Annotated in this window: 96 protein-coding genes and 1 pseudogene (1 of these 97 cut by a window edge); 15 read left to right on the top strand and 82 right to left on the bottom strand. The window is 40.2% G+C overall.

What is annotated here, in order from left to right; translation table 11 throughout:
- Window positions 1-124, bottom strand: the 5' portion of a protein-coding gene (locus I7804_RS08735) for a hypothetical protein (RefSeq protein ID WP_248402942.1). The gene continues 23 nt to the left of window position 1, outside the view; 124 of the gene's 147 nt are visible here — the first part of the coding sequence; it begins with the start codon at window positions 122-124; its stop codon lies beyond the left edge, outside the window.
- A 550-nt stretch (window positions 125-674) separates the two neighbouring features.
- Window positions 675-1,712 (bottom strand): YeiH family protein, encoded by a 1,038-nt coding sequence (locus tag I7804_RS08730; protein WP_248405957.1) that lies wholly within the window; start codon window positions 1,710-1,712, stop codon window positions 675-677.
- A 127-nt stretch (window positions 1,713-1,839) separates the two neighbouring features.
- On the opposite strand from I7804_RS08730, the gene I7804_RS08725 reads away from it, so the two are divergent.
- Window positions 1,840-2,733, top strand: a complete 894-nt coding sequence (locus tag I7804_RS08725) for a LysR family transcriptional regulator (RefSeq protein WP_022755917.1) — start codon at window positions 1,840-1,842, stop codon at window positions 2,731-2,733.
- Here I7804_RS08725 and I7804_RS08720 read toward each other — a convergent pair.
- The 5 genes from I7804_RS08720 to I7804_RS08700 all read right to left on the bottom strand — a co-directional run bounded on the left by I7804_RS08720 (window position 2,721) and on the right by I7804_RS08700 (window position 8,378).
- Complete coding sequence (locus I7804_RS08720; RefSeq protein WP_139263879.1) at window positions 2,721-3,551, bottom strand: hypothetical protein; 831 nt, start codon at window positions 3,549-3,551, stop codon at window positions 2,721-2,723. The genes I7804_RS08725 and I7804_RS08720 overlap by 13 nt on opposite strands.
- Before the next feature lie 362 nt (window positions 3,552-3,913).
- Complete coding sequence (locus tag I7804_RS08715; RefSeq protein ID WP_248402940.1) at window positions 3,914-4,750, bottom strand: CPBP family intramembrane glutamic endopeptidase; 837 nt, start codon at window positions 4,748-4,750, stop codon at window positions 3,914-3,916.
- A gap of 123 nt (window positions 4,751-4,873) precedes the next feature.
- Complete coding sequence (locus I7804_RS08710) at window positions 4,874-6,169, bottom strand: ATP-binding protein (RefSeq protein ID WP_248402938.1); 1,296 nt, start codon at window positions 6,167-6,169, stop codon at window positions 4,874-4,876.
- Window positions 6,170-6,668: 499 nt separating this feature from the next.
- Window positions 6,669-7,337, bottom strand: a complete 669-nt coding sequence (locus I7804_RS08705) for a PD-(D/E)XK nuclease family transposase (protein ID WP_282570398.1) — start codon at window positions 7,335-7,337, stop codon at window positions 6,669-6,671.
- Between the two features lie 33 nt (window positions 7,338-7,370).
- On the bottom strand, window positions 7,371-8,378 hold the full coding sequence (locus I7804_RS08700; RefSeq protein ID WP_248402935.1) for a hypothetical protein: 1,008 nt from the start codon (window positions 8,376-8,378) through the stop codon (window positions 7,371-7,373).
- A gap of 344 nt (window positions 8,379-8,722) precedes the next feature.
- Between I7804_RS08700 and I7804_RS08695 the strand changes: the two genes are divergently transcribed.
- Window positions 8,723-9,328, top strand: coding sequence for a hypothetical protein (locus I7804_RS08695; RefSeq protein ID WP_248402933.1), 606 nt, complete (start codon window positions 8,723-8,725; stop codon window positions 9,326-9,328).
- 223 nt (window positions 9,329-9,551) lie between these two features.
- Here I7804_RS08695 and I7804_RS08690 read toward each other — a convergent pair whose 3' ends face one another.
- Entirely contained in the window at window positions 9,552-10,706 is a 1,155-nt protein-coding gene (locus tag I7804_RS08690) for a glycosyl hydrolase family 8 (RefSeq protein WP_248402931.1), read from the bottom strand.
- Window positions 10,707-11,084: 378 nt separating this feature from the next.
- On the opposite strand from I7804_RS08690, the gene I7804_RS08685 reads away from it, so the two are divergent.
- The gene (locus I7804_RS08685; protein ID WP_248402929.1) at window positions 11,085-11,774 is read left to right on the top strand and encodes a 2-phosphosulfolactate phosphatase; all 690 of its coding nucleotides are present in this window, start codon (window positions 11,085-11,087) and stop codon (window positions 11,772-11,774) included.
- Window positions 11,775-11,851: 77 nt separating this feature from the next.
- Here I7804_RS08685 and I7804_RS19395 read toward each other — a convergent pair whose 3' ends face one another.
- The 4 genes from I7804_RS19395 to I7804_RS19120 form a co-directional block, all read right to left on the bottom strand.
- Window positions 11,852-12,052: a glycoside hydrolase family 30 beta sandwich domain-containing protein gene (locus tag I7804_RS19395; protein ID WP_420314864.1), complete on the bottom strand. Its 201-nt coding sequence runs from the start codon at window positions 12,050-12,052 to the stop codon at window positions 11,852-11,854.
- A 58-nt stretch (window positions 12,053-12,110) separates the two neighbouring features.
- The gene (locus tag I7804_RS08680; RefSeq protein WP_248402927.1) at window positions 12,111-13,202 is read right to left on the bottom strand and encodes an ATP-binding protein; all 1,092 of its coding nucleotides are present in this window, start codon (window positions 13,200-13,202) and stop codon (window positions 12,111-12,113) included.
- Window positions 13,203-13,475: 273 nt separating this feature from the next.
- On the bottom strand, window positions 13,476-13,850 hold the full coding sequence (locus I7804_RS08675) for a C-GCAxxG-C-C family protein (RefSeq protein WP_248402925.1): 375 nt from the start codon (window positions 13,848-13,850) through the stop codon (window positions 13,476-13,478).
- Between the two features lie 178 nt (window positions 13,851-14,028).
- Complete coding sequence (locus I7804_RS19120) at window positions 14,029-14,565, bottom strand: helix-turn-helix domain-containing protein (protein ID WP_331477787.1); 537 nt, start codon at window positions 14,563-14,565, stop codon at window positions 14,029-14,031.
- 160 nt (window positions 14,566-14,725) lie between these two features.
- Here I7804_RS19120 and I7804_RS08665 point away from each other — a divergent pair, with 160 nt between their 5' ends.
- Window positions 14,726-14,929: a 4Fe-4S binding protein gene (locus I7804_RS08665; protein ID WP_248402923.1), complete on the top strand. Its 204-nt coding sequence runs from the start codon at window positions 14,726-14,728 to the stop codon at window positions 14,927-14,929.
- Window positions 14,930-14,992: 63 nt separating this feature from the next.
- Entirely contained in the window at window positions 14,993-15,574 is a 582-nt protein-coding gene (locus tag I7804_RS08660; RefSeq protein ID WP_248402922.1) for a 4Fe-4S binding protein, read from the top strand.
- Between the two features lie 51 nt (window positions 15,575-15,625).
- Here I7804_RS08660 and I7804_RS08655 read toward each other — a convergent pair whose 3' ends face one another.
- The 4 genes from I7804_RS08655 to I7804_RS08640 form a co-directional block, all read right to left on the bottom strand.
- A complete protein-coding gene (locus I7804_RS08655) occupies window positions 15,626-16,417 on the bottom strand; it encodes an ABC transporter permease subunit (protein ID WP_022753420.1) in 792 nt (263 codons plus the stop codon).
- Window positions 16,418-16,619: 202 nt separating this feature from the next.
- Window positions 16,620-17,321 (bottom strand): ABC transporter ATP-binding protein, encoded by a 702-nt coding sequence (locus I7804_RS08650; protein ID WP_027217387.1) that lies wholly within the window; start codon window positions 17,319-17,321, stop codon window positions 16,620-16,622.
- Between the two features lie 117 nt (window positions 17,322-17,438).
- Entirely contained in the window at window positions 17,439-17,906 is a 468-nt protein-coding gene (locus tag I7804_RS08645) for a DUF3021 family protein (protein WP_248402921.1), read from the bottom strand.
- Window positions 17,903-18,346 carry a LytTR family DNA-binding domain-containing protein gene (locus tag I7804_RS08640; RefSeq protein ID WP_248402920.1) on the bottom strand — a complete coding sequence of 148 codons (444 nt, stop codon included), beginning with the start codon at window positions 18,344-18,346 and terminating at the stop codon, window positions 17,903-17,905. The genes I7804_RS08645 and I7804_RS08640 overlap by 4 nt, the downstream gene beginning before the upstream one ends.
- Window positions 18,347-18,629: 283 nt before the next feature.
- On the opposite strand from I7804_RS08640, the gene I7804_RS08635 reads away from it, so the two are divergent.
- On the top strand, window positions 18,630-19,997 hold the full coding sequence (locus I7804_RS08635; RefSeq protein ID WP_248402919.1) for a CapA family protein: 1,368 nt from the start codon (window positions 18,630-18,632) through the stop codon (window positions 19,995-19,997).
- Between the two features lie 27 nt (window positions 19,998-20,024).
- Here the strand turns inward: I7804_RS08635 and I7804_RS08630 are convergent, their stop codons facing one another.
- The 28 genes and pseudogenes from I7804_RS08630 to I7804_RS08490 form a co-directional block, all read right to left on the bottom strand.
- Window positions 20,025-20,825 carry an ABC transporter permease gene (locus tag I7804_RS08630; protein WP_248402918.1) on the bottom strand — a complete coding sequence of 267 codons (801 nt, stop codon included), beginning with the start codon at window positions 20,823-20,825 and terminating at the stop codon, window positions 20,025-20,027.
- Between the two features lie 116 nt (window positions 20,826-20,941).
- Window positions 20,942-21,694 (bottom strand): ABC transporter permease, encoded by a 753-nt coding sequence (locus I7804_RS08625; RefSeq protein WP_192575442.1) that lies wholly within the window; start codon window positions 21,692-21,694, stop codon window positions 20,942-20,944.
- A 129-nt stretch (window positions 21,695-21,823) separates the two neighbouring features.
- Window positions 21,824-22,639, bottom strand: a pseudogene (locus I7804_RS08620) (ABC transporter ATP-binding protein); the annotation flags it as partial.
- Between the two features lie 278 nt (window positions 22,640-22,917).
- Window positions 22,918-24,279 carry an ElyC/SanA/YdcF family protein gene (locus tag I7804_RS08615; protein WP_248402916.1) on the bottom strand — a complete coding sequence of 454 codons (1,362 nt, stop codon included), beginning with the start codon at window positions 24,277-24,279 and terminating at the stop codon, window positions 22,918-22,920.
- A gap of 198 nt (window positions 24,280-24,477) precedes the next feature.
- Window positions 24,478-27,063, bottom strand: coding sequence for a glycoside hydrolase family 2 TIM barrel-domain containing protein (locus tag I7804_RS08610; RefSeq protein ID WP_248402915.1), 2,586 nt, complete (start codon window positions 27,061-27,063; stop codon window positions 24,478-24,480).
- A gap of 62 nt (window positions 27,064-27,125) precedes the next feature.
- Entirely contained in the window at window positions 27,126-28,178 is a 1,053-nt protein-coding gene (locus tag I7804_RS08605) for a LacI family DNA-binding transcriptional regulator (protein ID WP_110073915.1), read from the bottom strand.
- A gap of 36 nt (window positions 28,179-28,214) precedes the next feature.
- Complete coding sequence (locus tag I7804_RS08600) at window positions 28,215-30,032, bottom strand: glycoside hydrolase family 35 protein (RefSeq protein ID WP_248402914.1); 1,818 nt, start codon at window positions 30,030-30,032, stop codon at window positions 28,215-28,217.
- Window positions 30,033-30,539: 507 nt separating this feature from the next.
- Window positions 30,540-32,114 (bottom strand): ABC transporter substrate-binding protein, encoded by a 1,575-nt coding sequence (locus I7804_RS08595; protein ID WP_248402913.1) that lies wholly within the window; start codon window positions 32,112-32,114, stop codon window positions 30,540-30,542.
- Between the two features lie 84 nt (window positions 32,115-32,198).
- The gene (locus I7804_RS08590) at window positions 32,199-33,134 is read right to left on the bottom strand and encodes a carbohydrate ABC transporter permease (RefSeq protein WP_248402912.1); all 936 of its coding nucleotides are present in this window, start codon (window positions 33,132-33,134) and stop codon (window positions 32,199-32,201) included.
- 74 nt (window positions 33,135-33,208) lie between these two features.
- Window positions 33,209-34,180 carry an ABC transporter permease gene (locus I7804_RS08585; RefSeq protein WP_022759503.1) on the bottom strand — a complete coding sequence of 324 codons (972 nt, stop codon included), beginning with the start codon at window positions 34,178-34,180 and terminating at the stop codon, window positions 33,209-33,211.
- Window positions 34,181-34,692: 512 nt separating this feature from the next.
- Entirely contained in the window at window positions 34,693-35,157 is a 465-nt protein-coding gene (gene smpB, locus I7804_RS08580; protein WP_022759504.1) for an SsrA-binding protein SmpB, read from the bottom strand.
- A gap of 167 nt (window positions 35,158-35,324) precedes the next feature.
- Window positions 35,325-37,997, bottom strand: a complete 2,673-nt coding sequence (gene rnr / locus I7804_RS08575) for a ribonuclease R (protein WP_331477784.1) — start codon at window positions 37,995-37,997, stop codon at window positions 35,325-35,327.
- A 255-nt stretch (window positions 37,998-38,252) separates the two neighbouring features.
- Window positions 38,253-38,504: a preprotein translocase subunit SecG gene (secG, locus tag I7804_RS08570; RefSeq protein WP_110073920.1), complete on the bottom strand. Its 252-nt coding sequence runs from the start codon at window positions 38,502-38,504 to the stop codon at window positions 38,253-38,255.
- Window positions 38,505-38,649: 145 nt separating this feature from the next.
- Window positions 38,650-40,326, bottom strand: a complete 1,677-nt coding sequence (locus tag I7804_RS08565; RefSeq protein ID WP_248405955.1) for a M3 family oligoendopeptidase — start codon at window positions 40,324-40,326, stop codon at window positions 38,650-38,652.
- A 173-nt stretch (window positions 40,327-40,499) separates the two neighbouring features.
- Window positions 40,500-41,726 carry a hypothetical protein gene (locus tag I7804_RS08560; protein WP_248402911.1) on the bottom strand — a complete coding sequence of 409 codons (1,227 nt, stop codon included), beginning with the start codon at window positions 41,724-41,726 and terminating at the stop codon, window positions 40,500-40,502.
- A gap of 297 nt (window positions 41,727-42,023) precedes the next feature.
- Complete coding sequence (locus I7804_RS08555; protein ID WP_022753404.1) at window positions 42,024-43,331, bottom strand: ATP-binding cassette domain-containing protein; 1,308 nt, start codon at window positions 43,329-43,331, stop codon at window positions 42,024-42,026.
- An 18-nt stretch (window positions 43,332-43,349) separates the two neighbouring features.
- A complete protein-coding gene (locus I7804_RS19115) occupies window positions 43,350-45,101 on the bottom strand; it encodes an oligopeptide/dipeptide ABC transporter ATP-binding protein (RefSeq protein ID WP_092045249.1) in 1,752 nt (583 codons plus the stop codon).
- Between the two features lie 15 nt (window positions 45,102-45,116).
- Window positions 45,117-46,097 carry an ABC transporter permease gene (locus I7804_RS08540; protein ID WP_022753402.1) on the bottom strand — a complete coding sequence of 327 codons (981 nt, stop codon included), beginning with the start codon at window positions 46,095-46,097 and terminating at the stop codon, window positions 45,117-45,119.
- 53 nt (window positions 46,098-46,150) lie between these two features.
- Window positions 46,151-47,731 (bottom strand): ABC transporter permease, encoded by a 1,581-nt coding sequence (locus tag I7804_RS08535; RefSeq protein ID WP_248402910.1) that lies wholly within the window; start codon window positions 47,729-47,731, stop codon window positions 46,151-46,153.
- A gap of 157 nt (window positions 47,732-47,888) precedes the next feature.
- On the bottom strand, window positions 47,889-50,117 hold the full coding sequence (locus tag I7804_RS08530; protein WP_110073925.1) for an ABC transporter substrate-binding protein: 2,229 nt from the start codon (window positions 50,115-50,117) through the stop codon (window positions 47,889-47,891).
- Window positions 50,118-50,607: 490 nt separating this feature from the next.
- Complete coding sequence (gene pepF / locus I7804_RS08525) at window positions 50,608-52,407, bottom strand: oligoendopeptidase F (RefSeq protein ID WP_248402909.1); 1,800 nt, start codon at window positions 52,405-52,407, stop codon at window positions 50,608-50,610.
- A gap of 197 nt (window positions 52,408-52,604) precedes the next feature.
- A complete protein-coding gene (gpmI, locus tag I7804_RS08520) occupies window positions 52,605-54,155 on the bottom strand; it encodes a 2,3-bisphosphoglycerate-independent phosphoglycerate mutase (protein ID WP_248402908.1) in 1,551 nt (516 codons plus the stop codon).
- 170 nt (window positions 54,156-54,325) lie between these two features.
- Window positions 54,326-55,498 (bottom strand): cation diffusion facilitator family transporter, encoded by a 1,173-nt coding sequence (locus I7804_RS08515; RefSeq protein WP_248402907.1) that lies wholly within the window; start codon window positions 55,496-55,498, stop codon window positions 54,326-54,328.
- A gap of 12 nt (window positions 55,499-55,510) precedes the next feature.
- Window positions 55,511-57,325 carry a zinc ribbon domain-containing protein gene (locus I7804_RS08510; RefSeq protein WP_248402906.1) on the bottom strand — a complete coding sequence of 605 codons (1,815 nt, stop codon included), beginning with the start codon at window positions 57,323-57,325 and terminating at the stop codon, window positions 55,511-55,513.
- A gap of 21 nt (window positions 57,326-57,346) precedes the next feature.
- A complete protein-coding gene (locus tag I7804_RS08505) occupies window positions 57,347-58,783 on the bottom strand; it encodes a tetratricopeptide repeat protein (RefSeq protein ID WP_022753395.1) in 1,437 nt (478 codons plus the stop codon).
- Window positions 58,784-59,036: 253 nt separating this feature from the next.
- Window positions 59,037-59,243: a hypothetical protein gene (locus tag I7804_RS08500; protein WP_022758974.1), complete on the bottom strand. Its 207-nt coding sequence runs from the start codon at window positions 59,241-59,243 to the stop codon at window positions 59,037-59,039.
- A gap of 25 nt (window positions 59,244-59,268) precedes the next feature.
- Complete coding sequence (locus tag I7804_RS08495; RefSeq protein WP_092045262.1) at window positions 59,269-60,081, bottom strand: NADAR family protein; 813 nt, start codon at window positions 60,079-60,081, stop codon at window positions 59,269-59,271.
- Window positions 60,071-61,405, bottom strand: coding sequence for a D-alanyl-D-alanine carboxypeptidase family protein (locus I7804_RS08490; RefSeq protein ID WP_248402905.1), 1,335 nt, complete (start codon window positions 61,403-61,405; stop codon window positions 60,071-60,073). Before I7804_RS08490 ends, I7804_RS08495 begins: the two co-directional genes overlap by 11 nt.
- Before the next feature lie 226 nt (window positions 61,406-61,631).
- Here I7804_RS08490 and I7804_RS08485 point away from each other — a divergent pair, with 226 nt between their 5' ends.
- Complete coding sequence (locus I7804_RS08485; protein WP_110073931.1) at window positions 61,632-62,273, top strand: hypothetical protein; 642 nt, start codon at window positions 61,632-61,634, stop codon at window positions 62,271-62,273.
- A 20-nt stretch (window positions 62,274-62,293) separates the two neighbouring features.
- On the opposite strand, the gene I7804_RS08480 is transcribed toward I7804_RS08485, so the two are convergent.
- Window positions 62,294-62,500 carry a hypothetical protein gene (locus I7804_RS08480; RefSeq protein ID WP_248402904.1) on the bottom strand — a complete coding sequence of 69 codons (207 nt, stop codon included), beginning with the start codon at window positions 62,498-62,500 and terminating at the stop codon, window positions 62,294-62,296.
- Between the two features lie 244 nt (window positions 62,501-62,744).
- Between I7804_RS08480 and I7804_RS08475 the strand changes: the two genes are divergently transcribed.
- Together I7804_RS08475 and rho are read left to right on the top strand one after the other, a co-directional pair.
- The gene (locus I7804_RS08475) at window positions 62,745-64,202 is read left to right on the top strand and encodes a S1 family peptidase (RefSeq protein ID WP_248402903.1); all 1,458 of its coding nucleotides are present in this window, start codon (window positions 62,745-62,747) and stop codon (window positions 64,200-64,202) included.
- Window positions 64,203-64,511: 309 nt separating this feature from the next.
- Window positions 64,512-66,239 (top strand): transcription termination factor Rho, encoded by a 1,728-nt coding sequence (gene rho, locus I7804_RS08470; protein ID WP_248402902.1) that lies wholly within the window; start codon window positions 64,512-64,514, stop codon window positions 66,237-66,239.
- A gap of 106 nt (window positions 66,240-66,345) precedes the next feature.
- Here the strand turns inward: rho and I7804_RS08465 are convergent, their stop codons facing one another.
- The 6 genes from I7804_RS08465 to I7804_RS08440 form a co-directional block, all read right to left on the bottom strand.
- On the bottom strand, window positions 66,346-66,657 hold the full coding sequence (locus tag I7804_RS08465) for a hypothetical protein (protein ID WP_248402901.1): 312 nt from the start codon (window positions 66,655-66,657) through the stop codon (window positions 66,346-66,348).
- Window positions 66,658-66,828, bottom strand: a complete 171-nt coding sequence (locus I7804_RS08460; RefSeq protein ID WP_022753386.1) for a hypothetical protein — start codon at window positions 66,826-66,828, stop codon at window positions 66,658-66,660.
- Between the two features lie 145 nt (window positions 66,829-66,973).
- Window positions 66,974-67,147 (bottom strand): hypothetical protein, encoded by a 174-nt coding sequence (locus tag I7804_RS08455; RefSeq protein WP_022753385.1) that lies wholly within the window; start codon window positions 67,145-67,147, stop codon window positions 66,974-66,976.
- 302 nt (window positions 67,148-67,449) lie between these two features.
- The gene (locus I7804_RS08450; RefSeq protein ID WP_248402900.1) at window positions 67,450-69,462 is read right to left on the bottom strand and encodes a zinc-ribbon domain-containing protein; all 2,013 of its coding nucleotides are present in this window, start codon (window positions 69,460-69,462) and stop codon (window positions 67,450-67,452) included.
- A gap of 30 nt (window positions 69,463-69,492) precedes the next feature.
- The gene (locus I7804_RS08445; protein ID WP_022753383.1) at window positions 69,493-70,041 is read right to left on the bottom strand and encodes an NUDIX hydrolase; all 549 of its coding nucleotides are present in this window, start codon (window positions 70,039-70,041) and stop codon (window positions 69,493-69,495) included.
- Between the two features lie 269 nt (window positions 70,042-70,310).
- Window positions 70,311-71,813: a flotillin family protein gene (locus tag I7804_RS08440; RefSeq protein ID WP_022753382.1), complete on the bottom strand. Its 1,503-nt coding sequence runs from the start codon at window positions 71,811-71,813 to the stop codon at window positions 70,311-70,313.
- Between the two features lie 240 nt (window positions 71,814-72,053).
- Here I7804_RS08440 and I7804_RS08435 point away from each other — a divergent pair, with 240 nt between their 5' ends.
- Both I7804_RS08435 and I7804_RS08430 read left to right on the top strand, forming a co-directional pair.
- Window positions 72,054-72,974, top strand: a complete 921-nt coding sequence (locus tag I7804_RS08435; protein ID WP_022753381.1) for a pentapeptide repeat-containing protein — start codon at window positions 72,054-72,056, stop codon at window positions 72,972-72,974.
- 376 nt (window positions 72,975-73,350) lie between these two features.
- The gene (locus I7804_RS08430) at window positions 73,351-73,578 is read left to right on the top strand and encodes a hypothetical protein (protein ID WP_022753380.1); all 228 of its coding nucleotides are present in this window, start codon (window positions 73,351-73,353) and stop codon (window positions 73,576-73,578) included.
- 177 nt (window positions 73,579-73,755) lie between these two features.
- Here the strand turns inward: I7804_RS08430 and I7804_RS08425 are convergent, their stop codons facing one another.
- The 14 genes from I7804_RS08425 to I7804_RS08360 form a co-directional block, all read right to left on the bottom strand.
- Entirely contained in the window at window positions 73,756-74,433 is a 678-nt protein-coding gene (locus I7804_RS08425) for a thiamine diphosphokinase (RefSeq protein WP_074757575.1), read from the bottom strand.
- A 25-nt stretch (window positions 74,434-74,458) separates the two neighbouring features.
- Complete coding sequence (locus I7804_RS08420; RefSeq protein WP_248405921.1) at window positions 74,459-76,948, bottom strand: OCRE domain-containing protein; 2,490 nt, start codon at window positions 76,946-76,948, stop codon at window positions 74,459-74,461.
- Between the two features lie 127 nt (window positions 76,949-77,075).
- The gene (locus I7804_RS08415) at window positions 77,076-77,642 is read right to left on the bottom strand and encodes a glycerol-3-phosphate responsive antiterminator (RefSeq protein ID WP_022753377.1); all 567 of its coding nucleotides are present in this window, start codon (window positions 77,640-77,642) and stop codon (window positions 77,076-77,078) included.
- Window positions 77,643-77,664: 22 nt separating this feature from the next.
- Complete coding sequence (locus tag I7804_RS08410) at window positions 77,665-78,459, bottom strand: HAD-IIA family hydrolase (protein ID WP_248405920.1); 795 nt, start codon at window positions 78,457-78,459, stop codon at window positions 77,665-77,667.
- Window positions 78,460-78,585: 126 nt separating this feature from the next.
- On the bottom strand, window positions 78,586-78,960 hold the full coding sequence (locus tag I7804_RS08405; RefSeq protein WP_022753375.1) for a DUF1667 domain-containing protein: 375 nt from the start codon (window positions 78,958-78,960) through the stop codon (window positions 78,586-78,588).
- A 66-nt stretch (window positions 78,961-79,026) separates the two neighbouring features.
- Window positions 79,027-80,304: an NAD(P)/FAD-dependent oxidoreductase gene (locus I7804_RS08400; protein ID WP_248405919.1), complete on the bottom strand. Its 1,278-nt coding sequence runs from the start codon at window positions 80,302-80,304 to the stop codon at window positions 79,027-79,029.
- A 132-nt stretch (window positions 80,305-80,436) separates the two neighbouring features.
- Window positions 80,437-81,885 (bottom strand): NAD(P)/FAD-dependent oxidoreductase, encoded by a 1,449-nt coding sequence (locus I7804_RS08395; protein ID WP_248405918.1) that lies wholly within the window; start codon window positions 81,883-81,885, stop codon window positions 80,437-80,439.
- A 470-nt stretch (window positions 81,886-82,355) separates the two neighbouring features.
- On the bottom strand, window positions 82,356-83,540 hold the full coding sequence (locus tag I7804_RS08390; RefSeq protein WP_248405917.1) for a MalY/PatB family protein: 1,185 nt from the start codon (window positions 83,538-83,540) through the stop codon (window positions 82,356-82,358).
- A 19-nt stretch (window positions 83,541-83,559) separates the two neighbouring features.
- Window positions 83,560-84,486, bottom strand: coding sequence for a DUF3737 family protein (locus I7804_RS08385; RefSeq protein ID WP_248405916.1), 927 nt, complete (start codon window positions 84,484-84,486; stop codon window positions 83,560-83,562).
- A gap of 560 nt (window positions 84,487-85,046) precedes the next feature.
- Window positions 85,047-86,597, bottom strand: coding sequence for a hypothetical protein (locus I7804_RS08380; protein ID WP_022753370.1), 1,551 nt, complete (start codon window positions 86,595-86,597; stop codon window positions 85,047-85,049).
- Between the two features lie 257 nt (window positions 86,598-86,854).
- A complete protein-coding gene (locus I7804_RS08375) occupies window positions 86,855-88,690 on the bottom strand; it encodes a DUF5011 domain-containing protein (protein WP_248405915.1) in 1,836 nt (611 codons plus the stop codon).
- A gap of 118 nt (window positions 88,691-88,808) precedes the next feature.
- The gene (locus tag I7804_RS08370) at window positions 88,809-90,500 is read right to left on the bottom strand and encodes an extracellular solute-binding protein (protein ID WP_027215297.1); all 1,692 of its coding nucleotides are present in this window, start codon (window positions 90,498-90,500) and stop codon (window positions 88,809-88,811) included.
- Window positions 90,501-90,585: 85 nt separating this feature from the next.
- Window positions 90,586-91,530, bottom strand: a complete 945-nt coding sequence (locus tag I7804_RS08365; RefSeq protein WP_022753367.1) for a carbohydrate ABC transporter permease — start codon at window positions 91,528-91,530, stop codon at window positions 90,586-90,588.
- A gap of 170 nt (window positions 91,531-91,700) precedes the next feature.
- A complete protein-coding gene (locus I7804_RS08360) occupies window positions 91,701-92,627 on the bottom strand; it encodes an ABC transporter permease (protein WP_022753366.1) in 927 nt (308 codons plus the stop codon).
- A gap of 389 nt (window positions 92,628-93,016) precedes the next feature.
- Here I7804_RS08360 and I7804_RS08355 point away from each other — a divergent pair, with 389 nt between their 5' ends.
- The gene (locus I7804_RS08355; RefSeq protein ID WP_192575444.1) at window positions 93,017-94,048 is read left to right on the top strand and encodes a LacI family DNA-binding transcriptional regulator; all 1,032 of its coding nucleotides are present in this window, start codon (window positions 93,017-93,019) and stop codon (window positions 94,046-94,048) included.
- A gap of 96 nt (window positions 94,049-94,144) precedes the next feature.
- On the opposite strand, the gene rsmH is transcribed toward I7804_RS08355, so the two are convergent.
- Both rsmH and I7804_RS08345 read right to left on the bottom strand, forming a co-directional pair.
- Window positions 94,145-95,191 (bottom strand): 16S rRNA (cytosine(1402)-N(4))-methyltransferase RsmH, encoded by a 1,047-nt coding sequence (gene rsmH, locus I7804_RS08350; RefSeq protein ID WP_027215301.1) that lies wholly within the window; start codon window positions 95,189-95,191, stop codon window positions 94,145-94,147.
- A gap of 27 nt (window positions 95,192-95,218) precedes the next feature.
- Window positions 95,219-95,839, bottom strand: coding sequence for a YunG family protein (locus I7804_RS08345; protein WP_248405914.1), 621 nt, complete (start codon window positions 95,837-95,839; stop codon window positions 95,219-95,221).
- 441 nt (window positions 95,840-96,280) lie between these two features.
- Here I7804_RS08345 and I7804_RS08340 point away from each other — a divergent pair, with 441 nt between their 5' ends.
- The gene (locus I7804_RS08340; RefSeq protein WP_248405913.1) at window positions 96,281-96,724 is read left to right on the top strand and encodes a hypothetical protein; all 444 of its coding nucleotides are present in this window, start codon (window positions 96,281-96,283) and stop codon (window positions 96,722-96,724) included.
- Window positions 96,725-96,784: 60 nt separating this feature from the next.
- Here the strand turns inward: I7804_RS08340 and I7804_RS08335 are convergent, their stop codons facing one another.
- Window positions 96,785-97,552, bottom strand: a complete 768-nt coding sequence (locus I7804_RS08335; protein WP_248405912.1) for a type III pantothenate kinase — start codon at window positions 97,550-97,552, stop codon at window positions 96,785-96,787.
- A 199-nt stretch (window positions 97,553-97,751) separates the two neighbouring features.
- On the opposite strand from I7804_RS08335, the gene coaBC reads away from it, so the two are divergent.
- Together coaBC and I7804_RS08325 are read left to right on the top strand one after the other, a co-directional pair.
- Window positions 97,752-99,002 (top strand): bifunctional phosphopantothenoylcysteine decarboxylase/phosphopantothenate--cysteine ligase CoaBC, encoded by a 1,251-nt coding sequence (coaBC, locus tag I7804_RS08330; RefSeq protein WP_248405911.1) that lies wholly within the window; start codon window positions 97,752-97,754, stop codon window positions 99,000-99,002.
- Between the two features lie 226 nt (window positions 99,003-99,228).
- Complete coding sequence (locus tag I7804_RS08325; protein WP_248405910.1) at window positions 99,229-99,690, top strand: hypothetical protein; 462 nt, start codon at window positions 99,229-99,231, stop codon at window positions 99,688-99,690.
- A 93-nt stretch (window positions 99,691-99,783) separates the two neighbouring features.
- Here I7804_RS08325 and I7804_RS08320 read toward each other — a convergent pair whose 3' ends face one another.
- The 14 genes from I7804_RS08320 to I7804_RS08255 all read right to left on the bottom strand — a co-directional run bounded on the left by I7804_RS08320 (window position 99,784) and on the right by I7804_RS08255 (window position 115,146).
- Entirely contained in the window at window positions 99,784-100,155 is a 372-nt protein-coding gene (locus tag I7804_RS08320) for a YccF domain-containing protein (RefSeq protein WP_248405909.1), read from the bottom strand.
- A gap of 230 nt (window positions 100,156-100,385) precedes the next feature.
- Window positions 100,386-100,859, bottom strand: coding sequence for a hypothetical protein (locus tag I7804_RS08315; protein WP_248405908.1), 474 nt, complete (start codon window positions 100,857-100,859; stop codon window positions 100,386-100,388).
- A gap of 80 nt (window positions 100,860-100,939) precedes the next feature.
- Window positions 100,940-101,896, bottom strand: coding sequence for a hypothetical protein (locus I7804_RS08310; protein ID WP_248405907.1), 957 nt, complete (start codon window positions 101,894-101,896; stop codon window positions 100,940-100,942).
- A gap of 73 nt (window positions 101,897-101,969) precedes the next feature.
- On the bottom strand, window positions 101,970-102,941 hold the full coding sequence (locus I7804_RS08305; protein WP_248405906.1) for a hypothetical protein: 972 nt from the start codon (window positions 102,939-102,941) through the stop codon (window positions 101,970-101,972).
- Between the two features lie 253 nt (window positions 102,942-103,194).
- On the bottom strand, window positions 103,195-103,557 hold the full coding sequence (locus tag I7804_RS08300) for a DUF1284 domain-containing protein (protein WP_282570523.1): 363 nt from the start codon (window positions 103,555-103,557) through the stop codon (window positions 103,195-103,197).
- A 66-nt stretch (window positions 103,558-103,623) separates the two neighbouring features.
- Window positions 103,624-104,595 carry an ABC transporter permease gene (locus I7804_RS08295; protein ID WP_248405904.1) on the bottom strand — a complete coding sequence of 324 codons (972 nt, stop codon included), beginning with the start codon at window positions 104,593-104,595 and terminating at the stop codon, window positions 103,624-103,626.
- A 13-nt stretch (window positions 104,596-104,608) separates the two neighbouring features.
- Entirely contained in the window at window positions 104,609-106,105 is a 1,497-nt protein-coding gene (locus I7804_RS08290) for a sugar ABC transporter ATP-binding protein (protein ID WP_248405903.1), read from the bottom strand.
- A gap of 12 nt (window positions 106,106-106,117) precedes the next feature.
- A complete protein-coding gene (locus I7804_RS08285) occupies window positions 106,118-107,056 on the bottom strand; it encodes an ABC transporter permease (protein WP_027218977.1) in 939 nt (312 codons plus the stop codon).
- A gap of 168 nt (window positions 107,057-107,224) precedes the next feature.
- Entirely contained in the window at window positions 107,225-108,415 is a 1,191-nt protein-coding gene (locus I7804_RS08280) for a sugar ABC transporter substrate-binding protein (protein ID WP_027218976.1), read from the bottom strand.
- Between the two features lie 323 nt (window positions 108,416-108,738).
- Window positions 108,739-109,170 (bottom strand): hypothetical protein, encoded by a 432-nt coding sequence (locus I7804_RS08275; RefSeq protein ID WP_248405902.1) that lies wholly within the window; start codon window positions 109,168-109,170, stop codon window positions 108,739-108,741.
- 154 nt (window positions 109,171-109,324) lie between these two features.
- Window positions 109,325-111,001: a response regulator transcription factor gene (locus I7804_RS08270; protein WP_248405901.1), complete on the bottom strand. Its 1,677-nt coding sequence runs from the start codon at window positions 110,999-111,001 to the stop codon at window positions 109,325-109,327.
- Entirely contained in the window at window positions 110,994-112,814 is a 1,821-nt protein-coding gene (locus tag I7804_RS08265; RefSeq protein WP_248405900.1) for a sensor histidine kinase, read from the bottom strand. Before I7804_RS08265 ends, I7804_RS08270 begins: the two co-directional genes overlap by 8 nt.
- 466 nt (window positions 112,815-113,280) lie before the next feature.
- Window positions 113,281-114,132: a patatin-like phospholipase family protein gene (locus tag I7804_RS08260; RefSeq protein ID WP_248405899.1), complete on the bottom strand. Its 852-nt coding sequence runs from the start codon at window positions 114,130-114,132 to the stop codon at window positions 113,281-113,283.
- A gap of 24 nt (window positions 114,133-114,156) precedes the next feature.
- Entirely contained in the window at window positions 114,157-115,146 is a 990-nt protein-coding gene (locus tag I7804_RS08255; protein ID WP_331477886.1) for a S66 peptidase family protein, read from the bottom strand.
- Window positions 115,147-115,343: the final 197 nt, after the last annotated feature.

The raw sequence follows: 115,343 nt of genomic DNA, 5'->3' as shown, positions 1-115,343 counted from the left end.
GCTCTTTAAGCGTCCTGCCCTTATACTCTCCGTCAGCCACTACAGATTTCCCATCCTTATGGCACGATAAAAGCCAAGCCTCAGCTAATACATCGCCATCGTATTCTATTCCAAAATCATCCACCAGCTTGTGGCCACCCCAAAGGTAATCCTTACAGGCGACTTTAGCTTATAAATACCCATTAACTGCCCTTTCCTTTCACGTAGATAGTTATTCTATCACAGGTGCGTTGTAAAAACAAATCACACAAAAAAGACCCGGTACACTGTACCGAGTCTTTTGAAATCTGCAATAGCAGATGATTATCTCTTTGAGAACTTTTTCAATGCCCTAATTGCCTTGTTTTGGGCATTTGTAGGATGAGTTGCTGTTTACCTGCTGCGTACGGTAGAAAGCTCAGGGCTACTGTATACGGCTGGTGGCAACTCTGTTATTTCTTTCTAAAAATCAGGTCCATCCAAGTATTATTGTAAGATAATATTCCGATATAACCTACTTCACTTTTATTCTATAATCATTTGATCTGTACTTTGATTTCACACCATGCTTCTGCTAAAACTGCCTCATTGTCCTTACCGTCTATCGCTTCATATACGGCGGTTTCTAAGGATATAATCGATTCCTATTTTTGAATGAGATCTGTCTATATTTGTCAACATCTATTTTAAATCGTTTACCATATCCCCATTACATGTTGCATCACAAGGCTTACAACTGTTATTCCTATCCAACAGCAACCACCAAGCAGTATCGGTTTTCCGCCGGATTTAATGAGCCTGATTATATTGCTGTTCAGGCCTATAGCAGCCATGGCCATTATGATAAAGAACTTACTAAGTTCTTTAAGAGGTATAAAAATATCCGAAGGTACTCCCATTTCCAAGCAAAGTGTTGTGATGATTGAAGCAAGAACAAAGAACACTATGAACATCGGGAATGCTCTCCTGAAGCTAAAACCGTTGGTGGTGCTTCCATCCTTTTTTGCTTCCTTTGCTCTCATATAAGCAAGAACCAGTGTAATCGGAATGATTGCTAATGTCCTTGTAAGCTTCACTGTAACTGCCTTGTCCAAAGTCTGACTACCCAGGTTCCACATGCTGTCCCATGTTGACGCAGCTGCGGTGACGGAAGAAGTATCATTAACTGCAGTTCCCGCAAAAATACCGAAAGCCTCTCCTGTTGTGATATCAAAACCTATAAGCTTTCCCAGCGAAGGAAAAAGAAGTGCTGCCAGCACGTTAAAGAAAAATATCACAGAAATTGCCTGTGCCACTTCATCATCATCCGCATCAATGACAGGAGCCGTAGCTGCAATTGCTGAGCCGCCGCATATTGATGAGCCAACTCCGATAAGAGTAGCTGTGTTTCCTTTGATATTCATAACCTTATGAAGAATCCATGATAGGATAAGCGATGTTGAAATCGTGCAGATAATTATAGGAAGTGACTGTTTCCCGGTCTGAAGAACGACCGAAAGATTCATACCAAATCCAAGGAGGACAACAGCCTCCTGCAGAATTATCTTTGATGTAAACTTTATTCCATCAGCCGCCTTCCCCTTGTCATTCCAGAACAGGGCTATTATCATGCCCAGAATGATTGCAATCACCGCTCCGCCAACGACAGGGAAGCGCTTTCCCAGGAGCCATGAAGGAACTGCAATAGTGAAGCATACTATTACTCCCATGTAATTCTTTTTCAAAAAATCCATCTCAAGACCTCTCTCTCTTTTTAATCTGTTCTTTCGCATGTCTTATTCTATTCTGTCTTTTGAAAAAGATAAAATTATATATTATTATATATCCATAAACATTTCTTATCGTTAGGGAGGACTGATTATGCTGGATTTCAGGATAGATACCTTTCTATGTGTTTGCAGGCACCTCAATTTCACCAAGGCGGCTAAGGAGCTGAATATTACTCAGCCCGCTGTTTCTCAGCACATACATCATCTTGAAAATGAATACGGGACAAAGCTGTTTACTCAGGATGGAAAAAAACTTTTTCTAACTGATAACGGAAAACTCCTGTATAAAAAAATGAATCAGATAAAAAATGATGATGAAAGTCTCAAAGAAATACTTTCAAAGAATAACCATGGCTTAAAAGACATCTCTTTTGGTGTCACCATGACCATAGGAGAATACATAATTGCTGATCCGATCAGTGATTACATAAAAAATCACCCGGATACTAATCTTAAGATTACATTTGGCAACACATCGGAGCTTCTAAAAAAACTCTCCGACGGTGTTATAGATTTTGCACTTGTAGAAGGATATTTCCCTGAAAATGATTATGAAACGCTGCTTTTTAGCAAAGAAGAGTTCGTTCCTGTCTGTTCGGCAAAGCACTCTTTCAATCAGAAGCCACGCGTGATAAAAGATCTCTTTCCCGAGCGAATTCTTATAAGAGAACCCGGTTCAGGAACGCGCAATATATTGGAAAGAGCTCTTGCCCTGAACAATTACTCCACAAGTGATTTTAGGAATTTTACCCAGGTGGAGAACATGCATGCCATAATAAGCCTTATTGAAAAAGATTGTGGCATCACCTTTTTATATAAAGCAGCGGTTGCATCAGGACTGCAGTCCGGATATCTGAAAACAATCCCCCTTGACGACTTTAGGGTAAAACATGATTTTACCTTCATCTGGCCCAAAGATACTGTTTTCAGTGAAGAGATCCGTGCAATATGTGAGGAAATACAACCTATAACTCATTCTGCATGAAGTTCATGTTCTTTTTCATAAAGCTTGTTATCCTGCCGTCTCATGAAAATCATCCGGGACAGAAAAAGAATCAAGCTACTTCCTACAAAAATCTGAATCGGATATGTGATTAGTACGCTTTCAGATATTATCATGCTCAGCATGGTAATAGCGCCAACCGGTGGCATATACATCTTAGTAAAATGAATAACGATAAGCATACCACTTGTAGCAACAATTGCTGAAATCGTAATAGGAAGCCCTATCCAAATAGCAAAGAAATATCTTGAAATCACACCAATTATGGCACACACAGTTATCACTGCCACCGTTTTGACTGGCATATTTCTTGTTTTGTTCCTTGGCCTGGAAAACTCAGTAAATGCCACAAGTAATGGAGGTGCCACAACAAATCTATAACCCGTTCTGAATGCAACACCGGCTATTACTGTCACACAAAGGATTCTAATGGAAGTATCTACCATATCGTCCCTGGAATTCAGCATCACAGGAACATATTCCTCATCTGCTCGGATTCCTTGAAATAGAAAAAGTTTATGAAACAATATTACAAGTAATGTCAGTACAAATGCAGCTATAGGATACACTATACTTGTAGTATGCATCATCACCGGGAGCACTATTGCTGAGACAAATGGTGCAAACGTGGTTCCTGAAAACATAAAGATTACCTGAGCGATTGTGAATGCCAAAATCACTTCGATATACGTATCAAACGGAACAAATCTTACAATGCACACTCCTATTATCGCACAGCCTGTTATCAGTGAAAGCATACGCTTTCCATTAACCTTCCAGCTTCTATTTTTTGCCACCATATATCCAACTGCTAATGCTGTTATCTCAGGAAATATAATCTCCTTCTCATTTAAAGTTTCTGCAAATAGTGTCATCAGCGCTACTAACAGAACTGTACAAGCGTATGGTATTATTCTCTTGACTCTATACATATTCTATAAAAAACATGCAATCAATGTGATGATCGCGATTCCTCCCATGTAGTAGCTTTGAAAAGTTTGGCCCAAGTATCGATTTTGTGTTTTTTATCTTCTTCTGTAGCATTTCTGTGCGATTTAATTCTATCACATATAGATGAAACTCGTCAGTATACTGATAGCCATCCTTTTCATTGCTGATATGGTATTTCGCAAAAAAACTCAGGATGATCGTTATCGAGTGCCTACCACTCTCTTCTTATCTTCTCAAAATCGATAGTCTTCCCAACCTTCTTCCATACAATAAACGTCAAGACCGCATTTATTGCAGCTATTGCAAAGTATGTGATAAGGATCCGTACTCCATCTTCACCGGTATTGATATACGATGAACCTGATTTTCCCACCGAAACAAAAAGGCCATCTGTAAAGCCTGCCAGAAAGTCGAATAATCCATGTGTCACACCTATGGCCCATACATTTCTGGTCTTCCAATACAGTATAAGAAGGGCCAGTCCGAAAACGCCTGATTCCAACGTTTTGGCTACAGCCTGCCCCCATGCAATAGGGGACGTTACATCAAATTCTCCTACTATATGTACTGCCCCGAACACTATCGAAGATACTAGTGCACTAAGGACAAAGACATATTTCTTTTCCCTGAACTTATAGATTATGGCATCATTGATGACTGCCCTGAAAGCCAGTTCCTCAAAAAGGCCCACGGACATAAACATAAGAAATATGACTATAAATCCCAATACCGGATTATCCTTAAGCGGGACGTGCTCTTCTATATTTGAGATTAGTAGTACCAAGCCCATGATAAGGGACATCGCAAGAAATCCTATGGAATTCTTAATGACATAGCCCGTGGAGACATAACAGGATGTCAGTGTCTTATCTCCGGATATCTGGTACAGGAAGAAGCACACTGCCCCGCAAAGCATGGTTCTCACTATAAAGAACTGAAAATTTGTATCTGTATGTACCGTTTTAAAACACACAACCACGTATACTATACAGAGCGCAGCAGTTATCAGCGGTGATCTTTTCATAAAATCGATATACTTTTTAAGCATTGGTATTCTCCTGCTATGTCTGTTACCTTGTTATATCTGGCAATATCGCTTCTTATCGATATTATCGGAAGTTTTGCTGGTCTTATTAACGTAACTCTCAGAGCAATAAAATAGGCAGGGATATTACTCACTTGCTTTGATCCATTCATAGATAAGATATAGTGGTACATTGACCATCCAATCTTGTTGTCTGAAACCCGCCATTGAGAATCGCCAGGGTTTCAAATCTTTATTTTCGTTATAAATAGTACTAAGACTTTTGGATCTTAGATTTTCTTCCGCCTTAACTTCTATAGGATGAACGTCTTCTTTTTGAATTATAAAATCAAGTTCTAGCGTAGAATTCTCTTTTGAGTAGTAATATGCTTTGATATCTTGCGCTATGATTTGCTGCAAAACATATTGTTCTGTAAAGGCGCCTTTATACTCTTTAAAAACTGTGTCTTTCACTAAAATATCTTTTGCAGAAACATCAGACATCGCTCCAAGAAGCCCCAGATCAACACAGAATAATTTAAATGCATTATAATCTTCGTAAAATTTTATTGGACGACATACTTTTGAAACGCGCGGTACTTTATGAACAAGCCCTGCTTCGATAAGCCATTGTATAGCGTTTTCGAACTCTTTTGCCCGTGCACCTTTTTTTACCGAACCAAAGATATATTTTTTATTCTCCTTAGCAAGCTGAGCTGGAATTGAATCCCATACCATATTTACCTTTGGTATAATATCCATTGGTACATGTTTGGAAAAATCCCTTTTATAATCTGCTAGAATCTGGTTCTGTATAGATCGTACTTCCTGAAGATTCTGATTCTCTATATAAGAGTTAACTACTTCTGGCATACCGCCAACATAATAATACTGTCTCAAAAGTTCAATAAATGTACTTGAATATGATGTTAATTCATCCCAACGATGTTCTTTTATCTGAGACAATAAGATATCTTTGCCCATTGCCATAAGAAATTCTTCGAATGACATTGGGTGAAGTGTGATCTCGTCAACTTTTCCAACAGGAAATCCCGTTCCTTCATGAAGTCCTATTCCCAGAAGACTACCGGCAACAACAATATGATATTCCGGTGCTTCCTCACAAAAGTATTTTAGAGCAGTGAGCCCCAGTGGAGTTACCTGTATTTCATCAAGAATTATAATTGTATTACCAGGCTCAATTGTTGTATTTGAAAGTGCAGAAAAAACTCTGATCAGACGTTCTGTATCAAAATCGGAAAATATAGTCTTCATCTCATCTGTTCTGTCACAATTTATATATGCTACGTTCTTATATTCTCTTTGCCCAAAATTTTTCAAAAGCCATGTTTTACCAACCTGCCTTGCTCCATTAAGAATTAAAGGCTTTCTATTGGATTTGTTTTTCCATTCTACTAATTTGTTGTAAGCTATTCTCTCCATAAAGATACTCCTTCTTAATATAGTATTTTACATTTTTATGAGGGATCTTTCAAGGTATTTTACATTTTTATGAGGGATCTTTTAGTATTGTCTTACATTTTTATGAGGGAACATACAGACTGACCTTACATACTTTTTTCATGGTAAAAGGCATCAGCTAATTTCTTAGTCGATGCCCTTTTTTGTTTCATTTATACAGTGCTATTCTATGCCCACTTATACCTAACTTTTTCAGAACTATACCGATTGTATTATTATATCAATTCCATATTTCTTTTCCCAAAATAAAAGCTACAGCCCGCTGATCATCATCAGGCTGTAGCCAATATCTACTCTATATCTCTTTGTAAGTCATATACTCTTTCCTCCACAGGCTCTTAGCAATGGCTTCCTTGACTTTGGCATCTATTCTGGATGTAAGATTACTATCTGCATTTTTACAGTTTTGTTGCTGGTTTCGTTCGAAATAATAGGCAGGGATATTTCCCTGCCTGATCAGTTAATCCTTTATGCCTTTTTCTTCCAGTTGTTTTTGTAATATTGCAATTAATTCGGCTTGCTCTTCAAGTTCTTTTGCTTGCTCTTCAAGTTCTTTTGCTTTCTCTTCAAGCTTTTTATCTTTCTCTTCAAGCTTTTTATCTTTCTCTTCAAGCTTTTTATCTTTCTCTTCAAGCTTTTTATCTTTCTCTTCAAGCTTTTTATCTTTCTCTTCAAGTTCTTTTGCTTGTTCTTCGATTTTATTATCTTTTTCAACCAGTGCTTCTTTCATTCTTCTTTCGTGAATGATATTATCTTCTCTTACGCGGCACTGCTCAGCGATCATAAAGTCAGAATTAGCGGCAAATATTTCTTCAGCAGTTGAATTCATGGATGGGTTGGCACTTGTGATCATCTTAATTTCCTCCCATGTAGTAGCTTTGAAAAGTTTGGCCCAAGTATCGATTTTGTGTTTTTTATCTTCTTCTGTAGCCATTTCTGTGTGATTTAATTCTATCACATACAGATGAAACTTGTCAGTATACTGATAACCATCCTTTTCGTTACTGATATGGTATTTTGCAAAAAACTCAGGATGATCTTCAAAAAGTGTAAAGTCAAGAAAGCCTATGTGATAGACAGGCTTAACTTCGATATAATCATCTCCTCGAACCACGTTATCAAATGTCAATTTCGCTTCGATATTGTTCCGAACTATATCAAATTAATACTCATCATACCAGTAATCTTCCGCCGCATCATAAGCTTCGTCTTCATCCTCGTACTCGTCTTCATAATCGTAAAATTCTTCATACTTGTCATCAGCGAAGTCGTCTGCAGAGTCGTAGTCGTGCACGTCGTATGGATCGTAGCTGCCAGAGCTGCTGCCTGTCGTATCTTTTTTGCCAGATGAGTTTGTATCTTTCGAGCCGGAGGAGTCTGTATCTTTTTTGCCAGAAGAATTTGTAGTTGTGGTGTCCTTAGATTTCTTCTTTTCGCTATCAGATGTCCAGCTGCCGTCGGCTTCTATAGTTCCTGTGTCATATTTTATGAGTTTTACTACTTCTCCGTGGCTTTCCCTGCAGTTATAGATAGTATATCTGTTGTTTTTGATCACGCTAAACATATATGTGTCGGGACTATACTCAGTTGTACCGGCAGTAAAGGTGCAACGTTGGGTGTATTCAATCCATAGATAGTGATCTTTGTATTCTATTGAATCGCGGGGCTGGTATTTGTACTGCTCGAACATCTGGTAATAGCTGCTGCCATAATACAGTTCGGACAGATTATGCTCTATTTCATCCTGGATCTTTAAGAGCATATTGCACTTGTCTAAATCGGGGATGCTGTTAAAACTTGTATCCAATTGGACTGTTACATAGGCTTTGTCAAGATTGCACCATGATCCTATGCGTTCAGCAGTAATTTCAGCGGAACGTATGTCGTCATATACAACTTCGGCGGTTACTGATTCTACATAGTCGCCGTCTCTGATCATGTATAGGACGGAGTTTTCTACTGTATATTTATATGCGTCTCTGGCTGTGTCAAACTCTTCAGCCAGGTTTGGCTTCTCGCGATTGAGGCGCACATGCTCCCAGTAGTGGTTCCAGCTTCCATATTTGTTGGTTACCTGGTAGTTGATCTTTATGGCTTCTATTACGAGAAGGCCCAAGCTAAATATGATGGCGAATAGGATTAGGGATTTCTTGGCGGATTTTTCCTGCATCATTTTTACCTCGTAAGAAACTTTGAAAAAGCAAAGAGGAAGCTGTGGGCTCCCTCTGAGGTTATTATAGTATATTGCTTAGTGGTGTGCCAGATTACGGCTTTTTTCCAAAATAGATCCAAATGTGCTATAGTATTCAAGGCCCAAATTTAAATGTACTGTCCCTTACAACTGCTTCAAAAAAGGTGACGAAGTATGGATCAATTTCTATAGCTTCGATTTTGAAAATTCAGAATTCTACCACACATACTTTACAAGCGTGATTGAAGATGTAGATGTTGATGAGATTGTTATTGGAGATACTTCTTTTGAGAAGTAAAAGGATCTGAGGATCGGAGCATATTATGGCATTTTTTTCTCAATTGATAAAAGATTTTTCATGGCTTGCAAAAGGCTTTTCACGATTTAGGAAAGACTTTTCACAACCTAAGAAAGACAATTCAAAGAAAGAAGATCTGATTGATTTTGATACTATGTATGATGGAGTTGATAAGCTTGGCATACGTGGTTATAAAATGACTCATCTAGAAGCATGTAAGAAGATCTGGCATGACTATGTTCCTAAAAGCGGCCAGTCAAACTGCGTTCAAGGCGAGCTTCTGAGACAATTAGAGGCTTTACGTGGCGAAGCTCAGGATAATGGAAATATCAACTGGGATGATGATTTTGAGTTCTTCTGTGACTTTATCAGAAAGACCCTTTTGGAATCAGGCATCTTCGAAAGCGATGTTAGATCAAAGCTTGATGGCTGTCTAACTATCATTAAGCGTAGAGGTAAATATGCGTATTCTTACAACCATGGCCAAATTTCTGATGATACGGTAAATCCTATGCTCTTTGCTTATGTTTACGACGACCTGTATGACTACATCGCTGATGCGATTGCTATTTATGATAAATCAAAGGGTGGTCCGGTTCCGTATGCAGAGGAGCCGTCGATTCTTAGGTAATTATTCATCCCATCCTTTACACACATCAACCCAACCTTCAGCTCCGGAAGCTCTCTCAAGTTCTTTCGTTACTGATATGGTATTTCGCAAAAAACTCAGGATGATCTTCAAAAAGTGTAAAGAAATGAGGCTGCTGCATATTAAACTAAACATGCAGTAGCCTCACTTGAATTTACTAATCCTCAATCTTGAACACTAATATAGATTTCAATATAGTCCTTCATCACCATATCCTATAATTGCCTGACAGCGCCAGCAGTGCGAACAGATACAGGCAATTGTCATAGTATCTGCGCTCTCCTTTTCTAAGTGGCTGATTCCAGAACCAGTTGACCCACTTGGCTGCTACAGAAAAGTCGCTATCAGGATCTTCGCTGTAAGGTACGGACAGAGCACTTTGAGCGATGGTAGCAACAAGTCCTACAGGGTGAAGTACCGGTCTTTCAAGGGGAGTTCCGTCCACCTTGTAAGCACATCTTACTGCTTCAAGGTCTGTTCCGAAGAACTTCATAGCCTTAAGAGGTACGCCAAGCTGGCCTTCGTCTACTCCGAACCACTCTGCATCAAGACCTATATTGGCAGCTGTCCTGTAGGCATCACTGAAGAAATCACCAAACTGTCCCCACGGGAGCTTCTCATCCATAGGTGTGCCGTCGAAGTTGCCATATTCAGGATTAAGGCCAGTCTCTGGATGACAGGCAGATACCAGATATTTCCTACTAACTGTTGCAGCCTTCTTGAAGAACTCTCTATCCTCTTCATATGCCCAGAGAGCAAACAGCTCATAGAAATGTGGCAGATGATAGGAAGGATCTGTATATGGGCTTCCCGGTACGAAGAGGATCTGGCCGTTGTCTCTGTTCCACATAGGATCTCCTACTCTGCCATTTTCACCCTTATGAAGGCAGGCTCTGAGAATTTCTTTGGCCTGTTTACTATAATTGTAGATGCCCTCTCCATCTCCCCATCTGTGTGATGCGAATAGAAGCGCCATGGCAAAAAACTCTTCCCCGTCAGGTGCAGGTCCGTAAGCGTTCTTGGTACCATCAAGCTGACATGACCATGCAAAATATCCCTCATTGTCACCCTCTTCCATGTACATGAAGGTCTTAGCCCACTTCCAGATCCTGTCAAACTCTTCCTTCATATCAAGCTGTACGCACATCATCATGCCATAGGACATGCCTTCTGTTCTGGCATCGTTGTTGCCGGTGTCTACAAGATATCCCATGTCATCGCCTGCAGGATGATAGATTCTTTCTTTTTCATCATAAAAGAAGATATCGACAGCTTCTTTGATCTTAGCATCTATCTCTTCTTGCGTTTTACCTATCTCTTTGAATACATTTCTATAGGTTTTGTTATCGAATGATCCCATGATTTATATACTCTCCATCTTTTTCATTTAATTTTTCGCGCTTTTCTTTGTGATTCTGTACTTTTCTTTATGATTATCTTTGTACTTTCTTTGCAATTCTCTTTGCGCTTTTTCATGCTTTTCGAACTTTTTCTTACTTTATTCGCATGAATGATAGTAATTATCATATTTACATATATACAAATATTAGTCTTACTTTATATTGTCTTTTTCTTTCTAATTGTTGCTAAAAATGCTTGCCAGTGTGCTGACTCGTTTATATTTGAATTCAAAAAGCCCAAGTGCTAGAATATGTCCCGAACATACTAAATTAGTGTGAATAAATCTTATAACCAAGTGGGAAGTATTCATTCTCTACAGAAAAGAGGAAATGCGATTATGAATATTGAGATACTAGAACTTATAGAAGGAGCAAAAAAAGCCAAGGGGCTTACAGTTATCATAGATGTATTTAGAGCATTTACTGTGGAGTGCTACCTTTTTGATAAGGGCGCTGCCAGAATTTTCCCTATAGGAAGTCTTGAAGAGGCCCTAGAGCTAAAGAAGCAGAATCCGTCTTATGTACTCTTCGGCGAGCGAGAAGGCAGGAAGCAGGAAGGCTGCGATTATGGCAACTCCCCATACCAGCTCCTTTCAGGCGACTTTGAAGGTAAGACCATAATCCATACCACAAGCGCCGGAACACAGGGCATAGTCAATGCAGTCAATGCCTCCGAGATCATCACAGGATCCCTTGTTAATGCCAAGGCCGTAGCTGAGTATATTAAGGCCAGGAACCCGGAAGACGTCTCCATCTGTCCTATGGGGCTTGCCGGCAAGGTTAGCTCCGAAGAAGATCTCCTTGCCGCAGAATATATAAGAGCCTTGATCCTTGGTGAAGACTTCGACATAGAAGGAAGGATAGCCCATCTTAAGGATCACGGCGCATCCAAGTTCTTCGACCCTGATACGCAGGATGTTTTTCCAAAAGAGGACTATCCTCTGTGTGTAGATATCAATAAATTCCCGTTTATATTAAAAGTATCAAAAACAAACGATAGATTAACCGTAAATAAGATATCACTGTAAGCGACAAGTCTTTTCCCTGATAATTGAAAAAGCCCCCTTTGGACAGAGCCTGGGGGTCTTTGTGATGTGTATATTGTTTACATTACCAGTGTCTGGATAGAATGTGCCGGGATATCTACTTCTACGTAGCCATCTCCTGTACTGACTACAGCTTTCTTGTCTTCATCTCGTCTGTTTAAGATAACAGTTACGAGGCTTTCGTCAGGATTTATAAAGCTTACTGTCTCGATATCGTTGTCATAAGTGCTGGACAGTACTCTTCTTGCGCCTTCTTTTATATGTCTTGAGAAGTGTCCTATATAGTAGTATGAGAGCTTGACATCGATCTTCTGCTCATCAATATGTATTAAACCTGATAAACTCTCCGAATCGCGGAAGTTTTAAAGAAAGAAATCCATATTTTTTCCCATCTACTATTCCGCTATCAATAAGTCTGGTGCGGTAGGTGGCAAATGTATTAGATGTCATATCTATATGTTTTCTTATATCTTCAACCTTTGCAGCATCGGTATTATTCTTTTTACAGATGGTATCTATCGCCGCTAAGACTTTTCTGTCTGTTTCAGATAGCTCATCCCATATTTTCTCATAAGACAGTTCAGAAAGCGTAATATCAAGCTCCCGATATACATCATCTATATCGAACTTGCCTGCACCATATCTTGAAAGGGCGTTCCAGTAGTGATATCCCAGCGCCTGAAATGCCAGTGAATATCCCTTGGTACAAAAAGCCAGTGCCTCAGCAGTCTCTCTATCAAGGGCGAGAACTTTCTGATAATCAGCACAGATAGCTGTGATATTCAGATTGTCTAATTCTCTGGCTTTGGCTCTATACAAAAAAGTAAGCGACTTTTGATTTTTTATAGCCTTGATGTTCTCAATCAGTCCTGTCATAAGGACATAGATATCATAATCAGCACTTGCATAAGATGACATAGCATGTGAAAAACGGGCAACATCAGTGCTATATGTGATCTCATCTATTGTGACCAGAATTTTCTTTTTAGCCTTCTTTAGAATTCCAAGCATCATCTTGAGAGCATCCTCTTCATTAGATGCCACCAGCTCAGCATTCTCAATATGTACTCCTATCCCCAGAACTGAGAAATCGAGCTTTGCTTTTACAAAAAGTGCCTTTATTTCAGGAATAATATACAGGCCCCTTGCAAGAGAATCCAAAAGGTTACTCTCAGGGTTGATATCGATAGTTATCCAATCATCCAGTTTCCCTATTTTGTTGCGCACATCTCCCATCAGAACTGTTTTGCCGGATCCTCTAACCCCTGTGATGAACATGCCTCGAAAAGTCGGCACTTCCCTTATGAAGTTGTTGATTATTTCATTAGTTATGATAGATCTCTCTATAAATTGAGGAGGTATATAACTAAATTGAAGTGTATATGGATTTTTGATTTCTTCAAATTTCATACAAATACTCCTTAAATCACAAGTTCTAATCTAATTATAACTCATTCTTCCACAACTCTCCACAACTTTATTTTTCTTCCACAACTCTCCACAACCTTCCACAACTTTATTTTCCTTCCACAACTTTCCACAACCTTCCTCAACTACAAAGGAAAATATGAGTATTGCCTTAATTTATATAATTAACTCAGTGAAATCCAGTATCTCTGCACTGTTTCTCGTAATCCTTTGTTAGTTTTATCAGTTTCAGACTCATCCTCTTTCTCCAGTTCATCACATCTGACCTTCTACAACTTCTACCGCATGTCTTACGCAGTCATCACATTCGCAGATGACAACGCCAGTGTCTCTGCCTTTTAGATCTTTGCAGATGGTGGCGCCGCACTTATTCTCGAACTCTTTCAATATTCCGGCTGCATCTCTTAATACAGGTGCGCCTTCATACTTCTTAAGTCCCATGACCATCTGAGCTGCGATTAGAGCACCGCAGGTTCCTTCCATACATCCCATTCCTACGCCAAAGGCTGCGCCCATCTTCTTAAGGTCGTCTTTGGACATCTGAAGTTCATCCTCGAATGCGCACAATACTGCCTGGGCACAATTGTGTCCATTGTGTTTAAGTTCTACTGCAAGTTCTTTTCTTTCCATAGTTTGCTTTCTCCTTTATTACCAAATATATCAATAAGATATTTTTTGTATTTCTTCATTTTTTTTTTTTAGTATGCCTTCGATGAATTCGGTTTTATAGAATCACTTTTTCGTCAGTCTTATCTACATACTTATTTTCCCAGTCTTATGATTCTTATTACTTTTCTGTTATATATGTCTACTTACTTTCTTCCTGGTCATCGGGAAGATTCTCTTCACCCCATCTTTTGAGCTGAAGTAGGATCGGGATGATGCTCTCAGCTTTCTGAGTAAGTGAATATTCTACCCGGACAGGCATCTCCATGTACTGCTTCCTCTCAACAAGCCCATCTGCTTCCATCTCTTTAAGTGAATTGGCCAGCATGGTATTAGTGATGCCGAACACTCTCCTGCTAAGATCTCCATATCTAACGGTGCCTTCCTTGTCTATAACGCAGAGGATCATTATCTTCCACTTGCCACCTATGATGTCCAGCACTTTCTTTAGGCCGCAATTCTTACCCGCCAGATCTTCGCAGAGTGGTTCACGGTCTTTGGCTGAATCAGCTTTTGCTGCTGCCTTTTTTGATTTAGATGATTCGTTTTCAATTGCAGCTTTCGAATTTACCTGCTTTTTTGCCGCCGATTTTTTCGACTTTGTAATCTCTTTTGTAATAATCTTTTTTTCTTTAACTATTGATTCTTCTTTGTTTTTTCCTTTCATAAATAACCTCATGTCACGAGTGACTAATGGTTCAACTTGGCGGAACACACGTCACTCAGTTTTTTAATACCACGTATGTATATTCTGCGTACTTGATATATTTTTATACCACATATACTAACATTATCACTATCGATAAGCAAGCATATTTTTTTACAAAGGAAAAGAGACTATGAATTCAAAGAAAGTTGCAAGTATTAACAAAGACATATGTGTCTGCTGCGGGGCATGCTTCCAGGAGTGCCCCATGTCAGCCATTAGTTCCGAAGGTGGCCGCTTCATGAAAGTTGACCCTTCCATATGCGTCGGCTGCGGCAGATGCGCCGGAATATGCCCTGCCGGATGCATCACAGTCAGTGACAGGAAGCCGGCCTGACACAAGGTTAGACTCAAAGATACCTGTTTGGAATTATTACGAATTATAGAAATGAGGTTTTTTATGAAGCAAAAGAAAAAGAAATGGTACGATTACCTTTGGATATGGCCAATCATATATTTTTCACTTGGCTTTTTTAACATTTTGTTCGCGTGGCTAGGCATGATAGATTTTGTAGTTCCTATCTTCATTGCATCTTTGGGAGGCGGCAAAGCTTTTTGTAACAGATACTGCGGACGAGGCAGGCTCTTTGCAACACTCCCAAAACTTCTAAAAATAAAATCCAGGAAGGTCGCACCCTCCTGGATGTATGGCAAAGTATTCAGATATGGCTTTCTTATCTTTTTCCTGACAATGTTTGGAAATATGGTATATCAGACCTATCTTGTGTTTGCAGGAAGTGCTTCGCTGCGCACAGTTGTTAAACTGTTCTGGACTTTCAAGCTTCCTTGGAACTGGGCTTATACTGTTACCGGTGTCCCTGCGTGGATCACTCAGTTCTCGTATGGGTTCTACAGTCTCATGCTGACTTCGACTCTGATAGGTCTTATCGTCATGATACTCTACAGACCAAGGACCTGGTGCACCTTCTGCCCTATGGGAACCATGACTCAGGGGATCTGCAAACTTAAAGGTAAGAATTAAATACTACACCTTCCAAGTGGGAAGTCTGAGTTAAATATATAAAAATATCCGTCAGCTCGCAAGATCCCTTCTATTGAAATTATAAAAGCCAAAAGCTACACCGATCACAAGAATCAAAACTGCCAGTATCAGCGCCTTTACAGGAGTATCCTCTCCTGTAAAGATCTCTGCTGCATTGGCATAAGAATATGGTCCTACGAAGAGATAATCCTTAAGATCAGGAATTACTCTTCCCATTACGTCATATGCGTAGAACAAAAGTGCAAGTCCAAGGCCAAGTCCCATCCTGTTCTTACCTGCAAGAGATGACAATCCAAAACATATACCGGCAACTTCCAGATTCATAACAAACTGCCTGCACATAAAAGTCATGAACTGATCCATGGGCATCTCTTCGCCAAGTATGTTAAATCCTACAACATAGCAGACTGTACATACTATAGTGAATACTATAAGCATTATAAACACGCATATAGCCTTGGCTGTAAGGACTTTGGTTCTTGACAGGGGCATTGAGAAGATGAACTCTCCTGTATGTCCATCCTCTTCCCTGGATATGATATTGATAGCGATGATCGCAGCGAACATGCCACTTCCAAGGCCATGAACTGCTCCTATCTCTGTGGCAAAATAGCCTTTTAGCGATGCGATACTAAGTGTGCTCATGCCAAAGGCATCCGAGAAGGCTCCCATATTGGAGAAAGCATCTGCCATATCCTTCATCTCGCCTTCCATGGAGCTGTACAAAAGTATACAGGTAAGTCCCAAAATTCCAACAGACAGACTCCATATCAGCATACTCTTTATATTCAATAGTAATTCCCTTTTCAAAACAGCTTTCATGTTTATACCTCACATTTTCTATACATTTATGAATCAAAGATTCAAAAATGTATGCTATTCTGTTATCAGTTTTCTTTTAGTATTCTTTTCATTTTATCTTTTATTCTTGTTTTTTAGTCTTTTGGATTATCTATTTGATCTTCTTATTGGTCTTTTTGATTTTCTTTTTTGATCTTTTCAGATTTTCTTTCCGACCTTCTTTTTAATCTTCATAGAAACTCAAAAAAGTCTCATCATCAATATGCGGCGTATCCAGCATCGTAAGCCTTCCCTCTCTCATGATGGCAGCTTTGGTACAGTACTTATCAACTTCTGACAGCACATGTGTTGACAAAAGGCATGTCGCACCATTATCCACATATTCATGTATCAGTTCGAAGAAGTTCTTCTGAATAAGGGGATCCAGGCCACCTGTTGGCTCATCGAAAATGAAAAGACTTGGCTTATGCTGCATGGCACATACTATACTGACTTTCTTTCTATTACCAAGAGACAGCTGCTTGATCCTCTTATTAGTGTCAAGCTTTAGCTTTTCGCAGATCTTATCAGCTTCGCTGCTGCAGTTAAGTCCTCTTATATCAGCTGCATATTTTATTACGTCTCTGACTTTCATGGAGTCATAGAACCATGCTTCCGAAGGCATGTAGCCAACTTCTTTTAAGATATCCTCATGATTCTTAACGCTGTCCATGCCCAGTATCCTGATACTACCCTGACTGAATTTTAAGAATCCAAGCATGGACCTTATAGTTGTGGACTTGCCGGCACCATTTGGTCCTATGAATCCGAATATATCCCCTTTCTCTACGCTTAGAGATACGTCTATAACGCCCCTTTGCTTTCCATAGCTTTTAGTAAGATTGCTTATCTCTATTACTTTTTGACCTTTTGCAATTTCTTTCATATGATCCTCCGATTTACTTCATTATTCTTTCATGACGCCTTATCTATATCTTATTCATAACAGATAAAAAAAACGGGAACAATACATGTTCCCGTAAGGTGCACTTTTTTGCCTTTATCATTCACTTTTTTTGTGATGGGCCTGAAAAAGTTTCAGATCTTCATTGAGTTTTTTATCATCGATGATGCGCTTGTATTTATATATCAGATATACACAGAAATATACAAGAAGGATATATGCTGCGAATAAAAGCGTCACTAATAGATCTCTTGAAAACCAGTCGAAAAGCCATGATGATACGCAGTAGACAGCCGTACATATGACCATACCTATAACTTCCCTGACTCCCAGTTTGTCCGATTCATCAAAATTCCACAGCAGATATACCTGAACATATCCTATGACATAACATATGAGTATAAGTTCGGTCATATGCAGGATACTGGCGTTGTAGACTCCGTTTATGATCCTGTATACGCAGTAATAGAACAGGAATGCAAAAAAGTACAAACATGCCTTGAATTCAATCCCGATCTCTTTGGTAAGATACAGTTCCCACAAAGTAGGCTTTCCTTCTTTTTTCATCCTCTGCCTCCTTTTAAAAGTCTTCTGAATTCTGAAGCATATCTTCTGGATATGATGATATGCTCTCCGCCTTCCATAGTGGCATCGATCCTGTTGGATGAGAGGCTCTTTAAAGCTTTGACCCTGCCGACGTTGATGACCATGGATTTACTGCACCTAAAAAAGGTGCCGTCATCAAAATCCTCCATAAATGAGTTAAGGCTTCCGTCTATCCTAAGGACCTTGTCCCCTGTATAAGCAAAAAGCTTATCGTCAACAGATTCAAGGTACAAAAGATCCTTTCGTCTGATGCTGACTGTACCTGTTTCAGTCTTGCCCCAGAGTTTATCTTCTGTCCCTTCAAGGATGCCTATTATTCTTTTTATAGATGGGGTAAGATCCTTATAACGTATACGGACGTATTCCTCACCCTCTGTGATCTGCATTATATCTGTCTTCATAAGATTATCTTATCATGAGATGATTTATTCTTGAATGCGAAATACAAGAATATATGACTAGAACTTTAGCTGTTGAAAATATTATAGCAGATATGTTTATGTAATTATATTCGTTTTTACGTTAATGTGTGTATACTGTTGACTGAGCCGTGCGTTATTGTTATCGTTATATTGTATATGATATATTATTTGCAGACTTCACCCTTGAACAGTGCAGTATCCTCGAAGGCTTCATAGGGATACTGCTCCCCAAGCGGTCAGTCAAGGTGAGAGTGAGGTTGATATGGGCAAGATAGATGTCAGGAAGATCTCTTCAAGTCTTATTATCATTACTTTGTCTCTTCTATGTATGTCGTGCAGCTACAACAGCGCCCGCATAGATTCCGAAACTGCGTACATTAATCCTTCAAATCCTGCCATGTCTGATTCTATCAAAGGGAATAAGAAAGGTGCAGCCAGCTCATCTTCTGCCTATGATAAACTTCCCGAAGGCACTACTTCTTCCGGACATCTTATAAGATCTGATCATATATCTACTATTACTGACAATCTTCCTATAACTGATATAGATACCGCGGCTCTTGCAGAGAGTCTTTATAAGCATGTGACCATCAGGATGGTAGGTGATATCCTCCTTCATATGCCTATCGAAGATACCTGCAGGCAGGAAGATGGAAGTTATGATTTCTCATCTCTTTTTGCAAATACAAAAGATATCATAAGTAGCGCTGATCTTGCCCTTGTCAATCAAGAGGTCATCATAGGCGGTGAAGAGCTTGGTATATCCGGATATCCTTGCTTCAATGCTCCCTATCCTATAGCAGATGCACTGGCTGATTCAGGTTTTGACATAGTATGCCATGCGACCAATCATGCTCTTGATAAGGGAACAACAGGCATCATCAATACGCTCAACTACTGGCATACCTTCCATCCTGAGATCATAACATTAGGTATATATGATAATGAGGAAGATTCTACGGGGATTACTGTGGTGAATGTCAATGATATAAATATAGCGATTCTTAACTACACTTACGGAACTAATGGTATCCCGATCCCAAAGAGTATGCCATACTGCGTTGAGACGCTTGACAAAGACAGAGTTATCGCAGACCTTGACCTTGCTGAGACGATAGCTGATTTTACCATAGTATGTCCTCACTGGGGGACGGAATATGTGCTGCACCACACTTCCAATCAGGAATACTGGAGCAGGCTCTTTATGGAGCACGGGGCTGATCTTGTGATAGGTACTCATCCTCATGTTATCGAGGATATAGAGTTCTACGAAGAAGATGGCAGGCAGATGCTCTGCTACTACTCTATAGGCAACTTCGTAAGCTGGACTTCCGGAAGCGGAAAGGGGGTTCTTAACAGAGTTGTTGGAGGCATCCCTAATGTTACTATTACTAAAGATATTGAAGGAAAAGTATATATAGAAAGCTATGATGTCATACCAACCGTATGTCATCTTGAGCCTGAAACAAACGGCGTGACTGTATATCCTCTGGCTTTATATACCGAGGAACTTGCTCTTTTGAACAAGATATCAAAACAGGACTCATCCTTTACTTTGGACAATTGCAATGCTCTTGTTGAGGAGGTCTGGGGAGAATCCTGCGATATGTCATTATATACTGCATACTGATATACAAATAAGATTTTTTTCTATTAATCAGCTTCCTGTAGATCTGTAATGTCTCATGCCAAGATGAAACAGTACTGTCATCACGCCAAATACCAATACTCCCGAAAGCGGCGTAACAAAAGCTGTCCACATAGGCCAGCCATATAGCGGCTTGTCCAATATATAGGATACCGGAACATGCATTGTAAGAGCAAATGGTGCTATTACTGTAAAAAGAGCTCTAAGCGGCAGCGGATATACATCAATCGGGTACTGGCAGGCGCTTCGGCCGCCATAAGTGATGGCATTGACAAGCTCTACTGATTTTACACTAAATATACAAAAGATAGCTTCTATCATAAAAAGTCCCAGTATCAGAAAGCAGCTCATGGCTATGGATTCTGCCAATGCAAGAGCCTTAAGGGGTGTCCAGACTATGTCTGATAATCTGCTGCCCATGATAAGTGCCGCTACGCCAACTGCTATACAGGTGATACGTCTTGGGTCTGTTCCGCCGCACAGAACCTGGGTCAGCACTCCTCTTGGTCTTACAAGGAATGTATCAAGCCGCCCTGTTCTGACCATAGATGGGAAGTCTCCGGTGATCCCTCTTCCGAACATCTCTGTAAGATAGAAAGATACAGACATTATCCCGAAGAAGAAATACAGATTCCCACCGCTCCAGCCCTTAAGGCTTTCGAATCTGTCAACTATGAGGATGACTACCATCATCTCTCCGCCCTCCATAACTAGCTGGGCAAGGGTCTGCATGATAAAAGAACTTGGGTACTGCAGATGACTCTTAAGGAGCATTCCTATTGATTTTATGTATAAATGTATCGTATTCATGTATCTTCCTTCCATCTGGTTAGTTACATAATAAGTTACTCAAACTTCGCACTTGCCAAACATACGCCACCTGATCGGTAAGGCCGGGGCCAAAATATAGTACGCTATGCTTACCTTTAACCGCCCTGAACTATCATTCTTTTTTTGTTAGCATTCCACATCCATGTGCCAAGTGCTATCAGTATCACAACCCAGAAAGCCTGAAGTCCATAGATCCATAACGCCTCATGGGGCGGATACCCTCCTGTATATAGCCTTATAGGCGCATCAAGAAGCTGGGCATACGGAAGGAATGTTATAACTTTCTGCCAGCTCTCCGGGAAAAGAGTAAGTGGGAACAGATTCCCTGAAAGTGTCATCATCAAAAGATTAAGCAGTCCCTGCATGCCCCTTGGGTCAAGTGTTTTCATGGTAAAAGCCACAGTGATATTTTCAAGAGCGCAGACACATAACAGTCCCAACAAAAGAGCCGGTATAGTAGCCAAAAGTCCCGGCACTGATGCCGGCAGACTAATACCCCATCCTTTTGGCAGAAGGAACGCTACCACCAGCATAGGCACAGCTCGCATGAGGCTACCCATGAGCTTCTGCGCCATGATCCTTGCATAGTAGAATCCGTACATATCTACAGGCCGGCACATATCATAAGCTATATCTCCTGACCTTATTTTATCCACAAGCTCTGTGTCAGATGCCAGCATCATACGGAAAAAAGCCTGCTGAAGCCAGACATATGTCGCTACGCTTTCTATTGGTAACGACTGGGGACTTCCTTCATAAAGTGCTCTGTACAGGGCCACCAGTATAAGGCCAAAGAACATCTGGCAGGCTATCCCTCCGATCATGGCTCCTCTATATTGAAGCTCCATCCGAAGCCTCATTTTGAACACGGTAAAATATGGCATATACACCTCTAATCATATATAGTCAGTTGTTATCCAAGTACCTGTCTATGAATTTATCTACATTGTCATAAAATTTTGATTTTTTCCTGATACTTATAAGTCCAGTTCCTTGTACATAGCGGCGATCATATGATCCGTGGTCTCGGGCTTTAGTGTAAGCTCAGCAACATTTCCCGCTTTCTGCAATGTTTCCAGAAGTTTTGCTGTAGGAAGCTCTGATGGATTGTAGATAAGTTCTATTCCTTCTCCTGTATCACCAAGGGTTACTCCCTCCGGGAATTTCAAGTCAACATGACCATCGTACTTAACATTTACTCTGCGGACTGTATCATAGTGCTCAAGAAGTTCCTGAAGTTTACCATCAAAAAGCTTCTTGCCATGACCAAGGACCATAACCCTGGAGCAAAGTGCCTCGATATCTTCCATATCATGAGTTGTGAGCATGATGGTGGTGCCATACTGCTTATTTTCCCATTTTAGGAAGTCTCTTAGAGCCAGCTTACTGACTGCATCAAGGCCTATGGTTGGCTCATCAAGAAAAAGCAGCTCCGGTCTATGAAGAAGTGATCCGCACAGCTCTGCTCGCATTCTCTGCCCTAGGCTAAGAAGTCTTAGAGGAGTCCTCATAAGCTCTTCAAGCTGCAGGGCACTACTTAGCTCTTTTAACCTTGATTCATAATCTCCCTGCGGGATCCTGTAGATATCTTTAAGAAGCGAGTAACTGTCTATTATGGGTACATCCCACCAGAGCTGACTTCGCTGACCGAAGACTACGCCGATGTTCTTGACATGCTTTTTTCTCTCTTTCCAGGGAACGATACCGCCAACCGATACCTGGCCGCCATCCGGTGTCAGGATTCCGGAGAGAATCTTGACTGTAGTTGACTTACCGGCTCCGTTAGGGCCTATGTATCCTACAAGTTCCCCTTTATCCACAGAAAAAGAAACGCCTTTGAGAGCGTTCACAATTTCTTTTTCTCTTAAAAGTTTACCTTTTTCACGTTTCTTTTTACTATAAAATCTTTCTGTAAGTTATCTACTTCAATAAAGCTCATTATCACTCCTTTACTACATCCATAGGAGGACATTTTGGGGTATTCTGTACCAAAATGGTCCCTTAACTCTGTCTTTAGGGGTCATTTATTCCTCCTTGCTAGGTTTTATTGGTCATTATGATTTCATCTCATTTATAACCTGTATTTTAAATAAAATTCTACCATTCCAAAGAATTCTCTTACGATATAATGGATCCCTACCGGGAAAAGAGTCTTGGCAGGGACAGAGTGAACGTTTTCATATCCGACACTTTCTGCAATAGACATGGCTCTGCATTCATGAAATCCATTGGTTATGATTCCTACAGATGCATCTGCATCTCCTATTATAGCAAGGCTATTTTTCAGATTTTCTTCTGTATCTCTGGATTTATCCTCAAGGATGATCCTGTCTTCGTCTATGCCGTACTGTTCTACAAGGACCCTTTTGGCGCACTCTGCTTCGCTTATGGCTTCGTCGTAACCCTGTCCGCCGGATGCGATCAATATAGCGTTTTCATTGCCTTCAAGATACTCTGCTGCTTTTTGAATTCTGGCCCTATAGGGATTAGAAGGCTGCGTTCCATGTAAGCCGGCTCCTAGTAGTACCACATACTCAAGGTTATCAGGAGCCGCCGCAGTCATCGCACCTATAACCTTGCACTCGATTATGATAAAAGATATAAGGAATATCCCAAAAACTATCCTGTAACCCCATCTAAACACAGGTGCTATCTTTATCCTGCTACGTCCCTTGATCCCTGCTCCAAGCATCAATACTCTGACCAAAGAAAATGCGCCGATAACGATCCATATCCATACCCATGAGAGGCTAAGTCCGCCTCCGTATGCAAGGCATGTAAAAAAATACAAAACAGACCAGACAAAAAGTATAAAATAGATATACAATCTTATTTTATCAAAAGAAGGCTTTCCAAGTCCTGCATATCTACTGGTTCTCTCTTTATACTTAAGATAGTCTTCGCCAAATACCTTGGGCAAAAACTTCTCTTCCTGAAGGATCTGAAGATGGAGCATTACTATTGCAAATATAGTAAGTACCATAAGTACCAGATTGAAGAACATAAGTAGTATACCTATGTAAACAAGATCAAATCCAAGAAAAGCCGGATTCCTGGAATAGTTATATATCCCTCTTGTCACAAGCTTTCTTTGATCCATATCAGAGCTTGCCACTCCTGCTCTCCAGCTGTCTTTCATGGTATATACTGATAGAAAGAATATTATATCTCCGATAAATGCAAAATACATTCCTATAACTCGCCACATGATCATAAGTCCTGATGTACCAAGTACTATTGATATCACCTCAGCAAGCGGTACTACAAGAGTTGCCACTTTCATAATAGCTTCTACATAGAAAGTTCTATCGTGCTCTTTGCCTTTGGCGATCTGGTTGGTAACAATGCCTTTCCTTCTTTGGATCAGCATCTTGCCAAAATAGATCATATAAAATACTGCCATAAAAGACAGCGCCAATAACCTGTACGTCATATAAAAACCTCCACTTATATCCAATATCGCATAATACAGTATAGTAACAAATATTATAAGTATAGTAAATCTAGTGTGCTGGTTCATTCATATTTGATCAAATATGAATGAACCAGCACACTAACTACGCCAAAAAGAGCCAGCCTCATCATGGCTGGCTCCTATATGCTTTGACAAACTTCCTGGAAAATATAAATTCTACAGTTCAATATGTTTTTTGTAATTCCCAAAAGAAATATCAAGATCTATCTTACCTACGCCTATGCGCCTTACGTATATGACAATTCTGCCTTGATATGTCTTCCTGACTGGTGATCTCATGTCGGTATTATCTGCAAGATCACCACCATCGAGGCCTAGTACCTGCGCATTATCAGATACTGATGCACTTATCTCTTCATCCTGGCATACTACGTCTCTTCCATCTGCGTCTTTTAGTGTTACAAGAATCTGATAGATATAGCCTTTCTTGGAAGATGCCTCTTCGAAACTCTCGCCTGTAATGAAGTCGCCTCTATCATATACAGATACTTCAGCATGGTCTGCCAGAGACGATGTATATATAATATCTGATATATAGCTCAAATTAGAAGTTGATGCTAATTCTTTATTGCTCTGTATTTCTCGATCATCTTCAAGCTCTGCTCTTACCTCTATCTTGCCGGGCTCGAACTCTGTTTCGAATCTGTAGGATCCGTCATCCGACCTTTTTGAAGCACTTCCTACAAGTCTGTCATTTATATATAATCTGACACTTTTGATATGTGCACTGCTTTTACATTTTTTTAAGCTACTATTAGAATTGGCATTTGCATTAGTATCGGCACAATTACTGCTTCTATCTTCATTGCCATATTCAACAATATCTTTTTCCCAAATAGGCACGTAGCATTTTACTACAACCTTCTCTCCCTTATCATAATTCCATGAACGTGTTCTGCTTATCCACTCTCTTTTTTCCTCATCAGGTCTTAATGTGAATATCCTGATAAATGGATCTGATGTCCACAGGCTCTTTCTCTTATAATATTCCGGCTTAGGTAGTCCTGCTGTATTTATAAGGCCGGAATATGCACCGTGTATCGGCCAGCCATGAGCTTCTCCCAGATAATCGATCCCTGTCCACAGGAACTGTCCGCAGATGTAGTCATTACGTACTACAGCTTCCCACTGCCCTATTCCGTGTCCATTCTCGCTTCCAAGGAAGACCTTATCAGGGAATCTTCTATGTGATTCTTCATACAGATGCTCTTTATAATTGTAACCTACAACATCAAGGCTATCGACAAATCCAAGCTTTGCGGACAGCTCCGGGAAGGCTGCAGCTACTGTGGCAGGTCTTGTCTTGTCAGTATTTCTGACTATATCAGTAAGAGTCTTGGCAATTTCAGATAGTCTTGTCATGTCAGGCTTGTCAGGGTTATAGACCATCTCTCTGGCAGGCTTACCGTTATCATTATTGCCTGTGAATTCCTTGAACATGGGATTCACATAAGGGTCGTTTGGATAATCGATCTCATTGCCTATGCTCCAGAGGATCACGCTAGGGTGCCTTCTGCCTCGCTCTATCATGTTCACAAGGTCTCTTTCATACCATTCATTAAAGTCTTCGGCATATCCCTGATGACGAGGTGGATACACATTGTGACCATGAGACCACTTATTCTTGGCATTCTCCCACTCATCAAAGGCTTCGTCCATGACATAGAATCCCATGACATCGCACAAGTCATACAATTCCGGCATATGAGGATTGTGCGAACATCTTATGGCATTGCACCCGGCCTTTTTAAGAAGCTCAAGACGCCTTTGCCATATCTCCTTTTTCATGGCGCTGCCAAGAGTTCCTCCATCATCGTGGACACATACTCCCCGGAGCTTATCCGATACGCCATTACATGCAAATCCTTTGTCAGGATCCATGGATATAACCCTTATTCCGGTTTTCTGCTCATCAACAAGGTAAAAGCCCCCGCCATCTACACTATAGTATGTTGATAATTTGTATATATTAGGTATATCAGATGACCATAGATGCGGCTTATCTATTATTCCGTCTATTTTAAGTACAGAATCATCATGTGCCGCTGCATCTATCTCTCCGAACAGTTCTATCAGAGCTTCTTCCGATGCATTTTCATACGCTTCTTTTGGTGTATCATATTCAAGAACGCACCTTACTCTGACTTTCTTATCTTCATTGGTTTTATTTTCGATTACATTATTGATCCTGATCCTTGCAGATATCTTGCCTGCATCTTCTATAATAGAACGGGTATCAAGCCACACTCCGTATTGTGATGGCGCAACTTTTTCACTTATTGACAGGGTGACTTTTTTGACAATACCGGAGCCAGTGAACCACCTGGAATCTGCTATATCTTCGTGGCGCACTCTTACCGCGATCACATTGTCTTGTTCGCCATATCTTACATATTCACTTATATCTATGGAAAAAGATGCATAGCCGCTAGGACGTCCGCCGATATGATAAGAATTGATCCAGACACTACTATTCTTATAAACGGAATCGAATGTAATTGATATATTCTTGCCTTCATACTCAGAAGGAATTTTGAAATGACACCTGTACCAACCTGTTCCGCCTCTAAGGTAGCCGGTACCGCTTGAATAGTCTTTAGAAAAAGGAGCTTCTACCGACCAGTCATGAGGGATCATCACATCATCCCATGTGCTGTCATCAAAGCCCTTGAACCAAGCCTCCTCTTCATCCCCATAGTAGAACTTCCAATTGTCTGTAAGAATTGCTCTTACGGTATCCATATGTTCCTCCCAGGTGGCCTTACCAGTGTACTGTCTCAAAGATCCACAATTATGCCAAGCTATCAGCGTCTTATATTACTTGATTTTCTGACCATTAGTCCTGATGGCTTTACAAGTATCTGTCTCTTTGCCTCAAGACCATCTGCAACATCTATTGCTGTACGAACAAGTGTTTTACCATATTTTTCATAATCGTAAGCCACAGAAGTCAGCGAAGGCTCTACTACTTCGCACAGGTCTGTATTATCATAACTGACAACTGATATATCTTCAGGTATCCTGATGCCGTGTTTTCTTAAACTCTTTATAACTCCGGCTGCGGTGCTGTCGTTGATGCAGATGAGCGCTTCAGGAAGCGCAGCGCCTTCTTTTTTGAACTTCTCAATTAGTTCATTCATAGATGCAGTGCCCTCATCTATTCCGTATCCGCCAAAATTGTCGGTATAGAGACTTCCGCTTTCAAGTCCGAGCTCTGCTGCCAGCTTTTTGAACTCATTGTATTTAATATATGTTGACTCTACGTTAAGTCGTCCGCCTACAAGCGCGATCCTTCTGTTGCCATTGGATACCAGATGCTGCACCAGCATATCCATGGCTGCTGCCGCATCGATCCTGACCTGATAACAGTCTGTATTGTCGAGTTTACCAGTTACCACGAGAGGCTTTGATCCGAGAAGTCTCTTTACTTCTTTGGCAAAAGACGGGTCGGTAGTAAGGCTGTCTACAGCACCTCCCATATGGATTATGGCATCAGCCTGCCACTGAACAAGCTTCTCAAGCTGTCTTATCTCCATATCTACTCGTCCAAAGGAGTTCATGAGCATTACACTGTAGCCTTCCTTATTGGCAGCATTCTCGCAGGCAACGTACATGTCGGCATAGTAAGTATTTCTTACATCTGCGACGATTATTCCTATAATGCGGCTCTTGGTATCAGACAGGCCTCTGGCAACAGCACTGGGTTTAAAGTTGTACTTTTTTATCAGCTCTAAGACTTTTTCCTTTTTCTCCTGCTTGACATTGGCATTGCCTGTAAGGACACGGGAAACTGTGGCAGGAGATACTCCGGCTTCTTTGGCGATCTCATATATAGTTATCTTCTTGTCTGTTGGCATATAAGTTTTCCTCTCTAAATCCCCCGTGCATGCCGGTCATGGATTTACTTGTTCGCAGGGGCCAAGTGATGGATGGTCCATGAGTTCCAGTTCTATTTGAGCTTTTCCTTCAGTTTCAAATACCACTATCTCGTTTTTTCCCTTCCTGATAAGAGGCCCCGGCAGATACAGAGCCTTCTGAGGTCCCACTTCCCAGAATCTTCCAAGATTGAATCCGTTGATGAACACGCATCCCTTGCCAAAGCCTTCCATATTTATGAAGGTATCACAACATTCATCTGCTTCAAATGTATATCTGTAAAAAGAGGGGCCTGTTCCTTTTTCTTCTTTATTTTCTTTTTCTATATCTGCGCCGTTCCCAAATTTGGTCTCGTTAACATCTCCAAAGATAAGTTTGTCGATGTTATCAAGAGGCAGTGTATAGATATCGTAGCCGTAGTGCTGACGAGTGTTTATGAGTACAGGGCCGTCGATTCCTTTGCGCTGTTTCTGCATATATGGTCCGAAATTGACTCTTCCCATATTCTCTACGAGTATGTCAAGATCCTTGTCAAGAGTCTCTACATGCGGCTCTATCTTCTTTGCTTCAAGGAGCTCCCTGTCATACATGGTCGCAATATTCTCATGATCGACATACACTTTTGCTCTGTCATTGGCATCCATAAGTCTTATCTCGCCCATATTCGGGATCTCGTCAAGATGGGTATGATAGAGGATAAAGCCGTAGCTTTGGCCTAATTTTTCCATAGAAACAGGATATACACTCTCATGCCAGTCTGCGATATTATCAAGGCTATCCCAAAGAGATACGTATCCGTCTGCTTTGATCTTGCCATAAGCTTTTCTTTTTACAGGCTTTGGAACTTCTACCTCGGGAAGTCCATACCTTTTTGATATTTCTTTTTGAAAAGCTATATACTTATCGGTTATCTGTCCGTCCTCTGTAAGAACTGCGTCGTAGTCATAGCTTGTAACGTCCGGAGTCAGCTTGTCATAATAGTTGGATCCGTTCATGAATCCAAAATTAGTACCGCCATGGAACATGTAGATATTTACATTACCATTATCAAGCATATATGCAAAGTCTTCGACATTCTGCTCTACGCTTGTTGTATGATGGAAGCCTGATCCCCAGTCATCGAACCATCCAAGCCAGAATTCCATGCATGACAATGGGCCATCTACATATTTTTTCATAAAATCAAAACGCTCTTTGGCATGTGAGCCAAAATTGCCGGTCTGGAGTACTCCAGGGATCTTGCCGCCTCTAAATGCATCATCATAGGGACCATCTGATGTAAAAAGAGGTACTTCTATACCATAGCTTCTGATAAGGTCATAGAGCCACTTCATGTATTCATGATCATCGCCATAGTATCCGTACTCGTTCTCAATCTGCATCATGATCACAGGCCCGCCGTTATCATATGTGTACTTCTTGATGTAAGGCATGAGTGTGTCATAATATCTTTTGACATGATCAAGGTATGGTTTGTATGTGCAGCGAAGCTTCATGCCATCTTCTTTTAAAAGCCATGCAGGGAAGCCTCCAAACTCCCATTCAGCGCAGATGTAGGGCGATGGGCGTAAGATGACATATAGCCCTATGCTCTTTGCAAGTTCTATGAACTTACCAAGATCCAGCATCCCGTCAAAGACAAATTCGCCTTCCTTTGGTTCATGCATGTTCCACGGAATATAAGTTTCTACTGTATTACATCCCATTGCGCGCAGCTTAAGCAGCCTGTCTTCCCAGTACTGTGGCACTACTCTGAAATAGTGTATTGCGCCTGATATAAGATGGAATTCTTCTCCGTCTAGATAAAATCTGTCTTTGATCTCTATTCCGCTCATATTTGTATGACCTCTTTTATAAAATATGATATCTGCTTATCTTAAATCTCAATCTGCTTTTCAAATAACTTCCCACTTGGACGGGCCGGCATCCCCAAAGTCTTTGCAGGGGCAGGCAGTATATAAATCATTTCCATTTTTGACTAAAAATATAAAAGCATGTCTTCATTGATAATTTCTTTAATATCTTTAATATTTTTATATCTTTAATATTTTTATATCTTTAATATTTTTATATCTTTAATAGTTTTTATATCTTTAATATCATAAGAATCTTTTTATCTAAAAAGTAATAACAGCTTTAAAGCTTCATATTAAAGAAAAGTCATCACATGCTCTTATATTTTTGTTCAAAATCAGGGACGTACCCGAAGATACGTCCCCAAGGATTTTAAGAAATTCTATTCATTTGGTATATGTACGACTGAAATGTCTGTGCTACTTATATAGACCATCTGAATATTTGTAAAGTTAATCTTACGTATAACTGATCACTTACAACACTTATTATTTGTAAAGTGCGTCGATCTGCTTCTGAAGTTCTGCAGTTACATCATCGATACCTGCATCTTTGAGTGCCTGCTGATACTCAGCTACGATCTCTTCAGCTGTTCCTGAATACTTACCATATGCGATCTGCTTCATGTAGTTGGTGTGGATCTCGTTGATCTGGTCGATCTGAGTTGAGATAGAGTCTACGTTAGGAATGAACTGACCATAAGGATACTCGATCTTGATGTTGTCATACTCTTTGTAAAGAGCATCGATAGCGTCCCAGTTCATTGTTGCATCTCTGATCTCGAGATCATCATTTCTGCCCCACCAGTAGTTAGTTACGATAGCATCAGCATCTGCTACTGTCTCTCTAAGACCGTCAGCATTTACATTGTACTGAACGCCTTCGATACCATAGTTGAAGAGCTTGTAGCAATCTGGATCATTTCTGATGAGGTCATAAACCATGAGTGCTCTTTCAGGGTTCTTGGAAGCAGCTGATACAGCCATAGCACCATGTGTGATTGAAAGTGCTGTTACGTTAGATGTCTCTTCACCAAAGTAGAAGAATCCAACTTCTGCATCTTCGTCATCAGCAAAGATTGTGTTGTTTGTGTGTCCAGGTGAGCAAAGGTCTGTCCATGTCTGTGTGTGATGCTGCTCAGCAGCTGTCTTACCTACACGGAAGTCTTCTCTGTTATCAGATGATGTGTTGTTAAGAACGTCTGTCTTCCAAACACCGATTTCATCCCATTCTTTCATGAGCTTAGCAAACTCAACAAGTGAATCTGTGTCTGTTACATATGGGCTGTATACTGTGTAAAGGTCATCCTTTGTACCCCCCCACATAGCGCCTGAGTTGATACCATCGATTGAAACATAGTTAGAATGTGATGAAATCCATCCACCAACCATTGTAGCGTACTGTGTACCGTCAGAATCCCAAGGCTGTACATCAGGATAAGCTTCTTTTACATACTTGAAATATGTTGTCAGGTCTTCCCAGCTCTTAACGCCGTCTGCAAGTCCAGCTTCCTTAGCCCAGTCAAGACGATATGAGAATCCGTGGTTAGTCCACTGTGCATAGTTGTCTTCAGGGATGAGGTAGATGTTGCCATCATATTTGCAGTACTCCCAGTCCTCAGCAGGAACTGATGCGTATGTCTGAGGTGCATATGTCTTGAGCATGTCCTCGTCGAGTTCAAGGAAAGCACCGTTCTTAGCGTTTGGCCATGCATCAAGCCAGTCAGTAGCTGTACCTACAAGGTCAACTGTTCCGTCCATCTGAGCAAGTGTCAGGTTGTAAACTGAAAGGTAATCTGTCCAGTCGATGTAGTAGATCTGAAGCTCTGCATTAACCTTCTCTGTAAGGATCTTATTAAGCTCTGCAAGCATATCGTCTGTAGCGCTGTTCTCTGGCTTACCACCTGTTGTCATGTAGGTGATAACTACGTGCTCTGATGTATCGACAGCTTCTGCACTATCAGATCCGCTTGTATCCCCTGAGCCATTTCCACCATTGCCGCAAGCTGCAAGTCCTGCTACCATAGTGAGTGAAAGAAGTGAAGCAAGCAATTTCTTTTTCATTAAATATCCTCCTATAGAATATATATTTGTTACTGCGTTATTGCAGTTAACTTTCCCCTAAAAATATAGTTTTTATAATGTGCCTTAGCCCTTAACCGCACCAACTGTGATACCGCCGATGAAGTATCTCTGTACGAAAGGATACAGAAGTACGATAGGTCCTGTAGCTACAACTGCTGTTGCCATCTTGAGCGAGTTGGTAGGAAGGTCTGTTACAGTTACGAACTGAGCTGCAACTGAGTTCTTCAGTGAGTTAGCCTCATTTACTACCTTGTAGAGCATGTATTGAAGTGGATATGCATCTACCTTTGAACTTAAAAACAGTGATGACTGATACCACTCATTCCAGTAACCAAGTGCAAGGAAAAGACCTATAGTTGCAAGTGCAGGCTTGAGCATCGGAAGGATAAGAGATGTAAATATCTTCATATCTCCTGCTCCATCGATCTTACCTGACTCTGTTATTTCAAAAGGTATAGACTTAACAAAGTTCTTCATCAGGATGATGAGCCATGGTGACATAAGAAGCGGAAGGAGTACTGCGAAGTAGCTGTCCTTAAGGTGATATGTCTGTGTCATAAGAATGTAATATGGCGCAAGTCCTGCCTGGAAGAGACTTGTGAAGTAGATGAAGAATGAGATTACATTTCTAAGCACAAAGTCTTTTCTCTGAAGAGCATATCCTGTCATTGATATGATGATAAGTCCTGCGCCTGTTCCAATACCTGTCATTAATATTGTAAGAAGGTATGATTTCCAGATCGCGCCTCCTTTAAGTACCATGTCGTAAGCTTCTGTTGTGAAGTCTCTTGGGAAGAGCTGAACTCCGGCTGATCTTATTACAGCTTCTGATGTAAATGATGTTCCGATGATAAGAAGGAAAGGGAATATGCAGGCGAGTGCATACAGTGTTACGAACACATATCCAATTCCTCGTATAACGTAATCCGATGTTCCAAGCTTAACTCTGGCGCTTGAATCATATGTATCATAATCGATTTTTTTATCTTTCTTAGCCATTTATATCCTCCGTACCGTGTGCGGTAACTGTTATTGAAAAAGTGGTAAATTGTCTGTTTGTTTTCTTTTATCAATCAGAACAGTGAGTAGTCCGGATCGATCTTCTTAACTATGAAGTTAACGAACATAACCATGAAGAATCCTATAAGTGACTGATAAAGTCCTACTGCTGATGCTGTTGAGAAGTTGAAGTCAGTCATTGTAGCACGATATACATATGTTTCAATGATATCGGTTGTAGGATACAGGAGTGAGTTGGTTCCGATTATGTTGTAGAACAGACCGAAGTTACCTTTTACAATACCGCCGATAGCGAACAGGAGGAGTATTACTACTGTCTGGCGAAGTCCGGGAAGAATGATATATCTGATCTTCTGCCATGCGTTGGCTCCGTCTACTCTTGCTGCCTCGATTATCTCTGCATCTATTCCCATGATGGAGGCAAAATATACTACCGAGTTATAACCAGTTGACTGCCACAGGTGGATCACAACCAAAAGGACAGGCCATACAGTCGGATCTGAGTATGGACTAAAGAGCTTCTCTTCAGGAGTTCCTAAAGCCTTGAGAATACTGTTAACAAAACCTGTGTCATAGTTCAGAAGGTTGTATACCAAAAGTCCGATGAGAACCTGTGAGATGAAATATGGCAGGAACATCATTGTCTGTGAGACTTTTTTGAACCATTTATTCTGGATTTCGTTTAGAAGTACTGCTACGAATACTGCGAAGAAGTTACCAAGTAAAATAAATGCAATGTTGTATAGAATGGTGTTTCTGGTCAGCATTCCGAGTTTACCTGATGTAGCGAGAAACTCAAAATTCTTAAGACCTATGAAGTTACTTCCGAATATACCTTTACGATAGTTGTATTTGACGAATGCAACATAGATACCGGGCATTGGCGCATAACTGAATGCGATGAAGAATATAATAGCCGGAATGCACATAAGAACCAGCGTACGATTTCTCCAAAGCTTCTGACCAAATGTCAGAGATGATTTACGAGTTATAATCTTCTCGCCCGTTTCATTTTTCTTTCCCATACTTTCCTCTCCCACTGTTGATACAAGTAAATATTGTTTTTGAAATCGGTTTCGCAATCAAGAAATAAAAAAGGAAGTTTCTGATCTAAAACACATAAATTGTATGTACTGATAGTTGACTTCCGTTATTTTTACTGTATTTCTTGTCCTTGATCACATCAGACTTATTATTCTTTTGTGATATTAGATATATATTTTACTTTGAAACCCATTTCATAATGTCATATTACCTAATACTCGTAATATTGTCAATAGTATTTTCGAAATATATACCAATAAAATACAAGAGTGAAAAGAGGATATCTTCCAAGCATCTTAAAAAAATCCTGCATTACAGGCTTCTTTACCGCTTTCTATCGGTCATGAATCAATGATTTTTTTCGACAAATGGCCATATAAAAAAACTCCCAAAAGAAACCATTTCTAGCATCTTTTGGGAGATCTTTCTAGTGATACCAATTTAAGCCATTAGCCACACGCTTTGCTCGCGACATTAAGTTATAGTAATCGACTTATCTTAAGCGCATCTTGTAGTTTTTCTCTACTTCACGCTGCTGGTCGCGCTTAGCATCAGACTCTCTCTTATCATAGAGCTTCTTGCCTCGACCAAGGCCTATCTCTACTTTGACGCGGCCTTTCTTAAAATATACCTGAAGAGGAACTATAGTATATCCCTTGATCTTGACCTGCTGTTCCAGCTTCATGATCTCGTTCTTGTGAAGGAGAAGCCTTCTTACACGAAGCGGATCTTTATTGAATATATTGCCTTTCTCATAAGGACTTACATTCATTCCACACAGATCAGCCTGACCGTCCTTGATCACTACGAAGGACTCTCCAAGACTGCATCTGCCCATACGTATAGACTTAACTTCTGTTCCTACAAGTTCTATTCCTGCTTCATATTTGTCTTCGATAAAATACTCATGGTATGCTTTCTTGTTATTACATACCAGCTTTATCTTCTCTTCTGCCATTTTGTGTCTCCAATCTCGGGTTATTGTACAAATAATACTATGTTTTACTTCAGTTTTTCTATATTCCTACAGTTTTTTCTTCATACCTGCAGTTTTTCAGCGCTTTTTTAGCTTTTTTATTAGAGCCTTTATTCAGAGCTTTTTATGACTATTATGACATATTTTTGTCAACGCTTTTTCTTCTGGTTGCTGCGGGCAGCTTTGGATGTAGCTGACTTTTTATACTTATGTACCTTGTACTTCTTATGCCCTTTTTCTTTAGGTCCGTTTTCTTTATTCTTTACGCCTTTGCGCTTCTTTTCCCTTGGGCTTCCTGTTCTGCCATCAGGCTCAAGTCCTTCTATCATGCGCTTTTTGCGAAGGTGTTCGCGTAGCTCAAGAGCTGTCATCAGATTATCGTCTTCGCCGTCTTCAAGATCTATATCATCAAGATCTGTATGCTTTCTGCTTCTATAGTGGTCTTCTATCTCTTCGAATTCATCACTTATCTCATCGAGATTTCTTTTCTTTTTCTTCCTGGTACTTTTGATATTAGACCCATCCTTAGAGGCTTCAGCTTTTGAATGCTCTTTATCTTTCAAGGCGTCCTGTTCACTTTTCCTTGCTGCCTCTTCTTCCATAAGTTTAAGCACATAGTGCTTCTTGGCAGGCTTAAGCTCGATATCATCAGGATCTGTATCTTCATCCACTATCCTGAAGTCAACAGTCTTTTCAAGTCTGTCAGCGCCTACTACCTTGATCTTAACTTTCTGGCCGAGTCTGTACTCTTTGCCAAAATCCGTTCCTGTAAGAGTGAAGTTCTGCTCATCGAATACGTAGTAATCATCTGTAAGCTCGGCAAGTCGTATCATTCCTTCGCAGGTATTATCAAGCTCTACGAACATGCCCCATGCAGTTACTCCGGATACTACGCCTTCGTATACTTCTCCGATATGCTGCTCCATATACTGGGCTTTCTTGAGCTTATCAGTATCGCGCTCAGCATCATCTGCGCGTCTTTCAGTATCAGAGCAGTGCTTGGCAACATCCGGAAGTATTTCCGCATAATGCGCAAGCTTCTTTTCATCAAGCCTGCCTCTTATGGAGTCCTTGATGATCCTATGGATCTGAAGATCAGGATAACGTCTGATAGGTGATGTGAAATGGCAATAATACTGAAGTGCCAGTCCAAAATGGCCGACACATTCTGTTGTATACTTGGCCTGCATCATGCTTCGAAGTGCTACCCTGCTGATTATGGACTCTTCTCTGCTTCCCTCTATCTTGGTCAGGAGCTTTTGGATCTCCATAGGTCTTATCTCATCCTGGCGGATGTTAAGGTGATAACCAAAGCCTCTTATAAAGTTTGTAAGTGTATCTATCTTGGCTTCTGACGGCTGTTCATGCGTTCTGTATACAAATGGTACAGACATCCAGTAGAAATGCTGGGCTACAGTTTCATTAGCTGCAAGCATGAAGTCTTCAATCAGCTCGTTGGCAGGTCCTCTTTCTTCTTTCTCGATACTTACAGGATTCCCTTCGCTATCAAGCTTTATTTTAGCTTCTACAGAATCAAACTCTATAGCGCCTCGATCGGATCTGCGCTTTTTGAGGATCTTGGCAAGTTCATACATCTGCTCGAACATAGGAACCAGAGCTGCATACTTCTCTTTTTCCTCTTCATCATTGTCAACTATGATCTTGCCAACACTTGTATAGGTCATCCTCTCATCAACGTTGATAACTGACTCTACGATCTCATGATCTACAATCTCGCCTTTACTGTTGATCTTCATAAGACAGCTCATTGCAAGCCTGTCTTCTCCGTGATTAAGAGAGCATATACCATTTGAAAGCTTATGAGGAAGCATGGGTATTACACGGTCTACAAGATATACACTGGTACCGCGCTTAAGAGCTTCTCTGTCAAGTGCTGAACCTTCCTGAACATAATTGGCAACATCTGCGATATGAACTCCAAGGTGATAGAAGCCTTCCTCATCAACGGATACGCTTACAGCATCGTCAAGGTCCTTGCTCTCTTCACCGTCTATCGTCACCATCTGCACATCTCGAAGATCTCTTCTTCCAAGCATATCAGCTTCACTGACTTCATCAGCTGTACGCATAGCCTGATTCATTACTCTTTCAGGGAACTCACTTGGAATCTCATATCCTTTGACAATAGCCAGGATATCAACTCCGGGATCATTGATATTACCTATGATCTCTCTGACTTTGCCTTCAGGATTCTTGCCGGATACACTGTCACCATAATCTGTGATCTCTACTACGACTTTATCTCCTGATACAGCACCTTTACTGCGTTCCTTGGGCACGAAGATATCATTGGGTATCTTATTATTATCTGCTCTGACAAAACCAAATGTCTTAGAGCTTTCATAAGTTCCGACAACTTCAGTCATACCACGCATCACAATTCTTATGATACGCCCCTCTTCTCGTCTTCCTGCCTGAGAAGGCTTAAGTTCTACTGCGACCGTATCTCCAAGAAATGCATTGCCTGTATCACCTTCAGGGATATATATATCCTCATCTCTTCCCTCAACAGTAACAAATCCAAATCCTCTGCTGTTACTGGTGAACACGCCGATGATACCTGCATCAGACTTAAGGTACCTTCCTCTGCTGTTTCTTATTATCTGGCCTTCCTTGATCAGATCCTCAAGTATCTGCGCAAGTTCATTTCTGTCTTCCTTTTCAACCTGCAGGAAGACTGCCAGCTCTTTCTCCTTCATTGGAGAATATCTGTCATCATGAATAAACGCATTGACCATAGCCTTACGATCCTGCGCGATCATGAATGTTTCCTGTTCATTTTTCTTTTTTCTTTTTGCCATATATCCTTTTCCTTATGTCTTTACTGCCTTGCATCAAAAGCAGAAAGATTCTCAACAAATACTACATCTAAGGAGATCACACTTCTTTATAGATTACTTCTTTATGGGTTACTTCTTTATACACTACTTTTAATCAAGCGTATAAATGCACTACCATTTATACACTTATCCTCTTACAACATTATATCCTTTTATCTTGTAAAAAGAAAAAAGCGACACCCTATAAATAGAGTGCCGCGTAATATCTCAACTAAATCAGTCTACGATTCCTGTATTAAGGAATATAGAAAGTGCGAAGAAAAGAACTGTAAGAACGATTGTAGCTGTTCTAAGCCTTCCTTCTGCAGAACGTCCCTTATTCTTAGCCCAATATGTATCAGAGCTGGACTGACCTGTAAGAGCTCCAAGACTCTGTGTCTTACCCTGCTGGGAAATGATGATTCCAACAAGAGCTACACAAACACCCAAATATATAATATTTACAAGAAGTTTAACTGCAAATGCCATTGTAAAATGACCTCCCGAATTATTCTGTTTAGCAATTCAAACTGTATCTGTCATATCGAACAGACCTTGATTAGAATAACATAACTACGAACTTTTTTCAACTATAACTTTCGCACGATCAGGGCTCCCGGTTTATCTTCCAGAATCATAATCCCATAGTCTTTTCAAGCTGCTTGACTACGTTCCTTAGACAGCCGTCTTCAAATGGATTGTTAAGTCCTACCCGTGTGATCATGCTGTCAAAGAAGTCTGAAGCAGAAAGCTTGCAAAGCTCTAAGTAACTGTTCCATGCTGCCTTATAATCTTTGTCCATCCATACTTTGTACTGAAGAGCATCTGTTCCGGCGATGCAATAATCAATGTAGTACAGAGGGCAATCATAGATATGGTGCTTGTTCTGCCAGAAAGCACCGCCTTCATAATAATCATTGCCGCTATAATCAAGGTGAGGCTTGTACTGACGCTCAAGATCACGCCATACTCCGTTTCTATCCTTTGGAGAAAGTCCCGGATTCTCATATGCTATATGCTGGAACTCATCTACCATAGTGCCATAAGGGATGAAAATACAGGAGTCTTCAAAGTGCATGTCAGAATAGTCTTTAGCACGATCACCGAAGAAGAGCTTCATCCATGGATCTGTAAAGAACTCCATAGCCATGGAGTGAGTCTCTGCTGTCTCCATAGTGATATCCTGATGTTCTCTTATAAGCTCATTCCTTACAACAAATCCCTGGAAGGCATGTCCACATTCATGTGTGATCACATCAGCATCAGATGATGATCCATTGAAGTTAGCGAAGATAAATGGAGACTTATAATCAGGAAGATATGTCATGTATCCACCTGTCTTCTTAGTCTTTCTTCCAAGTACGTCAAAAAGTTCATTATCACACATGAAGTTCATGAACTCAGCTGTTTCTGGTGAGAGTTCATTGTACATCTTGCGGCCTGCCTCAAGGATCTGCTCGGGTGTTCCTATTGGTGCAGGATTACCATTAGCAAAATATACTCCTTCATCTTCAAAATGAAGCTTGGAAAGTCCAAGTCTCTTTCTTCTTACTTCGTGAAGCTTTTCTGCAAAAGGAACGAAGTCCTTCTTAACCTGCTCTCTGAAAGCCTTAAGATCAGCAGGGCCATAGTTATTGCGCTGCATACGTGCATAGCCAAGAGGAAGGTAGTTCTTGTATCCCATCTCCTCTCCCTGCTTGGTTCTGTTCTTTACAAGCTTATCATACAGATCATCAAGTGCTTCGGCATTATCTTCATAGAATGCAGAGTATTTCTTCCATGCTTCTTTCCTTACTTCAGGATCAGGACTGTTAAGATAAGGATTCATAAGTGAGAGGTTAAGTGTCTCGCCATTCCAGTCAATCTTAGCAGTAGCAAGGAGCTTGTTATATTCATCCTGAAGCTTGTTTTCTTCCTGCATAAGAGGAAGGATCTTCTCTGCTACAGAATTCTCTGCAAGCTCCATATTCTTGAATGCAACCTTGCCGATCTTCTCTTCAAGATAAGGTCTGAACTTAGAATGAAGGAGCTTCTTTTTGTACTCAACATCTATATTGGCAATTATAGGATTAACTTCATTGAAGAAGTCACTCTCTTTTTCATAGAACTCGTCTGTCATATCAACATCATGTCTGATCTCAGCTATAACTGACCGTGTCATGATACGATCGCTAAGCTCATAATATTTCTGATGGATCTCCCACTGCTCTTCGCCGCTAGTTGCTTCTTCCATCTTCTTTGTAAGCTCGGCATATTCTTTTTTGACCTCATCAATATCAGGTCTTGTATACTGCATTTCACTAAATTTCATAATTAACCTCATGTCGCGAGTGAAACGAGTGACTAATGGTTCAAATTGATGGAGCTCGCGTCATCAATTTGGGTTTGAAAGTGGAACACTTTCAAACTTTAACCTCATGTCCCTTCTTGAACGTAAATTACAGAAATCATAATTTTCTAATGACAAAAATATTTATTCAGCTATCAATCCTGGTTCATGATATCGCCGTTTCCATAAATCAGGCCATTTTCTATACGAATATTATAAATTCCGACATCTGCAAGCTTATCTATAAGCTCTCCATCAAGACTCTCATTGCTGTCAGCATTTAAGAATATATCATATACAGACAATACCATATCTGCACAAGTGGAAGTATATGCATCACCATACAGATACAAGCTACATGAACCTGTATCAGACGTTCCATCTGCCTTTATATAGTAAGATACTTCACTTCCATCCTGATACATATAAAAGTTGCCGACGTCCTCTTTAGTAGCCAGGAAATTCTTGAGCCATACTATGTTCCTTGGCCCCTTATAAGAGTACTCTCTTACAGATACGATGTTATCACCATTTTCATCATATATACTAAGAGTAAAGTCTGTATCCTCAGACAGGTTAACTGTAAATCCATCGTCAGACGATAGATAGCCATTAGTAAGGCCTGCTTCTTTGAGTTTACCGGCTGTAAGATCTGCTACAAAAGCATTCTTAAGCCATCCAAGATCTAGAAGCTGTGTGACTACATTGTCTTTACAAAAAGCTTTGTATTCATCTGATATATGAAGGATGATCTTATTATCCCCAAGAAGCTCTATATCGATACTTTCCGGGTCAGCTGCATACTCTGCAACTTTATTTACATAAGCCATGATCTCAGGATCCACGGAGGGATCATAGGCCTTGGCTTCAAGATCTGATGTACTGTTAAATATCGCAGTATAGTACGTAAGAGCAGGTCCTAGATAAATTGCTCTGTTATCATACTTTTTAAGCGTTTCTAAAACGTAGTACAGGTCTTCATCGACAACGATCTCAGTCTCAGGATTACAACTGATATAATACAGATTGTTGACATCTTTATATATATTGCCGGGATCAAACAGTCTGAAATAGTTGACCATAGCCTGAGAATATACAGGCGTAAGCGCCTTCTTCTCAGCAGCCGGCGATACGCCGCTTTGCCCCAGATTATATTCAAGAGTAAAGTCATCCCCAAGATTAACATCGCTTGTAGAATCTACTTTAATCTCCGTCCATCCCGAATCAGAATTATTAAGCAGCCATACTGCATAACTAAATGAAGCTATTGCAATACCTACGAATATTAAAGTAAGTATTGCTCTCCTTAATATATGATCATGATCTACTTCAGCTGTTTCTACTTTATTCGGTTTAGGTTTGTCATTAGCATATCTATTCATAATTAACCTGAATTGTAGTCACCTATTCTGTAATTGTCATACGCTTTTTTCTCGTACAACTTTTCCTAGAAAAGAGATTACTTAAAACATAAATACTTATAGTAAATGACATAAGAAAATGCACTTTCCAGTCATCAAATGCCCTATATGCCAGCATCAGATAACTGTCATAAGGTATCTTTCAAAATCATTTACTATTGTAAAAATATAGGTATCAAAAGTTCCCCTTTGATACCTATATCATAATATTTAAGGATTCTTAAGTTTCCATAAAACTCTCATGATCCCTGTAATGCTTTATTTAAGCGCATACAGAAGTGCCAGCAGGAACAATACTATCAATGCTCCGATAAAGATGAATCCTGCAACTGTACCTGACTTAACTTTTCTGTAATTACGTGCATAATGTTTCTTCTTGAATATAAACATCAGTATAAGGCCAAGTACAGGAAGGAAGAAGCTAAGAACTGAAAGCCAGAGAGCACCTGTATCATGAATAGGTGTATTCTTAAGGATATCCTCGTCAATAGTTGCATCTCCAACAGTTGTCTTCTGATTTGCAAGCTCTTCGTCAGTCATAATAGTGATTGACTTTACAGGAACACCTGCCTCACGGATTTTCTTGTATTCTTCTATCTCTTTCTTGTTACCATATACGAAATGGTTATGTCCTATATCTACCATTGTAGGCTTATCAGTGCTGTAGTCATGCTGACTGGCATCATAAGTAAGGAGCTTCTTGCGCTTCTCAAGCTTAGGATCAGGAAGCGGAATAGCAGATATAAGTGATCTGGTGTATGGGTGAAGAGGGAAATTGAACAGCTCTTCGGAATCTGCAACTTCCACAATATGTCCCTTATAAATAACACCGATACGGTCGGATATGAATCTTACGATTGAAAGGTCATGCGCGATGAAAAGGTATGTAACACCCTTTTCCTTCTTAAACTTGTTCATAAGATTCAGAACCTGAGCTCTGATAGATACGTCAAGAGCAGAGATAGGCTCATCTGCTACTACAAGTTCGGGTTCCATGACCATAGCTCTTGCAAGGCCTACACGCTGTCTCTGTCCACCGGAGAACTCGTGAGGATAACGTGTAAGATGCTCAGGAAGAAGACCAACCTCGTTGATCATATGCTCAACCTTCTGAACTCTGTCTGCCTCATCCTTGAACAGATGGAAGTTATAAAGACCCTCAGATACGATATAATCTACTGTTGCACGTTCATTAAGACATGCAGCAGGATCCTGGAATACCATCTGAACATTTCTGATAACTTCACGGTCAAGAGAACGCGGTATCTTACCGGAGATACGTACGCCCTTATAATCTATCTCACCCTTAGCAAGAGGGTTAACTCTGATTACAGCACGGCCGATTGTAGTCTTACCTGAACCTGACTCACCAACAAGTGAAAATGTCTCACCTTTATAAATATCGAAGGAAGCATCCTGTACAGCTTTAACTGCGTCTGCGCCTTTGCCGAATGTAATATCTATATCTTTTATGGACAGCAGGATTTCTTTACCTGTCTTCTCATCAATAGGTCCTTTTTCAGGAAAATGAGATGCTGTCTTGTTTTTTTCATATGTATTAGCCACTTTGTGTATCTCCATCTATTAGATATTGAATGCCTTGATCAGCGTCTCATGAATGTTACCTATTGCTTTGGGCTTTTCAACCTTAGGTGAACGAGGATCAAGAAGCCATGTCTTGGCATAATGAGTATCAGTTACTTTGAACATAGGCGGTTCCTTAATTGAATCAATCTTCAAAGCATACTGGTTACGAGGTGCGAATGGATCGCCCTGTATATCATTATAAAGTGACGGAGGAGTTCCTGTGATAGAGAACAACTCTTCATTAGGCTTAGCCAGCTGTGGAAGTGATGAAAGTAGTGCCCATGTATACGGATGGTGAGGATCATAGAATACCTCATCTACAGTACCATACTCTACAATCTGTCCTGCATAGAGAACAGCTACACGATCAGCTATATTAGCAACAACGCCAAGGTCATGTGTGATGAATACTATTGTATAATGGAACTCTTTCTGCAGATCTTTAAGAAGCTGCAGGATCTGTGCCTGAATAGTAACATCAAGAGCTGTTGTAGGCTCATCACAGATAAGTATCTTGGGCTGGCAGGAAAGTGCGATAGCGATTACGATACGCTGTCTCATACCACCTGAATACTCGAACGGATAGTCATCAAAACGGCTCTCAGCATTCGGGATACCAACCTTCTTCATAAGTGTAAGAGCTCTGACACGAGCCTCAGCCTCTGAACACTTCTGGTGCTTCATGATGATTGACGATATCTGCTTACCGATAGTAATGATCGGGTTAAGAGATGTCATAGGATCCTGGAATACTGTAGCGATCTTATTACCTCTGATCTGTGCCCAGTCTTCTTTCTCCTTAACGTCAGCAATATTAAGGATAGCTACGCCGTGAAGTGTATCCTCTGTCTCATCAACATAACGTACATGGAATGCAACTGTATCAAATACCTGATTGCGCTGATCTTCATTGTCAAGATCAACACCCATCTTCATAGCCTTCTTAAGAGCTTCGAAAAGGCCGCCCATAAGCTTATAAGCTCTGTAGTAGCCATAACGTCCACCTGAGAGATACATCTCCTTGGCGAGGACTTCATTTCTCTTCTTCTGCTCCTGCGTAACAGGCTTAGAGATTTCCTCATGATACTGAGCCTTAAGCTTTGAAAGTTCTGTGCTGTAATATTCCTTAGCTTTAGTATCAGCTTCAAATTCAGCCTTATGCTTTCTGATAGCTTCTTCTTTCTTCAGCTTAAGTTCAGCAATCTGAGCATCATAATCCTTGATCTTCTGAGTAGCTTCCTTTATGAGATGCTTCTCAGTCTTAGGATTATATGTCTGACGCTTATTGAAGATCTCTGTACGCTCATACTTAAGAGTATCAAGCTTATTAGCTATCTTCTCGCGCTCTTCTTCGTTAAGGTCCATTCTTGCGGCCTTTTCTTTTTCAAGAGCTCTGATCTTCTTATAAGTCTCAGCTCCAAACTCAAGTCCTGAACAATCATCAAGTTTGGCCTGATATTTCTTGATCATCTTGTGAGCAAATGCATTATAAGAAACCTTGGTATCAGCAAGCTCAAGGTCATTATAAATGATCTCACCCTTATCTATAAATCCATTGCTATCAAGCATGCCTGCAAAAGTCTTAGTAAATACAGACTTACCTGAACCGGACTCACCTACGATTGCGATTGATTCGCCTTCATATATATCTAATGAAATTCCTCTTATTGCAGTCAGTATACGGCCTCTAACATGGAACTTAACAACCAGGTCTTTGACTGACAATAATACTTTCTTATCTTCTGCCATTTTCTATCTATCCCCTTACATATGTGTTCTAGGATCTGAAGCATCACCAAGATTCTGTCCTACTACATAGAGCACAACTGTGATGATCGATACTACTATTACCGGGCTCCAGAATTCGAACTGCCATCCTGAAATAGCCATTGAGCTTTCATACTGGTATATAAGCTTACCAAGTGACATATCAGCCATACCCATTCCGATGTATGAAAGGAATACCTCGTAAGAGATATATGAAGGTATCTCAGCTGCAGCAAGTGTTACGATGATAGATGTCATGAAAGGCAGGATGTTCCTGATAGCAATCTTAAAGATTGATGTTCCAAGACAACGTGATGCAAGATTGTACTCTCTGTCACGGATGATGATAACCTGCGTTCTGAAAAAGTAGGCTATAAAGAGCCATCCGGTTACTGTCATGGCAAAAACCATAGTTCCGAAACTTGATGACATTACAAGTACAAGTACTGATACTACCAATGTAAGTGGCACATTACCAACAATGTTATAAACCTCTGTCATGATCAGATCAAATTTCTTGGAGAATCCCCAAATAGCACCAATGATAACACCAAGTGTCATATTAATGATCGCACATGAGAAGGCGAATGAAATAGAAATTCTTGCGCCGTTCCATACAGCATCAAAAGTAGATTCACCTGAACCACCACGGCCAAGTATCTCATGAATACTAAATCCGTTCTTGGCAATAGATGCTGATGGTGTAAGATGCTTCATTGAAGCATCTGTAATATTTGCAAACTTATCATATCCTGAAAACATAGGATAGATATAAGCAAACAGTATAAGAATAAGTAATACTGCAAGCATTATAATATTGATCTTCTTTTTAAAGAATACACGAAACACTGATTTCCAATAAGAATATCTAGGTGCTGTGATCTTCTCTGCTTCTGATTTATCATGCGTATCAAAAGAAAACAGCTCTTCTTCAGACATGCCTTCCAAATCATCTGTTAATTCAAATTTATCAGACATAATTTCCTCATTTCCAAGCGGCAGTACCGCATTTTTTTAGTTATAGCCACTTCTTATCTAGCCTTATCTGAGAATGAGATTCTCGGATCGAACATAGCCATAAGGATATCTCCAAGTATTACTGATGTAATACCAAGTGCTGTATAGAACAAAGTAACACCGACAATTACGCCGTTATCATACTTGGCAATCGCTTCTACAAGAAGATTACCTGCACCGGGAACAACATATACCTTCTCAGTAATGATCGCACCAACAAGTGCTGTAAGGATAGTTCCCGGAATTCCATGAATTATCGGAATAACCGCATTTTTGAAAATGTGTTTTCTGAATATCTCATTGTCTGTAAGACCACACGCCTTAGCAAACTTAACATAGTCTGAGTTCTGCTGATCGATCATGTATCTTCTAAGCCACTTCATAAGATCTGCAATACTCTTAATCGAAAGTGAGATGATAGGAAGTACGTACATGAGCTTACTTGTGGATTCCATATCAAATGTTGTAGGAAGTCCTGCACTACCACCAATAGCCTTAACCATGAAGATATAAGCAAGCGAAGGAACTGCAATAGCAAATACTATATAAATAGTTCCGATCTTATCAATAGCTTTATCCTTATGTCTTGCCATAGCAATACCAAGGGAAACACCAAGTACATATGCAATGATACTTGAGATAAGACCAATAACAAATGAATAACCAATTTTTGAAAGACCGTTCTTAACTGTAGATACATTAGTATAGTCATCTACAAAGAGCCTTTGGTTAAGCGTACTTGAAGCAAGTGATCCCTTTACATATGTAGCTGTATGAAGGTCATCAGCTGAAGCTTCTACAACACCAGAAGGGAAAGTTACTTCTGATGATACGTAAGATCCCTGTGACTGTGTCATTGTATCAAATACATCAATTCCCGCATTTACTGTATATGATTTACCAAGACTTATCTTGATAAGGTTCTGGTGAATATACGGGAAATTATTATCAAAGTAAAGTAAGTACTTATATTTAGTACCATTTCCGATAAGTGCCGGTGAGAACTTCTCTCCGCCATATGCCGGATCATGCAGTGTAAAGCTTATTCCACGTTTTCCAATATCAATTGAATCATCAACATAATGAATGCTGTCAATATCAACAATTCCTGTAAAATAGCCTGTTAAACGTGTTAAAAGAGGCTTGTCTCTGTATGCAAAGAGGGCTTCCTGCCCGCCATCTGCATATTTTCTACCTTTCTTGATGGTTATAGCATCAAGTCTGACAATTGTATAACCTTTAGATTCATAATACTCTGAAAACTTCTTAACATACTCAGCAACTGTTTCAGAATCATCTTCTGCCTTTTTACCAAGGTCCTGAATCTTTTCAAGTTCTGATGAATCAAGTTCTCCACTTGCAACAAGTGAAGCTATGTACTCTTCATAAGTAACATAGTCAATGTAACCGTAGTTCTCCCACATACGATACATGTACTGCTTCTTCTGGTTATTACCAAGATTCTGATATACAGAATCAGCAGCAAAAATAAGCTGACGATCCATTAATGAATAGATCAGCAGCATAACTATTCCTATAACTACAACTATAGAAAACAGTCCATGTAATAATCGTTTGATCAAATATTTTAGCATAGTCCTTCACTCCAGACGACCGGTCATGTGATAGAAGAATACGTTACATCTTCATAATTACTTACCAGTCTATATTACATCAAAGTCAGGAGAACGAGCATGAGCCCATTCTCCTGCTTATAATGTTTAATACTTATAAAACTTTTTAACTATCTAATTAGTAGATACCAAAGCACTTAACCATGTAACCTGCATAATCAGGAAGCATTGTGTCAAGGTATGTCTTAGGATCACCATAGTCAGGGCCCCAACCTGATACATCATAGATATCATAGTTAGCATCTGAACCAAGGTCTGTGTAATATCCTGCATAGTACCAGTCATCAGATGTTGCACAAGCTACAAGATTAACAACAACAGCTCCGCCAAGTGCATCCTCTACAGACTTCTTGAAAGCGTTAGCTCTGTTAGCATATATTTCACTAGCTTCAAAGTAAGGATAATCTACCAGAATAGGATTCTCAGCGCTAACTTCTACGCCCTGAGCTGCAAGCTCTTCTACAGCCTTATTGAGGTGTTCAACTGCTGCATCCTTATTGTACCATCCATCGAAACCTGATGAAGAACCAAGTCCATCATTTGCTTCAGGATCCCAAACCTTAGCATTAACGCCATCAGCATCAAGCTGTGCCTGTACGATCTCACCATAGTATGTTCCAGCAGGGAATGTTGTATCTGTTCCGTTGATAGCGATTGTTACATCCTCTTCAAGCTGTACGAAGTTACCAGGTGTGTATGTGTTGATAAGTGAATTGTACTTAAGGTCATCGCCGTTAGTCTGAGCGTTGTATGTACCTCTGTCAATTGACTGAAGAAGTGCAAGTCTGAACTCCTGGTTACGCATAGCAGCCTTTGTTCTTGCAGCGTCCTCTTCTGTCTGAGTTGACTTAGCAGCTGTAGCATCGTTAGTATTAGCAAATGCTGCACGGTTAACATTCATGAAACCTACGAAAGATGTAGCATCTGTAAGGCTGACATATGCATAATCATCATAAAGGCCATCATTCTTAGCTGCTTCAAGAGCTGCTGTTGAAAGAGTGCATCCTGAAATTGTACCAGCCTTAGCATCATTGTATGCCTTAGTAGCATCTGTTCCATCATTGTAAAGGAAGTAAATAGTCTGGATATTGATGTTATCCTTATTCCAATATGAAGAGTTAGCCTTGAATGTAATAGTATTCTTAGCTGTAAAGTTAGTTATAAGGTATGGTCCGCAATAAGCGATGTGGTCAGCGTCTGTACCATATGTATAGTCAGAAGCTGAAGAATCGAACTCATCACCGAACTTACCACCGCATGATTCGTAGTAAGAACGATTAAGAGGAGCGAACACGCTATAGCTTAACATAGTGTTAAAGTATGTGCAAGGAGCAACAAGGTCATACTCAAGTGTATAATCATCAACTGCCTTAACACCAACTGTTGAGAAATCTGTTGTCTCACCATTGATATAAGCATCCGCACCAACGATTACGTCCTGAACAAGGTACTCAAGACCGCCCATGGCATCCATCATGTGCTGCATACCAGCTACGAAGTCGTCAGCAGTAACATCGCCAACTTCACGTCCCTGAGAATCAACCCACTTAACACCTTCACGGATGTGGAATGTATATGTAAGTCCGTCATCAGAAACTTCATAATCTGTTGCAAGTGCAGGCTGCTGTGTGCCTTCTCCGTCATATTCCATAAGTCCGTCATATGTATGAACAAGAGCTCTTGTATCAGCCTGTCTTGAAGTGCTGAGTACATCCCAAGTTGTAGGGTCAGATGAGCTAGGATATTTATACTCATCTGTGATTGTATATCCCTTTTCTTCAAGAAATGACTTAACCCAGGACTCATACTCGCCTGTGCCCTTGAGCTCAGCATACTTCTCTCTCATTGCCATATAATCTTCAGCCTTGATAAGGTCAGAAGTTACTACAGCATTATGGTAACGGCTTTCATCATTGCCCCAAAGTGTAGGACATACTGTATAAGGAGCTACACGGCTGATAGCATACATACCGCCACGTGATGAGAATGGAATGAATACACCTGACTCGAGAAGCTTAGCTTCTGCTACAGCATCAAGTGCCCATGCTACATTCTTGTCTTCTTCTGCCTGAGCAGCTTCATAAGTTTCATAGAACTCACCCAGGATCTGGTTGTAAACATACTCAGAAAGCTCATCATAATCCATTGAAGACTCGTCTACAGCTTCTTCTGTGCTTTCTCCTGTCTCACCATCTGTTGTCTTACCATCTGTATTCTCTGTACCGGATGTCTGCTGAGTGTTATCAGAACCTGTGTTCTCGGTTGTGTTACCAGAACCACCGCAGGCTACTGAAGACACTGTCATTCCAGCTGTGAGAAGCAGTGCAACGACTTTAGATCTTTTCATAATTCCTTCCTCCTTTTATTCCTCTTCTATTATTAGATTCGGTAATTGTTTATGTAATCCTCTATGAGGCTACATCCCCTTGTTGTTTAACAAGTTGGCGCTTTAGTGCATCAGAGCATAACCTTAAAATAGAAAATGACGTTAAATTCTTCTTATAATTAAAGAAAGTCAATTTAACGTCATCGTTAGCATTTCAAAATTATGAAATTTCAGCTCCCATATAAACTACAAGTCAGAGCCTCATTCGATGCGCGCACTGTGTTACATCAACTTCCTTTATTTTACAGACATATTAATTTTTGTCAATACAGAAATCGTAATTTTTATCAACGTTTCCACTTGTATGGCGGACAAATGTACGTCCTACGCACACAAAATATTTTTGAAAAAATCATCAGTTTCCATCGGAAGTGTGGATATTCGTCACTTTATGCACTCGATTAAATCAAGCAGTATTCTAATTATATAAATAATACCGCCTTACTAGGAATTATGCAAGCTCTTCCATCTCAGAAATAAGCGCATCAAACTGATCCAGAGCTTCTTCTATAGGCGCCGGTGTTGACATATCAACTCCTGCGATCTTCAAAAGGCTGATCGGATCTGTGCTTGATCCTGATGACAGGAACTTAAGGTAATCCTTAACAGCACTTTCGCCTTCTTTAAGAATCTTGGTAGCAAGTGCAATAGCAGCTGAGAATCCTGTAGCATACTGATATACATAATAGTTGTAGAAGAAATGCGGGATTCTTGCCCATTCGGAAGCTATCTCTTCGTCAACTACCATGTTTTCTCCATAGTAGAGCTTATTAAGGTCATAATACATCTTGTTAAGAGTGTCCGCGGTGAGCGTATTACCCTGTTCTACGAGTTCATTGAGCTTAAGTTCAAACTCAGCAAACATAGTCTGGCGATACAATGTAGTACGGAACTGCTCCATGAAGTAGTTAAGAAGATACATTCTCTTCTTTTTGTCTGTTGTCTTTGTAAGAAGATTCTTCATCATAAGAACTTCATTGCATGTAGAAGCAACTTCTGCAACGAAGATAACATAATCTGAATATACTACCGGCTGATTCTTCATAGACAGATAGCTGTGCATTGTATGACCTGTCTCATGAATAAGTGTGAACTGACTGTTAAGATTATCCTTGTGGTTAAGAAGTATATAAGGGTGAGGTCTTGCTCCGCCTGAAGAGTATGCTCCGCTTCTCTTACCTTCATTCTCGTATACATCAATCCAGCGGTTATCATAAGCTGTCTTCACAACCTTGGCATAATCTTCTCCAAGAGGTTTGATCGCCTCAAATACAGCTTCTTTAGCCTGTTCATATGTGATCTTCTCTTCAGCATCAGGTACGATAGAATTATAAAGGTCGTACATATGAAGCTCATCAACTCCCATAAGCTTCTTACGAAGATCCATATAACGATACATTGATCCCATATGTTTGTGTACTGTATCAATAAGATTATGGTATACGCTTACAGGAACTTCTGTTCTGTCAAGAGCTGCTTCAAGGTTATTCTCATACTTTCTTGCATTTGCATAGAATGTCTGCTGCTTGTAATGAGCATCAAGAATAGTTGCAGAAAGAGATTCATGACTCTTCCATGTATCATAGAAAGTCTTGAAGGTATTCTTCCTGAATTCGCGATCTGTACTTTCCATGTATGAGATATAGGTGCCCTGTGTCAGGTCATGTTCTTCTCCCTTACCATCTTTGACCTTAGGGAATTTAAGATCTGCATTTCTAAAAATAGATCCAATGTTAGAAGGTCCTTCTGACATCTCTCCTGTTGCTGCAAGGAGCTTTTCTTCAGCTGCTGAGAGCATATGCTCTTTCTTTTTTCTTATACGGTCTATAGCAAGACGATAAACTTCAAGATCCTGATTCTCTTTAAAGTAAGCATCAAGCTTATCATCTTCTATATCCATTATCTCTGTATCACCAAAAGCTGATGCACTCTGTATAGATACAAGAAGACCAACTGCTTTACCTTTTCTGGCCTGATTCTCATTGTTGCCAAGGTCCTGATCTGCAGCAAGTGATGCATATGAATATATAGATGACAAAAGAAGCTCTGCCTCATCAGCCTTTTTAAACCATGCTACAAGGCTGTCTGCGCTTTCTCCTATATGTCCCTGAAAAGCTGCGATCTCTTCTGCAAGCTTTCCTGCCTTTTCATAATCCTTATCCCAATCAGCAGGTGTTTTGTACAGGTCTTCAAGATTCCAGGTATATTCTACCGGAACTTCTTCTCTTTTAAGTATTTTCTTTTCTTCCATACTGTCCTCTTTCTAAATTTTTACAATTCTATAACAACCTGATAATTATTATGTTGCAGTATATATACATAAGTCAATTCAGTATTTATTAAAAATTGACTTCTTTAGCGAATATTTTAAAACAGGTCTTATGACATCAAAATAGCCACACCGGAATATAGCTATCCCGGTGTGGCTTATCAGTTGCTTAAATACTATCAGTCTTTCTTAACAAGAAGGCTCTTACCTGTCATCTCTGCAGGCTGCTCCTCGCCCATGCACTCTATAAGAGTAGGAATGATGTCTGCAAGACAGCCATTCTCTCTAAGTGTATATGCAGGGTCATAGTTAACAAGGATGAACGGAACAGGATTAGTTGTATGAGCTGTCCATGGCTCTCCTGTCTCATAATCGATCATCATATCAGCGTTACCATGATCAGCACAGATGAACATAGTTCCACCTGTCTTGATAATAGCATCATAGATCTTGCCTACGCACTCATCAACTGTCTCTACAGCCTTAACTGCTGCAGGAATAACACCTGTATGACCTACCATATCAGGGTTAGCGAAGTTGCAGACGATAACATCATAGTTCTGAGAATTAATAGCATCAAGAAGCTTATCGCAAACTTCAGGTGCGCTCATCTGAGGCTTAAGATCATATGTAGGTACATCCTTAGGGCTGTTTACAAGTACTCTGTCCTCGCCCTGGTTAGGCTCTTCTACGCCGCCGTTGAAGAAGAATGTTACGTGAGCATACTTCTCAGTCTCGGCGATACGAGCCTGCTTGAGTCCCTTATTTGCAAGCCATTCTCCGAATGTATTAGTAAGGAGAACTTTCTTGAATGCAATCTCTTTATTAGCAATAAGCGGATCATAATCTGTGAAGCATACAAACTTGGTATTAAGTCTTGCGCCACGATCGAACTTATCAAATGTATCATCGCAGAAGCAGTGTGTCATCTCTCTTGCTCTGTCAGGACGGAAGTTGAAGAATACAACAGAATCATTGTCCTTGATAGTTGCAACAGGCTGACCATCCTTCATGATTACTGTAGGTACTACGAATTCATCAGTCTTACCATTGTCATAGGACTGTTGCATTCCTTCGTGAGCACTTGAAGCCTTCTGGCCCTCGCCCTTTGTAAGTGCATCATATGCGATAACAACACGATCATAGTTGTTATCTCTATCCATAGCATAGTAACGACCTGAAAGAGATGCGATCTCACCTACTCCAAGTTCCTTCATCTTATCTTCAAGCTGCTGTACGAAATCTATTCCGCTTTCCGGAGGTGTATCACGTCCGTCAAGGAAGCAGTGAACATATACTTTCTTAAGACCATTTCTCTTAGCAAGTTCAAGAAGTCCGTAGATGTGTGTGATGTGGCTGTGTACGCCTCCATCGGATACAAGACCGAACATGTGAAGTGCACTGTCATTGGCTTTGCAATTATTAACAGCATCAAGAAGTGCTTCATTCTCAAAGAAATCGCCATCTTCTATAGACTTTGTAATTCTTGTAAGCTCCTGATATACGATACGGCCTGCGCCCATGTTCATGTGACCTACTTCAGAGTTACCCATCTGTCCATCAGGAAGACCAACTGCAAGTCCGCTGGCATTTCCTTTTACATAGGGATACTCTTTCATAAGTCTGTCAAGATTGGGTGTATTGGCCATGGCAATAGCGTTACCTTCAGGGTTGTCATTAAGACCAAAGCCATCAAGAATCAAAAGAAGTGTTGGTTTAGAACCTCTCATTTATAAAACCTCCATTATCTATTTACAACTACTAAAATGAAATCTCTGTCTTATTCATCGGTCAAGACATGAAAATTCAATATATTTGCATTTTATATAATACGACAGAACAAGCATTTATTACAAGAATAAATATTTACTGTATAGTATTGCTCTTTGCCTCTCTTTGATCAGCGAAGTATCTCTGCTTTGTCAACTGTCACTTCCGTATCATATCCCGGATACATCTCCATACAGCTGCGCTTTGCAAATTCTCTGACTTCGTCATCTGAAGCGTCATAATCAAAAGGCACAACTATGTCAAATGCTATGATCTTCTGAACGCCATGGTGGATTATCCTAAAATCATGAAATTGTATATCCGGTCCAAGGGCTCTGATACGTCCGGCTATCTTCTCTCTCATAAGCCAGACTTCCTCGTTATGGAAATCAACCGGATCAACATGTATGACACTGCTGCATGAATACTTGTTGTTAAGAAACTGCTCTATCTCATCCACAAGATCATGAGCTTCAAGAAGAGTTCCGTCAGAAGAGATTTCGACATGAAGAGACATCATCGTCATGCTGGGACCATAATTATGTACGACAATATCATGAACTCCCAGAATCTTGTCATATTGAAGAACATCCTGTTCTATACTCTTTATCATTTCTTCAGAAGGAGCTTCTCCCAGCAAAGGAGATATCGTATCTCTTGTAGCTTCAAACGCCTGATAGAAGATAAAACACGCAACCAAAGTTCCGGCATAGCCATCTAAACTTATATCAAAAGCATTACTTATAAATGATGAAAAAAGGACCACGCTGGTAGATACAACATCAGATATGCTGTCTTTTGCGTTATTCACAAGAACAGCTGATGATATCTTTTTGCCAAGGTCCTTATTATATACAAACATATACAACTTGATCAGTATAGATACAATCAGTATACCAGCTATGACCAGGTTAAATTCAGTTCTCTCCGGAGCGAGTATCTTTTTGACAGATGTCCTTAAAAGCTCTATCGCCATACCGAATATAAAGAATGCGACAATAAGTCCTGCAACATATTCTATTCTGCCATGACCAAAAGGATGCTTCTTATCAGGTTTTTGCGATGCAAGTTTAAAGCCTATGATCGTAACTATGGATGTCTGAGCATCAGATAAGTTATTGGCTGCATCTGCCAGGATTGATACAGAACCTGCCATAAGGGCAGCTACTGATTTGATCACCACAAGGATGATATTTAATACAACGCCAAAGGCGCCGCACAGTATACCATACTGACGGCGCACATTCGCATCGTTATAATTCTTATGATCTTTGATACATATTCCAGCCAGAAACTGAATCATATCTTTTATCCCTTATACATCAATACTATCTATGAATGCATTGAACTGACTCTGCCAGATATTCTCGACTCCGCTATACATAACGTACTCGATAACCATATATCCGTCTCCGCAAGGAACTACATATATAACTCCATTGATAGAAGCACTACTGCCACTAGCTGTAATTCCAAATCTAAGTGCATCCTCTCCATCAATTGTAACATCTACAGGTTCTGATACTTCTACACCATCTGTGATGCTCTCAAGAATAGCCTCCATGTTTTTGGAGTCAGAGTTAGATCTGAAGTATGACTTATCAATGTAAGCAAGACTTACATAAGCTGTTCCATCAGTATTGAGCAGATAATCCTGAGCTGTGCTTGTAGAATCATATTTGGTCCATGAAGCAGGTACCTGGAAGCTTGCATCATTGAAAGTTGTATCAACCATATTTATTCCAAGATACTCTGTTGGCTCAGTAGAAAATGCTACTGCTGTCTGGAGACCGCCGCCAATAGAAAGGGCATCTACTGCATCTGAAGGTAATGATAATGTCTCATCAGAATCCCATTCTGTTATCTTAACTGTGTATGTAAGCCTTTCAAGTGAGATAGAAAGGCTCTTTCCACTATAATTGCAGTAGTAAGTATTAACATCAGCCATGGACAGATTAGGATATGATATCTCTATCTTGGATATCTTGCCATCCTCACGGCTCAGATAGAGCGATACATCCATCTTCTGTGATCCTGCGTCTGTAGCCTTATCGCTTATGCTGCAGAAATTGGTTAAAAATGAACATTTTTCTGCATTTACGTTAGCAGCAGTAAATACATAGTAATCGTCGCTTTCTTTATCTTTGTCAAAAGAATAAGAAAGTGAAGCTATATCGCCAAGTACAACAGAAGATCCGCCGGTAGCACCTGTGGAGAGCTCACCGCCCCATCCCGTTGATTCTGTATATGAGTAACTGGTCTCAACACTGCCGCTTCTGGTAATATAAATCTCATAAGACTGATTACTCTCATTGCCATTATCATCTGCAGAAGTTATAAGATCTCCGGTTACATAGGCGATAGTATTACCATCTTCACCTGTTATGTTGGATGCTGTCATCTCAGAAGACTGTGTAAGATTATAAGATCTTCCGTCTGTAGCATCTTCTACATTGATACTCATCTCATAATTAACAGTAGCATCATATGAAGAAAGTCCTGCAAGCTTCTTTGTAGCAGAATCTATCTTAAGCATTGCATTTGATTCATCAAGTCCAAGCTTTGCAGTTTCATCTTCACCCTTAATATCAAGTGCGCTCTGATAACTGCTCACTGCTTTTTCATAATCTTTATCTGCATAAGCCTGTTTAGCTTCTTCTATAGCTTTCTGATAAGCTTCTTCGTGAGTCTTCTGAAGATATTTATAACCACCGGCTCCGCCTACTCCTGTCAAAACGAGTATAGTGGCAAGACCAATCACAAGTCCTTTATGACTCTTTTTCTTCTTAGGAGGCTCCTGTCCATAGCCACCCTGCATCTGCGGACCAGGCTGCTGATAGCCCTGATTGTACTGATTCTGGTACATATTCTGTGACTGATAAGAATTCTGTGTGTTATATGAATTTTGTGCATTATAGGAACCTGTTGCCTGATAAGTGCTTTGCGCCTGATATGTGACTTTCGAATTCCCAGCATTCATAGCCTGATATGATCCGGCAGCCACCTGTTCAGTACTTGTACCAGGATTATCAGTTTTGTTCTGCTCTGTGTTTTTATTAAATAATTCACCGCAATATGGGCAGAATTTAGCTGAATCAGCTACTATCTTTCCGCATTTTCCACAATACATAATTCTCTTTCCCTCGCTTTTTTACTCCTCCGAATCCAATATTTTTTCAGCATCTTCGATGCATTTTTTTGTTTCAGCAATAAGCTGTACTGCATTCGGATCATCTTTTTTCCTATAATAAAAGCCTGTTAAGGCATTATTAAGCAATGTAAGTGCTTTTGGTACATCCGGCGATATTCCGATTCCATACAGATAACATTGTCCCATCTTCTGCATGATATCAGGTATTATCGGATCAGGTCTTCCGTCATCGCCATAGCATTCAAACATGGCGCGTTCATACATAAGGTATGCATATCTTTCATTCTTCTCAACATGATATCCCTGAAGATACATATCTCCAAGTTTAAAAAGGCAATTGGCATCATCAAAAAGAAGTGCTCCCTTGAGAAAATATTCATATGCCTTCTCATAATCAACTTCCTGATGTCTTCCATAATAATAGCAATATCCAAGATTGCTGATCGCCCTTGGCTCACCGGCATCGGCAGCTATCTTATAAAGTTCAAACGCCTTCTGATAATCCTGTCTGACATAGCGTCCTTCATAATATAACGTACCAAGATTAAGAGCTGCAACTGGCATATTCTGTCTGACACATTCTTCGTAACACTGAACTACCTTGGCCATGATCTGCTGAACATCGTCGCGCTCATGATGCTCAAATGCCCATTGATACATTCCATCGTAATTCTCATTCTCGATAAGTTCTTCAACCTCATCAAGATCGTCCTGATCTTCTCTTGATAGATTATCATTGAGTTCATCAGTATTTTCAAACTCATCCTGACTTATTTCTCTAATGATATGCTTGGTTAGCTCTACCGCAAAAGGAACATCTTCACCTTCGAAATAATTACTGCTTATAACTGTGCCTTTCATGATAGTGTTCTTTTTACCAAAAGGTATTTCTACAAAAGATCCGGACTGAAGAAGTCCAAAATCGCTGATATAAAAATAATTGGTTGTCATGCCTTTAGGTTCTACGCTGCAATAACAATAACGGACGCTAGTCTTCTCACCCGGCTGCAGCTCACCTCCATCAAAAAGGAAGAGATTATCGATAGGAATAAGTTCTCTTAACTTAACAGACAGATTTGAGATTATCCTGTCTGCGTTTCTGGAAAGCTCGCCGCCGTATATATAATTGTTGCCCTTGGTGTCTGTAATTATAAGTTCAAAACTTCCGCTGTCATCTGAGATATATTTACCTTCTTTTCTTCCGTAGAATACGTCATTAACATATTCCAGAATTTCTACCGCAAGTTCTTTTCCAATACTTGCACCAAGTTTTCTTACAGCAGAATAATCCTGATCCTCATCATCTCTTCCGGAATAGGCTGTAAACCACAATCTTCCCGAATTAGAAATTGTGAGCTTTTGTTCTGACTCTTCTCTAAGTGCAGATGAATACTGCCCGAGCTTTTTTGAAATCAGTCTGATCTTTTGAATTCTCATGCTGTCTCCTCCGGTTATCCTTAGCGTAATATGATTATTCTACCACATCATGTAAAAAGAAATATGTGTTCCGGAGATATTTATATACTATCATCCATTTTCAAGTTCGCAATATTTTTCCGACAGAATACACTTTTTACACGACAGAATGCATTTAGGTAGAATTTTATTCCATTATTTTCTCTAAAAAATAAAGGCCGCAAAGAGGTTTTCTAAAAGCCTCTGTGTGGCCCCTTTCTTATAGAACTGGAAGTCATTTTTTTCTGTTATTTATACCTACACGTTTAACAATGGACTGCCACATCTGCTGCTGAAGTTCTCCAACATAACCGTTATCACTGCATTCTTTTTTGAAATCGTGATAGCAGCTGTCATGTCCTTTCTCAGGATCTTCTTTTAGCGCCTTATCCAGAAGCACCTCATATTTTTCGATGATCTCACGTTTTCTTTCTGTAACCATAAGCCAGTCCTCCCCGTAATAGTTTTTATTCCGGCAAAATCTCTTCGCCCGCAGGACGTGTTTTTTGCTCTACTATAGATCTAAGTCTTGCATTATCAAAGACTTCCTGCTTCATTTCAAGTAATCCCACCCTAGGAAGAGATGCAATATTGGCATCAAGTCTTCCCATCTCAAAAGACCAAAGACATGTATCCTTGGCATGCTGGTCAGGCAGTGACAGAATATAAGTCTGAATAGCTCTGGTAAAATCAGGTATCATCTGAAGTTCACCCGGAGTCATCCTAAATTCCGGAATCGTAGTACCTTCTTTGATATCGATGTAAGGAAGGATTCCTCCTGTAGCCAGAACACTCAGCCTTAGCCAGGATCTTACATCCATAAGGACTCTGCCAAGCCTGTTCCTGCCTTTCCATTTGGCAGGTTCATAAGCATCCGGCTGACTTAGCGATATACCTGTTCCCCAGCTTTGATCAAGTGGTGAACAAAAAGCTATGACCTTATTACCTGTAGCAAGAAGCTTCTCCGCCATTTGAGGGTTCTGCTGAAATTTGGCTCTGATTCCTCTGTAGGCAACTCCTTCACAGGTAACATCCCAAAGCATATCTCTGTAGCCTTCGAATTTGGTAGCCAGTTTCTTGATCTCTTCCGGAGATGTCTCCTGCATGATCTTCTGACCTATCTGACGCTGTCCGAACATCATAACTTTATGTAGCATGATAAATTGAAGTGATGACTGATATTGAATACCTGCGTATTTAAAAGGAGCATTGATCCAATTACTTAGTTCTCCATATGCATCGTTCTCACGATAAAAACAGACCAAGTTGTCACTCTTCATCTATTCCTCCTGAATTCGACTCCGCTGCTGATACGGAATAACCTGTCATATTATCATCCTGCATAGCATCTGCATACAGAATGGTCTGATCACCTATACACTGCCAGGAGCTGCTGGAATTGCCTGTACAAAGAATATATGGTTCACCGTTTTCACTCTCTGCATAGCTTACTGCGCAGCTTCCGGACTGATTTACAAAACCTGTCTTACCACATACTACATTTATTCCTTCATCATTATCTTCGATCCTTCGCAAAAACCAGTTGGAAAGCTCAATCCCATCAGGATGTTGCTCGGTACCGCCTGTAACATAATAATGTGTCGACAATATCTCTTTGCACAGTTCATTGTCCATAGCCGCACGCATTATTATAGCCATATCATAAGCGGTGCAATAATGATCATCATCATAAATACCTATACAATTAGTAAAGTGAGCTGTGTCAGCTAGTCCCAGATCTTCGAGCTTGGCATTCATCATGTCAACAAATGCTTCCTGTGAACCGGCTATATAGTACGCAAGTCCTAGAGCTCCATCAGCTCCTGAAGGAAGGATCAGCGCATATAAAAGGTCCTTGACCTTGACAACTTCGCCGACATCAAAACCCGCGGCGCTGCAGCCGTGAGAGTAACTAAAATCTGTAATTTCTATAGTGATTTCAAATGTATCTTCAAGCTGCTCCTGTGTAAGATTCTCTGCAGCAACCAGGAGGGTGAGGACTTTGGTCATAGATGCAGGATACATCTTAGCATATGCATTTCTTTCAGATACAATTTCAAGTGAATCGGCATTCATCAAAATGCCGCAGGTACTTACAATCTCAGGACCAAATTCCCGCGTATCAGCGGTCTCAACGGCCACGTATTTCTCCTCAATAACTGGAGGTTCTGTAGATGCTTCTGCTGCTGATGCTGTCTGAGTACTGGCATTAGTAGCTACATCCTGTGTCTCCCCAGAAGAATACTCAGCCGCTGCAGCTTCATCAACAGATCTTGGAGCCAGAATGCGGGTTCCTATCATATTGAAAGCTACAACACCTACAACGACAACTGCCAAAACAGCCGCGCCGGCTTTTATCATATTGCGATGAAAGATCTGCCTGTCATGCTCTTCTTTCATCTCGTTTATTCTTTTAGTAATCCTAGCCTGATATTCTTTAAAATGCTCTTCCTCAAGTCTTAGCTCTTCTTCATCGATCACTTCTTCTTCATCTGTTTCATATTTTAAGATCGAATCCATCTCTTGCTTGAGCAAAGACTCATTGGCATAATTATTTTTATTCTTAGAATTGATATGAATATTATCTCTGTTATCAGTCCCCAATTTGTGTAATCTCCCTGAATTTTTTCACCCTCAGATAATATTTTACATTAGTTTGCCTCAAAATTCATTACAAAATTGTGAACAACATAATCTCACCAGAAAGTCATGGCGATAAATATCGAAAAAAAGTCAGGCACGCAAGCTATACTTTTATATTTATGTTAAAATTAAAATACTATTGTGATATTTTTTCTTCAAAAAAACAACAAGGAGATGCATTGTATAAATGGCACTTGATTACTACATACCGGGCACACGTGGCGGATTCCCCAACAGGATCCAGCTAGTCAAGACAGACGAAGTGCTTTCTATGAAACTTGACATTACACTTTTCCCGCTTTACTGCGATGGATGCGGACACTTTTTCCCTCACTTTTATATCAATAAAGGTTCTCGCCACCAAATAGTCGGAAGGATATTATGCCCTTCCTGCGCAAGGCCTATAGAAATAACCGATTCAGGAACAATGGTTGACGAAATCAAAGTCAATGATAATCCAATCAATTTCCAAAAGGTCTATCTTCTTGACTGGTCATATATAGAACAGGCCAACGTCATGTCAGGTGGACATATAATTAAGGCTCTTATGGCCAGGTATAATAAATCAGAGCTTAACTACCTTACAATCGATGAACTGACGATGATCTGTTCCTTTGCAAGCTGCATTCAGCTCTCAGGAGATATGAAATTCCAAACGGATACAAGATTCAGAGCACTTCCTCCTGATATAAATCACTGGATTGAATTTTTATATCGCTGTGGAGTCACTCTTCCGTCATATGTAACGGTACTTCGCAAAGATCATGACATTCCGTCTCTTGAAGGAAGCGCTATATGGCGCATGAGACATATGGATGAAAAAAATTAATTTTTTTTTGATATTTGGGGTTAAGTTTTATAAAGAGGTGTCGATATATGTAGTAGCAATGGAAGGACTCCTCCCCCAAATAACCCTTTCCTTCCATAGTCCTCTTTTAACCCTGCAGCCCTCCCATCTGCAGGGTTTTCTTTTGGTATACTACCTTTATCTTTTATAGATACCCATCTTCCATTATTACTTTTATATTGATATTGATCATTCCTTGGTTTACCCATTATGAACCTGCCTGTTTTTTGACTATATCTCGTTTCTAACCATTCCTTTTTTCATATAGCCTATATCTACCTCATATGATAAAATATAAGTATAAAGTCAATAGAGAAAAAACAACAAAATAATTTTTCCTATTTTGTAGATTTTTTTCTATTCACCCACTACCACGCATGGCCGATATTTTATGTACACGCTGAAGGGAATTCTTTTAAACGGATCAGCGTCATTCTAGAAAGGGGTAGTATTATGAAAAGAGGCTTGCTTGTTCCATTCGTAACAGTTTGTATTTTATCAGCATTTTTCCACACACCGACATCCATAACTGCATACGCAGGCAAAGCCCATAAACTGTCTGGTTCATCTGTAAATTATGATGTTTTTGCCACTTCTTATACTCCGGATTATTCTATAAACCACACTTATACATCTTACTATGCACAGGGGTATTCCAATGCCCTCATGGGTCTTCAGACTTATGCTTTAGACTCGGCTTTTTACCACATAGCCAATGTTAAGACCAATAGTGGCCGTTCGCTGTGCTTTTCTTTTTTAGGCAATGAAGACTTCGTAGGATATTTTGGTGCAACACCGGATTCTGTGATAGTAGAAGCAAGTGACAGTTCGTACATCATAAGTATAGGAGAAACCCAGCTCATTCAAGCTCCTTCCTTGTATACAATTGAGTCTTTCTCCTCATTCCTTACTCCTTCGCAGTATTTTACATCAGACAGTATTGAATCCTACGCTTCAGATGATGGACTAAGTACACTACTTAGAGCCAGAATAACAGAGAATATCGAAGGGCATAAATATTCCGGATATCTTATTGTACTTACACATACATCCAGCAATTCCGGAATCCGCTTCACATATCTTATGCCCGATGAAATATATGACGAATCAACCGTTTTACTTTTTGCTGATTCTGTTGCCTTTGCCGAAGATGCTTTCTCCAAGTCACTGGAAACCTCAACTGTCGCTGTTGATGATTATACTTCAGAATCATCACTCGAGACTCTCTGCAAAACCGGATATTTTAGTTATAAGCCGCTATCTGCAGAGAACTTCACACTTGCGCAGCAGCTTGTAAAGCCTTCTCTTGTAGAGCTCTTCCATGCTGATTCAGAGGATTCGCCAAACGGCTGGTCAGGATCCGGAGTTATCTACGACATAACACCTGACTATATTTATTTTCTGTCAGTTGCTCATGTCCTTGACCTTATGCAGGAAGGTAACAACGAACTATGGCTCTATGACGGAACCCGTATAACCTTCAGTAATGCCATCAAATACACAAAGCTTTCAGCTGACAATGAGATCTGCCTCTTCAGACTCAGCACCTCCCTTATCCCTATGCGTATACTTACAAGGCTCAGGGAGATATCGATCAATCCGGGGATCTATTCACAGATCCCTGAAGGCACACAGCTTCTTGGAATCGCGACCAACTACAAACATACCGGCAAGGATCTTGTAACTCCGATGACACTTCTAAAGATCAATGATTCTATTCCGGAGAAAAAAGATGCTCCTATCTATCTTACAGCAACTCTCGCGCTTCAAGACGGAATGAGCGGAACTGCAGTTGTAGATATGAAGGGTAATCTTGTAGGAATAGCCGATGCCAAGAATCTAAACACCAACAAAAGTTACGCTCTTATGATAGACAATGTTCTTTCATTTGATTATTCAAATCTTGATTAAAACTGATGATACAACGGTTCCGGCTCAATATTAAAACATTTTTAACCTCATGTCGCGAGTGAAACGAGTGACTAATGGTTCAAATTGGTGGAGCTCGCTACACCAATTTGGGTTTGAAAGTGGAACACTTTCAAACTATTTGCCTAATAACAAAACGGCGATGCTTGACATCGCCGTTTTATTTTGCTATTTTAGTTGATGCAAAGAATTTCATGCCAATTCGGCGAGATTCCCGTTTGTACGAATACAAGATTCAGATGTTTATTCGTAAACTTACCCACACATTTTTATATATAAAAGGATATTTATATGAGAGAAAAATATGAAACGCTAAGTCTTACTTCGTTAAGAGACATTGCGAAAGCTCGAGGCATCAAGAGAGTAACAGGCGTAAAGAAAGCAGAACTTATCGACAGCCTATGTGCACTTGACGAGCAGGAAAATGCATCAGCAGATAATAAAAAAACTGCTAATGAAAAGAAAAATGCCGAAGATAAGGATAATGCCGTAGCCAAAAAAAGCGCAGATTCAAAAAGTAACGCCGATACCGCTAGAAAAAGTAAAACCGCCAAAGACTCCATAACTTCAAACAAAACCAGCGAGAAAAACAGTGACGAGAAGGCTCCAAAAAAGGATTCCGTCTCCACGGAAGCTTCTAAAGAGCATCCTAAAAAGCGCCACATAATCCAGGTTTCAGGAGATGCTAAAGCCAAGTCTTCATCAAAGATGCAGCGCAAAGCTCCTTCTGCTATCGACCAGAGAAGAACACCTTCTGCACCAGAGCAGCATACAGGCGCAGGTCAGCAGGATATGAGAAAAGCAAAACCTGCTCAGGATTATCGCAAGTCAGCTCCTAAGAAGGAAGTTGCTGCACCTGAAACAGAGACCGCAGCAAAAGAAGCCGAATTCATTTCTGAAGCTATGCCTGTAGGTGGAATCATAGAGATCATGTCTGATGGCTTTGGCTTTATCAGAAGTGAGAATTATCTTCCAGGCGAGAATGATATATATATCGCACCTGCCATGATACGTAAATACGGTCTTAGAACAGGTGATATTCTTGCAGGAGCAGCTGCAAAGAAAAGCACAAGTGATAAGTTCGCAGCACTTATTCAACTTGATACCATTAATGGATATACACCTGAAGAATCAATTAAGAGATATTCTTTCCAGAAGATGACTCCTATTTTCCCGGATCAGAAACTCGGTCTTGAATATCCCGGTGCTCCTGTTTCAATGAGGATCATGGACCTTATCGATCCTATCGGTAAAGGCCAGCGTGGAATGATCGTATCTCCTCCAAAGGCAGGTAAGACCACTCTCCTTAAGGATGTTGCAAAATCCATTAAGAGAAACTACCCTGACATGCATATCATTATCCTTCTTATCGACGAAAGACCTGAAGAAGTAACTGATATCAAAGAGTCTATCGAAGGACCTAATGTCGAAGTTATCTACTCAACTTTTGATGAACTTCCGGAGCATCATACCCGTGTAGCCGAGATGACTATCGAGCATGCAAGACGTCTTGTAGAGCATAGAAAAGATGTTACAATTCTCATCGACTCTATTACAAGACTTACACGCGCATACAACCAGGTAGTTCCTCCGTCAGGACGTACACTCTCCGGTGGTCTTGACCCGGCAGCACTTCATATGCCTAAGAGATTCTTCGGTGCAGCTCGTAACATGCGTGAAGGCGGAAGCCTTACAATCCTTGCTACAGCTCTTATCGAGACAGGTTCCAAGATGGACGATGTTGTATACGAAGAGTTCAAGGGAACAGGTAACATGGAGATGATCCTCGATCGTAAGCTTCAGGAGAAGAGAATCTTCCCAGCTATCAATATTGCAAAGTCTTCTACACGAAGAGAGGATCTCCTTCTTACAAGCGATGAACTCAATGCAGTCAATCGCATGCGTAAGAGCCTCAACGGCTTAAAGGCTGATGATGCAGCAGATCAGATACTTAATAACTTCTCTCGTACAAGATCCAACAAAGATTTCATAACTCTTATGAATCGCAGAATATTCTGATAAAAAACCTCCAGTCACTAGATAATCCAGCGACTGGAGGCCTTTATATTATTGACATAATAACAATTCAAAAAAGTTCTTATATACGAATCACAAAATACAAATATTATATAACAATTTTTTTATTTTTATCATCCTGTGGATGCGTCATAAGAGAAATCGCAGCTACGGATATTTCGTAAACCTTCTTTCTCGAAGCCTCCACTCCTGATTTTTTAAACTTCTCAATATTTTCTTTAAAATACTTCATTGCTGCTTCTATCTGAGCTTTTGTGAAGTGTTCTTCACCATCACGATGCTCATTCATATGCAGACTTCCATCCCTATTGTCATAGCGAACTGAAATGTCATACTTATTAAATGTCTTGCCAAAAGACTCTTTGTAAAGTTGCATAATCAAATCTTCACGGTCTGCCATTTATGCCTCCTGTCTTTTTTGCTTATAAAACCCCATTTCATTCTGCCATGCTTTTTTGAAAGAATCCGGCTTCTTCATATCAGGATCAAGCTCTGTTTCCAAGAAAAAATCATCAAGTGCATCATAGTCATCCCCTGTCGGATTCTCAGCATCTTTAAAGAAAATTCCCATTTAGGCTTCCTCCTTTTTTATCTAGAACGGATACATATATTTTATCATTTATATGATTATTTGCATACATTATTTTGTTTACTACTTATAACAAAAACCTCCGCACTTTCATGCGGAGGTATCTTAAGTAATTGTTATTTAGTTTTTAAAGAAGAAGATTCCAATAGCACACAGTTCTCCATGTCATCTTCTGTCCCTGACCATTAAGATTTCTTATAGTCAGAATTTCAAGTTCGTCAAGTTCTCTTCCGTCTTCCTGTTTTTTACGAATCTCTGAAACGTAATCCACCAGCTGTCTATCTTGTACATCCATTGTCATATTGTCGTCCTCCCTTCGTGCTTCCGGTCATCACTTCCTAGAAGGGACAAATCCGCCAGCAAAAAGCTTAATGAAAAATTAACAATGTAAACCTCGTTTTCCTAATGGGTCAAAAAAGACATTGCACCCTTGCAATGTCCCCATGAGTATTATATTACATGATGACGCTTTTTTGCAATCGTTTTACCGTATGAATTTTTTACGAAAGTTTCCTTAGACAATTAGTGAATATTACATTTTACTTCATATCTGTAAAATAGTTTCCGAGAAACAGTTTCCAAAAATCAATTTATAATTTCCTATCAGTTTTCACTGATAATACCCATACCCATCTCATCAGTTACTTCCGGAAGTATTACAACATCCGCTTCATCTGTAATCAGAGATGTTTCTAATTCTCTACCGGACAGATAAGAAATGTAATAACTATCATCCGAATCTTTATATATAACAGCATTCTTGCCTGCATACAGGACCCTCTGAATATGAGCATCAAGTTCCTTTTCGTCAGCATCTGTATATACACTCAGGTTCCCGTTGTTATCATACAGGACCACAATTTCATCAGAATAAAAGATTACAACTTCCTCTGTAACATCTCTTGCAATCAGTTTCGTTCTGTCATTACGAAATGAATACAGATCCAGCTCTTCCTCCTCTTCATCAAAGGCGTAATAATATGCTGTAGTTCCATAAGAATGGCCAAGTTCCCCTTCTTCTGTAATTACTTTTTGCGAAGAAAGAGATCCATCTGTAGATCTGAAAGAAATAATGGTATTGCCAACGTCTCCTTCAGCCATGAATTCTACCATCACATATCTTCCATCTCTTGATCCCCACATAAGTCCCTGATCATATTCATGATCAATGTCCAGTGCCTTCTCATCACCGCCGGAAAGCATATAATACCAGCCTCTTTCATCTTCTTTGTGATAGATGCTTATACCATCTCCCAAATACACTGTTGATAAGTTATCTACCTGTCTGGTAGTTTCGTTCTTGGCATCATAGTAATACAAAGTGCTGATCTTATCCACGGTTTCCGAGGTAAAGAACACGCCACCGGCACTTTGACTATAATCCGATATAGAACTGACATTTTCACCTATCTTAACCGGATCTTTATTATCAAAAGCAAGATATAATTCGTTGTAATCCTTATATTCTAAGCTTGAACCAGCTTCGGAAGTTTCACTACCTGATTTTTCTTCATCAGACTTTTTTTCGTCAGATGTTTCTTCATCAGAATCACTTACATCAGACTCAGTCTCATCAAAATCTTCTGAACCGGTATCACCTTCGTTAGTCTCATCTTTAGACTTGTCTTTGGACTCAGCTTCAGACTCATCTGAAGATTCACCTGCCTGTGAATTATCAGTTGCAACCTCATAAAGAACTGCATCATTGTCTTCATGGAGCCTTATTTTAAACACATTTTCTGCAAGGCTCACCTCTTGTGCTTTGGAATTAAGGCCCGCTTTACAAAGTTCAAAGGTTTCAGCATCCTTATCTCCCTCAAGAAGATATACATAGTTGCCGCTGGATGAAATATAATACTGCACTACCTCTTCAGCAATTACACTACTTTTTTTGCCATCATAGTAGCAGGCTTCCATTTCATTGGTCAGATATAATACATCTCCATCATCAAGAAGCTGATAGGAGGTTACGAAATCCGCTACCTTCTCTGCCTTATCGGAATTCTCATCAATATCTTCAGACAGCTTAGCAATCTTAACTTTCTTGAGCCTGCCTGAACCATCTCCTGTATCTTTGTCCATATAGTAAAGAGTCTTACAATCTTTGGAAAAAGCTGCTATCTCATCTTCAAGTCCATACTCCAACAGCTTATCACTGGTTTTTGATACAGGTATCGGCTCGTCATCTTCAGATTTGATATCTGTATCAAGATACAGAATTCCATCCTTGACATAAACCGCCATGGGGCATAGTTTCTGAGCATTCCTGTATGTTATCACTTTAAATGCGATCATACTGCTGGCAATGGCAATTATAAGAAATATAAGTACTATATCAATAAGCTTCTGCTTTATAGTACGCGCTTTAACCTTCACTGGATCTTCAGGCTGTGTCTTACTTGTCTTAAAAACAGGCTTTTTATATCCTCTGGCATTCTCACCATCATCAATAGGCACACCATTTTCTTTATCAATAGGCATAGCATTTCCTTTTTCTACGTCACCTGTCTTTGCTATATTATTCTCATTATTCACCATGCTGCTCTGAACAGTCCCGCAAAAAGGGCAAAATCTGGCTTCAATTTTAATCTCTTCTCCGCATTCTTTGCAGATCATATTATATCTCCTGTAAAAATATAAATAATTTTATTTCAAACCTGCAGCGTAAGCTGTGATCGCTGCTACAGTCTTGGCGTCTTGTATCTGACCATCTGATATCATCTTAAGAAGTTCACTGACTTCATATATTTCGTTACTGATATCTTCACCTTCATCAAGATGCTTGCCTGTAGCTGCCTTAGTGCAATTTCTTGCAAGATAGATATCAAGCCACTCGTTACAGTATGCAACAGCTACCTGGATTCTTAAAAGATGACTAAACTCATCTGACGTATATCCGGTCTCTTCTACGAGTTCTCTTTTGGCACAGACAAGAGTACTCTCATCATCCGGCTCTATTCCTCCTGCCGGAATCTCAAGTATAGTATCATCAACAGCAGGTCTATACTGTCTTATAAGAAGTATCCTTCCATCCGGAAGAACAGGAAGTATACAAGCTCCATACCCTTTTTTGTGACATACAAAATCCCAGTTATGAATGCTTCCGTCAGGATATTGCATCTTGTCTTTATAAAGATCGACAACCTCGCCCTCAAATGCGATAGTTCTATCAAGGCGCTTTAATTTTTTGTCCATAATAAAAATGTCTCCATCTAACGAAAATCATATTCTTAATAATAACATATAATCCGGAATTGGACATAGAAGTACATCACTGCACTTCTATATCTGTCTTGGACAGATCCTATGTCCGGCATAATAGGACATCCAGCATAACAGAATATCCGGCATAACAGAATATCCGGCATAACAGAATATCCGGCATAACAGAATATCCAACATAACACGAGCCTTCGGTGATATTACCGAAGGCTCGCAACGTTTATACATTAGATCTTAACTTATTAAACGTTCTTGTTCTCAACATTGATAACTGCCTTGTCAGCATCAAGCTTAACATTGCGATCTGTCTTAGCCTCGTATGTATTAGCTTTCATAACATCTGTGAGATCAAATCCTGTAGTCTCTCTTACTGATTCGATAGTCTTGGCAAGTACTCCCGGAACATATCCGCCAATGCTGCCTACTCCTGACTCACCGTTACCGGAATCGATAATAGTAACCTTATCAATAGCTGCAAGAGGCTCTGCAATAGCCTTAGCCATCTCAGGAAGCTTTTCTACTACCATCTGAGTCATAGCTGCCTGACCGTACTTCTTAAGAGCTTCAGCCTTCTTATCCATAGCAGCAGCTTCAGCTTCACCCTTTGCCTTGATTGCTTCAGCTTCTGCAAGACCCTTAGCCTTAGTTGCAGCAGCTTCTGCTTCACCGGCTACGCGTACTGCTTCAGCTTCCTTCTGCTTCTCAGCAAGTCTTGCTTCTGCTTCTGCGATTCTCTTATACTTATCAGCATCAGCTGCCTGCTGTGTCTGGAATCTCTGTGCTTCAGCGAGCTGCTGGAGACGATATCTTTCAGCATCAGCCTGTTTACGAATAGAAGCATTGAGCTGCTGTTCCTGAACAGCTGCTTCCTGTTCCTTGATCTGTACTTCTTTTTCCTGCTTAGCAATAAGTGCATCAGCTGTCTTGATCTCGATAGTCTTCATCTGTTCCTGCTTCTGAATCTCATAAGCAGCATCAGCTTCAGCCTTCTTGGTATCAGCCTGAACCTTAAGGTCAGCCTGCTTGATCTGAAGTTCGTTGTTCTTGGTTGCGATAACAGTCTCTGAAGTAACACGAGCATCGTTAGCTTCCTGCTTAGCAAGAGCCTGAGCTACTGCGATCTCCTTCTCTGCATTGGCACGAGAGATCTCAGCGTTCTGACGGATAGCAACTGTATTGGCGATACCAAGGTTCTCGATAACTCCAAGACCTGCATCATCAATGTTCTGAATATTGAAAGATACGATCTCAAGACCCATCTTGGCCATATCTACGGCAGCATTCTCCTGAACCTTGGTAGCGAATGTCTTACGATCATTCATGATATCAACAAGTTTCATGGAACCGATGATCTCACGAAGATTACCTTCAAGGACATTCACAACCATATCATTGATGTACTTGGAATCCTTGTTAAGGAAGTTCTCAGCAGCGTGACGGATCATCTCATCCTTAAGGCTGATCTTAACTGTTGCAACGGAATCAACCATGATATTGATATAGTCTAGAGTAGGAATTGTCTTTGATGTCTTAACATCAACAGATAACATTTTGAGTGACAGACGATCGATTCTCTGAAGGAAAGGCCACTTTACAGATGATCTACCTGTTATGATCTTAGGCTCCTTGCGAAGACCTGAGATGATAACAACTTCATCAGTCGGTGCCTTGACATATCCCATAGCACTAAGGATACAGATAATTAGAAAAATTACAATTGCGACGATAATAGGTGTTGGTAACATATTGAACCCCTTTCCAAATTATGAATATAAAACTCCTCCGGTTTTCCCCGGTACATTGACAATTATAGTCTAGCCGCTATACGCAAATCAACCTTCAAAACTGTCAATTCATCGCCTTAATTTGTCATTTCGTCAGAATTAAAAAGAATAATGTCTGATATCTAATTAGGTGTACATATATTCACGGAATAATGTTATTATATTAATAAATAATTCATCCACACCTATAAGGAGGATCATATGAGCGAAGAAGCCCTTACTCCCGGCATCAAGCGCGGTTTCATACTGATAAGAGATGATTTCCAAAGAGAAGGCGAGTCTTATGCCGACCTGTCCGAATATGAGCAGGAGGATATGTTCTTGTACCCAAGACTGCGTGAGTGCTTCCTTTATGAATATAACGGATCTCCATGCAGAGTGTTCGAAGTAGATGTAATAGATGAAATAGAAAAAGATCCTGACAGCCGCAAAGACAGGTACTATACCAATAAAGTCCGCATCATGAGAATGGTCCCTGTAGAAAAGCTCATGGAAGAGATGAATATAGGCCATAACTGTACAGGATACTGCAATTCCGGCGATGATAATATAGGAGACAACAACTCCGGCTATGGTAATATGGGAAGCAAGAATTCCGGATCCTTCAATATAGGTGATGTCAATTCAGGCTCCTTTAACGCCGGCGACTGCAACGTCGGCGAAGGCAATGTCGGATACTATAATTCAGGTGAAAGAAATAATGGCAATCACAACGCAGGATGTTGCAATAACGGTGATTATAATGCCGGAGACTTCAATTGTGGCAATTATAATTCCGGAGCATTCTGCACAGGCGAGACTCCATTCATGCTCTTCAATCAGCCATCTCCCATCACTCGCGATGAGTGGATGAATTCCGAAGCAAGAGATATACTGATTCTAATGCCCAAAAAATCAACCAAATGGAACAATTCCATGGGCCTTACAGAAAAAGAATTTCAGGCTCAACCAATCTACGGCGGCGATGAACAACTGGATGGGCCTACAGTTCCCCATTATGACAAATCTGACAGACAGATCTGGTGGGACAAACTTCCTCAGGACAAAAAAGACATAGTATTTGCTATTCCGGGTTTCGACAAAGAGATTTTTGAAGAATGTACCGGTATACACGTTAGTTAAAATCAACAACACCTGTAAATAAAGATCAAATGCCAATCCCCTTAGATAGACGATATATATTATCTGCATCTATTTAAGGGGATTTTTGTCAAAAAACGCCAATCATTTTTGTAAGAGTTTACACAGAAGCATACTTAAACGTTTAAGGCAATTGTTGACTTTTCACAAACTTTTAAGGTTCGCATTGTAAAATGTGATAACCACGCGTTTTTCCACATTTAAAAATGACGAATGATTTTTCAGGCTCTAAAAAACCGCGTAGTTTAGCGCTTTTTTGCTAACAATTGTGATAGAATATTGTCCGTAGGCTTTTGAGAGCAGCCAATTGGGTGGTTTATGTAGCTGCAATGACTAGTATTTTATAGAGAGGACGGATATGAATATGTGTATGTGGCGGATGATCGATTCTTTTGCTCAGCATATGATAGTAGAAGCTATGCAGCAGCACAAAGAAAGATGTAAAAGTTGGAAAGATGGGCGTATCAGCAAATATTGGATGGAAACCGATAAGAATGGCATGACTGTTCTGTGCATCCAATATGAAAGTGGTCATGTATGGCATTACCACAGAGCTCCTCAGGGCAACTTAATAAGTATATATTAAATATAAGTATTGTATACTTTTAATATACTTAATTCCATTTATAAAACTTGTATTTATCAGATATACTTTTACTATTTAAAATAATCCCGAAGCGTTTTCTGCAACACTTCGGGATTTTTATTATTAATGACTAAAACTCACTTGGACGGGCCGGTATCCCCAAGTGGGAAGTCTGAGTTAATGAGCTCCGCTCCAGTTTGCAATAAGAAGAAGGGTTCCCTTTCTTACTGATATCTGAGCAACTTCATCTATAATGAATTCATTACTTGTTCCTATCGGAAAATCATCACCGATGATTCCATCTTCCATCTCATATTCAAGGCCTTTTAGTGTCACTCCTTCTGCCTTTCCGCCAATTGAAAAAACCGAAAGAATACCTGTCATACCTCTGCTAAAATTAATAGTTTCATTCTCTGCAATAAGAACTATCTGTGAAGGCTCCATGATATAACCCTTACCGCCATGCCTTTTGATATACACAAGCGCCTGGATATTGGATATGGAATGATCAAATCTGCTTCCGCCAAGTGCTCCGTACAAGTAAAACTTCTTGTAGCCTCTCTCAAATCCAATCTTTATAGCCTTCATGGTATCTGTATCATCCTTGTGAACATCAAGGCCCAGTATCCTGTCAGGATCTTCTAAAGCAATCTCTCTTAGAGAATTCATAGCTTCCGGATAAGAAGACATTGAATCAAAATCTCCAACGATAAGATCCGGCAGTATTCCCATACGATCAAGATAGCGAAAGCCCGCATCACAAGCGATCAGATAATCTTCATCCTGAATATTCAGATCAACCGGTTCGAAATCCCCGGCAGATACTATTATGCATTTTCCATCTCTATAGTCCATATCTTAATAGCCTCGATCTAATCGCTTAAGCTCCTGCACCTTGCGCTGCAGCATCTGGCGCAGCCTCGGGCGTCGCTGCATCAGGTGTCTGCGCTGCTGCATTGGGATCTACAACTGCACCTGTAGCAGGATCTATATATGTCCATGTATTAGGATCTATATAAAGGCCTGTAGCAGGATCAATATAGAATCCAGTGCCCGGGTCGATCTGAAGTCCTGTGTTAGGATCATACATAGCTCCGGTTTCAGGATCTACGATAACATTGGGAGTAGCACCTGTATCTGCAGGCTCCTCATTGGTATTATCAGGCTGAGTATTAACATTATCAGAGGATGTGTCTTCTTCTTCTTCCTCTTCAAACTCCTCATCAACTACAGTCTCAAGATCTTCATCGCCCCAGTTACTGATGGTCGTCCTTGTCTTAGTACCATCTTCACTTGTTATAACTTCCTGATATGTGTAATTAACAATATCTCCTTCGTATTCACAAGTCAGATAATATGTCACATGAGGAAAATAAGTTCCGCCTGATACAGAAGGCTCGTAATTCATGCTGATCTTGCCGGATCTTATAACTTCTTCATCTTCCGCATTTTCTTCTAGATCATTTTCATCTTCTGAGTTATCTATATAAGTATCTTCTGAGGCATCTTTAGAAGCATCTTCTGAAGCACCATTAGAAGCATTTTCAGAAGCATCTTTGGAAGCATTCTCAAAATCATCAGAATCATCTTCTACGGCATCTTCAGAAACATCTTCTGAGGCGTCTTCACTAGCACTTTCTTCTGATTCAAGTTCATCCTGCTCTGCTATTTCAGCTTTTGCCTCTTCCGCAGTCTGCACCTCATCATATGTAAGCTGGAGTGTTATCACACCCTTGGTAGCCGGATTCTCACTAAAATCCGGGAAATGATAAGTCCATAAGTTATCTTCAAGTGTCATAACTATGCCTTCCTGACAGAAAGCATTCTCCATCTCAAGTTCAAGATACTGATCTTCTCCGCTTATCAAATACTCTTTTAATGAAATAACATCATCGCTTATCATGAAGTCCCTGAAAGGTTCAACATCTCCGGATTCTATAAGCGGCCAGATGCTATCAAAAACACCGGACACTTTATCCGCATCTTCAAGGCAGGCTATAAAAGAGTTAAGTGAACTACTCTCTCCAAGAAGAGTTCTGGCATCTTTGACAAGAAGTGCATAATCACTACAGTTCTTGGTATTGATCCATACTACATTGCCTTCCGGAATGATATATCTTGCTATAAGCATCTCAAGCTCATCACTTGGATATATCTCATATATATCAAGCATAGAAGATACTGCTTCAATATATTGGTCAAAAGTAGCCTCGTCTTCATCCATAGACCAGAACAGTACACTATCTCCTGACGAGTTCTTATCGATCATACAATAGCTGTAAAGAGTACTCAGAAGCTGAAGAGCATCTTCATTACTTCCATCGATCTTAAGAACATCAAGAACATCCTCTACAGCTTCAAAACTACCTCCGGATGTCTGGATAGTGGCAATAACACTGTTAAGCTTTAATGAGATGTAATTATCAAGCAAAGACTGATCACTGGTGTTCAGCCAGCCATTGTACAGAACATTCATTACATTCTCAGTATCGTTAAGAGTAGCATAGCAGTTAGCAAGCTCTTCGTAAGCGATCAAAGATTTACTGTCAACACCTATAGCCTGCTCGTAGTATTTGATGGCATCTGCATAATCACCATTATTCTGCGCAGACTGTGCCAGTGCAAGTGCTCTTGTAAATCGAACAGCTGTCATATTCTGATACAGCTTATAAGTACCAAAAAGGCATACAAATAACAGCACGAATATCAAAACGATCTGTCCTATATCAAAAGCTTTCCAGAATCTTGCCTTCTTTTGAGCTCTCGCTATATCTTCATCGTTGTCATCTTCATCAGCACTATCGTTTGTATCTTGAGCTTCTTTGAAAGAATCCAAATCCGTCTTGTCATCATCTTTTTCTTTGGAAGTATCAGCCTTGACCTTTGCATCCTCTTTGGTATTGGGATCATCAGTCTCGGCCTTGGCATCCTCTTTGGTCTTGGGATCATCAGCCTTTGCCTTGGCATCCTCTTTGGTCTTGGGATCATCAGCCTTGGCCTTGGCATCCTCTTTGGTCTTGGGATCATCAGCCTTGACCTTTGCATCCTCGTTGGTCTTGGGATCATCAGCCTTGACCTTGGCATCCTCTTTAGTCTTGGGATCATCAGCCTTAACCTTATCATCCCCTGTTATTTTAGGATCCTTCTTATCTTCATTTTTAAATAACTCTTCTTCCGGATCCACTGTTGTGACATACTCTTCTTTCTTAGAAGTACCTGATTCTTCCGGCTTCTTGGCATTCTCTAAAGAATTGTCAGCATTCTTTCCTATACTTTTAGTATCTTTAGTCATGCTTTTAGTATCTTTATTGATGTTTTCGTTTTCGTTTTTATTTTCGTTTACTCTTTTATTGTTTTTATCATTAGCCATCCCGATTAAACTCCAATTATTCAAGACATCCCCTGGTATTAGCTATCCCCTTTTTAGACGGATGTTCACAATTACTGATCCGCCTGAAAACCATAAGAAATTGTACCTATATATCCTTGAAAAAAGCTTAAACAGACCACAAGTCATCAGCCGTTGTAGATACAGCATCTGCCCCTGCATCAAGAGCTGCAACTACATCCTTCTTGGTCCTAAGAAGTCCACTGGCAATAATAGGAATACCTACCGCCTTTCTCACATCAGCCGTAACCGATGGCATGACGCCGGGAAGTATCTCTATGGCATCAGGCTCATATTCCCTTATCTGTTTCATCATATTATTATACGCTATGGAATCGATCACAAAGGTCCTCTGAATAGCGATCAGATCCAGCTCCTTAGCCCTCTTTACAAGCAAAGGCTTCGTCGAAATGATCCCCTTAGCCTTAGTACTGTTCCTGATATAATCAACAGCAACTTCCTTCATTGAAAGGCCGTTTACAAGATCTGCATGAACTATAGCAATCTTTGAAGCTCTGTCTACCTTCTCAACAATATCACCTATATTACAAATATTACCATACAAAATAAAGATAATCCCGCAATCACAAGAAAGCGCCTTAGTAAGCCCCTTCTCATCTTTAACCGCTGCTATAACAGGTGAATCCGCAAGTATGTCAGATAGATTTGTATTCATAAGAAGTCCCTGCCCTTCTACTTTAGGATAACATCAGCTGTCCCATCTGCGCAATCGAGTCATAGATAGCATCAGGCTTGGTATCACTAATGTCAACATCCTCAAGATGAGTCTCTCCAGTCAGTACCAAAACACCGCGAGCGCCGTTATTGACTCCGGTTGCAACATCAGTATAAAGCCTGTCACCTACAAACGTAATATTTTCTCTCTTATATCCGGTCTTGTCAAGAATCATATCAACCGTCTCTTTAAAGGGCTTGCCTACATATCTGGGCTGTCTTCCTGTTGACAGACTGATCGCAGCGCATATCGCACCGCAGTCCGGAATAAATCCCCCCTCAACAGGGCAATTGATATCCATATGTGTTGCAAGGAAAGTAGCTCCCTGCCTTATGAAAGTGCAGGCTCTTTCAAGCTTCTCATAAGTAAGAGTCTTATCAAAACTTACAACAACAATATCCGGGTGCTCGTCATCCAGCTTGATACCCGCATCCTCGAAGCTCTCGATAAGAGGCTTTGTACCAAGCAGATATACGGACTGTCCCGGATATTTGCTCTTAAGGAATCTGATCATAACATCCCCAGACGTCATGATCTTATCCCTTGTTATGAAGCATCCCATGCCAGCAAGCTTGTCAATATAAGCCTCCGGCCTTGTGGATGCATTATTTGTAAAAAAAAGATAATCCTTCCCTTTCTTTGCAGCAGCTTCAATAAAGGAAAGCGCCCCTGGGAGAATATTATCTCCAAGGTAAAATGTGCCATCCATATCAAGCACGAAAAGATCTGTATCTTCAAGTAACTTCTTTTTATCCATGGTCGTTAAAAGCCCTTCCTTAACGAATCCGCCTTTAAGATCCATAGAAAATGTCTATCGAAAAAGATCTTTTGCCATATGTATATAGCACTCTAAGAGATCAATGAAATCAGCGAACCGTTATTATCAGATAGCAGCGCTCCTTCCAACATCCTTGGTTGCGATCACATCAACTCCCGTATCTGCAACATTTTTTATGATCACATCTCCGATATGAATAGGCGCTGTCACAGTAACCTCGCGAATCTCTTTCATGATATCGAAAATCTTTCCCTTAGGAATATCATTTTCTGTTTTAACAGAAACCCTCGCGATAGTACCATCGTTTATTTTAACACTACTTGTAACTATACGGGTAGGGTTTGTTACTTCTTTTTTGCCATAAGCTTCGCCCCTTGGGCAGGTATTGCCTGTAACAGTGATATTATCTGCATCTTCCATATTCACAGTAAGCTGGCATCCCATAGGACAGCCTATACATATAAGTTCTCTTGTCTCCATAAAAGCCTCCAAAACCATGCGTATCAGACAGTTCAATTATGCTTATTGCCATCACGCCTTTATATATCAGTTTTCTTGTGTGCATATGCGTATTGATTCAATATTTTTATAATTGTCAAAAGAGCTCTTGGTAAGGATCACCTGCTCCATCTCTCCGGGAGCCATGACTCTCTTTTTGATATTCTGAACCTTCTCATCGCCATAATATACGCAGATGCTGCGATTCTTGTATACATCCCCAACTCTGAATCTCACAACCACCTTGTCATTCATGTTAACAATATCAAGACTTTGAGGAACTGTATAACGGACGCCGCCATCAGCGATCAGAGTTATGACCTTGCCGCCTTCACTCTTACCACCATTTATGTAAGAAGCTGCATTCTTGCCGGCAAGTGAAGCCTCTTCCGAAACATAATCCACAAGATCATGCACATGAAGGACATTGCCACAGGCAAAGATCCCGTCAATGCTTGTCTCGAGCTTATCACTTACATTAGGCCCACTGGTCACAGGACACATCGAAGCTCCAATGCCCCTCGTAAGTTCATTCTCAGGAAGAAGTCCACATGATAATAGAAGTGTATCTGCTTCATAATGCTGCTCTGTTCCCGGGATAGGTTTTCTGTTATCATCAACCTGAGCTATCGTAATGCCTGTCACATGGTCTTTTCCTTCAATATCAACAACAGTATGGCTCAGTTTAAGCGGAATACCATAGTCATCAAGGCACTGCACTATATTCCTCTTAAGGCCTCCCGAATACGGCATAAGTTCTGCCACAACCTCAACCTTAGCTCCTTCCAAAGTCATACGGCGAGCCATGATAAGACCTATATCACCGGAACCCAAGATCACAACCTTTCGCCCCACCATATGGCCTTCAATATTCATAAGACGCTGCGCAGTTCCGGCAGTATAGATACCCGCCGGTCTGAATCCCGGGATATTAAGAGCTCCTCTCGGGCGTTCCCTGCATCCCATAGCCAGCACTATCGCCTTAGCCTTGATAGTAGTAAGACCATCTTCTTTGTTGATATAAGTAACTTCCTTATCTTTACTGATATCTATGACCATAGTATTAAGTTTATATGCGATCTTCTCATTAACAACACGCTCTATAAAACGTCCTGCATATTCAGGGCCTGTCAGCTCCTCCTTGAATGTATGAAGACCAAATCCATTGTGAATGCACTGATTCAGGATCCCTCCTAGAATATGGTCACGCTCAAGTATCAGTATATCTTCTACGCCTTCTTTCCTGGCAGAAAGCGCTGCAGCAAGCCCTGCCGGGCCGCCTCCTATGATCACAAGATCTGTTGTATTTTTAATAGTACTATTCATAATAGTCCTTTCATCTATATAATGAGGCAGGTATCAAAAGCCCCTTTTGACATCTAATTACCTGTATTAAACACAATTCTCTTTTTCTAAGACCAAACAGCAATCCAGAAATATTATCAGATCTTAAAAGATCTAATTCCTTCCAACTTCATCCCTTGGATCACCCACTATAAGCTCAGAACCTCTTCTGTTCTTACAAACCTGCGTAACCGGAATACCGAGTTCTTCTGCGATTATCTCCATGGTACGAGGCGTGCAAAAACCAGCCTGGCATCTGCCCATTCCGGCTCTTGTGCGGCGCTTTACACCATCCATTGATCTTGCTCCAAGTGTTCTCCTTATAGAGTTTCTAATCTCGCCTTCAGAGATACCCTCACAGCGGCAGATGATAGTTCCATACGAAGGATCTTCCTTTATAAGAGCTGCCCTTTCATCAAAAGACATCTCAGCTACATGAGGTATTCCTTTCCTTGTTGCAATAAAGTTATCTTTCTTTAAGGCTCCAGCCTTTTTGGCAATCTCATCTGCAAGATATACGCCTATAGCAGGCGCGCTGCTAAGTCCCGGAGACTCGATTCCAGCTGCGTCATAGAAGCCTTCTGCATCCTCGCATTCACCGATTATGAAGTCGTCACCGTCTTCATGAGCACGAAGTCCGGAAAAAGATGTTATCGTCTGGCGGAATGGAACATTCTTAACACTGATCATAGCTTTACTTGTCAGATCATCAAGTTCTGCAGCTGATGTTGAGGTAAGCTCTTTGTTATCAACATCCACAGCAGTAGGCCCTGCAAGAAGATTGCCATGAACAGTAGGTGTTACAAGGACTCCCTTACCGTATTTTCCCGGAAGCTGGAATATAGTATGAGATACATATGTTCCTACTTCCTTGTCCATGAGCTTGTAATCGCCCTTACGAGGAGTTATGTGGATCTTCTTATCAGAGACCATATTGTGGATCTTATCTGCATAGACTCCTGCAGCATTAACCACATATTTGGTGGTTATCTCTCCATTGTCAGTCCTTATACTATAACCGCCATCAATCTTTCTTATATTCTGAACTTCTGTGTTAAATCGAAATTCCACGCCGTTATCACAGGCATTCTCTGCAAGAGCTATAGTAAGATTAAAAGGGCACACAATAGCACCGGTTCTTGCCAGTAGAGCTGCAACAACTTCATCCGATACATTGGGTTCAAGCTCCCTTGCCTGATCGCCTGTTATTATCTCAAGGCCCTCTACTCCATTCTTGATACCCCTGTCATACAACTCATTAAGTTTAGGCATATCGCCTTTGTCAAAGCACAAAACCATAGACCCATTTTTCTTATAAGGAAAGTCAAGCTCTCTTGACAGCTCTTCCATCATCCTGCTGCCAAGGACATTGAACCTTGCCTTAACAGAACCCGGCTCCGCATCAAAACCTGCATGCACTATAGCACTATTAGCCTTGGACGTACCGGAACATACATCTTCTTCTTTTTCCAAAAGCACTGTCTTTAGATCATAAGCTGACAACTGCCTTGCTATGGAGCATCCAACAACACCGCCCCCAATGATTACTACATCTGTGTTCATAGATTTTTCTCCTTTAAAAGACTCTCTACTACCGGCTTTGTAAACTTTCGAAACAACCTTTGCAATCTCTATCCTTACTATGCGCATAAGAGAAAATAAATGCTCACAAGAAAGAATAAATGCTCATAAAAAAATAAATGCACATAAGAAGGAATAGATGCAAAAAGAGACGATAGAAAAAAGCGCGTGCAAATAACCCCATCGGAATAAATCCAATAAGCTTAAAGCTAAGTTATATCCTTAACTCTAACTGCACCGACACCCTTTTCTCTCGTCTCTTCGTTTGCCGATCAAATCTTCAATTAACTATATAAATAGTAACATGAAACCGCTTTTAGTGCAAGCGTTTCCTTAAGACAAGATCAGCTGGATCAGCTGATCCTCAAGCCAGAAACTAATATTAGTTCCGGTTTTCTTCGCTTTAATAACTCTTGTCTTTAGTATATCTCGTCTATAGTATTATTCGTTAACTATTCCTTGTCTTCATGAGCTTCTTTATACAGTTCAATTCCCTTTTTTAACCTGTCCATGCCATCAACTACAATGCTTCTGGGGCATGCAAGGTTTATACGAAGGAATCCCTCGCCGCCAGGTCCATATTGACCGCCTCTTGTTATAAACAGTCCTGTCTTTTCTCTGATAAAGCGGGCCAGATCATCTTTTCCTTTAGTGATATCACTGCAATCAACCCAGATAAGATAAGTTGCCTCTGAATGAAGTATTTTAACCCCTGGTATATTATTAGTAATAAATTCCTCACAATAGCATTTATTACCATATACATACTCGTTGAGTTCATCGAGCCATTCTTCACCTTTGGTAAAAGCAGCTATCGCAGCAGTCACTGCAAGAAATGACGGTTCTCCGCACTCATCTGTATTGATCTGTCTCCATACCTTATGTCTCAAAAACTCATTAGGAACAAAAGCTGCACTTGTAGCCATACCTGCCATGTTGAAAGACTTGGAAGGCGCCAGAGCAGTAATACTTATATCCCTGCAGATATCAGATGCTGCTGCAAAAGGTACATACTCCTTGTCTGGATCTGTGATGTCGCAGTGAATCTCATCAGATATAACAGTTACGCGGTGCTTATAACAAAGTTCTCCTATCTTGATAAGCTCTTCTTTTGACCAGATGCGGCCCACAGGATTGTGAGGATTACATAATATAAGAAGCGTAGTCTGAGGATCCGAAAGCTTCTGCTCCAGATCTTCAAAATCGATCTCCCATCTTCCATCCTTCATAACAAGTCTTGATTCAAGGGCTCTGGCACCGTTATTAACAATGCAGTTATAGAAGACATTATAAACAGGAGTCATGATCACAACATTCTCATTAGGAGTTGTAAGTTTTCTGACTGAGCTTGATAGAGTCGGGATAACACCTGTAGAGAATATAAGTTCATCCTTGTTGATCTTAAGATGATGACGCCTTTTCCACCAGGAAATATAAGCATCATACCACTCGTCAGGAATATAGGTATATCCATATGCACCAACTCCAAGTCTTTCTACCAGTGCTTCTTTGACTTCAGGTGCTGTCTCAAAATCCATGTCGGCAACCCACATGGGAAGTTCACCGTCTTTGATGTCCCACTTGATCGCCCAGGATGATTTTCTGTCAATTACTTTGTCAAAATTATATTTTCCCATATTTGATGCTCCAATTGTGTTATTCTTTATTTTCTGTTTGCAGACTTCTGAATTCTCCGCTCTGACTATCCTTGATCATAATATTGGTCTTACTGATATCGCAGTTATCAGGTTCAATTATGAGCTCTGCTATCTCTCTTGCCTTTATACTGCCTGATCCGGGATTTAAGATTCCATCTACTCTGTTTATAACCTCAGCATCCACGTCATATGCATATTCAAACGCAAGTCTGGTATTTACAAGCTTGCAGTTGATCATCTTAAGATTATTTATATAGCAAAGTCCCTGGTTAGATTCTATAGTACAGTTTATAAAAGTAAGATTCTTGGTATTCCAAGCAAGATATTCTCCTGATATATATGAATCGTATACAGTTACATTCTCGCAGTTCCAGAAGCAGTCCTTGGTCACAAGCCTTGAATTTCTGACTTCAACATTTTTAGAACCATCAAAGGCATAATTGCCAAAAAGCTCCAGGTGATCTACTTTGATATTATCAGAATTCATTCCAAAATAGTCGCCTCTTGCTGTAACATTGGATAGCTCCACTCCATCGCACATCCACAATGTCTCCTGTGCATTAGGGATAGAGGAATTTCTGATCTTTAAATTCTTACATCGTCTGAAATTCTTTGGAGCACCAATAAGACTGTCTTCAATTGTCATATTATTTGTATACCAGACTCCTGATCTGCCCATTTCCTGCCATACGCAGTCCTTGACATATACATTGTCCGCATACCATACAGGATATTTCCATTGGAACTCACAGCCATACAGCTCTATATTCCTGCTCTCCTTAAGCGGAGACTCTCCATCATGAAAAACTGTATCATATATCTTAAGATCACGCCCTCTATAGAGTGCTCTCTCACCTGACAACTGCTCTTCATGTATCTCTTCACCTGATCTATTTACAGGATTAAATCTCTTAGAATCGGACACCACTAAACCTCCTACATATACCTATCAAACTAATATCACGCTAATAATTCTTATATATAAAAATATATATTTTATATTGCATACAATTAAATATTATACCATTTTTGCCCTGATTTCAATTATTTTTTGCTCTTTTGCACCTTTAGCCGATGAAAGCAGTGTATAAATGACCGATTTATTGTGCTTTGAAATATGCATATTACTGCCCATACGCCCCTTTTAGGCAGTGTATTATGCATTTTTGTATCTTGAAGGTGTTATTAGCTACTTACTTTAATCTATAGTATATCAATAAATATATCGTACACTTCTTATTTTTTTCTAAATTCTTTTGGGATTTTTATTTTTACTTTTTGAATAACTGCCAACTGTTCTGTTTTCTTTGTTTTTGGCAGTTCTATTTACCTCCGGCTTACTGCTTCTTTTCTTCGTTTCTTTTCTTCGTTTACTCTTTTTGGCAGTACATCTTACCATAATTAAAAAGCTTCCCACATGAAGTTAACTCTCATGTGAGAAGCTTATCCATTAGGCAATATCAGTTGCCCTACTATTTTCGATCATCACCTCGTATACTCTCTAAGATCCGTATAATCAACAGTGCAGTCTTCTGCAAAGAGTCTGATGCTCTTGCCGGACACTCCGTAGAGCCTTACTGTAAGTGATGCCTGACCATCTATATAGAAGACGCCCACAGATCCTTCCTGAATATAGGTAAAAGAGTATGTCTCGCCTTCTTTAAGTGATACGCTTGTAGAAGTGATATCTGTCGTACCTTCATTAAAATTAAGATCAAGAAGCTGAGTCCTTGTATCTATGCTTATCATCTTATAATTATCACTATTGCCATTATAATCAAAGGCTAGTCCAAAACTTCCATTACCGGAATATGTGAACTTACCGGTCAGCATAAAGCTTTCATAGCAGTTAAAATACTCTTCGTAGTAATATCTGGAGCCCGCTGTTATGTTCACATCATCCTGTGCCATAAGAGGCTTTCTTCTATCCTTGTACTGCTCCACGATCTTGTCAACAGGTGCAAGATACAGACTTCCATCCTCATTTTGACAGATCTTCATGACTATAAGGTTCCCTGCCCAGGCTGTTACACCCATGATGTCAGAAGGTGAATCACTTCTTCTGGCCCATGCTACCATATACATTCCATCAGGGCCCTCTACGTGCTTGGCTGCATAGAAGAGCTTGCCATCAATTCTTGCAGCATTCTCATAAGGGCCGTAAGGCGTATCTGATACTGCATACCAGAGAGTATCATCCTGTGCTGAATATGTGATGTAATACTTGTCTCCTATTTTAAAAGTATCAGAACACTCAAGATTCCAGAACTCTTTAGTAGGATCATCGAAGATAACTCCATCATAAGTCACTTCTTTAAGATCAGAGCTTAGCGTGTACTTAAGGATCCTTGCAACATTATCCTTAGATGCAGTAACTGTAAGCACTATATTACCTGTTTCTTCATCATAATATGCCTGCGGATCCCTAAAATCATTCTTTTGTCCAAGTTCATCAGGAGGTATGATCTCGAAAGTTTCGTCCTTTTCAAACTCTGTAGGACTAGTTCCTCTTGCAACCTTGATAGTCTCTGCATATTCACAGGTAGGATGAGATCCGTGTCCTGTGTAGAAGAATAGATATTCATCACCTATTTTCACAACAGATCCTGTTCCTATCCATGCATCCTGACCGCCTGCTTTGTCAGCTTCAAGCACAGGGCCTTCCACTTCTTCATAAGTTACAAAGTCTGTTGTCTTGGTCAGGAATACCGAGTGATTATATGAATCTCCACCATCTTTGAGATAATAGATATAATATGTTCCGTCTTCATAATATGCCATACAGTCACCTACATATGGCTGATTTGTACCACATAATCCCGGGAGAAAAAAGTTTTTGTATTCATATGCTTTTTCCATACTTCCGGGAGTTGTAAGTTCCGAGAAATCTTTATCATTTGTATTTTCCACAAAAGGTTCCCCTTCATCATCATATTCTAAATTTTTTTGGAAAGGCTCCTGCCCAATACTGCATCCCGCAGTAAAGACGCATAGAATGCTCATGATCCTGGCAATTCCTAATAACTTATTTTTCATAAAATAAAAATCCTCATGTACAGACATATCATTAGAAAGTCTGATAATCTGTATCTAATTCGTATGTTTTTTACCAACGCCAAAACACTAATTTTATAGCAAGTGTTTTGGTCTTAATCTTTAATGATCCCGTAGGCATCAATCATTCACATTACATATATAAGTCAAACAGGCCAAAGCATTTTGTACCGCCCGGCCTGTCTGCTCACTTTATATAAATCCCCTAACTTTTACTATCTTCCATTATCTGCATTATCTTACATAGCGCTCATCTTATAGATAGTAATGTTAGAAAACTCTATAGTATTTTCTCCCATAGCTGCTGTGTCCTCAGAACCAAACTGGAACAGAAGCTCGAAATCCATATCTGTGATGAACGTATCTGTAGTAGTAAATCTGAAGGTCTGATACTCAGTTGTGATATCCATTCCTTCTGAGATTCTGGGATCCCAATCTCCCATAGGATTGAGGAATACTCCGCAAGATACAGGCTTTTGCGCCTTAACTGTTATCTCGATCGTATAGTAAGCATCTGATTCAAGAGTGAGAGGATTGCCTGTATAACCGCAGATAAGCTTGTTGTGCCAGTCTACTGTGCCTCCATTATCAATGCGGTAGAAGAAGTTTCCGTCTTCTGCCCAGATAACGCCAACTCCCTTGTCATTATCTTCATCAGTTCCATTGAAGGTCTCCCATGGAAGATCTGTATTATCTGCGTTGGCACTATTTCTTCCAAATGCCATGAAAGAGTCGATTGTCTTAGTAACTTCCTTATCGCCTTCTACTGTTCCAAATTCGATGCTGCTTATAACGATCTCGTTATCAGTTACTCCTTCAGGAGCGTTACCGATCTGAAGGCGGATAACAGGATCCTCCACGTCAGCTTCTGCCGTAAATACGCCCTCAACTGTTATCTCCTCGCCGGCAGGTGCATCCAGCGTGTTAAAATTAGCTCTGCACTCAAAGCCTTTTTCCCTGCTCTCTACCAGAACTTCACCAGTCTGTCCGTTAGCAGCATTAACATTGAATCTGTAATAGTACTTCTTTCCATTCTCGATCTTAACATCGCCTATTGCGATGTCTGTCTTAATGCTCCATACTCCGCCGTCAGCAGATGGATAAGCTGTAATATCAGTCTTGGCACTGCCATCTTCAAATGTCACTGCAGCTTCTGCGCTGTCGCCTGCTTCTACAACAAGATTGTCTTTAGAAGGCTCTGCTGTATATGAAGCTACAAGCTCCTCTTCGCCAACGCTTTCGTAGATCTCGATCTTATCAATAGTTACAGTGAAGTCTTCAGGTGTTGTATCTTCTGCATTATCAGGGTTAGGTGTGATCTTGCCCATATTGATCATGAGCTCGCACTTACCCTCTTTATCTGAAGAAAAAGTAAGTTCGTAAGGTGCTACCTCTTCTGTGATCTGAACGTTATAAGATCCGCCAAAAGTAGCCCAGTCTGCTGCGCTTTCATCTCTTGCAATGATATGTGCATATGTTGGCTTTGTTGACTTAGCCCAGACTTTTACAGTATAGTCAGCTTTTTTGACTTCAAATCCTGATTTGGAAAGAGCAACTTCTCCATCAGACTCTCCGGGATTTTCTATATCAAAAACATATGCGCCCTGCTTGAGCTGTCCTGTTGCCTTGGCATTGTCCCCGATCTTAACTTCCCAGCCTTTATTATCTACTTCTCCGGCCTTACTAAAATCAAATTCTTTATAAACTTCCTCGTCCCCAGTCATCTTGGTAACAGTAAGAGTTGCATAGCTTTCAGTAGTAAGACCTCCCTTATCTGTTACAGAATATACAAGCTCATAAGATCCTGCGTTCTCAGGTGTTGCCTTATCGTTCTTAAAATCAAGTGAAGGAGTTGCCTCTACCTTGATCACACTGCTAAGATCACCATCCTGATCATCAGATGCTGTTATGCCGCTAAGAGCATCAAACTCTGTTCCGGCCATAACTGTAGCATCAGCAGCTCCCTCTATTACAGGAGCAGTATTATCACCGCCTGATGCTGCGCCGTTTGAACAGGCAGCTACTGATACTGTACATGTAAGTGTCATAAGCATTGCCACAAACTTTTTTCTCATTCTCATTCCCTCTTTTATATTATTTGGTCCCTAGCTGTCTATAAGACTTACAGGAACTTATTTTTGCTACAAAAAATCTCTAATACCTTTTATATTTTGTTTTGATATACTTGCAGGTTTACTGACTTATATATCTGTCATAAGCATCCTGATATACCTGCTGGATCTCAGGAAGTTTAACTTTGCCATTAAGGTCATTCTGGAAAGCTTCCCAGTCGCTGTCTGTCACGCCGCCCTTCATAAGCCATGCGATGAGATTGGTCCTTATATAGTCATTCATGTTGCTTTCGTAATTGCCAAGAGTATTGAGCTCTTCAAGAGTGAACTGAAGGTTAGGACATGGGGTTACCTTAGCATCTACATAAGGTCTTGCCACCTGATCAAGTCTCTCAAGGCGGAGCTTCGCTCTAGGCTCCATGTTGACAACATTGTTCCATGCATACTCTCCAAGATTGATGATGCCAAGAGGCGCATTCTGAAGACGAAGTTCATCAGCTGTAACTCCCTCCGGAAGCGGCTTTTGAACCAGCATTCCGCTATCATCAAGTTCCTCTTCATATACAACGCCTACAGGACCATAGTTGATCTGAGCGGATATAAGCGGATCATAGTAGCGGTCGAAGTATGCAAGGAGGATCTCAGGATATTTACAATCTGCAAATACTACAACTTCACCGGTTCCAATCTCAGGGTTATTAGATACACAGATTGTCTGATCGCCGTTTGGTCCGATAAGAGGACTGCATACGATATAATCTTCAGGATTAGATACTACTGTCTCACTCTCCCACCAGTAGAAAGCGCCATATGTTTCAAGGCCCTTGCCGCCTGCAAGGAAGTTGTCCTGGCTCTGCTCAAATGAAACCTTGTCGATAAGGCCATTGTCTACCCAGCTTGCAATATAGTTGGTAGCTTCCTTGAATCTGTCATCAGTAACTGTATATGTCACCTTGCCATCTACAACAACTCTGTGCTCAAGATTATCATTAAGGCCGAACATTCCGTACAGATCACACTGATTGCCCTGCCAGTTGTTATATACAAAGCTAAGAGGTCGTTCATCATCGCTCTTACCATTGCCGTTCATATCATTGTCTCTGAAGTAAGCAAGGATCTGCTCCATCTGATCAGCCGTAAGAGTAAGTCCATCCTGGACATCGCTTTCAGATAAACCTGTAACTGCTCCGGCATTTATAGCATCTTTGGCCCACTGAGCATTCAGAAACAGAAGGTTAGGGAACTCTAAAAGTCCCATCTCTTCAATACGAGGAAGGGAATAGATCTTGCCATCCTCTACATTTAGCAGCTGGTTCTTGATATCAGGACGTTCTTCCAGAAGCTTTTTAAGATTGGGCATATAATCAAGATAATCACTTATTGGCAAAAGAACTTTACGCTTTGCATACTTGATTATCTCTCCTGAATCCATACCTGCATGATAGATAGCATCAGGACGATTCTCACTGTTGCCAAAGATAAGGCTCTTTTGCTGGGAATATACAGATTCAGATACATTCTCCCAGTTTACTTTGACACCGGTCTGATCATACAGATCCTGCATGATCTTCATGTCGTTATAATCAAGTGCAGAAGCATTCTTAGAAGAATAGATATTGAAGCTTATCTCCTGTGAACCCTTTTCATTGACTATAGGCTTTGTAGGATCCTCCCACTGAAATCCATACTCACTTACAAGAGCATCTATGTCAGATGCTGATGCACTTTGCTTATCTCCTGATCCGCAACCGGCAAGCGACGAAGTCATAACCGCTGCAAGAACCAGAGCGCTTAGTTTTTTATACCTTTTCATATTTTTCCTCCAAATGGTATTTATACAGATACATGATCTAATATAGTGTTCTTATTATTCCTCCATGACAAGCACTTGAAGATACTCAGTCTTTAAGAGATCCAAGCATTACACCCTGTGCAAAATATTTCTGAACAAAAGGATATAAGCACAGAACCGGAATACTTGATACGATAACCGATACGTATTTGAGCTGGTTAGCAAGTCTGTACTGCTGCAGTATTGTCTCTCCGCTGCCTCCTACCGTGCTTTCTGATGCGATCAGTATCTCTTTAAGTACAAGCTGAAGCGGATACTTGGTCTCATCCTGCAAAAAGATCATCGCATTAAAGTAGCTGTTCCACTGACCTACCGCGTAGTATAGTGCCATAACCGCAATGATAGGTTTGGCAAGTGGCAGTACTATAGAATAGAAAGTCCTGAACTTCCCCGCACCATCAATTCTGGCCGCTTCCAATAATCCTTCAGGGATCGAAGACTCGAAGAAAGTCTTGGTCATGAACAGATTCCATACAGACAGGATAGCCGGAAGTATGATAGCCCACTGTGAATTGATAAGATGGAGACTGCTCATAACATTGTAAAAAGGAATAAGACCACCTCCGAAGAACATGGGAATTATAAAAAAGACCATCCAGAATTTCCTGCCCGGAAGTTTCTTCCTGCTAAGAGCCCATCCTGCCGGAATCGTTACAGCAAGTGACAACACCACAGTGATCACTGTGTACCAGATAGTATTCAGATAACCTGTCCAGATATCGTTTCTGTGAAGTATCTTCTCAAATCCATCAAGTGTGATCTTGACAGGATATAGATAAACCTGACCACCCAAAACTGCATCCGGATCTGATATAGATGCGATGATGATAAAATAAACAGGATACAGGATTATCAGTGCAAGCAGTGTCAGAAACAAAGTATTGAAAAAATAGAATACTCTATCTCCAAACGATATCTTCTTGAATGTTTTTCTTATTTTTAGAGCTTTCTCTTTATTTAAAGCAGAAGTATTGCTGATAGAATTATCCATATTAACCTCATTTATAAAATATGACTTTTTGTCACTTCGTTCCAAAAGTCATGTAAATAGGCCAATTGAGAACACCTTCGGTGCCTAGCCTATTTACCTACCGATTCACTTTCTTACGAAATCCGCAGTAAATGCGGATTTCTGATTCAAAGTTGCGAAAACATATATTTTCACCAAAGAGAGTTCTCAGAAAAACGCTTCGAAAGCGTATTGGCAATGATCAGAAGTACCACATTGATAACCGAGTTAAAAAGTCCGATTGCTGTAGCATATGCCTGATCAGGAACTCCTGTAAGACCCTTCTTATATACATAAGTTGCTATAAGTTCGCTCACGGCAAGGTTACCGTCTGTCTGCATTAGAAGAGCTTTCTCATAACCAACTCCCATAAGACCGCCGATGGACATGATCAGCATCACGCTTATCATAGGCATGATCGCAGGAATATCAACATGAAGTATCCTCTGGAATCTGCTGGCACCGTCGATCATAGCAGCTTCGTGCTGACCCGGATCCACGTTAGATAAAGCTGCAATATAGATCACTGCACTCCATCCAAAATCCTGCCAGTTACTGGACAAGATATACAAAGGTCTGAAAGCTGAGTTTTCAAGGAAATAAGAGAATCTCTCAAGCCCCATACCGGCCGCTATATTGTTGACCAGTCCATATCTTCCGAAGAAGAGCTGCAGCATACCAACAAGTACTACAAGAGATATAAAATGCGGCGCTGTAAAAATGGTCTGGAATATCTTGCCTGCTTTCTTTTTTCTAAGTGCATTAAGTGAAAGCGAAACAATTATTGGAAGTGGAAAACCAATGATAAAACCATAGATACACAATAAAAAAGTGTTTTTCATAAGCGGCAGGAACTGAACATCACTAAAGAATCTTGTAAAGTTACTAAATCCTACCCATATGGTTGTGTCTGAAAAAATCTTGTCGCCGGGCATAAAGTCCTGAAAAGCGATAAGAACTCCATATATCGGCAGATAGTTAAAAAGAAAAACAGTTACAATGGCAGGTAGTAGCATAAGAAGATAAGGAAGATTATCCTTAAACCCACGCACCAACGTCTTTCTAGGCTTTTTATTCATATAGATCCTCCCCGGTACATGCTGGCAGTTCAATAACATAAATATGTAAAGATAACCGCCACATATTTTGGTTTACAATGTTTACATTATTTACATTGTTTACATTTGATGATTATGATTTTACATCCACGATTTTTTATCGTCAATATTCAATAGTAACTGTATTAAGCATCCATTTTTTGTACAATATTAATAATATTCTGCTCAAAGCGCCAAAATACAGGATGTATGTAGATGTAAATCGTCAGTGTGTAAATTGTTTACATTTGTAAACTTGTTTTGACTTTTTTGATATGCTAAGATTTTAAAGATATCTGATGAATGCATTAAGACAAGCCTTGATGCGCTATTATCATATGTAAATATCAGATCAATATGAGGTAATGAACATGGCCAACAATAAAGTGACTATGCAGGATATCGCAGACGCCTGCGGATTATCCAGAAATACAGTATCCAAAGTTTTCAACGGACGAGGTAATGTCCCTTCAAATACACGTAATCATATATTAAAAAAAGCTGAGGAGCTCGGATACAAAGCCATCCCCAGCGAAAAAGTCTTCCAGCAGTCTTCTCATGGAAAGGTAATCGCACTTCTTTCCAATAAGCTCCCTGCTGAATACCATTTTGGTACATATTTTGTTACTACTTTTACAGACAGGATATGCAGAGCAGGTTATAACCTTAAGATGTTCGAGATATCTTCAGAAGAGCTTAAACGAAAAGAGCTGCCGCCCCATTTCATCCCGGATCAGACCGCCGGAATAGTGGGAATAGAGATGTTTGATCAAGACTATCTTGATTATATATGTAAGCTCGGAATCCCTACGATAATGCTCGACAGTCCCACACACGCTTTCAAAAAGCTCATGGGATGCGACTTCGTAGCTATGGAAAGTCGCGCAGGAATCATAGAAATAGTAAACTATATTATAAGTAAAGGTGCCGGAAAGATTGGATTCTACGGCGATTGTGAACACTGCGGAAGTTTCTATGACAGATGGATAGGATACCGGACAGCCCTTATAGATGCCGGCATAGATTATAACGAAGATTACTGCATCTTAGATCCGGATGCATCTCCATACGCAGACACAGACTGGATCGTATCAAGACTTAATAAGATGAAAGAGCTGCCGGATGCCTTTGTATGCGCAAATGACTTCCTTGCAGCCCATCTAATGAATGCTCTTAAAAAGATGGGATTATCTATTCCGGGCGACATAATGGTAACAGGATTCGACGGAACACCTCAGGCCTCTATCGTAGAGCCTGCACTTACAACCGTCCAGATCCCCAGTGTAGAGATAGGCCGCATCTCAGCAGAAGTTCTCCTTAGAAGGATCGGCAATCCCGGCATTCCCTACAGCTGGACCCATGTAGAATGCACACCCATGTTCAGAAACAGCACCAGAAAATGACCCCCGGCATACACTACCAAGGGATCAGTTTTAGTTTTTAACTTAAACTGTTTCCTTGGCTTCGTACCACAGAGGTCATTTTCCGTCCCTATGGGTTCATTCACTTCTAATCGCCCATCTCATTTTGGTTGACTTACTTCTTGGATTAACTCTGCATTCTTCTGCAGATGGTCTTATTACTTCATCCGAAACTTCAGAATATATTCCTTCTTTTTTCAAAGCTTTGAAGGACTTCTTTACAAGTCTGTCCTCTCCTGAGTGGAAAGTAAGTATCGCTACTCTGCCGCCGGGTTTTAGTATGCCGGGGAGCTTTTCAAGGAACGCATACAGAACTTCGAATTCGCTGTTAACATCGATTCTAAGTGCCTGAAATACTCTTGCGCAGCTCTTCTTGATAGCCTGCTCTTTCTCATCTTTGTCAACTTTCCAAAGGGCATCAGCGATAGCATTCTTTAAAGCTGTCGTAGTATCCATAGGATTCCCCTTTTTCATAAGTGAAAAGACCTTGCTCGCGATCTCCTTGGCATAAGGCTCATCTGAGTTCTCTATCATCATACCTTCAAACTCTTCCTGAGTGATGCTATGGAGTCTTTCTGCTGCAGACTGGCCGTGTTCAGGATCGAGTCGAAGGTCAAGAGGACCGTCGATCTTGTATGAAAAGCCTCTTTCGGGATTGTCTATCTGCATAGAGGATACGCCAAGATCAGCAAGAACAAAATCAAACTTGCCGGCTTCTTCACAGACTTTATCTATATTGGCAAAATTAATGAGTCTAAACTTAAAAATATCCTCGCCAAATCCTGCATCTTTTAACCTCTGCGTAGTCTTCTTGGACTCAATAGGATCTACGTCAAGGCCGTATATGCATCCACTTCCCTGAAGCTGCTCTAACATCTTGCGGGTATGACCGCCATAGCCCAATGTGCAGTCAAGCCCCTGCTGCCCAGGCTGTATCTGTAAAAAGTCCAGTATCTCTTTAACCATTATAGAGATATGCATTCCTGCAGGAGTTGAGCCCTTGCTTATAACGTGCTCAACTGTGTCCTTGTATTTTTCAGGATTGTGCTCCTTGTACTTTTCTTCAAACTTTTTGGGGTACTTGCCTGAATAGTGGACTCTTCTTTTGTGCTGTTTTTCTTCCATACGATTTTTATTCCTATTCTCCAAAAATCAAAGCTTACTCAGAAGCTCCTGTGCCTCTACACTGCCATGCTTAGCTGCATATGAAGCCCACTTCTTGGCTTTAGCCTTATTAACTTCACCAAAGCTTCCATCGAAGTATCCCCTTGCCAGTCCTGCAGCTGCATTTACATCGCCTCTTGCAGCGCCGTCGATAAGTTTAAGCTGTCTGTGCTTTTGAACAAGCTTATCAAATCCGCTTTTAAGAAGCTTATAACGCTCATACTTCTCAGCACTTGCAAAATGATCCTCTCGAAGCTGCTCAGGATTGCCCTCATATGAAAGGACTTCATCTCCAAACTGTTCACTTGTAAGATCAAAAACATGACCGTCTACAACGTTATAACAGTGGAAATTGCCGCCCTCTCTGGGTATGCCGTATACTTCTCCTCCGAACACATCCTGTACCAGGAATGCTGTTATAGAGCACTGCCCCAGAGTCATATTCTCCTTGGACCATCCATCTCGAAGCCTCGGTGCACAGGTATCCTTGCTCCAGATCTCAGTCAGGATCACATACATCTCCTTAGGATCTGCTATAACATCATAATCTTCATTAACAGGTGAGACATCGCAGCTGTCCCATCCGTAGAATTTAAACTCTCTTTTCATTATCAAAAACTCCTTTATATCTTGCACTACATCCGCTTGCCAGCTCGGCACTTTATAATCCAAACTGCCCACTTATGCCATGCCGAATCTTCAAAACTTCGCATAAGAAGGCAGAATTTTAAATCTCTTCACCAAGTCAGTAAGCTATAGCTTATAATACCATGGAAATATCTAATGATATAGATGCCTTATTTACAAAACTTCCCACTCGAACGTTCCGACATCCCCAAATTCTTTACAATGGCAGACAGTATATAACTTCCATAACTTATTCATTTCCATCAAATAATGCTGTAAAATAAAAATATACAATCGTTTTTTCGATTGTATACATATTTTCAAGTACATGTTTTTATAAACACCATCACATATATAAGTCACAAGTTACATCCACCATGATCGTCGCTGCCATATACAGGCGCCAAAATACTGGGATAACATATGAAATTTAAATACGTCAGGATTCAAGGCAAAGAACTTGCCGCCAATACTAAAACCGGCAAAGGGATCTTCAGCATGCTCAACCAGATGGTTCAGGACAAAACCATGGAGCAGGAAGATATAGATCTCTTTCTGGAGATCGATTCCTGGTTTGCAGAAGTCCTTCCATGGCCTCCCCAGTGCCAGCGCCAGGAGAAAGTCATCTGCTACTTCAAGGTTGAGAATGCAGAGCTTATGATGAAGATGATCAATCCCATGTTATGGCTTCTTGAAAGATATAACCATCCCTACTACGTTGTATATACTAATTATCCGGGAGAGATAGTCTACGAAGATGAGTATCAGGTTGTCGTCAAGGTTGATGAGAATATTGTTGTCGAGGATCTCCAGAAGCCCTGGGGTCCCAAAAACAATCAGTCATCCGAACAGGCTGACAGTCTATAATATAGCCAAGGTCACATGTCTGATCGCTATTATTACCAAAGCAGAGCTTTAAGCAGTCACTCATCCAAAGATATTGCTATAATAAAGCCTTAGAAGACCGCTTAATAACAGCTCTTCATCGATGATAACCTTATGCTGTAACAAAGGCTCTATCATCTCAGAAAATCCGCCCGTTATTACTATGCTCTTAAGTTCTCCCTTCTCCTGTTCTATTCTGTCCAGAAGTCCGTCCAGCATAGCGGAAGTCCCATGCATAAGTCCTGATAGCATACTGCCTTCTGTATTAGTTCCAAGGAGCTGCCCCGGACTTTTAATCTCGAACTCAAAGAGCTGAGCGCCTCTTGAATATGAATCTCCTGTAGTCCTTATTCCGGGGATTATGATAGTCCCCTGATACTCAAGGTTACTGCTTACATAGCACAAAGTAGTGAAAGTCCCAAGATCTATAACGCAAAGAGGTGCCTCGTACTTGAAGGCAGCGCAGGAAGCTCCCACCAGAAGGTCAGTTCCGACTTTCCTTGGATTGTCCATGCAGATCTTAAGACCATAATCCGTACTTGAATCTACTATAAGCGGCTTACTTCCTGACAACTTCTCAACTGCCATGGATATAGTCCTTGTCACAGCAGGAACTACACTGCATACAGCAGCTCCAACGATGTCCTCAGCTGTCTTTTGTCTTGCAAAAAGAATCCCCTGTATCTTATCTGCATAGGACTCAGCATCCAGTTCACTATCTGTAATGAGTCTTGCTGTGAAAGCAAGCTCATCTTTGTCATAAGCGCCTATTGTAATATTTGAATTACCTATATCAAAAACTAAAATCATACCTATCTTACTTCCATTGAGCAAAAAAATAGTTTAGAATACTTACGTATTTTATAGCTACTCATTTAATAGTCCAAATCATAGTAACTATATAACAATAATGGATTGTACCATATTTCCAAAAGCGATGTCATCTCTGGCGCTCTAATAAATTCAGTTTTTGGAAAAATATATATGGACAATACCGATAGGAGAATCTATGTTAGAAAACAAAACAGTTGTACTGGGCGTTACAGGCAGTATCGCCGCTTACAAAGCTGCAAATCTTGCAAGTATGCTCAAAAAAGAAGGTGCAGATGTTCATGTCATAATGACAAAGAACGCTATCAACTTTATAAATCCCATCACCTTCGAAACCTTAACCGGCAATAAGTGCCTCACAGACACATTTGACCGAAATTTTGAATTCTCAGTAGAACACGTATCACTTGCAAAAAGAGCTGATATCATAGCCATAGCTCCTGCAAGTGCAGATATTATCGCCAAGTGCTCACATGGAATAGCTGATGACATGCTAACTACAACAGTTCTTGCATCAACATGTCCAAAACTCATAGTCCCTGCCATGAATACCCGAATGTATGAAAATAGTATAACTCAGGAGAATCTTGAACATCTTAAGGAGCACGGCTTTGCCATCATGACACCAGAATCAGGCTACCTTGCTTGCGGAGACAGTGGCAAAGGCCGCTTCCCCAAGGAAGAGCTGATACTTGAAGAGATCCTGTATCACTGCGCTTTTGAAAAAGACCTGTCCGGCAAAAAAGTCCTGATAACAGCAGGTCCTACAAGAGAAGCCCTTGACCCTGTCCGCTTCATAACTAACTATTCAACCGGAAAAATGGGATACGCCTTAGCTAAGGCTGCTATGCTTAGAGGCGCAGATGTCTCTCTTGTATCAGGCCCCGTTAATATACAGGCTCCTTCACATATAAATCTCATCCGTATCTCAAGTGCTAAAGAACTCTTCGAACAGACTACCAAAAGAGCATCTGATGCAGATATAGTAATAGCAACTGCTGCTGTAGCAGACTATAGACCTCAGACAATCGCTGACAATAAGATTCGTAAGGAAGATATATTCAAAGATAATACTGATAGTATAAATTCCAGCAATAATACTAATAGTATATCAACTAAAGATAATACTATAACCTTAACCCTCGAAAGAACCGAAGATACTCTTTCATGGATAGGTCAGCATAAAAAGAGCGACCAGATTCTCTGTGGATTTGCAATGGAAACAGAAGATCTTGAAGCTCATGCCAAGGATAAGCTAGATAGAAAGAATCTCGACCTTATCTGTGCAAACAATGTCAAAGTCGAAGGCGCAGGCTTTGGTGTAGATACAAATGTCATCACTGTTATAACTAAAGATGGTATTGATCATCTTCCTCTTATGAGTAAATTTGATGCAGCAAATGCGATATTAGATAGGTGTAAAAAATAATCAAGAACAGTCAATATCAGTTTTTTATCCTTGGAAACAGTAAATCTAATGAAGGCAAATTTGTCATGGTAAAGAGTGGCTTTCAGCTTGAAAATTTTTCATATGCTGATGGATTAGTGAAGATGGAATAATTACCCTTCCCTTGTATATGTCAGCATTCATCTAAAGATATATTTTCAGAAAGTTAATTGTACCAGTTTCTATAAACTCAGGATTAACGCTTAATATGCTGGAGAACTGTATCTTCATTCCCATTGATATTTTCATGGACAAACTTCATAATGAAGGTATAAATGATGAATTTGATGCATGGCTTACATTTCTGGGATGTGATGATATTAATTACATTGGAAAGCTTATTGAGAAATATCCTTCTTTCACGCCCATGTATCAAGATCTTTATGATATGTGTCTCAATGTTGAAGAGGTAATGAAAATGTTTTCGAAAGAACTCCAAGAACTTGATCAGAACACTGTTATTTATATGATTGACGAGTTGCAGGATCAACTTGATACTGCTAATGCTACTATATCTGAGAAAGATGCTCAGTTATCACAGAAGGATGCTACTATTTCTCAGAAAGATGCTCAGTTATCACAGAAGGATGCCACTATTTCTCAGAAAGACTCAACTATCGCAGATCTTCAAGCCAAGATTAAAGAGTTGGAAGCACAAATCAGTCACTAACTGCTTAAAATTGCCTTGATGAAATATAATTTCAGGAAATCAAATAGATTCGTTTTTTAAGGTGACGGGTTCGATTCCCGTCACCTTTATTGCTTAATATGTAGTCTTCACTATTCTCGCTCCAAAGGGAAAAAGTGCTAATCTGGCGATCTTGAAAAACTGCATGCCGAAAGGGATTCCAATAATCGTAACGCAAAGAACGCATCCGATAAAAAAATTCCCAATAGCAAGTTCCAAGCCAGATACAAAGAACCAGATAATGTTTAATAGACAAGATACTGCTCCGCCCTCATCTATCACTTCTTTTCCAAATGGATTTAGTGATAATGATGACATTTTAAAGCATTGCAGACCGACAGGAATTCCAACTATTGTGATACACCAAAGAATACCTGCCAGCCACCATCCTATAGCGCTAAATAAGCCACCGCATATTATCCAAATTAAGTTTCCGATGAGATTCATATTCAAATAATCCTTTCAATCATATCAACCATATTATTATCTTATACTACTTCTTTTTTCTGAATTTAGAAATATGCTTTACAAATACTCATATATAAACTGTTTTTCAATATAGTCTACTACAGCCTGACCGTCATTAAATTCCTGATATCTGGTTTTACCACCTGAATATTTAAGATGATAAATTCGGTATAGATTCTTACAATTCACCAACTCTATCACTAACCTTGTTAGCTAATCGGTTCTAAATAATACCAGCTAACTGGCAACCAAAAATACTTATGTTCATATACGATTCGAACATATCTATCGCTATCATCGTCCAATATTCTGTCGCGTTCTTCATCAGAGAGCGCATCAAAATCATACATACACATATCAGTCATGCCTGTGAAGTATTCAACATCAATATTCATAAGAGCCAGGTCCGAATTGTTTTCCTCTAAGTATTTCTGCACATATTCCGGTCCACCGTCACAGATAATGACCTTTTCTGCTCTCATGTGAACCCAGTAAATATCTGACGCTTCAGCCTTGGTCTGGCCGTAAACCGTGATGCCATCCGGCATGTTCAAGCTTTCAATCCTTGAAATCGCCGCTTTGCACATCAGGTAATATCCGATGCCGCTAGTCATAACGATCGCTAGCGCAATAATACCAATCGTTATAAGTAGTATTTTCTTAACTTTGTGTTGTTTTTTCATAATGAACCAAATCACGCATATTAGCGCGTTAATCCTTTCTTGTTAATAGTACTAGATTCAATAAAGCTTGTTTATACTGATTATTTACTTTCCTTGTTAGAAGCATATGTCTTCAAAAAATTCAGAACTTCATCAAAATACTCTGTCTGTGCAGAAGAGATTTTATGCTCTTTACCGTTGTAATCAGTGATCCTGATTTCTTTAGATATAAGCAATTGTCGTTTAACTATGCTAAATTCCACATTTTTTCGCCATTTGCGAATATCTCCTGGTTTGATCAAGCGTTTTTTTGAATATAAGCCTTTAATAACTATGGTTTCGTCCTTCACCTTTATATAGGCAAATGCATCATTAAGACATACAAACGCTAACAAAACCATAACCAGGATAAAAACAGGATAGCCGTAATGAAAACATATCCTGTCTGATAATGTATAAAAGCTATCCCATTCACTATAAATGTAATAACTTATACCTCCTGCCACCGCAAAAAAGAGGATTGCAATAAATAAATACACAATCCTTTTTGGCTTTTGTAAAGATACCTCAATAATCTTCTTTGCCTCGTCAGATAACTTGTTCTCACGAAATTCATAATCTCCATCACGGAATACCTCTATATTTTTTACGTGCTTTGAAAGCTCATGATATATCTTATCAATGTTTTCATAGTAAGCTAGTCCAAATGATTTTCTTTTGCCGTTGGCATCAAAACAGTAAATGCAATTATACTGACTAATATAGCCTTTTCTAACGATGCATTTTTCAACATCGCTGAACTTAATTTTTCTCCTGAAAATGCCAAAACTCATGACGAATTCTGTGTCTGTTATAATGAGATATCTAAACGGATAAAAAATTGGTGCCGGTACAAGTGCAAATGCAATACAGAATATTCTTGTAGCCCAGTCATCAAATAATACTCCAATAACTATAAAGAGCACTGCTATCACTAGCCATAATATTGTAAGTGGTGTCATATCAAGTCTAAACACCATCTTGCCATTTTTAGAATAATACGTATTTTTAAAATTCATCTCTAATTCCGTTAATCCTCACAAATAATTGAATTTTCATGACGCCGTTATAAACACTTCTTATGTTTTTCAATCACTCAAAAAAGTACAGATACTCATTCCCCTCATCATCTGTCGTAAGATACATCTCCATAGACCTTGTCTTGGCGCCATTCCAGCCATCATCAAAGAAGTAATAAACTCCTATGCAATTTTCTGATTTAAGCAACTGCGCAATCTCGTGGTCCTTATATCCCGGGATGGAATTTACTTCTTTAATCTCCCTGTCTCTTTCGGCAAATTGCTCTTCAATGGTTTCTGTAGCGCCATTAAACAAGCTGATACGGATATAAGCAAGTTCACTGTATCCTTCTGAATAATCGATTTCGACCTCGCCCTCAGCCATGCAGTAAAGGTCGCCTAGCTCAATGTCTGTAATTTCAGCAACATAATCTACAAGGTCCCAGCCTTCATAGGAACAGATATTATTAGCTTTTGCATAAATAAGCTTTGCCTCATACAGAGCATTCTCAAGCTCGCCCTGTTTAAAAGCTGAAAGCAGAACTGAAAAATAGCGATTGAACTTCTTGGTGTTTACCATATAACCGCCAACATCCTTTTTTGTACCATCCTTCAGATAAAGATAAATGTACTCAGAGTCTCCATCGCAGACGCTTGTGTCCTCTTTTATCTTCATGGTTCTAAGGTCATCTCTGTCAATCTTATCTTTAAGATCATCAATATCAACAGTGGTCTCATAAACTACTTCATCTTCAAATATAAGCTCTGCCCTGCCGTCGTTATATATGATCACATCGCCGCCGGCACATTCAAAATATGATCCCCAGCCGCCTCCTCCGTAGGTAAAGCCGATGTACTTGTCTTCATCGTATAGATCTTTTTCCTCTTTGGATCTATCTTCATCGTTTGAAGAGTATTCTTCCTCTTCTGTTTCCGGTATTCTGTCCCTGATCCAGGACGTAAGAAATAATGCTGACCCCAAAGTAACAACGCCTATTACTAAAACTACCAGAACTGCTACAAAAACTTTTGTATTGTTCTTCATACCGTCTCTCTCTTTTCTAAATTTTATAATGGATTTTTACCTACTGACATTACCAAGATTATCATTATTCCAAACTTAAAACCACAAGATCCGATAATCGGTCGATTTTATAAGATAAAATGTAATTCTTCCATTTCCTTTGTTAGTTAAAAGACTTTGATGAAAAACTATGATGACAAAAGACTTTAATGGCAAAAGAAAAGGCAGTACACAATATACATATCATGTACTGCCCTACTTTCTAATTTCCTGTTTAATCACATATTCTATTAACACTCTTATTCCTACAAATATAATCCCAGCTACAATCTCCGCATATTTCTTCTCGCCTGCCTGTCTCTATGACAAATTCTCGGACTTTTTTCAAAAATTTTTCATATGAGATCTCGGTTCCTTCACTAAGTCCACATGCTTCTAAGACGCCACGGTCGTATCGCTCAACCTTATCCTTACTGGTACAGATGCCAGATTCATTATTAGGGCAGTTCTTGCATACAATATCCGTCTCAACTTGTAGCACAATCTTCTGCAATGGATTTTCCTCAAATTCTCGTATTACCATTCCCATATGGTCTGTGAAAGCAACACAAAGATAAAGTAAAAATACACACGATATATACAGTGTGTGTATTTTTACTTTAATAATGCACTTTATTCATTTAAAGAAGGTTCTATCTTGCTTTTACTTCACGATCATTCCCGTCTTTCTATCTGAGAAGATCGCTACCTCTACGAGGAAGATGATTCCGAGGAGCAGCTGCTGGATCTGAGATGTAAGGCCCATCATTACAAGGCCGGATGCAAGTATCTTATAAGTAAATACGCCCAGGATGATGTTGTAGAATTTAACTTTAGCGCCGCCATTTACGGGCATTCCGCCGAGTACGAGGGCGATCATGATCTGGGTTTCAAGCTGGTTACCGGCTGTTGATGTTACGGAACCGACTTTTACTGAGTTAATGAATGCTGCAAGTCCTGTTACGCAGCCAGCAAGAATGTAGATGAGCATCTTGGTTCTTTCAACTCTGATACCCGCGAATCTTGCGGCGGTTTCGCCTGCGCCGATGGCTTTAAGTCTGTTGCCAAGACCTGTGTAGGTGAAGGCTACAAAGAGCACCAGGAGAATGATCACTGTAAATGTGAGGTTAAATCCAAGTGTGTTGTACTTGGCAATGTCGCTTACGCCATATACAGGGGACTTGGTGGTTGCGTATGCTACAACGCCGCGCAGCAGGTACATCATACAGATAGTAACGATGAATGATGTGATCTTGCGCTTAACGTTAAAGTATCCGTTTATAAGTCCTACAAGTCCGCCGACTGCAACGCCGCCGAGCATGGCGAGCACTATGTTGTAGTTGGAGAGGTAACATATGACGATTGAGCATACACCCAGCATTGAACCTTGGGAAAAGTCGAGTCCGCCCATTGTCATTACCATGAATACTCCGGAAGATGCTATCATCAGCATGTAAGTCTGACTGAAGAGGAGTTTTATATTAGCTGCAGCAAATATCTTACCGCCTGTAAGTATATAAAAGATAAGGCAGATAAGAAGGAATCCTATGAAGGGCATTGCAGTTCTTAATGTATTTTTGTCAAAGAAGGAAACATCAGATTTTCCCTTTTTATTCATAATAGCAAAATCGCTCATTTCTTTTCCCCCTTTAAACCATCTTTGCAATAAGGTCTTCATCTGTAAGCTCCTTTGAACGTTTGAATTCGCCGCTTACTTTACCATCTTTCATTGTCAGAATCCTGTCGCTCATACCGATAAGTTCCATGATCTCTTCCGAGATCATAATGATGGACTTACCATTTTTTCTCATCTCATCCATCATTGAGTAGATATCAGCCTTAACCTTGACATCGATTCCTCTTGTGGGTGAGTCAAGGATGATGATATCTGAGTCCTTGCCAATCCATCTGGCGAGGACGACTTTCTGCTTGTTACCACCGGAAAGAGCTGACACGAACTGGTTGACACTCTCCATCTTGGTAGACATCTGCTTGGCGAACTTTTCTGCAAAGCTTGTCATGTCCTTGTCGTGCAGAATCTTTTTTCTCTTAAGATTCTCTATTGAAGGAAGGCAGATGTTGTCCTTGATGGTGTCGTTAATAACAAGTGATTCGGTGTCTCTGTCCTTGGATGCATAGGCTATGGAGTGGCTTATGGCATCCGGGATGTCGTTGATCCTGGTTCCGTCATATAAGGTCACGGTGCCTTCTCTGTCATAGGAAGCTCCGAAGAGGGCCTTGCCGACTTCATGCATTCCGCATTCAGACAGACCGCCGATTCCGAGTATCTCACCCTTATGAAGTTCTACGTTGAAGTCATCAAGCTCATCCCTTACGCTTATATGCTCGCCGCGAAGAACTACTTCGTTGCTTATCTCTTCGCCATAATCGGTGCGGTAATAGTTATCACTCATCTCGCGACCAACCATAAGCTTTTTGAGGTCATCAGGTGTTGCACCCTTAGCTGATATTGTATTGATCAAAACCCCGTCACGAAGAACAGATATGTTATCAGACTGTTCTATTACTTCTTCAAGGTCATGGGATATGAAAATAACGCAGTTACCGCTATCCCTTACCTTCTTCATAACTTTGAAAAGCTCGGCTCTTCCTTCATGTCCAAGAGCTGTGGTCGTCTCATCGACAACGAGGATCTTTGGTCCGAAGTGGGTTGCCTTAACTATTTCGATAAGTTTTCTTTCCTCGAAATTATAGGTATCAATAAGGGCTGTAGCCTTGATGTGGTTAAAACCATAGCTGTCGAGGAGTTCCTGAGCCTTCTTGTTCATAGCTTTGGAATTTTTGATACCTTTTTTGGTAAACTCATCTTCTTTTCCCAAGAAAATATTCTCAGCAACGGTGAGGCCTGAAAGTGTGCCAACTTCCTGAACTATGATCGCCACGCCTTCATAGTTGGCTTCTACCTGGTTCTTGGGATTTATCTCTTTGCCCTCAAGGGTAAAAGTGCCGCCGCCCTTTTCATATATTCCGGTAAGCATCGATGTGAATGTTGACTTGCCGGAGCCGTTCTCTCCTATAAGCGCGTGAATCTCGCCTTTGTAAAAGTCCAAAGTAACATGATTCACGGCATGTGTTATACCAAAGCGCTTGTCTATGTCTTCGGCATGTAATAGTACTTCGCTCATGTTCCTCTCCTTTTACTTTACTACCAGCCCTTTGACCGGCTTTGTTGTCATAGTTACGATTGCAAGAAGCGCGATACCTGTGATCACGTTCTGTATAGTGATAGGTGCACCAAGTGCTACGAATCCGTTGAACATAAGTGATATTATGATCTCTCCTATTACTATTGCCACAATAGGATGGCCATATTTCCTGAATGCAAGTCCGAAGAAGGTTCCCATAAGCGGTGTGAAGTTACGGCTCATGGATGCAAGGTTGGAAGCAGATGTCATAGATGTTCCATAGCTTATTGTAAGAATACTCTGGATGCCTACGAAGAATCCGCATACTGTAAATGCAAGGATCTTGTACTTTTTTACATTAACGCCCATGTTCCTTGCGACAACTTCGTTACTTCCTATAGCATAAACGTATGTTCCAAACTTGGTGTACCTTAGGATAAAACCGCATATGAGGTATGCAGAAAATGCCAGAACAATGTTCCATGGATAATCGCCAAAGGCACGCAGATTCTTGTCAAGGACAGCTTCTTTACCATTAGTTGCAAAAATAGCCAGTGCCTCATATATAAGCGAAAGACCTACCGTTACGATAAGTGACGATATCTGAAGTTTCATGTACACGATGCCGTTGCATAGTCCCACCAAAGTACCGCATAATAGCGGAGCTATGATGAGTCCTGCATAGCCAAAATACTTACTTGCAGTTACAGCTACAACTGCTGATAAAACGATATTTGCACCAACTGAAAAGTCGAATGGTCCCATAACGCAGATAAAGTATAGACCGCATCCACCAATTGCATATATAAATGCAGTTTTGATATACTGGAGCACTTTGTCCGGAGAACCAAATGTATCGGGTCTTAGTATCTTAAATACAGACCAGAACAAGATGGCCATGAGTACCAGAATGACTATTCCATACCACTGGCTTTCTTTAAACTTCTTCATAAACGCTCATCTCCTAGAGTTTATTATTTACATGCAAAAAAATGTTTTGATATATTTTTATAAGATCTCGTTATTAAAAAACAGATGTCAGCACCAAGTACTGTCTTATAAGAAAATATGCCGTACAGCCCAAGTGATAGTTGTACGGCATATAAATTGCAGCTTATATTACTGGTGACGAGCTATAACATCGTCAATTGATAATTCGCTTGCAGCCTTGTTAAGATCCTCAAAGCTGTATCCTGCCATAGTTTTGATCTCTTCATCTGTATATGGATCTGCATTTACAAAGTACTGTTCATAATTAGAATAATCTTCAGGAGATGATACATAGATATAAGGGAAGAGAATCTCATATCCGAATGTACCTGCTTCCTTAACATAGTTGCCCTGAACAGCGTTATAAACCATAAGGAATGCAAAAAGAGGATCACAGAAATGTCCGCCTGACTCTGCATACATACCGCCTGATGACAGCTGATCAGCAAGATCATCAAGGAAGTCTGTTGATACTACATCTATCTGACCTGTAAGACCTGCATTGTCAAAAGCTCCAATAGAGCCAACAAGAGGATCTCCACCGCCGCCTGCTACAATAAGTGCATCCATACCGGGCATTGAGTTATAAAGTGACATAGCTGCTGCCGCACCTTCTTCAGAAGATGTATTGGCATATACAGGCTCACTCATAGTAACCTGATCATCAGGATTAGCTGCATTCCACTCATCAACAGCCTTCTGATATCCTTCCCATCTAGCCTGGAATGTAGCATCACCTACTGTCCAAGCTTCAAGTCCTATATTCCTGTCGCCGTTCTCAATAAGGAGATTAACGAGTGTGTATCCGTTGGTAACCTCATCTTCGTGAACTGCGCCAACATAATACTTGGAGTTGCAGGCTGTCTTATAAACTTCAGGGCTATTCTTCTCTGAGATGATACGGAAGAACTGAGCGATATATACGCCGTACTCATCACAGGTATTGATAGCTGAGGTCATCTCGGAATCAGCCGAGTTACAAATGATGATGCCCTGACATCCTGCTGCGCACAAAGTCTCAACAGATGCTGTAACCTGCTCTGATACATGTCCCTGGTCAACCCACTGAGTCTTAACACCAAGAGCACCTGCTGCCTTATCTACAACCTTCTTGCACTGGCTTCCGAGTACGTCTGTAGAACTCCATATAGACACGCCTATAGTAATATCCGATTGAGCTTCCTGACTCCCTGATCCCCCACCTGCTGATCCGGCGCCGCCTTCAGCTCCGCCGCCAGAAGATGAACTACATCCTATAGTCCCTACCATAAGAGCCGAAGTACAAATTGCCGCCATCAGCTTTTTGCTTAGTTTTTTCATAAAAAAACATCCTCCTTCATTAGTAGAAAAATCTTCCCCTGCAGGTCTTATACAACATTACCTGGGAATGTCATTATATAAATGTCAATATTCCCTTCCTATGCGTAGCCCTGCTGTATCTAAAGACATTATCTTTTATCCTGCCCATAACCTGTTAGGAATATTTTTCAAAAAAAATAGGACGATTTTTAAATTCGTCCTATTCCTTTTACAAAAAGTACCATACAAATAATTACCTTATCACTTGAGCTATACAATATCCTTGAATACTTTATTTGCAAACTTCCCACTTGGAAGTTTGAGTTTATAAAAAGTATATGACCCTACTTAAGACCACTTACCGTATATTCATGGGACAGCTCATCTCCAAAGACTACTCCTGCCATGTTGGCAGCTTCCTTGTCATATACAACCGAAACTGTCACAACATCTCCATTAGATAGCTCTGTATACTTATCCGAGGAAAATGATAGTGATGCGCATACATTGATATATTTATTCAAAGTGCCTAGATCCTCCACATCATCAAGTGCTTCAAGCTTGTCTCTTCCTCCTACCATCTCAAGTTCCAAGTTGTCATAATCTATGACTACATTGGCCTTGCCCTGTCCGTTAGCGCCGTCAAAATCAACTGATACATAATCAAAGATATCTACGACACCATCTATAGCAGGTTCGCTTTTGCCGCAGCCTATAAGAATGCAGGATGTTATTCCTATTACGATCGCCTTTTTTATACAAATAATCTTATTCATTACAATCCCCCTCTTCATACATATAATCTTATTCATTACAGATTCACTCTTGATACAAGTATTCTTATACGTCACAGATTCACTTTTGATTCAAGTATTCTTCTACATCACTGGTTTCTTTTTCAGGTACTCTTATCTATCGCGGATTTCCTCTTTATATATGACTCTCCTCCAGCTTCTTCTTATATTCACTCGGACTCATCCCGGTCTGCTTCCTGAATACTCTGCTAAAATAGTTATAGTCTTCATACCCCACTTCAAATGATATAGCTTCAAAACTTTGCTTCCTTATCATCAGTTCGATAGCCTTCTCTATCCTGATCCTTGCGATAAAAGCTGTTATAGACTCTCCATATCTTTGAGAAAAGACTCTTGAAAGATAGGTAGGATCTACATGATACTGCTCTCCAAGATGAGACAGCGTAAAATGCTCATAGTATCTTTTTAATAATAAGTCATGGATCTGCTCGACCTGTCCCATTATTGAAGTATCCACCGATGCACCGTTATCTTCACATATCATGGATACTGCAAGTTTTATATTGTCTAGAAGGCTTTCTTTATCAAGCATCATCTGAGCATAGCCAATGCCATTCTCAATCTCTTCCCTGTTTTCATATGCAGCTTTAGGAAGATTATCCATCCCCCAGATGATGCCTCCAAGCCTTGCAATGTACTGCGATATTTCGAACAAAGTCCAGCCATCTTCATCGCAGCTGATAAGGCCGCTTTTTTCTATAAGGCACTTGGTCAAGGCATAGGCGCTTTCCTTGTTTATGGCATCTATTATCTCTTTTTCCAGACTTCTTGTAAGAGTCCTGTCATAGACAGACCTTCCCCCATCACGTATAAACTGTTTTTCTTTAGAATCTGGTCTTAGATAATAGATAAGAGGTCCGTTACCTTCATCCGCCTTGGTATAAACCAAACCCTTGTCAGAATTTACGATCGCATGCCTCTTGTCAAAGGGTCTGTTCATAAGTCCTGTTATCATATCGCGGTAGGTCTTAGCCATATCAGCTACGGCCTGAGTCTTAGCCTTATAAACAACAGTTATGGGGCCATATTCATCCAATGAGAACTTATCAAGGATCCCCTTTGCAATCTCTAACAGCACCTCTTCGCCAAAAGAGCTGCACATGATAAATTCATTGACCTTGGTACTATAGTTAAACAAAACTATACTATTATCATCATTTTCAAAACGAAAAGTAACTTCCCTTATCATGTTCTTGATTCCAAGAGACATTTTGGCCATATCATTTTGGTACATCTGACTTATCTTAGAGGTATCATGGAATTTTAGAAGCAGTGAAGGAATATGCTCCACATTCCTTGTTGCAGATATCTCAGTCTGTTTTTTGGCCTGATATAGCTTACCTGACAGGATCATGGAAAGCTCACTATCCTCTACAAAAGAAGATACAACATAATCGCTCCCCTTGCTCTCCAGAGCTTCCAGTGACTTCTTGAGTACATCGACCATCTGCTCTCTACCTACAGGTTTTAACAGATAATCGATACCGCCATTTAGAAATACTCCCTTAACTTTCTCAAAATCGTCATAACCGGATATTGCAACAGATACGATATCCGGATACATCTCATGGATCTTATTAAGAAGCTCCAGCCCGTCCATGAAGGGCATATTGATATCAGTCATCACTATATCGGGCTTTTCTACAGGGATTCTCTCAAGAACCTCCTCCCCATCCTGTGCAGGCTCTAAGAAATCTATTGAATATGTATCCCATGGCAAAAGAGTCCTGATGTTCTCTCTACTCCAATATTCATCATCAGCTGCAAGTACCTTATACCTTCTTTTAGACAACTTCCTCCCCCCTTTGCCTTATGGGCAGCTTGATAACTACCCTTGTTCCATTATTATCATTCTCGCTATATACGTGTATCCCGTAGCCGTCACCATAAGCCTTTTTGATACGGGCATTAACATTAAGTATTCCTATGGACTTACCCTTCTCAACTCTTGAAATACTGTTTTTAGAAAGCTCTTCATTAAGTCCCCCCACATCCATACCGATGCCGTTATCTTCTATGGATATTGTCAGGTACTTTTTCTTTCCTTCATAGATATGCTCTGCCTTTATAAAGAGTTTTTTATCTTTTCTCTTAACATAGCGAAGTCCATGATTAATAGAATTCTCAACTATAGGCTGGATCGTGATCCTGGGGATCTCATCCTGAAGGACTTCGCTTTTGATATCAAACTCATGTTGTATACTATTACCATTTCTAACATCCATTACGTATAGATAGTTACGCACATGTACAAGTTCATTCTCTATAGTAGATGGTGCATCCGATATATCGAGACTGTATCTGAAGATTGCAGAGAGCGACTGACACAGACCACTTACCATAGTACAGCCCTGGGAATTAGCTATGCCGCTCATAGTATCCAGAGTATTGTATAGGAAATGAGGATTGATCTGAGCTTGAAGAGCCTGATATTCTGTTCTCTCCATAAGAAGCTGGTACTCATATTTCTCAGCTATCATCTTCTCTATCTGATCAAGAAGATCATTGAACTCAGTACCAAGTATCTCAAGCTCCTTGGTTCCGCCTTTTTCCCTGGGAGATAACCTTAGCTCCGTCTCTCCATTTCTGATGCGGTATACAGTCTTCTGCATATCTTCAACCGACTTGGAATAAAATCCTGCGATAAAAGAACTAACAATAAACGTAAAGAACATCATGATAATAGATGTGACGATAAGTGTCCTAAAAAGAGTGCTCTGGGTAGCAAGAGCAAGGGACATAGGAGTAAGCATAAATGCATTTATGCTATGATGGTCAAAGGCCTTGGAGGTCAAGTAGTAATCGTCATATTCAACGCCCAGCGACAGGTTGTCACGACCCTTGGTATCTAAGACGATTCTACTTATATCTGCAAATATCTTCTCAGCTCCATCACTGTATCCTATGGTGGTTATGACATCATCACTGCAGCTTTGAAGCCACATGATGACATTATCCGATGAAGTATATTTGTGCATGATATCTGAAAAGACGCTACTGTCAAAATCGCATACAAGATACCCATAACACCTTGTTTTGTCAGTATATCCGTGAAGTTTTAATACAAGGTGTACTATCTGTCTTCCCGCCGCCTGATTATCATAGCCTGTAACAAGAAGTCTTGTATCCTTGGAGTATACGTATTCAAGGATCTTGTCACTATTAGTATCTTCACTACTTTCATATAAATTATTGGGATAATAAACAACAGATTTTCGATAAGAACTTACAAGGCAGTCATCTGAATCATATATATATATCGCCACCAGATCATCTGTAGATGTGAAATGGTTTTTGGCATATTCAGACGCAGTAAAATAGAAAGGTTTGAGATCAGCTTTCCCGCCATCCGTTTTCTTTTTCAGCTCCCCCATAAGCTCTGCTTCATTGTACATGGTCTGCATCTGAACATGCAGCGTATGGATCCTGCTCTCAAGCTCGTATTCCATACGTCCCAATGTTTCAGTGCTTTCCCTTATGCTTTCATCGCTGATCTTGCGATGAGATGTCAGATAGAAAAAAACTGTAAGAAGAACCAAAGCAAAAATCGTACAAAAAGTACTGATCGCCATGATCACATGGCGCATAGTCCATTTCTTATTCACGCCTCTCCCCCCTAAGGATGAACGCACATGCAGGAAGGCTTTGCCTTCAGTTTTTCAGGAAGATCTTGCCTTCAGGACGTTAGTAAATAAAATCAACGCCTCATGTGAAAATAACCCTGATCTTTCTAAGGGTCTTATCCGCTTACGTAGACGTGCTACACTTCAGCTCCTAATCCCCTAAGAAAGATCAGGAACATTTTCAAAATCGGCTTATGATTTTATTTACTAACGTCCTGAATTGTAAGTTTTCGCAAAGAGCTGAAAGCTTTTTCGAGCTTCACCCTGATGAACAGTTTCCTGCGTCCCTTCTCTAAATACCACGTGTCCTGCCAGCAGTCCACGCAAAAACTCTCCACCTATTGCCAATCCCCCAAGATCAGCATTGATAGTTTCTGCTTCTCATAATTTAGTTATATTTTATGATGCTATAATCAGATAGACAATAGTAAATATTTAGCTTATTAATTCAGGTATTTTTCAAGTCTTCAAGCTTAGATTCCATGGTTTTTATACCAATTTCATATACACGGCGAAGTTCGTCTGGGTTATGCTCCATGCTGCCTATTTCAAGAGCTTTGGGTGGTCTTATTACGAAGAGGTCACCTTTTAGTTCTTTTTCTCTTATATATTCTATAGTTTTGTTGTAGTGGATGTGTCTTACTCTTACAGCCTCTACCATGTTAGGATATTGTTTGTACATAGCTTTTATAAGAGGCAGCATTTTGTTGGGCTTTTTGATATATTCAAGGGGCTGAGTCAGTACTACTACGTTTTTGTTATAGCCTTTGTGCTCCCAGAACTTTATCGGGATAGAATCTGCTACTCCTCCATCTAAGAGTTTATGACCGTCCACTTCTACTATCTTGGATACCACAGGCATTGAAGCTGATGCTGTAAAATAGTACATATCCTTGCCCATGCCGTTTGAGAATCTGTGATAGTAGGGTTTGCCCGTCTCTACATCGGTACATACTCCGTAGAATTCCATAGGATTTTTGTCAAAAGTTTCAAAATCCATCGGATCAAGTTCGTAAGGTATTGTCTTATAGCAAAACTCTGCGCCGTAGAGATCACCTGTTTTGAAAAAAGATTTCCAGCTTGAGAATCTCCAGTCTGTGCAGTATTTGGTTGAATATCTTATGACTCTTCCGGGCTGTCTTGATTTTATATTGCATCCAAAAGCCGCTCCTGCGGATACTCCGATAGCTCCGTCAAAGTCTATGCCATTTTTCATCATCACATCTAAAACGCCTGCCGTGAACATACCTCGCATAGCGCCGCCTTCAAGGACAAGGCCTGTCTTTATCTTTTGCTGCATGATAATCCTCCATTGTTTTGTAATCTATTCTGTCGCAGACTCCAGTAATCTGATTGTTTTTTGGTCAAGATTTATTTCATACTCTATTCCTAACGGAAGAGTCCCGATAGGAACCGCATGACCTATGTTGACATTGTATATAACAGGTAAGGTCTGGCAATCAAACTCTTTTAACACTGCTTTGTATACCTCTTTGTAATCCTCATAGAACTGTTCATCCTGAGGCTTTCCTACAACAATTCCCTTTATTCTATTCAGTATCCCTTGTGCGCCAAGATTCCTAAGGTAATATTTTATAAGATCAGGGCTAGGCTTTTCTTCGCTTGTTTCAAGCAGAAGTATCTTATCTTTCCATTCATCAAGATCTGGCCATATCTGTGTACCGACGATCATAGGGAATACGTCAATGCATCCGCCCAATAATTTTCCTGTGATAACACCACTTCCAGACAGCACTTCATAATGATGCTCCTCCGGACGTGTTTTCTTTTTCTTATTTACATTTTCTTCAGACCATGACACATGATCGTCTGACCAGTAATCACTGGAAATAATCTCATATCCTTTTGAATCTTCAAATAATATATTTGTGACTGAGTTCTTGGTATAATCAAACATCTGAACATACTCACCAAACTCCGCCATAACGGATGGACCATAATAGGAAACCACACCGGCCTTGTTCATCATAAAATGAGTGACAGTAGTATCTGAATATCCCAGAAAGATCTTAGGATTATTCCTTATGATCTCATAATCTATGTAAGGCAATAATCTTATGGAATCATCGCCTCCGATAGCACTAAAAATCCCCTTTATGGAAGGATCCAAGAAAGCATCCATTAAGTCTTTAGCTCTTAGCTGCGGATTAGAATAAACAAACTCACTCCCTTTAAGGGCATGCGGCATCGAAGTAACCTCTAATCCAAAGTCTCGTTCCAAACGCTCTTTTGCAATATCATATTTATGAATAAGCCCGGAATCACCCAGCCCTCCCCAGGACAGGCTTACAATTGCAATCTTATCTCCCTTTTTGTAATCTTTTTGGTTTTATCATAATAGGCCTCCGCAGCAAGAATAAATAATTGATTTCGAGCAAGCTCGAATCGAAATGAATTTTGACCCTGGTGTCACCCGAATTGTAACGTTTCTTCGAAACTCTCACAATCCTGGTGTCATTAAATAATTTTAAATATATACAGACCAAAAGT

Source organism: Butyrivibrio fibrisolvens (assembly GCF_023206215.1).
Taxonomy (GTDB): domain Bacteria; phylum Bacillota; class Clostridia; order Lachnospirales; family Lachnospiraceae; genus Butyrivibrio; species Butyrivibrio fibrisolvens_C.
Note: the sequence above shows the minus strand (reverse complement) of the source record. Positions and strands in the feature narration are given on the sequence as shown.

What these genes read in the sequence shown, in the direction of transcription:
- I7804_RS08730 (WP_248405957.1), bottom strand. Translation starts at nt 1,712, where the DNA reads ATGGATTTTTTGAAAAAGAATTACATGGGAGTAATAGTATGCTTCACT.
- I7804_RS08725 (WP_022755917.1), top strand. Translation starts at nt 1,840, where the DNA reads ATGCTGGATTTCAGGATAGATACCTTTCTATGTGTTTGCAGGCACCTC.
- I7804_RS08720 (WP_139263879.1), bottom strand. Translation starts at nt 3,551, where the DNA reads ATGGTGGCAAAAAATAGAAGCTGGAAGGTTAATGGAAAGCGTATGCTT.
- I7804_RS08715 (WP_248402940.1), bottom strand. Translation starts at nt 4,750, where the DNA reads ATGCTTAAAAAGTATATCGATTTTATGAAAAGATCACCGCTGATAACT.
- I7804_RS08710 (WP_248402938.1), bottom strand. Translation starts at nt 6,169, where the DNA reads ATGGAGAGAATAGCTTACAACAAATTAGTAGAATGGAAAAACAAATCC.
- I7804_RS08700 (WP_248402935.1), bottom strand. Translation starts at nt 8,378, where the DNA reads ATGCAGGAAAAATCCGCCAAGAAATCCCTAATCCTATTCGCCATCATA.
- I7804_RS08695 (WP_248402933.1), top strand. Translation starts at nt 8,723, where the DNA reads ATGGCATTTTTTTCTCAATTGATAAAAGATTTTTCATGGCTTGCAAAA.
- I7804_RS08690 (WP_248402931.1), bottom strand. Translation starts at nt 10,706, where the DNA reads ATGGGATCATTCGATAACAAAACCTATAGAAATGTATTCAAAGAGATA.
- I7804_RS08685 (WP_248402929.1), top strand. Translation starts at nt 11,085, where the DNA reads ATGAATATTGAGATACTAGAACTTATAGAAGGAGCAAAAAAAGCCAAG.
- I7804_RS08680 (WP_248402927.1), bottom strand. Translation starts at nt 13,202, where the DNA reads ATGAAATTTGAAGAAATCAAAAATCCATATACACTTCAATTTAGTTAT.
- I7804_RS08675 (WP_248402925.1), bottom strand. Translation starts at nt 13,850, where the DNA reads ATGGAAAGAAAAGAACTTGCAGTAGAACTTAAACACAATGGACACAAT.
- I7804_RS19120 (WP_331477787.1), bottom strand. Translation starts at nt 14,565, where the DNA reads ATGAGGTTATTTATGAAAGGAAAAAACAAAGAAGAATCAATAGTTAAA.
- I7804_RS08665 (WP_248402923.1), top strand. Translation starts at nt 14,726, where the DNA reads ATGAATTCAAAGAAAGTTGCAAGTATTAACAAAGACATATGTGTCTGC.
- I7804_RS08660 (WP_248402922.1), top strand. Translation starts at nt 14,993, where the DNA reads ATGAAGCAAAAGAAAAAGAAATGGTACGATTACCTTTGGATATGGCCA.
- I7804_RS08655 (WP_022753420.1), bottom strand. Translation starts at nt 16,417, where the DNA reads ATGAAAGCTGTTTTGAAAAGGGAATTACTATTGAATATAAAGAGTATG.
- I7804_RS08650 (WP_027217387.1), bottom strand. Translation starts at nt 17,321, where the DNA reads ATGAAAGAAATTGCAAAAGGTCAAAAAGTAATAGAGATAAGCAATCTT.
- I7804_RS08645 (WP_248402921.1), bottom strand. Translation starts at nt 17,906, where the DNA reads ATGAAAAAAGAAGGAAAGCCTACTTTGTGGGAACTGTATCTTACCAAA.
- I7804_RS08640 (WP_248402920.1), bottom strand. Translation starts at nt 18,346, where the DNA reads ATGAAGACAGATATAATGCAGATCACAGAGGGTGAGGAATACGTCCGT.
- I7804_RS08635 (WP_248402919.1), top strand. Translation starts at nt 18,630, where the DNA reads ATGGGCAAGATAGATGTCAGGAAGATCTCTTCAAGTCTTATTATCATT.
- I7804_RS08630 (WP_248402918.1), bottom strand. Translation starts at nt 20,825, where the DNA reads ATGAATACGATACATTTATACATAAAATCAATAGGAATGCTCCTTAAG.
- I7804_RS08625 (WP_192575442.1), bottom strand. Translation starts at nt 21,694, where the DNA reads ATGGAGCTTCAATATAGAGGAGCCATGATCGGAGGGATAGCCTGCCAG.
- I7804_RS08615 (WP_248402916.1), bottom strand. Translation starts at nt 24,279, where the DNA reads ATGACGTACAGGTTATTGGCGCTGTCTTTTATGGCAGTATTTTATATG.
- I7804_RS08610 (WP_248402915.1), bottom strand. Translation starts at nt 27,063, where the DNA reads ATGGATACCGTAAGAGCAATTCTTACAGACAATTGGAAGTTCTACTAT.
- I7804_RS08605 (WP_110073915.1), bottom strand. Translation starts at nt 28,178, where the DNA reads ATGCCAACAGACAAGAAGATAACTATATATGAGATCGCCAAAGAAGCC.
- I7804_RS08600 (WP_248402914.1), bottom strand. Translation starts at nt 30,032, where the DNA reads ATGAGCGGAATAGAGATCAAAGACAGATTTTATCTAGACGGAGAAGAA.
- I7804_RS08595 (WP_248402913.1), bottom strand. Translation starts at nt 32,114, where the DNA reads ATGAAAAAGAAATTGCTTGCTTCACTTCTTTCACTCACTATGGTAGCA.
- I7804_RS08590 (WP_248402912.1), bottom strand. Translation starts at nt 33,134, where the DNA reads ATGGCTAAGAAAGATAAAAAAATCGATTATGATACATATGATTCAAGC.
- I7804_RS08585 (WP_022759503.1), bottom strand. Translation starts at nt 34,180, where the DNA reads ATGGGAAAGAAAAATGAAACGGGCGAGAAGATTATAACTCGTAAATCA.
- smpB (WP_022759504.1), bottom strand. Translation starts at nt 35,157, where the DNA reads ATGGCAGAAGAGAAGATAAAGCTGGTATGTAATAACAAGAAAGCATAC.
- rnr (WP_331477784.1), bottom strand. Translation starts at nt 37,997, where the DNA reads ATGGCAAAAAGAAAAAAGAAAAATGAACAGGAAACATTCATGATCGCG.
- secG (WP_110073920.1), bottom strand. Translation starts at nt 38,504, where the DNA reads ATGGCATTTGCAGTTAAACTTCTTGTAAATATTATATATTTGGGTGTT.
- I7804_RS08565 (WP_248405955.1), bottom strand. Translation starts at nt 40,326, where the DNA reads ATGAAATTTAGTGAAATGCAGTATACAAGACCTGATATTGATGAGGTC.
- I7804_RS08560 (WP_248402911.1), bottom strand. Translation starts at nt 41,726, where the DNA reads ATGAATAGATATGCTAATGACAAACCTAAACCGAATAAAGTAGAAACA.
- I7804_RS19115 (WP_092045249.1), bottom strand. Translation starts at nt 45,101, where the DNA reads ATGGCAGAAGATAAGAAAGTATTATTGTCAGTCAAAGACCTGGTTGTT.
- I7804_RS08540 (WP_022753402.1), bottom strand. Translation starts at nt 46,097, where the DNA reads ATGTCTGATAAATTTGAATTAACAGATGATTTGGAAGGCATGTCTGAA.
- I7804_RS08535 (WP_248402910.1), bottom strand. Translation starts at nt 47,731, where the DNA reads ATGCTAAAATATTTGATCAAACGATTATTACATGGACTGTTTTCTATA.
- I7804_RS08530 (WP_110073925.1), bottom strand. Translation starts at nt 50,117, where the DNA reads ATGAAAAGATCTAAAGTCGTTGCACTGCTTCTCACAGCTGGAATGACA.
- pepF (WP_248402909.1), bottom strand. Translation starts at nt 52,407, where the DNA reads ATGGAAGAAAAGAAAATACTTAAAAGAGAAGAAGTTCCGGTAGAATAT.
- gpmI (WP_248402908.1), bottom strand. Translation starts at nt 54,155, where the DNA reads ATGAGAGGTTCTAAACCAACACTTCTTTTGATTCTTGATGGCTTTGGT.
- I7804_RS08515 (WP_248402907.1), bottom strand. Translation starts at nt 55,498, where the DNA reads ATGATTCAGTTTCTGGCTGGAATATGTATCAAAGATCATAAGAATTAT.
- I7804_RS08510 (WP_248402906.1), bottom strand. Translation starts at nt 57,325, where the DNA reads ATGTATTGTGGAAAATGCGGAAAGATAGTAGCTGATTCAGCTAAATTC.
- I7804_RS08505 (WP_022753395.1), bottom strand. Translation starts at nt 58,783, where the DNA reads ATGAGAATTCAAAAGATCAGACTGATTTCAAAAAAGCTCGGGCAGTAT.
- I7804_RS08500 (WP_022758974.1), bottom strand. Translation starts at nt 59,243, where the DNA reads ATGGTTACAGAAAGAAAACGTGAGATCATCGAAAAATATGAGGTGCTT.
- I7804_RS08495 (WP_092045262.1), bottom strand. Translation starts at nt 60,081, where the DNA reads ATGAAGAGTGACAACTTGGTCTGTTTTTATCGTGAGAACGATGCATAT.
- I7804_RS08485 (WP_110073931.1), top strand. Translation starts at nt 61,632, where the DNA reads ATGGCACTTGATTACTACATACCGGGCACACGTGGCGGATTCCCCAAC.
- I7804_RS08480 (WP_248402904.1), bottom strand. Translation starts at nt 62,500, where the DNA reads ATGGGTAAACCAAGGAATGATCAATATCAATATAAAAGTAATAATGGA.
- I7804_RS08475 (WP_248402903.1), top strand. Translation starts at nt 62,745, where the DNA reads ATGAAAAGAGGCTTGCTTGTTCCATTCGTAACAGTTTGTATTTTATCA.
- rho (WP_248402902.1), top strand. Translation starts at nt 64,512, where the DNA reads ATGAGAGAAAAATATGAAACGCTAAGTCTTACTTCGTTAAGAGACATT.
- I7804_RS08465 (WP_248402901.1), bottom strand. Translation starts at nt 66,657, where the DNA reads ATGGCAGACCGTGAAGATTTGATTATGCAACTTTACAAAGAGTCTTTT.
- I7804_RS08460 (WP_022753386.1), bottom strand. Translation starts at nt 66,828, where the DNA reads ATGGGAATTTTCTTTAAAGATGCTGAGAATCCGACAGGGGATGACTAT.
- I7804_RS08455 (WP_022753385.1), bottom strand. Translation starts at nt 67,147, where the DNA reads ATGACAATGGATGTACAAGATAGACAGCTGGTGGATTACGTTTCAGAG.
- I7804_RS08450 (WP_248402900.1), bottom strand. Translation starts at nt 69,462, where the DNA reads ATGATCTGCAAAGAATGCGGAGAAGAGATTAAAATTGAAGCCAGATTT.
- I7804_RS08445 (WP_022753383.1), bottom strand. Translation starts at nt 70,041, where the DNA reads ATGGACAAAAAATTAAAGCGCCTTGATAGAACTATCGCATTTGAGGGC.
- I7804_RS08440 (WP_022753382.1), bottom strand. Translation starts at nt 71,813, where the DNA reads ATGTTACCAACACCTATTATCGTCGCAATTGTAATTTTTCTAATTATC.
- I7804_RS08435 (WP_022753381.1), top strand. Translation starts at nt 72,054, where the DNA reads ATGAGCGAAGAAGCCCTTACTCCCGGCATCAAGCGCGGTTTCATACTG.
- I7804_RS08430 (WP_022753380.1), top strand. Translation starts at nt 73,351, where the DNA reads ATGAATATGTGTATGTGGCGGATGATCGATTCTTTTGCTCAGCATATG.
- I7804_RS08425 (WP_074757575.1), bottom strand. Translation starts at nt 74,433, where the DNA reads ATGGACTATAGAGATGGAAAATGCATAATAGTATCTGCCGGGGATTTC.
- I7804_RS08420 (WP_248405921.1), bottom strand. Translation starts at nt 76,948, where the DNA reads ATGGCTAATGATAAAAACAATAAAAGAGTAAACGAAAATAAAAACGAA.
- I7804_RS08415 (WP_022753377.1), bottom strand. Translation starts at nt 77,642, where the DNA reads ATGAATACAAATCTATCTGACATACTTGCGGATTCACCTGTTATAGCA.
- I7804_RS08410 (WP_248405920.1), bottom strand. Translation starts at nt 78,459, where the DNA reads ATGGATAAAAAGAAGTTACTTGAAGATACAGATCTTTTCGTGCTTGAT.
- I7804_RS08405 (WP_022753375.1), bottom strand. Translation starts at nt 78,960, where the DNA reads ATGGAGACAAGAGAACTTATATGTATAGGCTGTCCTATGGGATGCCAG.
- I7804_RS08400 (WP_248405919.1), bottom strand. Translation starts at nt 80,304, where the DNA reads ATGAATAGTACTATTAAAAATACAACAGATCTTGTGATCATAGGAGGC.
- I7804_RS08395 (WP_248405918.1), bottom strand. Translation starts at nt 81,885, where the DNA reads ATGAACACAGATGTAGTAATCATTGGGGGCGGTGTTGTTGGATGCTCC.
- I7804_RS08390 (WP_248405917.1), bottom strand. Translation starts at nt 83,540, where the DNA reads ATGGGAAAATATAATTTTGACAAAGTAATTGACAGAAAATCATCCTGG.
- I7804_RS08380 (WP_022753370.1), bottom strand. Translation starts at nt 86,597, where the DNA reads ATGAAAAATAAGTTATTAGGAATTGCCAGGATCATGAGCATTCTATGC.
- I7804_RS08375 (WP_248405915.1), bottom strand. Translation starts at nt 88,690, where the DNA reads ATGAGAAAAAAGTTTGTGGCAATGCTTATGACACTTACATGTACAGTA.
- I7804_RS08370 (WP_027215297.1), bottom strand. Translation starts at nt 90,500, where the DNA reads ATGAAAAGGTATAAAAAACTAAGCGCTCTGGTTCTTGCAGCGGTTATG.
- I7804_RS08365 (WP_022753367.1), bottom strand. Translation starts at nt 91,530, where the DNA reads ATGGATAATTCTATCAGCAATACTTCTGCTTTAAATAAAGAGAAAGCT.
- I7804_RS08360 (WP_022753366.1), bottom strand. Translation starts at nt 92,627, where the DNA reads ATGAATAAAAAGCCTAGAAAGACGTTGGTGCGTGGGTTTAAGGATAAT.
- I7804_RS08355 (WP_192575444.1), top strand. Translation starts at nt 93,017, where the DNA reads ATGGCCAACAATAAAGTGACTATGCAGGATATCGCAGACGCCTGCGGA.
- rsmH (WP_027215301.1), bottom strand. Translation starts at nt 95,191, where the DNA reads ATGGAAGAAAAACAGCACAAAAGAAGAGTCCACTATTCAGGCAAGTAC.
- I7804_RS08345 (WP_248405914.1), bottom strand. Translation starts at nt 95,839, where the DNA reads ATGAAAAGAGAGTTTAAATTCTACGGATGGGACAGCTGCGATGTCTCA.
- I7804_RS08340 (WP_248405913.1), top strand. Translation starts at nt 96,281, where the DNA reads ATGAAATTTAAATACGTCAGGATTCAAGGCAAAGAACTTGCCGCCAAT.
- I7804_RS08335 (WP_248405912.1), bottom strand. Translation starts at nt 97,552, where the DNA reads ATGATTTTAGTTTTTGATATAGGTAATTCAAATATTACAATAGGCGCT.
- coaBC (WP_248405911.1), top strand. Translation starts at nt 97,752, where the DNA reads ATGTTAGAAAACAAAACAGTTGTACTGGGCGTTACAGGCAGTATCGCC.
- I7804_RS08325 (WP_248405910.1), top strand. Translation starts at nt 99,229, where the DNA reads ATGCTGGAGAACTGTATCTTCATTCCCATTGATATTTTCATGGACAAA.
- I7804_RS08320 (WP_248405909.1), bottom strand. Translation starts at nt 100,155, where the DNA reads ATGAATCTCATCGGAAACTTAATTTGGATAATATGCGGTGGCTTATTT.
- I7804_RS08315 (WP_248405908.1), bottom strand. Translation starts at nt 100,859, where the DNA reads ATGAAAAAACAACACAAAGTTAAGAAAATACTACTTATAACGATTGGT.
- I7804_RS08310 (WP_248405907.1), bottom strand. Translation starts at nt 101,896, where the DNA reads ATGAATTTTAAAAATACGTATTATTCTAAAAATGGCAAGATGGTGTTT.
- I7804_RS08305 (WP_248405906.1), bottom strand. Translation starts at nt 102,941, where the DNA reads ATGAAGAACAATACAAAAGTTTTTGTAGCAGTTCTGGTAGTTTTAGTA.
- I7804_RS08295 (WP_248405904.1), bottom strand. Translation starts at nt 104,595, where the DNA reads ATGAGCGATTTTGCTATTATGAATAAAAAGGGAAAATCTGATGTTTCC.
- I7804_RS08290 (WP_248405903.1), bottom strand. Translation starts at nt 106,105, where the DNA reads ATGAGCGAAGTACTATTACATGCCGAAGACATAGACAAGCGCTTTGGT.
- I7804_RS08285 (WP_027218977.1), bottom strand. Translation starts at nt 107,056, where the DNA reads ATGAAGAAGTTTAAAGAAAGCCAGTGGTATGGAATAGTCATTCTGGTA.
- I7804_RS08280 (WP_027218976.1), bottom strand. Translation starts at nt 108,415, where the DNA reads ATGAAAAAACTAAGCAAAAAGCTGATGGCGGCAATTTGTACTTCGGCT.
- I7804_RS08275 (WP_248405902.1), bottom strand. Translation starts at nt 109,170, where the DNA reads ATGAATAAGATTATTTGTATAAAAAAGGCGATCGTAATAGGAATAACA.
- I7804_RS08260 (WP_248405899.1), bottom strand. Translation starts at nt 114,132, where the DNA reads ATGCAGCAAAAGATAAAGACAGGCCTTGTCCTTGAAGGCGGCGCTATG.